This is a genomic window from Martinezella tropici (genome assembly GCF_003287875.1).
In the GTDB taxonomy this organism is placed as follows: domain Bacteria; phylum Pseudomonadota; class Alphaproteobacteria; order Rhizobiales; family Rhizobiaceae; genus Rhizobium; species Rhizobium tropici_C.
Genome location: NZ_QMKK01000046.1, coordinates 165,995 through 277,684 on the forward strand (window position 1 = coordinate 165,995; position 111,690 = coordinate 277,684).

Below are 111,690 nucleotides of genomic sequence, written 5' to 3' on the forward strand. Positions count from 1 at the left end.
CCCCGTCGAAGTATTTCGTCACGGCCATACCGATCTGGTCTTCAATCCGTTGGCGGAAGGAATCACCAATTTCCATATGTTTACCGGAGACACGCACACTCATGGAGTTTCCCTTCTTGTAGTGGTTATTGCGCGTATCAGTTTACGCCAAGCCTCAAGCTCATCCAAGCACTTCACGCAGTCAAAGGCAAATTGCGTATATCGACCGCCTTTTGGATGGTGGGGATAAGTTTCATGGTCGTGCTGTCCTGCAGCGATTGCGGCGGGCTTCTAGCCCTGCCGCTTGCGAAAGTCAACTGCATCTTAACGGACCGTTAGGAGTTTGACATCCTATGGTTGAGGGTAGCCGACCGTCAGAAACCGGAAACTTTGGCCAGCGCCCGCTTTTCCCGGCGCCTTTGAACGGAGGAGGGGATGTTCATGGCTTCCCGGTATTTTGCAACCGTGCGGCGAGCGAGCTCTATCCCGCCCTTCTTCAGCGTATCGACAATATCATCGTCGGACAGCACCGCATCCGGGCTTTCGCTGCTGATCAGCAGGCGGATCTTGTGGCGCACGGCCTCGGCGGAGTGGCTATCGCCGCCTTCCACGGCGCTGATCGAAACCGTGAAGAAATATTTGAGCTCGAACAGCCCGCGCGGCGTCAGCATATATTTGTTCGAAGTCACGCGGCTGACCGTGGACTCGTGCATCTTGATGGCGTCCGCCACGGTTTTCAGATTGAGCGGCCGCAGATGGTCGACGCCGTGTACGAGGAATGCATCCTGCTGCCGGACGATCTCGCTCGCCACCTTCATGATCGTCTTGGCGCGCTGGTCCAGGCTGCGGGTCAGCCAGTTGGCATTCTGCAGGCATTCCGACAGGAAGGCATGGTCTTGACTGGTCTTGGAGACGGAGGCGAAATAGGACTGGCTCACCAATACCCGCGGCAGCGCATCGGGATTGAGCTCTACCAGCCAGCTCCCGTCCGCTGAGGGGCGCACGACGATATCCGGCATGATCGCCTCGGATATGTCGGCCTCGAAGCCGCTGCCGGGCTTGGGGTTCAGCTGGCGGATTTCCGCCATCATGTCGAGCAGGTCTTCCTCGTCGACGCCGCAGAGGCGCTTCAGCGTGGCGAAATCGCGCCTGGCAAGCAGCTCGAGATTTTCGATCAGCCGCTCCATGGCGGGATCGAAGCGATCCTTCTGCCGGAGCTGGATTGCCAGGCATTCGCTGAGGGAGCGGGCAAAGACGCCGGGCGGATCGAGCTGCTGCAAGGCATCCAGCACGCGCTCGACGTCGGCAAGCGTCGCACCGAGGCGTTCGGCCGTCTCACCGAGCTCGCCGCGCAGATAGCCACAATCGTCGAGCTGGTCGACGAGATGCTGGGCGATCAGCCGGTCGCCCATGGAAGGCAGCGAGAAGGGGATTTGTTCGTTGAGATGATCGCGCAACGACACCTGGCCGGCGACGAAGTCGTCGAGGTCGTAGCTTTCGCCGGCCTCGCCGCCAGGCATGGATTTCCACTGACTCAGCAATTCCGGCGCGTCGGCGCGCTGCGGAACGCCGTCGTCCGGAAAGACATCGTTGAAATTGGTATCGAGCTCGTCGCTCAGCCGTTTGGCGTTGCCGGTATTGTCGTTTTCGTACCAATCGCTCGCAAGGTCGCCGCCACCTCGTTCGAAGCCATCTTCGCCGTGCGATTCTTCCGAGGCCTCGAAATGATCATCCTTGGCTTCGCGTTCGCCGCTACTGCCTAGATCCTCGTCATTTGACGCAAATTCCAGCAGCGGATTTTTCTCGACTTCCTGCGCAATGAACTGACTCAGCTCGAAATGGGTCATTTGCAGCAACTGAATGGATTGCATCAGTTGCGGAGTCATGACCAGGCTCTGGCTTTGGCGCAGGAAAAGATTGGCCGATAGTGCCATGGCGGACGCAGGACTCCCTTGAACTCCTCGGGATTCCGCGTCTTCTGTTAATAAAACCTTCGCGAAATTCCAACTGGCCCAAAAATTGCTTTTTTATGGGATTTGGTCAAGCGGAACTGTGAAACGAAAGTAAATTTCCGGCGCTCGCCGGCATTCGATAATATTGTGGGATGAAAGGATCGAATTTCAGCCTATCAGAGGCTGAAATTATCACCGAGATAAAGCTTGCGAACTTCGGGATTGCTGACGATGTCGTTCGCCCTGCCATGGGTCAGCACCTCACCCGCATGGATGATATAGGCGCGGTCTATCAGGCCGAGCGTCTCGCGGACATTGTGGTCGGTGATCAACACGCCGATGCCGCGTGCCGTCAGGTGATGCACGAGGTTCTGAATATCGGCGACCGAGATCGGGTCGACGCCCGCGAAAGGCTCATCGAGCAGCATGAAGGTCGGGTCGGTCGCAAGCGCGCGGGCGATTTCAAGGCGACGGCGCTCACCGCCCGAAAGCGCGATGGCCGGCACGGTGCGCAGATTGCGAATGTGGAATTCCTCCAGCAGTTCGTCGATCTTGCGCTCCCGCTTGGTCTTGTCCTTTTCATGGACTTCGAGCACGGCGCGGATGTTTTCTTCCACCGTCAGGCCACGGAAGATCGATGCTTCCTGCGGCAGGTAGCCGACGCCGAGCCGCGCGCGGCGGTACATCGGCATCGAGGTGACATTGTTGCCGTCGATCTCGATCGTGCCCTCATCGACCGGCACCAGTCCGGTGATCATATAGAAACACGTCGTCTTGCCGGCGCCGTTCGGCCCGAGCAGGCCGACGGCTTCACCGCGCCGCACCACCAGCGAAACGCCGTTGACGACACGGCGTGTCCGGTAGGTCTTGGTGAGGCCGCGGGCAATCAGCGTCCCCTTATAGCGTGCCTTATCTGCGGCCGGTGCGCCCGATGCCGCAGAAGACGGCCCGGGCACACCGGGCAAAGTGGAAGTGGTCGTTGTGGTCACGAGAGGGCCGGTATCAATTTTTCTTTTGTTGCTGCTGCACTTGCTGCGACTTCGGATCGAGCTGGATCTGAACGCGGCCGCCGCAGGAATCCAGCTGTGCTTCACCCGTCGCCATGTGCACGGTGAGTTGGCAGCCGGTGAAAACGTTCGGTCCGTCCGTCAGAACCACTTTCTTGCCCTTGAGGATCGCAAGCTGGCTGGCCATGTCGAAGGAGCCGTCCTCCGCCGTCGCCGTCTGCGTGCCGGAAACGAGGTAAACCTTGTCGGTGACCAGAATATGGTCGATGTTGGCATCGCCCGATACCAGCGACTGGTTCTGCTCCTTGGCTGCCTTGGCGACAGGATTGTCGGCCTGCTTGGCATCCGCCGGTTGCTTCTTCTTGTAGAAGACCGTCATCTTGCCCGCCTGCATCGTCGTGGTGCCCTGAACAACCTTGACGTTGCCGGTGAACACGGCCTGGCTTTCCTGGTCATGGATTTCCAGCTTGTCGCTTTCGATCTGGATCGGCTGATCGCTGGAAAGGGCAAGGCCCGGCATGGAACTGGTCGTCGACTGCGCACCTGCCTCTGCGGCTGCGAAGAAGGCGAGCGCGCTGAAGGTAGCAAGAAGACCCGCCTTGCGCAGGCCAGAGTTGAAAATTGAATTTGGCCAATACTTTATCATGAACCGCCCGGCTTCTGTTCGCTAGCTGAATTGTGGAGAGCGGACGGTTCGATATGCATCCGAACCTGCCCGTCGAATTCGATTACGCTCCCCTTATCCGTCATCTTGAGCGAACGCGCAACAACCGACATGCCGCCTCTGTTGATTGCAACCTCATCCTGGCTGGACAGGTCGCCTTTCTTGACATCTAAGAACGCGGTCTTGAATGCTGCACGCAGGCCATTGTCCATCTGGACGACGAAAGGCTCCGTCAGTTTCAGCGTGTCGGCCTGGCGATCGAAATCCGCGCTCTGGGCCGTCACATGGGCGATCACGTCGGTATTGACGGGCATGGATGCCTTGATGGCCTTGAGCGTGATCATGTTCGGGTTCTTGAGATCCTGCAGCGCTTTCTCCGCCAGCAGGGAATAACTGATGCCGTCCTTGTTGCGGCCGGCGATGGCCGGACGCTCCATGACCACCTTGCCGTCCTCGATCTTGGCGCCCTCGATCTGTATGTCCGCCGGCAGATAGGCGCGGATCAACGAGACGGCAATGAAGATGAGCGAGACGATGAGGGCGGCAAGCGGCAGCATTACCCTCAGCCGCTTCACGCGCGCAGAGTGGAAGATTGCGTCCTTATACGCATTCCGTTCCGACAGCGGGCGGATTGCCTCGCCGGGGGTCTCGATCGTATTGAGCATGCAACAGGTCCGTCTTCTTTGATCCGAGAACCGCATTCACGCTAATGCGAGGCTGCGCCAAAAGCCCATCGGATCGTTTCGCATTATTGCACTGGCTTGCCAATATGGATTTTTCTCCGCAGCCGAGGAATTTCGGCAGAAAAATATCCGATTGGCCCGTGCATCAGGTCGAGCAATGTCCTATCTGATGAACAACAGAGCGGCCACCGGCCAAGGACATCGAGAACGGGAAACGCTTTTCTCTAAGGATTGTGCCCGTTTCAAGGTGTCATTATCCGGGTTTCGTAACGCATTCGATTTGTTGCAGGGAGAAATAAGGCGTGATGGACAGTTCTGCAATCGCAGATCGGCGACAATTGCGTCGCAAGCTTGGTTTTTGGCGGGTTGTTGCCGTTTTGCTCCTTGTGGGGCTCGGCTTCGCGCTTTATCGCTTCGTCGCCGGAGACCTTCCCGACACCCGCGGCCCGCAAATTGCCCGCGTCAAGATTTCCGGGCTCATCCAGGACGATCAGGAGCTCCTCGAACGGCTGAAGAAGATCCGCGACAATGATCAGGTCAAGGCGCTGATCGTTTCGATCTCGTCGACCGGCGGGACCACCTATGGCGGCGAGCGCATCTTCAAGGCGATCCGCGCCGTCGCCGCCAAGAAGCCTGTCGTATCGGATATTCGCACCGTTGCCGCCTCGGCCGGCTATATGATCGCGACGGCCGGCGACGATATCGTTGCCGGCGATACCTCGATCACCGGGTCTATCGGCGTCATCTTCCAGTATCCGCAGCTCAAGGATCTGCTCGACAAGCTCGGCGTTTCCCTCGACGAGATCAAGTCGGCACCGCTGAAGGCCGAACCTTCGCCCTTCCATCCGGCAAGCGAGGAAGCCAGGAGCATGATCCGCAACATGGTCATGGACAGCTACGGCTGGTTCGTGGATCTGGTGGCGGATCGCCGCAAGCTGCCGCGCGAAGACGTGTTGAAGCTTGCCGACGGCAGCATCTTTACCGGCCGGCAGGCGCTGCAGAACAAGCTGATCGATAAGCTCGGCGGCGAAGACGAAATCCTTGCCTATCTCGAAACGCGCAAGGTCAAGAAGGACCTGCCGATCGTCGACTGGAAGCCGGAAGACAAAACCTCGTCCTTCTTCTGGCCGGGCGCCGCTTCCTGGTTGCTAAATCGTCTTGGTTATGATGATTTTGTAAAAGGAGAAGCTCTCCAGAAAATCATGACCGATAAGTTGTTTCTTGACGGCCTGCTTTCTGTTTGGCAGGGTGCAGCCAATTGATAAATCAATGATTTAAGGGGATAGCTGTGATCAAGTCGGAACTGGTGCAGATTGTTGCCGCCCGCAACCCGCATCTCTATCACCGCGACGTCGAAAATATCGTCAATGCCGTCTTGGATGAAATCACCGATGCACTCGCTGCGGGAAACCGGGTTGAGCTTCGCGGCTTTGGCGCTTTTTCCGTCAAGAACCGGCCTTCGCGCTCCGGTCGCAACCCGCGCACCGGCGATACGGTCTTCGTCGAGGAAAAATGGGTTCCCTTCTTCAAAACGGGCAAGGAATTGCGCGAGCGCCTGAATCCGGGCGCAGGCGACGAGGAAGACGACAACTGATCGGCCCCATCGCGCCGAACTTTCCCGAAAATGCTCCGGCGAGATAGCGTCGGACATGATTGTGCCGCGACGCGGTGGCACTTGAATTCAGCCGCCTCTTTTCTATTCTGCGGCTGAAGGCGGCTTGGATGCGGGCATCCATGGCTGCGGATAAAGGAGCTGCGCAATGGCCAAGAAGATCGTCAATCTGCTGATATTGCTGCCGCTCGGCATCATCCTCATCATATTCTGCGTTGCCAACCGGCAGTCCGTGACGCTGGCGCTCAATCCGTTCCGGCCGGACGATCAGGTTCTGTCGCTGAATGCGCCTCTGTTCGCCCTGCTGTTTGTCGCTCTGATCCTCGGCATGATCGTCGGCGCCGCGGTGACCTGGTTCAATCAGGGAAAATACCGCAAACGCGCTCGCAACCAGTCTCGAGAGGCGGTCCGCTGGCAGGCCGAGGCCGACAAGCACCGCACGCGTGCCGAAGAGATCGCCGGCCAGCTTCCGTCAAAATGACGGGCTGCCGTTAAGCCGCATCTCCTTGTAGTCACCCTCGGGCGAGGCGCCGTCGCCGATAATCTCGAAGCCGAGTTTTCGATAGAAGGTCATGGCGTGCGTATTCTTGACCAGGCACTTCAGCCGGTAGCGGCGCATGGGCCAGTCCGGCAGGGCGGCGAGCAGGGCCTTTCCGGCGCCGCGCCCCTGGAAGGCCGGCAGGATGTAGAGCATATGGATGAAGTCATCCGGCTCCCACACGGCGGCAAAGCCCGCAACCAGACCATTCTCGTTTTCGCAGACGAACAGCCGTTCGCCATTCGTATGAACGGCGAAGTCCTCAAGGCTGAAGCGGTCGGGATCGACCCATCTGAATGTCTCGCGGCGGACGCGGAGGTAGATCTCCGCAAGCTCCCCCATGTCTTGTTCGCGTGCAGGCCGGACGGCCCAGGTCTCGAATTTCGATGTCATGATCGACTATATGGGCGCCAGATGTGCTTGCGGCAATCAGGCGTCGGCCTGGCCGTTGATGGCAGCGGTGAAATCGGCGAAAAACTGCTGCGCCAGCTTCTTCGCGCTGGAATCGACCAGGCGGGAGCCAAGCTGCGCAATCTTGCCGCCGACCTGCGCCTTCGCCTCATATTGCAGGATGGTTTCGTTGCCGTCTTCCTTCAGGATGACGTCCGCGCCGCCCTTGGCAAAGCCGGCAATGCCGCCCTTTCCCTCACCTGATATCGTGTAGCTCTCCGGCGCGTTGATGTTGGAAAGCGTGACCTCGCCATTGAAGGAGGCGGAAACCGGGCCGATCTTCAGCTTCACGGTCGCGGTCAGTTCCGTCGGGGAAATCCTCTCCAGGCTTTGACAGCCCGGAATGCATTGCTTGAGGATCTCCGGATCGTTCAGCGCCGCCCACACCGCGTCCCTGGGTGCCGCAATCCGCTCCTCGCCGGTCATGTCCATGCGCAATCCTCCCAATGTGACATTTTGTGCATGGATCATCGCAGATCGGAAAGCGCTTTGCCAAGTGGCGGCCAGATGCTATTTGCACGCACATATCAATTTTGAGACAAGCATGGTGAAACACAGGGAAAACCGCCCCGGCCAAAAGGCCGCCGGCGGTCTTGGGGCAAAACCCCGGCGCGATATGCCCGGCAAGCCGCCGGCAAAGGCCGCGCATGCTTCAAGGCCAGCCAAGCCTTCGTACGATGCCAAACCTTCGCGCAATCATGGCGAGCGGGCGACCGAGCCGCGTGATGCGGCGTCCGCTCCTGCGGCGCCCGAGCGCCCGCTGCTGACGCGAAGCGGCGAACGGCCGGCCGAACGCGTGCCCGTCATCCTGGAATCGCTGGGTGCCGGCGATTTTCACCTGATCGACAGCGGCAATGGACAGAAGCTCGAGCAATACGGTCCCTATCGCATCGTCCGGCCGGAAGCGCAGGCACTGTGGCCGCCGTCGCTTGCCTCCCATGTTTGGGACAATGCCGATGCCGTCTTTACCGGCGATACGGATGAAGACGGCATGGGCCGCTGGCGTTTTCCACGCGAGGCGCTCGGCGAGACATGGCCGCTGCAATTGCTCGGCGTCGATTTCCTTGGCCGCTTCACCGCCTTTCGCCATGTCGGCGTCTTCCCGGAGCAGATCGTGCACTGGGCATGGATGAAGGAGCAGGTCGAGGCGGCGAAACGGCCGCTGAAGGTTCTGAACCTCTTTGGCTACACCGGCGTGGCGTCGCTGGTGGCGGCCGCAGCCGGCGCGGAAGTAACTCATGTCGATGCCTCCAAGAAGGCGATCGGCTGGGCGCGCGAAAACCAGGCTTTGGGCCGCATGGAAAAGCTGCCGATCCGCTGGATCTGCGAGGATGCGATGAAGTTCATCCTGCGTGAGGAGCGGCGCGGCAACAAATATGACATCATCCTGACCGACCCACCCAAGTTCGGCCGCGGCCCGAACGGCGAGGTCTGGCATCTGTTCGAGCACCTGCCGCTGATGCTCGATATCTGCCGCGAGATTCTGTCGCCGAAGGCACTCGGCCTCGTGCTGACGGCCTATTCCATCCGCGCCAGCTTCTATTCGATCCATGAGTTGATGCGCGAGACGATGCGCGGCGCCGGCGGTGCCGTCGAATCCGGCGAACTCGTCATCCGCGAGGCCGGTCTCGATGGCCATACGCCGGGCAGGGCGCTTTCCACCTCTCTCTTTAGCCGCTGGGTGCCGAAATGAACCAGGATTTCCGTAGTGACGGCCCGCGCAAGGTCGGACAGGTCAAGGAGGTCACCTCGCTTGCCAATCCGATCGTCAAGGATATCAAGGCGCTGACGGTCAAGAAGTCCCGCGAGGAAAGCGGCGCCTTCCTGGCCGAGGGCCTGAAGCTCGTCATCGACGCGCTCGAGCTCGGCTGGACGATCCGCACGCTGGTCTACGCCAAGGCCGCCAAGGGCAAGCCTCTCGTCGAGCAGGCTGCCGCCAAGACGGTCGCGGCCGGCGGGCTGGTGCTCGAGGTCAGCGAAAAGGTCATCGGCTCCATCACCCGCCGCGACAATCCGCAGATGGTGGTCGGCGTCTTTGAGCAGCGCTGGCGACAGCTTCGCGACGTCAAGCCGAAGACAGGCGAAACCTGGGTCGCGCTCGACCGCGTGCGCGATCCCGGCAATCTCGGCACGATCATCCGCACCACCGATGCGGCCGGTGCCTCCGGCGTTATCCTCGTCGGCGAGACCACCGATCCGTTTTCGCTGGAAACCGTACGCGCCACCATGGGCTCGGTCTTTGCCGTTCCCGTCGTCAAGGCGACACCGGAGGAGTTCCTGGCCTGGAAGAAGAAGGCTGAGGTTTCCGTTGTCGCCACCCACCTGGCCGGCGCCGTCGATTACCGCACCATCGATTACAAGAGGAAGCCCGTCGTCATCCTGATGGGCAACGAGCAGTCCGGCCTGCCGGATGTCCTGGCGAAAGAGGCTGATGCACTCGCCCGCATTCCGCAGGCCGGCCGTGCCGACAGCCTCAATCTGGCGATTGCAACTGCGGTCATGCTGTTCGAGGCCCGCCGCCATATTCTGTCACTTAACTAGCGAGACCCGATGACCGAAAGCGAGACCAACGAGCAGTTGCCAGCAAAGCCGGCTCTGTTTTCCCGGCCCCTGCCGATCCTGATCTTCATCGTGGTTGCGGTCATTCTCGATCAGGCCGTCAAGGTCATGGTCGATCACTGGCTGCCGCTGCAGGAGATGGTGCCGGTCATTCCGATGCTGGCGCTCTATCGCACCTACAATCTCGGCGTCGCGTTCTCCATGCTGTCAGGCATGGACGGCTGGTTCATCGTCGGCATGCGGCTCGTCATCGTCGCTTTCGTGCTGTGGCTCTGGTGGCGCACGCCCGACAATCGCTGGCTTGCCCATGTGGGCTTTGCCCTGATCATCGCCGGGGCGCTCGGCAACCTGATCGACCGCTTTCTGTATGGCCATGTGATCGACTATATCCTCTTCCACACCCAGACCTGGTCTTTTGCGGTGTTCAATCTCGCTGATAGTTTCATCACCGTCGGGGCAGGCTGCGTCATTCTCGACGAACTTCTGATGCCGAAAAAGGCGAAAGCTTAAAATTCTAGCGAATCCCTGAAGGCATCGGGAAGAGTGCATGTGTTAGCCAGGTTGCATGAGCACTCTGGCAAATCTGCAGCAAAAGCTTGCCGCAGCCCAAATCCGCGGCCACACGGGACCGATCGAAGGAGCGGCCGAAACCGAGCCGCCGCCTGCGAAGCCGATCCCATCATCGCAGGATGCACTCCGCCAGCCGGCCTCGCCGGCAAAGGCGTGGTGGCTGGAAGGCCATTGGCTGAATGGCGGCGGCCTTCTGGCAGGCGCGGCCCTTCTTGCGATCGGCTTTGCCGGAGGTCCGCTGACGCTTGCAGGCGTTCTCGGTCTTGTTGCAATCGTGCTTGCCGCTGTCGGCATCCTCAATGCCCGCAACGCATCGCGCAAACCTGCAGTGATCCCAGCCGATTTCAGCGAAAGCGAGCACGACCGTCTTTGGGAACACAGGGAAAGCACTGGCCTGCTTGCTACCGTTCATGATGCGCTCGGCGACATCGCGGTCACGCGCAGCATCGATCGCCGGATTCTGCATGCCAACGCCACTTTCCGCAAACTGAGCGGCAAGCCGCATCCGGAAGGCCTGACTCTGGAAGAAGCCGGTCTCTTATTCCGTGCCGTCACCGATGCAAAACATCAGGATGCCGAAATTGCCACGCCCGAAGGGCGGCGCGTCTTTGCCTGGCACGATGTCATGTTCCGCGATCCGGCGACGGGGCAATTGTGCATTCAGAGCATTGCGCGCGATGTGACGGAAGAGCGGCAGGCGGCTCGCCTGCGCGAGGATGCGCGGCTGAAGGCCGAATATAACAGCGCGGCCAAATCGCGGCTGCTCGCCACCGTCAGCCACGAGATCCGTACGCCGCTGTCGGGCATTCTCGGCATGAACCATCTGCTTGCCCAGACGCCGTTGACCTTGGAGCAGGCAAATTACCTGACGGGCATTCGCCAGTCGGGTCATGCGCTGGTGCAGCTGGTCGAAGACCTGCTGGATTTCTCCACGATCGAGGTCGGTCGCTTTCAATTGCATCCGCGCAAGGAGGCGTTGCGGCCTCTGCTGGAAGGCGTCATCGAGATGCTTGCCCATCGCGCTCATGAAAAGGGCATCGAAATCGCTGCGAGCGTTGCGGCCAAGGTCCCTGAGAGCATGGAATTCGATCCGGCCCGTCTGCGCCAGATCCTGTTCAATGTCATCGGCAACGCCGTGAAGTTCACCCAGACCGGCGGCGTGCTTGTCCGTGTCGATATCCGGGAACAGGATTTGACGATATCGGTGCGGGATAGCGGCCCCGGCATGACCGAGGAAGAACAGGCGCGTGTCTTCGGCGAGTTCGAACAGGCCGGCACGATCGTGGAAAAAAGCGCCGGCACCGGCCTGGGTCTGGCCATTTCCGCCCGCATCCTGCGCGAATTCGGCGGCAGGCTCAGCGTCGCCAGCGAACGCGGCAAGGGCAGCGAGTTCATCATTTCCTTTCCGGTCGGCCTGGATGCCGGGGAGAACGAACATGAGTGGCGCGACATCATGCTCAAGGGATCGCGTGTCCTGCTGCTGGCGCCGGAAGGGGCCGCAAGCGAGGCAATCACGCAAACCATCCGTACCCTTGGCGGCCATTGCCGGCTGATCTACGCCGGCGATATGGACGACCTGCTGCGCTCGTTCCCAATGGGCGAGGAGGGAGCGTGGACGGATCTCATCGTCGACCACCGCATGGCGCCCTGGTATTTCAGCGAGGGAACCGCGCTTGCCGTGCCCGGCCTGCGCAAGATCTTCCTGGTCAATCCGGAGGAGCGCAACACCCATCCGCTCGATCTCTTCGACGCCTGGCTCATCCGGCCGCTGCGCGAACAATCGCTCATCGATGTGCTGAGGGGTCGCATGCGAGGCATGGAAAAGCGCGATGCCTTCATCGAAGCGGTCTCCGAGATCGGCATCACGACGCCGGAGGCGGAGGACCGCACGCTCGATATCCTGCTTGGCGAAGATGATCCGGTCAATGCCATGCTGGTCAGGGCCATGCTCTCCAAGGCCGGCCACAGGGTTCGCCTCGTCGAGGATTTCGACGGTCTTCGCGTTCGCGTCGAAAACGCCGAAGCGCGGCCCGAGGTGCTGGTAACCGATCTCAACATGCCCGGAGGCTCGGGTGCCGCCGTGCTTGCGCAATTGCGAGCCTACGAGCGTCGGCACGGTTTGCCTCCACTTCCGATCGTCGTATTGACCGCAGACAGCCGCGACTCGGTCCGCCGTCAGGCTTTGCTGGCCGGGGCCGATGCCGTCATCGTCAAGCCGGTCGATCCCGAAAAGCTGACGGCAACGCTGCAGGGCCTGTCGAGGTCGGTTTTCGAACGCGCCTAGACATGAGCACCCATCTTCGGATGAAGGTTACGGAAGCCGGCTCATCAATGCTCGATAGCGGCCGGCAATAGGGCTCAACCTATGGCAACTGCCGCTGCTAAGTTGGGGACGGTGCGTTCATTCGAAAATTGAAATGGGCACACTTCTTGCTTTTAGCAAAGCTGCGTGTCACTTTCCTGTCGCACGAATTTGGTTTATGGCGCTATATCGGCCCGTAGGGGAGAATCGCCATGTCCATCGAAATCTTGAATCGCGAAGCTCAGGGCGAAATGGTTCAGTCTTCAAAGGCAACGGTTGCACCAGTTGCCAGCGATGTGCTCGGACGCATCGGAAATCTAGAAACGCGCCTTGCCCGCACGGCGCGCGAAATCGATGCCGCTCAGGCCGTCCGCTACCGCGTTTTCGTCGAGGAGATGAACGCGCAACTGCCGGCTGAGGCCATGCGTCGCCAGCGTGACATCGACAATTGGGACGCCATTTGCGACCATCTTCTGGTTTTGGACCATTCGATCGAAGGCGATCCGGAAGACCAGATCGTCGGCACCTATCGTCTGTTGCGTCAGGAAGTGGCCATGGCCAATGGCGGCTTCTATTCCTCTTCGGAATTCGACATCAACACGCTGCTGGCCCGCCATCCGGACAAGCGCTTCATGGAGCTTGGCCGTTCCTGTGTGTTGCCGGCATACCGCAACAAGCGCACGGTGGAATTGCTGTGGCAAGGCAATTGGGCCTATGCCCTGAAGCACGGTATGGGCGCGATGATCGGCTGCGCCTCTTTCCCGGGCATCCTGCCGGAGCAGCATGCGCTGGCCCTGTCCTTCCTCTATCACAATGTTGTCGCCAAGGACGAATGGACAGTCGGTGCCTTGCCGTCCCTTGCTCGCAACATGGACCTGATGCCGGTTGAAGCCGTCAATCCGAAAAAGGCGCTCATGGCGATGCCGCCGCTGATCAAGGGTTATCTGCGCCTTGGTGCTATGGTCGGATCGACCGCCGTTGTCGATCATGCCTTCAACACGACCGACGTGCTGATCGTCCTGCCGATCGCCAGCATCTCGGACCGCTACGTCAATTACTACGGCGCGGATGCCGGTCGCTTCGCAAGCTGACGGATCTCAAGGGATCACAAAAATATCGATCGCATCCGTGATGCCGCGAAGCGCGACATGATGCGATTGCGGTTTCAAGCCGCGTGTCGTCAGCAGTTCGGCGGCGCGGGCATTCTCCAGCACCGCACCCGTGGCAAATATCTCGCTCGATGTCGCCAGATGCTGCACGCGTGAGGCGATATTGACCGTTTGTCCGAAATAATCCTGCCGCTCGTTCAGGCTGACCGCGATGCATGGTCCCTCGTGGATGCCGATCTTCAGAAGAAGATCGTCGTTGCCGCGTTCCTCGTTGAGGCTGGACATGGCCTCGCGCATCCGCATTGCCGCGGCGAGCGCCCGGTCCGGCGTCGGGAAAGTGGCCATGACCGCGTCGCCGATGGTCTTGACGACCGCGCCGGCTTCCGCACCTACGATTTCATGCAGGATGCTGAAGTGTGTTTTGACCAGATCGAAGGCCGCAAGATCGCCGACCCGCTCATAGAGTTCCGTCGAACCACGAAGATCGGTGAAGAGAAAGGTGAGGCTCGCGATTTTCAGCCGCTGGTTGATGTCGATCGTATCGGTCCGGTATATGTCGCGGAAGGTCTGATTGGAGAGCAGCCGCTTGGCGGTCAGGAACGGCCGGCGTTGGCCGAGCAGGGTATGAAGTGCATCATTGGCGATGCACACGGACGGCAGGGTGCGCACTTCCGTATGGTTTTCTATGACGATGCGAAGCGGGCCCGGTCTAAGCTCGATCGTGTCGTGGTGCCGATGCATGCGATCGAAGACGAGCGATATGCTCTGCCGCTCCTTGGATGGTTCGCCCTTTACGTCGATGAACTGCGCGCTATGGGTAACCGGCTCGAAAACAATGACGAATTCGGCCGGCAGTTGCAGCGACAGGACAGCCTTTTCGCCCGCTGGCAGCTCCAAGGCTTCCAATAGGAATTCATCGACCTTTTCCTCATAGCCGTCATCGGGAAGATCGACGCCCGAACTCCAGTAGACCTGGCGGAAATATTCATGAGGCGGCAAATCATGGGGATTGTGGGCGTCGATGTGGCGCAGCCGCGGACTGACGGTGAAGGTGACCTCGACCATCTCGTCGAGCGTCGGTTCGTAGCCGGCTGCACATAGGGTACAGCTATAGGTTTCGCTCTGGACCGACTTCAGCGATGTATTGGCATCCAGCACCCCGCCGCATCCCGGGCAAAGCACGTTCCAGGACATCTCGAACAGGCCAAGGCGCGCGGCGTGGAGAAAGGCACTGATGGTGTGTTCGTCGTCGAAGCCATGGTCGCCCGCGAAGGCGAGCGCATTCATGCGATTGAGCTTGCGGTCGGGCGCCTCGAGCACCATCCGCTCGATTGCGTCGACGATGTCAGGCCGCGCTGAATGGCGCAGCACTTCGAACAGGGGCTGAGCGTCAGTCATCCCCCATTCTACACCTAATTCCCAGGGCAGCCATCATCTTTGTTCGGCTGCCCTAGGAATGCAAGGGTCAGGCGCCGGCACCATAGGCCGCGATGGCGGCCATATTGACGATATCGGAATCCTTGGCGCCCATCGATGTGATCTGCACCGGCTTGTCGAGGCCGACGAGCAGCGGTCCGATCACCGTGGAGCCGCCGAGCTCCTGCAGCATCTTGGTGGAGATCGCTGCAGAGTGGAAAGCAGGCATGACAAGCACGTTTGCCGGTCCGGAAAGCCGCGAGAAGGGATAGAGGCTTTCCATGAGCTTCCGGTCCAGCGCCACATCCGCCGCCATTTCGCCGTCGAATTCAAAATTGACGTATCGCTTGTCGAGAATATCAACCGCTTCACGCACCCGCTCGGAACGTTCGCCCGGCGGATGGCCGAAGGTGGAATAAGCGAGCATGGCGACGCGGGGCTCATAGCCCATGCGCCGTGCGAAACCGGCGGCTTCTTCAGCGATATCGGCCAATTCTTCGGAGGTCGGCATGTCGTGCACGGCGGTATCGGCAACGAAGACGGTTCGGCCGCGGGCAAGCACGATCGATATGCCGATGACCCGATGTCCCGGCTTGGCGTCGATGCAGCGGCGCACGTCTCCAAGCGCCGTCGAATAGTTGCGCGTCACGCCCGTCACCATGCCGTCGGCGTCTCCCAGCGCCACCATGCAGGCGGCGAAGTGATTGCGGTCGTTGTGGATCAGGCGGATGACGTCACGATGCAGGTAGCCCTGGCGCTGCAGCCGGGCATAGAGATAATCGATATAGGCGTCGCCCCGCTTCGAGATGCGCGCATTGACGATTTCGAGGCCGGGGCGATTGAGATCGATGCCGGCGCGTTCGGCGGTGGCCTCGATCAGATCCTCGCGGCCGAGCAGGATCGCCGTGCCGAGTCCCTGGTTGGCATAGGAGAGGGCGGCGCGCATGACCTGTTCTTCTTCCGCCTCGGCGAAGACAATGCGCTTCTGATGCCGGCGCACGCGCTCGTAGAGCTGGGCCAGCGTCGAGGCGATCGGATCGCGCCGGGCCGAGAGTTCGCGCGCATAGGCGGCCATATCCGATATTTCGCGGCGCGCGACGCCGCTTTCGATCGCGGCTTTCGCGACAGCCACCGGTATTGCCGAGATCAGGCGCGGGTCGAACGGCACCGGGATGATGTATTGCGCGCCGAAGCGCGGCCTTGCGCCCTGATAGGCGGCGACCACATCGTCCGGCACGTCTTCGCGCGCCAGGCTCGCCAGCGCGTTGACGGCGGCGATCTTCATCTCGTCATTGATGGTGGTCGCGCGCACATCGAGCGCGCCCCGGAAGATATAGGGGAAACCGAGGACATTATTGACCTGGTTCGGATAGTCCGAGCGCCCCGTCGCCATGATGGCGTCGTCGCGGATGCGGGCGACTTCTTCCGGCGTGATTTCCGGATCGGGATTGGCCATGGCGAAGATGATCGGCCGGTCGGCCAGGGAGCGGATCATCTCTTCCGAGAAGGCATCCTTCTGCGATAGCCCGAACACCACGTCGGCACCCTTCATCGCTTCCGCCAGCGTGCGCTTGTCGGTCTTGACGGCATGCGCCGACTTCCACTGGTTCATGCCTTCGCTGCGGCCCTGGTAGATCACGCCCTTGGTGTCGCAGAGGACGATGTTCTCCGGGTTGAAGCCCATGGCCTTGATCAGCTCGATGCAGGCGATGGCGGCAGCGCCCGCGCCGTTGCAGACGAGCTTGGTGGTCTTGAGATCGCGGCCGGTCAGTTCGAGCGCGTTGATGAGCCCGGCGGCGGCGATGATCGCGGTACCGTGCTGGTCGTCATGGAACACGGGGATATCCATGAGCTCACGCAGGCGCTGCTCGATGATGAAGCAGTCGGGTGCCTTGATATCTTCCAGATTGATGCCACCGAAGGAGGGGCCGAGGTAGCGCACGCAATTGATGAATTCATCGACGTTCTCGGTGTCGATCTCGAGGTCGATCGAATCGACGTCGGCGAAACGCTTGAAGAGCACCGACTTGCCTTCCATGACCGGTTTGGAGGCCAGAGCTCCGAGATTGCCGAGCCCCAGAATGGCCGTGCCGTTCGAGATGACGGCGACCATGTTGCCACGCGAGGTATAGTCGTAGGCCGTCGCCGGATCGGCGGCGATCGCCTTTACGGGAACGGCGACACCGGGCGAATAGGCAAGGGAAAGATCGCGCTGGGTCGCCATCGGCTTGGTCGGGTTGATCTCAAGCTTGCCGGGGCGGCCGTTCTTGTGGAAGTCCAGTGCTTCCTGATCGGTGATCCCCGTTCCCGGACGCGACTTGCTCTTGCTGTCAGCCATTGTTCCTCCAAACCTCCTGTGGGCGACCGGTCCCTCTTGTCCGATAGCTGTTGTCTTCTATAGCGGCGCGCGGATAGGGTGGCACCTCATTTTTTTGGAAAAACTGCACCTCCGTGAACGAACGTATTAACGCCAACATCGATGCTTTCTCGGCCGCCGAGCTTGCCTCGGAGGAAAGCCGCGCCTCGGCCACTCCGATGATGGAGCAATATATCGAGATCAAAGCGAACAATCCCGGTTCGCTGCTGTTCTACCGCATGGGCGACTTCTACGAACTGTTCTTCGAAGATGCCGTCGATGCGTCGCGCGCGCTCGGCATCACGCTGACGAAGCGCGGCCAGCATATGGGGCAGGATATCCCGATGTGCGGCGTGCCGGTTCACGCCGCCGACGATTATCTGCAGAAGCTGATCGCGCTTGGCTTCCGTGTCGCCGTCTGCGAGCAGGTGGAAGATCCGGCGGAGGCTAAGAAGCGCGGCGGCAAATCGGTGGTGCGACGCGATGTCGTGCGTCTGGTGACGCCGGGCACGATTACCGAGGAAAAGCTGCTTTCGCCTTCGGAATCCAACTATCTGATGGCGCTCACCCGCATCCGCGGCGGCGCCGAGCCGCAGCTGGCGCTTGCCTGGATCGATATTTCGACAGGCGTCTTCCGCCTCGCCGAGACGGAAGCCTCAAGGCTGCTGGCCGACATCCTGCGCATCGATCCCAGAGAACTGATCCTGCCGGATACGATGTTCCATGATCCCGAGCTGAAGCCGGTTTTCGATATCCTCGGGCGGACCGCTGTACCGCAGCCGGCGGTGCTCTTCGACAGCGCCAGCGCCGAGGGACGGATCACGCGTTACTTCGGCGTGTCGACGCTCGATGGTTTCGGCACGTTCAGCCGGGCAGAGCTTGCCGCCGCTGCCGCTGCCATCGCCTATGTCGAAAAGACCCAGCTTGCCGAGCGGCCGCCGCTGGGGCTGCCCGAGCGTGAAAGCGGCGCTTCGACGCTCTTCATCGATCCCGCCACCCGCGCCAATCTCGAACTGGTTCGCACGCTTTCCGGCGACCGCAACGGCTCGTTGTTGAAGGCGATCGACCGCACCGTGACCGGCGGTGGTGCCCGCCTTCTCGCCGAACGGCTGATGTCGCCGCTCACCGACCCCGCCCGCATCAATGAACGCCTGGATTCGATCGGCTTCCTGACCGAGGAGCCGTCGCTCTGCAGCGATCTGCGTTCGGCGTTGAAGCATGTGCCCGACATGCCGCGCGCGCTATCGCGCCTTGCGCTCGATCGCGGCGGCCCGCGCGATCTCTGGGCGATTCGTCAGGGGCTTGCGGCGGCGGCCGATCTCGCCCGTCTTCTCGGTGGCGCCTTGCTGCCGGAGGAGCTTGCCGCTGCATTGGCCGGGCTTAAAGCTTTGCCAGCCGATCTTGAAGCGATGCTCGCTGCCATGCTTGCCGAAGAACTGCCTCTGCTGAAGCGGGACGGCGGCTTCCTGAGGGAGGGGGCGAATGCCGAGCTGGACGAAGTGCGGGCATTGCGCGACCAGTCGCGCCGCGTCATCGCCGGCCTGCAGCTGCAATATGCCGAGGAGACCGGCATCAAGTCGCTGAAGATCAAGCACAATAATGTGCTCGGCTATTTTATCGAGGTCACCGCCGGCAATGCCGGTCCGATGACGGATACGAGCGAAGCCAAGGCTCGCTTCATCCATCGTCAGACCATGGCGAACGCCATGCGCTTTACGACGACCGAGCTTGCCGACCTCGAAAGCCGCATCGCCAACGCCGCCGACAAGGCGCTGGCGATCGAGCTCGAGGCCTTCGACCGCATGGTCGCAGCCGTGGTGGCCGCTGCCGAGGCGATCAAGGCCGGCGCCCGCGCGCTCTCGATCATCGATGTGGCGGCCGGCCTTGCGCTGCTTGCCGAGGAGCAGGCCTATTGCCGCCCTGTCGTCGATGGCAGCCGCATGTTCGCCATTGAGGGCGGCCGTCATCCGGTCGTCGAGCAGGCATTGCGGCGTCAGGCCGGCGGTCCATTCGTCGCCAACAATTGCGATCTCTCGCCGAAATCCGATGGCAAGGATGGCGCCATCTGGCTGCTGACCGGCCCGAACATGGGCGGTAAGTCGACCTTCCTGCGCCAGAACGCGCTGATCGCCATTCTCGCGCAGATGGGTGCTTTCGTGCCGGCCGCTTCCGCTCACATCGGCATCGTCGACCGGCTGTTCTCGCGCGTCGGCGCTTCCGACGATCTGGCCCGAGGCCGTTCGACCTTCATGGTCGAAATGGTCGAGACGGCTGCGATCCTTAACCAGGCGACGGAACGCTCCCTCGTCATCCTCGACGAGATCGGTCGCGGCACCGCGACCTTCGACGGTCTCTCGATCGCCTGGGCCGCAGTCGAGCATCTGCATGAAGCCAACCGATGCCGCGGCCTCTTCGCCACCCATTTCCATGAGCTGACCGTGCTATCCGAGAAGCTCGGCCGGCTTTCCAATGCCACCATGCGCGTCAAGGAATGGGATGGCGACGTCATCTTCCTGCATGAGGTCGGACCGGGAGCTGCCGATCGCTCCTATGGCATTCAGGTCGCGCGTCTTGCCGGCCTCCCGGCGTCCGTGGTGGCGCGTGCCCGCGATGTCCTGACGCGGCTTGAAGATGCCGACCGCAAGAATCCGGCAAGCCAGCTCATCGATGATCTGCCTCTCTTCCAGGTGGCAGTCCGTCGGGAGGAGGCTGTTGGCCGGCGCGAGCCCTCCAAGGTCGAGGAACGGCTGAAAACGCTGGATCTGGACGACCTGACGCCGCGCGCCGCTCTGGATGTGCTTTATGAACTGAAGAAAATGCTGACCAAAAGCAGCTGACCACAGGCGATATTCCAAGGGCAATATGATGTATCTCGAAGTTCTTCTCGCCGAAGTCCGCACTCTGGGTGAGCGCTTCTCTCCGATCGCCGCGCGCGGCAAGATCTGCGGCGAGGGGGAGGCCCCGGACTGCGAATCCGATCGCGGCCTGCTCGATATTACGCTGTCCTGCAGCCGCATTTCCGACATCTGCTCGAAGATCGCCAGGGCCGGCTATTGGGAATGCGAGCGCGAAATGGTGACGCAGATCGGCGCCCAATCGCGAAACATATTATATAGCTTGAACGAGCTCAGACGGGCGATCGAGCCGGCAAGGCCCTAAAACCGCCGGCTTCTGCGTCAATTGCCGTCACGCTTCGTCAACGTCGGCCTGGTAGACATCATAGGGATCGTCGATTCCCTGCAATCTACCCTCGAGAGACGCGGGCGTAGAATGCCTTTGTCAATCACCGGCCAAAGGGGCTATAGCGCATGCAGACGAGAAGACAGGCGCACCGGCAACGGGCCGCTGTCAGTGAACAGAAAGCCGATCGGCACAGCATGGAAACGCATCATATCGATTTTTCGACCATTCTCGATGTCTCCGCGCTAAGGGCGGAATGCGAGGCTCTCGCCAAACGCGGCCTGGACAAGAATGAGGAGCGCTCCGCTCTCCTGGCGCTGTTGAAAAAGGCGAGCCAGGAAGGCCGCGAGTCGGCGCGTCGGTTGCTGATTGAGGAAGGCGGCGGCCTCGATTGCGCGCACCGGATTTCCTGGCTGCAGGACCAGATCATCACCATTCTCTACGACTTCACCGTCCGTCACGTCTATCCGAAGCAGGCGGGTGCCTTCTCCGTGACGGCGGTCGGTGGCTATGGCCGCGATACGCTGGCGCCGGGATCCGATATAGATCTTCTCTTCCTCTTCCAGCCGAAGCCTGAGAGCGACACGCACAAGGCGGTCGAATTCATCCTCTATATGCTCTGGGACATGGGCTTCAAGGTCGGCCACGCCACGCGCACGGTCGAGGAGTGCATCCGCGAGGCCAAATCCGACATGACGGTGCGCACGGCCATTCTCGAGACCCGCTATATTTGCGGCAATGCGCCGCTCGCCAAGGAATTGGAGGCGCGCTTCGATAAGGAAATCGTCACCAATACCGGTCCGGAATTCATCGCCGCCAAGCTCGCCGAACGCGACGTACGTCATCGCAAGGCCGGCGATACCCGCTATCTGGTCGAGCCCAACGTCAAGGAAGGCAAAGGCGGCCTGCGCGACCTGCACACGCTGTTCTGGATCTCGAAATATTATTACCACGTCCGCGATCCCGCCGAACTGGTGAAGCTCGGCGTGCTTTCGAAGCAGGAATATCGCCTCTTCCAGAAGGCAGAGGACTTCCTTTGGGCCGTGCGCTGCCACATGCATTTCCTGACGGGCAAGGCGGAAGAGCGGCTTTCCTTCGATATCCAGCGCGATATCGCAGAAGCCCTCGGCTACAACGCCCGCCCCGGCCTTTCGGCGGTCGAGCGCTTCATGAAGCACTATTTCCTCGTCGCCAAGGATGTCGGCGATCTCACCCGCATCCTCTGCGCCGCACTTGAAGACCAGCAGGCGAAAGCCACCCCCGGGCTCACCGGCGTCATCAGCCGCTTTGCCAACCGTTCGCGCAAGATCGCCGGCACCGTCGAATTCGTCGAGGATCGTGGCCGCATCGCGCTTGCCAATCCCGACGTCTTCAAGCGCGATCCGGTCAGCCTCATCCGGCTGTTCTTCGTTGCCGACATCAATGGCCTGGAATTCCATCCGGATGCGCTGAAACGCGTCACGCGGTCGCTGAACCTGATCGACAACGATCTGCGGGAGAACGAGGAGGCGAACCGGCTGTTCCTCTCCATCCTCACCTCGAAGCGCGATCCAGCTCTGATCCTGCGCCGCATGAACGAGGCCGGCGTGCTCGGCCGCTTCATTCCGGAATTCGGCAAGATCGTCTCGATGATGCAGTTTAACATGTATCACCACTATACAGTGGACGAGCATCTGATCCGCGCCGTCGAGGTGCTGTCGGAGATCGACAAGGGCAAGGCCGAGGATATCCATCCGCTGACCAACAAGCTGATGCCCAATATCGAGGATCGCGATGCGCTCTATGTCGCCGTCCTGTTGCACGACATCGCCAAGGGCCGCGAGGAGGACCACTCGGAAGCCGGCGCCGCGGTTGCACGCAAGCTCTGCCCGCGCTTCGGCCTTTCGCCGAAGCAGACGGAGCTGGTGGTCTGGCTGATTGCCGAGCATCTGACCATGTCGATGGTCGCCCAGACGCGCGACCTGACCGACCGCAAGACCATCATCGATTTCGCCGACCGGGTGCAGTCGCTCGACCGGCTGAAGATGCTACTGATCCTCACCGTCTGCGACATCCGCGCCGTCGGCCCCGGCGTCTGGAACGGCTGGAAGGGCCAGCTGCTGCGCACGCTCTATTACGAGACCGAACTGCTGTTGGCGGGCGGCTTCTCCGAAGTGTCGCGCAAGGAGCGGGCCGAGGCGGCCGCCGAAGCGCTGGGACAGGCCCTTTCGGATTGGAGCCAGAAGGATCGCAAGGCTTACGTCAAGCTGCACTACCAGCCCTATCTGCTGTCCGTGCCGCTGGAGGACCAGGTCCGCCACACGCAGTTCATTCGCCAGTCGGACAAGGCGGACAAGGTGCTTGCCACTATGGTGCGCACCGACAGCTTCCACGCCATCACCGAGATCACCGTTCTATCGCCCGACCATCCGCGTCTGTTGACCGTGATTGCCGGCGCCTGTGCCGCGGCCGGCGCCAATATCGCGGACGCGCAGATCTTCACGACATCGGATGGCCGCGCGCTCGACACCATCCATGTCAGCCGCGAATTTCCCGACGACGCCGACGAGCTGCGGCGTGCCGCCACCATCGGCAAGATGATCGAGGATGTTCTGGCCGGCCGCAAGCGGCTGCCTGAGGTCATCGCAACCCGGACGAAGAACCGCCGCAAGAACAAGGCTTTCGTCATCCCGCCGTCGGTGATCATCACCAACAGCCTCTCCAACAAGTTCACGGTCATCGAAGTCGAATGCCTCGATCGCCCCGGCTTGCTGTCGGAAATCACGGCCGTCCTTTCGGACCTGTCGCTCGATATCCAGTCGGCCCGCATCACCACTTTCGGCGAAAAGGTCATCGACACCTTCTATGTCACCGATCTGGTCGGGCAGAAGATTTCCAACGAGAACAAGCGAGCCTATATCACCGCGCGCCTGAAGGCGGTCATGGCCGGCGAGGAGGATGAGATGCGCGAGCGCATGCCTTCAGGCATCATCGCGCCCGCCGCCACCCGTGGCGTCGCCGTCGAAAAGTCAGACACTGAGAAGAAAGCCGGTTCCGCCGCATGAGCCTCGTCAAGAAATTCATCACGGTCGGTGGCGCGACGCTTGGCAGCCGCATCTTCGGCTTCGCCCGCGAAACGCTGATGGCCGCTGCTCTCGGCACCGGCCCGATGGCAGACGTCTTCTACGCCGCCTTCCGCTTTCCGAACCTCTTCCGCCGTCTGTTTGCCGAAGGCGCCTTCAACGCCGCCTTCGTGCCGCTCTTTGCCAAGGAAATCGAGGCGAATGGCATCGACGGCGCCAAGCGCTTCTCGGAAGAAGTGTTCGGCGTTCTCTTCTCGGTCCTGCTGCTGATCACCATCGTCATGGAACTGGCCATGCCGCTCCTGGTGCGTTGGGTCATCGCGCCTGGTTTCGCCGACGATGCCGAGAAATTCGACCTGACGGTCCGGTTGGCGGCCGTGATGTTCCCCTATCTCATGTCGATGTCGCTGACGGCGATGATGAGCGGCATGCTGAATTCGCTGCATCATTTCTTCGCCGCGGCCGTGGCTCCGATCTTCCTGAACCTGGTGATGATCAGCGCGCTGTTCTACGCGATCTATTTCGGCGCCGATCCGCTGACCACCGCATGGTATCTGTCCTGGTCGGTGCTGGTGGCGGGCGTGCTGCAGCTGGCCGTCGTCTATATCGGCGTGCGTCATGCCGGCATCAGTATCGGCCTGCGCTTTCCGCGCTTCACACCCAATGTCAAGCGGCTCCTGCTTCTTGCGATCCCAGCAGCCATCACCGGCGGCGTCACTCAGATCAATCTGGTGATCGGCCAGGCGATTGCCTCGGGCAAGGAAGGCGCGATCGCTGCCCTGCAATATGCAGACCGCATCTACCAGCTGCCGCTCGGCGTCGTCGGCGTCGCGGTTGGAATCGTGCTTTTGCCGGAATTGGCGCGTTCGCTGAAGTCGGGCCATATCAAGGAAGCCGCCAATATCCAGAATCGCTCGATCGAATTCGTGCTGTTCCTGACCCTGCCGGCTGCTGTCGCCCTGTGGCTGCTCTCCGACGATATCATCCGCGTGCTTTACGAGCGCGGCGCCTTTAACGCGAACAATACAACGCTGGTCGGCTCCATCCTCGCCATCTTCGGCTTGGGTCTGCCGGCTTTCGTGCTGATCAAGGCCTTGCAGCCCGGCTTTTATGCCCGAGAAGATACAAAATCGCCGATGCGCTACACGGCGGTCGCGGTCGCCGTCAATTCGGCGCTGTCCATCCTGCTTTTCCCGGTGCTGGCCGAACGCGGCATTGCGCTCGCCGAAGCGGTTGCCGGATGGCTGAACGCTGTACAGCTCTTCGTTACGCTCTATCGCCGCGGGCATCTCGTCTGGGAATGGTCGCTGGTGCGACGCACCGCCATGCTGCTCGTCTCCTCCGCCGTCATGGGTGGCGTCATCCTATATTTATCTCATCGGTGGGAGCCGCTTCTGGGGTCCGGCTCGACGCTGCTCACCAAGACCGGCGTCCTGGGTTTGCTCATATTGATTGCGATGGCAGTGTATTTCATTGTCGCCTTCCTGATCGGCGGCGTGGATTTGGGCATGGTGCGCCGCAATTTGAAGCGCAAGCGGGCGAAGCCAGCGCCGGATGCCGAGGTGGTGAACGGGGAGTAGACAGCGACGCCGGCTGTCGCGCGAGCTGAGATCGCGTAACCCCCCTCTGTCGCTGCCGCGACATCTCCCCCACAAGGGGGAGATTGTTGGGAGTTTGCCGCGCCCTTTGTAAACCAGTAGGCCCACCCCTATGAGCACGTTAATGATTAGATATGAGTAGGTGCCACACGCTACCGATCTCCCCCCTTGTGGGGGAGATGTCCCGATAGGGACAGAGGGGGTGCGCACCCTCCACATATGCGCAGTTTATTTTGTTCGCGGAGCCCCTATGCCTCAATCCCTCTTCCTCGTCACCCTCGTTGTCGACGATTACGATCGTGCCAAGACCTTCTATTGCGATGCCCTCGGCTTCGATTGCCTGCAGGACGAGGTGCAGCCGGAGGGCAAGCGCTGGATCGTCGTGAGGCCGAAAGGCGGGGAAGGGGCCGCGCTCCTACTCGCCCAGGCCGCCAGCGATAGCCAGCGCACCGCGATCGGCAACCAGACCGGCGGCCGCGTCGGCTTCTTTCTCAAGACCGATGATTTCGCTCGCGATCATGCCGCGATGAAAGCAAAGGGCGTGCGTTTTTTGGAGGAACCGCGCCATGAGGTCTATGGCACCGTGGCAGTCTTCGCCGATCCCTATGGCAACACCTGGGATCTGATCCAGCATTCTTCCTGATGCAGCCTCATATAGCCTCTTGATCCCAACCTGTCCGCCGTGCATAAGCCGCTCGAAACCAAGGGTCGAGCGCCGCTCGCCCAGGCCCTCCACAAGCCTTTTGAGGACGACATGACCGAATTTAAGCCGCTCGTATTCTCCGGCGTCCAGCCCACCGGCAATCTCCATCTCGGCAACTATCTCGGCGCAATCCGCAAGTTCGTGGCCCTGCAGGAAAACAACGACTGCATCTACTGCGTCGTCGACATGCATGCGCTGACGGCGCAGCTCGTTCATGAGGACATGCCGAACCAGACGCGTTCGATCACCGCGGCCTTCCTTGCCGCAGGCATCGATCCGGAAAAGCACATCGTCTTCAATCAGTCGGCCGTGCCCGGCCATGCCGAGCTTGCCTGGATCTTCAACTGCGTCGCCCGCATCGGCTGGATGAACCGCATGACGCAGTTCAAGGACAAGGCCGGCAAGGATCGCGAGCAGGCTTCGCTCGGCCTTTACGCCTATCCGAGCCTGATGGCCGCCGACATTCTGCTCTATCGCGCCACCCATGTTCCGGTCGGCGACGACCAGAAGCAGCATCTGGAGCTGACCCGCGACATCGCCATGAAGTTCAATCTGGACTACATGGAGCATATCCGCCGCACGGGCTATGGCATCGACATCACCGTCGGCGACGAGCCGGTGCATGCCTATTTTCCGATGGTCGAGCCGCTGATCGATGGCCCGGCGCCGCGCGTCATGTCGCTGCGCGACGGTACGAAGAAGATGTCGAAATCCGACGCCTCGGACCTTTCGCGCATCAACCTGCTCGATGACGAGGAAAACATCTCGAAGAAGATCCGCAAGGCCAAGACCGATCCGGATGGCTTGCCGAGCGAAACCGCCGGTCTTGCCGGCCGCCCCGAGGCTGACAATCTGGTCGGCATCTATGCGGCTCTTGCCGATAAGTCGAAAGCTGAGGTTCTATCCGAGTTCGGCGGCCAGCAGTTCTCCGTCTTCAAGCCGGCGCTGGTCGATCTGGCCGTGCATGTGCTTTCGCCGATTACGATGGAAATGCGCCGCCTCATGGCCGATCCCGGCCATATCGACGCGGTGCTCCGCGATGGCAGCGCCCGTGCTCGTGCCCGCGCCGACGTGACCATGAAGCAGATTCGCGACATTATCGGCTTTCTCTATTGATGTTGTCGTAATAGAGGGCTCCCGTTACGAAACGGGGACTTGCAAAACATCGCCTTCGGGTGTCAGAGTCGGCCTATGGTTTCAAAACGTCTCTCACGGCTCGAAGGTCATCGCCGCAAGTTCATGGCGGTCATCGATGGCACGCCCGAATGCCAGCGTGCCGTTCACTATGCCGGACGGCGCGCCAAGAATTCCAATGGCGGCCTCGTGCTGCTTTATGTGATCCCCGAGGGCGATTTCCAGCAATGGCTTGGCGTCGAGGAGATCATGCGGGCGGAAGCGCGCGAGGAGGCCGAGTCGGCGACCGCAAAGGCAGCGCAGACCGTCCGCGAAAATATCGGCATCGATCCCGAGATCGTCATTCGCGAGGGATCGGCCGCAGAGCAGATCAATGCGGTGATCGAGGATGACCGGGACATCGCGCTTCTCGTGCTTGCCGCAGGTTCGGCGAAGGAGGGACCTGGCCCGCTGGTCTCGTCGATCGCCGGTCGTGCCGCTGCCTTTCCGATCCCGGTGACGGTGCTTCCGGATACGCTGAGCAACGAGGAAATCGACGCGCTGAGTTGATCGCGTGTGTCATTTCTTGAGAAACACTCTCTTGAATAGAATGGCCAAAAGGCCTATTTTCTTTTGAAATATTCTAAAGTCGGGACAGGGTTTTCGCCCGCCGCATGGAGATCAAGATGTTCATTCAGACCGAAGCGACGCCGAACCCCGCGACCCTCAAGTTCCTGCCGGGCAAAGTGGTGATGGAAAGCGGCACGGCCGAGTTCCGCAGCGCCGAAGAAGCCGAAGCTTCGCCGCTCGCTGGCCGCCTCTTCGAAATCCCGGGCGTGATCGGCGTTTATTTCGGCTATGACTTCATTTCCGTCTCCAAAGAAAATCAGGAATGGCAGCATCTGAAGCCCGCCATCCTCGGTTCGATCATGGAGCATTTCATGTCCGGCAAGCCGGTCATGGGCTCGGCGTCTGTGCTGTCCGAAGTGCAGGATGCCGGCGGTGAATTCTTCGACGAGGGCGACGAGGCGATCGTGCTGACCATCAAGGAACTGCTGGATACGCGCGTGCGCCCGGCCGTTGCCCAGGATGGCGGCGATATCACCTTCCGCGGCTTCCGCGATGGCAAGGTCTACCTCAACATGAAGGGCTCGTGCTCGGGCTGCCCGTCTTCCACGGCAACGCTGAAGCATGGCGTGCAGAACCTGCTGCGCCATTTCGTCCCGGAAGTGCAGGAAGTCGAAGCCGTCTAATCCCGGCCTAACGGAAAAATTGACATGATCGTACTGGCGCTCGACACGGCAGGTGTGGATTGCGCTGCCGCTGTGTATGATAGCGGCAGTGATTCTGTGATGGGGGAGGTCACGGAAACGATCGGACGAGGCCATGCCGAGCATCTGATGCACGTTGTCGACGAGGCGCTGGCGAAAGCCGGTACGGCGCTTTCGGCGATCGAGCGTGTCGTCGTGACCGTTGGCCCCGGTTCCTTCACCGGCATCCGCATCGGCGTTGCAGCCGCACGCGGTTTTGCACTTTCCCTCAATGTTCCGGCAATCGGCGTCACGACCCTCGAGGTCATGGCGGCGACTGCCAGAGCGCAGAATCCGGGCAAGTCGGTTCTGGCTGCCATCGATGCCAAGCGCGAGGAGATCTATCTCCAAAGCTTCGCTGCCGATGGCAACCCGCTGGACGAGGCTCGGGCCGTGACGATCGACGAAGCGCGGGCAATCGCCGGCGCATTCGATGGCATGGTCACCGGAACGGCCGTCGCCCGGTTGAGCGACGCGCCGCCGGCGGAGCGGCCAGACGCATTTCCGATTGCCACCGTCGCCCGGCTGGGCGCTGGCAAGCCTGCCGGCGAAAAGCCGAAGCCGCTTTATCTTCGCGGACCCGATGCCAGACCGCAGGCCGGATACGCAATTGCCAGGCAATAGACATGCTCGAATCCTACCTGACCTTGAAAGCCGAATACGAAATCGTCCCGATGGAGCCGAAGGATTGCGCCGAGGTGGCGCTTCTGCATGGCGAGCGGTTCCCGCGGGTCTGGGACGAGAGTGAATTTCAGAGCCTCCTTGGGCAGGAAACGACCTTCGGCTTCGTCGCCCGCCAGACCAATGCCATCCTGAAGAAGGCGCTTCCCGGCTTCGTGCTGGCGCGGCATGTTGCGGGGGAGGGCGAAATCCTGACGATCGCCGTCAACGCCAAGCTCGGACGCTCCGGTCTCGGCTGGAGGCTGATGCAGGCCGCTCTTCGCGAGGCCCGTAGCCGTGGCGGCGAAACCATGTTCCTGGAGGTCGACGGCGGCAATCAGCCGGCGCTCGGCCTCTACCGCAAGCTCGGTTTCGAGACCGTCAGCGAGCGCAAGGCCTATTATGTCGGCGAAGACGGCCAGAAGTCGACGGCGCTTGTCATGCGCCGCGTTCTTCGCTAGAGCATTTTGCAGCCAGGTGGCATCATCTGGCGTCGCACAAATGCGGCAAAACAAATAGATAGAGCGGCAATTCGGCGCTCTGGCCCCTTGTCACAGTCCCAGCAGACCGAAGACAGCGATTGATGGAAGACGCCGTAAAATCCCTGGAGGAGCTTTGCGCCGAGCGCGGCATGCGCATGACGGAGCAGCGACGGATCATTGCGCGCATCATCGAGAGCTCCGGGGATCACCCCGATGTCGAAGAGTTATACCGGCGGTCGGTCGAGGTGGATGCGAAAATCTCGATCTCGACGGTCTATCGCACCGTCAAATTGTTCGAAGATGCCGGCCTTCTCGCCCGCCACGATTTTCGCGATGGGCGGTCCCGTTACGAAACCGTGCCGGAAGAGCATCATGATCACCTCATCGATCTGAAGAGCGGCAAGGTGATCGAATTCCATTCGCCGGAGATCGAGGCATTGCAGGAGCGCATTGCCCGCGAACACGGCTTCAAACTCGTCGACCACCGGCTGGAGCTTTACGGCATCCCGCTGAAGAAGGACGAAGGTTGACGTGAAGGCTTTCATGCAGGAGCGAGCGATTTGATGACCTGGCTGCGCATCGGCTGTGCGGCCGTGGTCATTGGCGTCGTCAGCGCCGTGATGCTGCCGCTGCAGATCCTCTGCCTGCGCTTCGACTGGAAGCTCAGGCGCTATCTGCCGCGCTACTGGCATCGCATCGTCTGCTATTGGCTTGGCGTACGCATCCATGTTGTCGGCAAGATGGAGACGAGCCGGCCGTTGATGCTGGCGTCCAACCATTCGTCCTGGCTCGATATTCTCGTACTCTCGGCGGTGGCCGACGTTGCCTTCATCGCCAAGTCGGAAGTGCGGGACTGGCCGATTTTCGGCCTGTTTGCGCAGTGGCAGAAGAGCGTGTTCGTCGAGCGCGAGCAGAAGCGTAAGACCGGCGAGCAGGTGAACGAGATCGCCGATCGCATGGCCGACGGCGAAATCATGGTGTTGTTCCCTGAAGGAACCACCTCGGACGGCAATCGGCTGCTCGAAGTCAAGTCCTCGCTGTTCGGCGCGGCCGCTGCCGCCCTGCCGAAGGCGCCGGATGCCGTCGTGCATGTTCAGCCGGTCGCGGTCGCCTATACCCGCGTCCATGGAACGCCCATGGGCCGCTACTATCGCCCGCTGACGGCATGGCCTGGAGATATCGAGCTTGTGCCGCACCTGAAGGGCATCATCCAGTGCGGTGCCATCGATGTCGACGTTTGTTTCGGCGAGGCGGTGGATTATCGCGCCGGCACCAATCGCAAGGAAGTCAGCGCCACTATCGCCAGGCGCATCCGCAATATGCTTGCCAGTCGGCTGCTAGGTCGCGAGATCGCCTGATTTCCAGGTGATTCCAACTTTTTCATTTTCTCCGAAAGCAAAAGCCACTACATAGCGGCCCATGACCAAGGATAGCCTGACCCTCGACGCCCCGGCGGCCGACGCTTTGCAGCTCGGTTCCCGCGATGGCTCCAACAGCCGCAAGGTCTTCATCAAGACCTACGGCTGCCAGATGAACGTCTATGATTCCACACGGATGAGCGATGCGCTGTCCCGCGACGGCTACGAGCCGACAGAGGACATGGAAGAGGCCGATCTCGTCCTTTTGAACACCTGTCATATTCGTGAGAAGGCGGCCGAAAAGGTCTATTCCGCGCTTGGGCGCCTGCGCGAGATGAAGAAGCGCAAGGCCGCCGACGGCCGCGAGATGATGATCGGCGTCACCGGCTGCGTCGCGCAGGCCGAGGGCGAGGAAATCCTGCGGCGCGCGCCTGCCGTCGATGTCGTCATCGGCCCGCAGACCTATCATCGCCTGCCGGACGCGCTTCGCCGCGCCAAGGAAGGCCAGCGCGTCGTCGACACCGAATATGCGATCGAGGACAAGTTCGAGCATCTGCCGATCGCTGAAAGGACCAAGATCCGCGCCCGCGGCGTCACCGCCTTCCTGACGGTGCAGGAAGGCTGCGACAAGTTCTGCACCTTCTGTGTCGTGCCCTATACGCGCGGCTCCGAAGTCTCCCGCCCGGTCTCGCAGATCGTCGAAGAGGCCGAGAAGCTTGTGGATGGCGGCGTTCGCGAGATCACGCTGCTCGGCCAGAACGTCAATGCATGGCACGGCATCGGCCCGAAGGGCGAAGCCTGGAGCCTCGGCGATCTCCTCTATCGCCTGGCGGAAATCCCCGGTCTCGCGCGCCTGCGCTACACGACCAGCCACCCGCGAGACATGGACGACCGCCTCATCGGTGCCCATCGCGACCTGCGGACGCTGATGCCCTATCTGCATCTTCCGGTTCAGGCCGGCTCGGATCGTATCTTGAAGGCGATGAACAGACGGCATACGGCGGCCGAATATCTGACGCTCATCGAGAAGATCCGTGCTGCGCGCCCCGATATCGCTCTTTCGGGTGATTTCATCGTCGGCTTCCCGGGGGAGACAGACCAGGATTTTGAGGATACACTGAAGCTCATCGAGGAGGTGAATTATGCACAGGCCTTCTCGTTCAAATATTCGACGCGGCCGGGCACGCCCGGTGCGGAGCTGAAGGATCAGGTGCCCGAAGAGGTCAAAACCCAACGACTGGAGCGTTTGCAGGCATTGTTGCTGAGGCAGCAGCATGCGTTTGCCGAGGCCTGTGTGGGCAAAACAGTGGATATCCTTCTGGAAAAGCCGGGCCGGATGCCAGGCCAGTTGATTGGACGCTCTCCCTGGCTGCAATCTGTGAATGTTGATGCAAAAGCATCGCAAATCAGTGACATTATTAACGTACGAATCACCGGAACCAGCACGAACAGCCTTTTTGCTGAATTGCTCTAGGTTCCGGACGGGCACAAGGAGCCGCACCGCTTGAACGGACAGGAATTGGTTTCTTCTTCATCGCGCCAGCCCCGCACCGCGAGCGACGCCAATCACTTCACCCTGACGTTCGAGAATAATCGGTTCGCCAGCGAACTTTTCGGGCAGTTCGACCAGAATTTGAAGCTGCTCGAGGAGCGGCTCGGCATCGATGCCCGCGCCCGCGGCAATTCCGTCGTCATAGCGGGCGATGTGCTGGCCACCAATCAGGCACGCCGCACGCTCGATTACCTCTATGACAAGCTGCAAAAAGGCGGCAATGTGGAGCGATCCGACGTGGAAGGGGCAATCCGCATGGCGGTTGCCGCCGACGATCAATTGACGCTGCCGACCATGGAGAGAAAAGCCAAGTTGACGATGGCGCAGATTTCGACGCGCAAGAAGACGATCATCGCCCGCACGCCGACGCAGGATGCCTATATGCGGGCGCTGGAACGGTCCGAGCTCGTCCTCGGCGTCGGCCCTGCCGGTACGGGCAAGACCTATCTTGCCGTGGCACACGCCGCCCAGCTTCTGGAGCGCGGTGCCGTGGAAAAGATCATCCTGTCGCGTCCGGCCGTCGAAGCCGGCGAGCGCTTGGGCTTCCTGCCCGGCGACATGAAGGAAAAGGTCGATCCCTATCTTCGTCCGCTCTATGACGCGCTTTATGACATGATGCCGGGCGACAAGGTCGAACGCGCCATCACCGCAGGCGTCATCGAGATCGCGCCGCTCGCCTTCATGCGTGGACGCACACTCTCCAACGCCGCCGTCATCCTCGACGAGGCGCAGAATACGACATCCATGCAGATGAAGATGTTTCTGACGCGCCTCGGCGAGAACTCGCGGATGATCGTGACCGGCGATCCGAGCCAGATCGACCTGCCGCGCGGCGTCAAGTCCGGCCTGGTGGAAGCGCTGCAGCTGCTGGATGGCGTCGAGGGCATCACCATCGTCCGCTTCAAGGATACGGACGTCGTCCGCCATCCGCTGGTGGCGCGCATCGTTCGGGCCTATGATTCCACCTATGCCGCAAAGGCAGAGGAAAGCGATCCGCAGATCTGATCTGCGGTTACGAAAGCTCATGGCCGAACTCGATATACAGATCAGCGTGGAGGAGGGCGATTGGCCCTCCGAAGAGGTATTGCAGTCGCTTGCCGAACGCGTGCTGGGCGAAGCTGCAAATTATCTCAGGAAATACGAGAAGCAGCCATTTCCAAAAATGGCGACCGAACTGTCGCTGGTCTTCACGGACGACGCCTCGGTCCGCGAGATCAATGCGGAATGGCGCTCGCAGGACAAGGCGACGAATGTGTTGTCCTTCCCGGCCTTCCCGCTTCAGCCCGGCGGCAAGCCAGGTCCTATGCTGGGTGATATCATCATCGCCAGGGAGACGGTGGAGCGTGAGGCGATCGATCTGGAAAAGAGTTTCGACGACCATCTGACGCATTTGATGGTGCATGGTTTCTTGCATCTCTTCGGCTACGACCATATGAATAATAGCGAAGCCGAAAGAATGGAGGGGCTGGAGACTCGCATTTTGGCGAAGCTTGGCCTATCTGATCCCTATGCGGGACAAGACCCCATTTGATCTGAACCCTGTCTGACCAGGAACAATGAGCGACTTTACGACAAGATCGGCCCCTGAGGCCAAAGACGGAGCCGAAGCAGCCTCCTCCGACGAGGTAGGCAGTAGTAGCAACGGCAAGCGATCCCATTCTTCATTCTGGGCACGTGCCGCGCGCATTCTGCGCCCGGCACAGGACGCCGCCCGCTTGCGCGAGGACCTTGCCGACGCGCTGATGACCAACGCCGCCGGTGATGATGCCTTTTCGCCCGATGAGCGTGCAATGCTGCACAACATCCTGCGCTTCCGCGAGGTGCGCGTCGAGGATGTCATGGTGCCGCGCGCCGATATCGAGGCAGTGGATCAGAATATCACCATCGGCGAGCTGATGATCCTCTTCGAGGAGAGCGGCCGTTCGCGCATGCCCGTTTATGCCGATACGCTGGACGATCCGCGCGGCATGGTGCATATCCGCGACCTGCTCTCCTATGTCGCCAAGCAGGCCCGCAACAAGCGCCGCAGCGGCAGTGCCAAGACGGCGGCCGCTGCAACGGCAGCCCCTGCGGCCGAAAAGCCGGCGCGCTCGGCCAAGCCGAATTTCGATCTTTCGCGCGTCGATCTGCAGAAGACGCTGGCCGAGGCTGGCATCATCCGCAAGATCCTGTTCGTGCCGCCCTCGATGCTCGCCTCCGATCTCCTGCGGCGCATGCAGGTCAACCGCACGCAGATGGCGCTCGTGATCGACGAGTACGGCGGCACGGACGGTCTGGCTTCGCATGAGGACATCGTGGAAATGGTCGTCGGCGACATCGACGACGAGCACGATGACGAAGAAGTGATGTTCAAGCGCGTCTCAGAGGATGTCTTCGTGGCAGACGCCCGCGTCGAGCTCGAGGAGATCGCAGCCGCGATCGGTCCGGATTTCGATATCGCCGAGCAGGTCGACGAAGTGGACACGCTCGGCGGCCTGATCTTCTCAGCGCTTGGCCGCATTCCTGTACGTGGCGAAGTGGTGCAGGCGCTTCCAGGCTTTGAATTTCACATTCTCGATGCCGATCCGCGCCGCATCAAGCGGGTGCGCATCACGCGCAAGCGCCATGCCGCTCGCCGCCGGCCGACCGTCAAGCTGGAAGGTGAGGCAGGCGCGCCCGAGCGCGATTTGCCGGCACCGGAAGCGATCGCCGAGGAACCGCCGGCCGAGCGCAACGCCGCCAGCCAATAAATGGCGCGAAAGCGGGACAAATCGCTCCGTTTTTGAAAGACTGCGGCCAGTTGATTCGCAGTTGAACGGAGCTGGCGCATGGAATGGCTTTCGGGCCGGGTGATCCTCGTCTGGGGTTTCAAACGTGCGTTGCTTGTGATTCTTGCCGGTGCCGTCGGCGTTCTGGCGCTGCCGCCTTTCGGCTTTTTCGCCGCGATGTTTATCTCCTTCACGCTGCTGGTCTGGCTGCTGGACGGTGTTGCCGCGGGCCCGGACAGCGGCCTGCTCGGACGGCTGTGGCCGGCCTTCTTCACCGGCTGGCTGTTCGGCTTCGGCTATTTCGTCGCCGGCCTTTGGTGGCTCGGCCATGCGCTGCTGATCGATGCCGACGAGTTCGCCTGGGCCTTGCCGCTGGCGATCCTCGGCCTTCCCGCCTTTCTCGCGGTTTTCTACGGCGTGGCGACCGTGCTTGCCCGCGTCCTCTGGTCGGACGGCATCGGGCGCATCGCCGCGCTCGCCTGCAGCTTCGGTATAGCGGAATGGTTGCGCAGCTTTCTCTTCACCGGCTTTCCCTGGAACGCCATCGGCTATGGCGCCATGCCCATTCCGCTGATGATGCAGTCGGCGCATGTGATCGGCATGCTGGGCGTCACCGTACTTGCCGTCTTCGTTTTCGCGGCACCGGCCTTGCTCGGCACGCGTCAGGGGCGGCTGCCGGGGATCGGCCTTGCCGTCCTCATTGCCGCTGCTCATTTCGGCTATGGCTATTATGCGCTCAGCCAACCGGAAGCTCCGCTCACCGATGCCAAGACCGTGCCGGTCGTGCGTATCGTCCAGCCCTCCATCGACCAGGAAGCCAAGATGGATACGGCTGCCGATCGCGCCGCCATATTCGACAGGCACCTGGCGCTTTCGGTTCAGCCGCCGGCAAACGGCGGCAAACGGCCTGACATCATCGTCTGGCCCGAGACTGCCGTACCCTTCATCCTGACCGATAACCGGGATGCCCTTGCCCGCATCGCGGATCAGCTCGACGATGATCAGATCCTGATCACCGGCGCCGTCCGCGTCGAAGACATGGGACCGGGCGTCGAACCTCGCTATTACAATTCGATCTATGTCATCGACGGCCGCGGCCAGATCATCGGCGCATCCGACAAGACCCATCTCGTGCCCTTCGGCGAATATGTGCCCTTCGAACACATCCTCAGCTATCTCGGCATCGAGAATGTCGTGGAACTGCCGGGAGGATTTTCCGCGGCGGCCAAGCGGCAATTGCTGACCTTACCCGACGGCCTCAAATTTTATCCGCTGATCTGCTATGAGATCATCTTTCCGAATGAGATGACGCCGGAGATCCGGCAGGCCAATGCCATCCTCAATGTCACGAATGATGCCTGGTTCGGCGACACGCCCGGTCCATACCAGCATTTCCTCCAGGCAAGGGTGAGGGCAGTGGAACAGGGACTGCCGCTGATTCGAAGCGCCAATACCGGCATTTCAGCTTTTGTCGACCCTCATGGGCGTGTGCTTTCTGGTATTGATTATAATCAACAAGGCTTCATCGATACCACTTTGGGTGGCGCAACCCTGTCGCGCATAGACGACAAAGCCAGGAAAATATACTTTTGGTTGATTGTCGGGGTAGTCGCCTTGACGGCGCTGATTTCACGCATGGGTTTTATTTCCAGGGTGAATTGACCAAAAAACCCTAAAATTGCATAGTGCTTAGTGTCCGCCTTTCGAACGTAGACTGGAGGCCTTGGGGGTGTCGGCTGCAACGTGGCGTTATAGGGGTGGTGAAGGGTACCGGGTGGCAGGTCCTGAATTCAACCTATGTTAGGGTATTATGATGATTGAAAACAAAAAGAAGCCTAACCCGATCGACATCCATGTCGGTAGCCGCATACGCCTCCGCCGCACGATGCTTGGCATGAGCCAGGAGAAGCTCGGCGAAAGCCTGGGAATTACGTTTCAACAGATTCAGAAATACGAAAAAGGCACCAACCGCGTTGGCGCCAGCCGCCTGCAGAATATTTCCAGTATCCTCAATGTTCCGGTTTCCTTCTTCTTCGAAGATGCGCCGGGTGAACATTCGGCCACCGCCGGCGGTATGGCCGAGGCGTCCAGCTCCAACTACGTGGTCGACTTTCTGTCCTCTTCCGAAGGATTGCAGCTCAATCGCGCTTTCGTGAAAATTTCCGATGGCAAGGTCCGACGCAAGGTCGTCGAGCTGGTCAAGGCGCTCGCAGCCGAGGCGGATGCCGAATAGCCCTTCGAAGCAAGGTTAAAACCGGTAAAGTCGAGAGGCGGTCATTTTGGCCGCCTTTTCCGCATTTGCGGCAAAATTTTATCACTTAGGCGGGGATATAAAGATATATTTATGTCCTTGTGCGACTTGTTTTTCGAGCTGGAGACGAATATCAAAAGCAGAGATTTGTTCTTTGAGGGGAATCCCGCATGCGCGCGAATTATCTGTTTACGAGTGAGTCTGTTGCCGAAGGTCACCCGGATAAAGTCTGTGACCGCATCTCCGATGAAATCGTCGACCTGGTTTACCGCGAGGCCACGAAGACCGGCGTGAACCCATGGACCGTGCGCATCGCATGCGAGACCCTCGCCACCACCAACCGTGTCGTCATCGCCGGTGAAGTTCGCCTGCCGCCGAGCCTGATGAAGAAGGACAAGGATGGCAACGACGTCATCAATCCTTCGAAGTTCAAGGCCGCCGCCCGCCGTGCCATCAAGGATATCGGCTACGAACAGGATGGCTTCCATTGGAAGAAGGCCCGCATCGACGTGCTCCTGCATTCGCAGTCTGCCGACATCGCCCAGGGCGTCGACAATGCCGCCGACCAGCAGGGCGATGAAGGTGCCGGCGACCAGGGCATCATGTTCGGCTATGCCTGCCGCGAGACTCCGGATCTCATGCCGGCACCGATCTACTATTCGCACAAGATCCTGCAGCTGCTCGCCGCCGCCCGCAAGAAGGGCGATGGCGAAGTCGCCAAGCTCGGCCCGGACGCAAAGAGCCAGGTGACCGTCCGTTACGTCGATGGCAAGCCGTCGGAAGTGACCTCGATCGTGCTTTCCACCCAGCATCTCGATGATAGCTGGGATTCGAAGAAGGTTCGCTCCGTCGTCGAGCCCTATATTGTCGAAGCGCTCGGCGATCTGAAGATCGCCTCCGATTGCAAGTGGTACATCAACCCCACAGGCAAGTTCGTCATTGGCGGTCCAGACGGCGATGCCGGCCTCACCGGCCGCAAGATCATCGTCGACACCTATGGCGGCGCAGCCCCGCACGGCGGCGGTGCCTTCTCCGGCAAGGATACGACCAAGGTCGACCGTTCCGCAGCCTATGCCGCCCGCTATCTCGCAAAGAACGTCGTTGCCGCCGGTCTTTCCGATCGCTGCACGATTCAGCTGTCCTACGCCATCGGCGTTGCCCAGCCGCTGTCGATCTATGTCGACCTGCACGGCACGGGTAAGGGCGTCACCGAGGATCAGGTCGAAGCGGCCATCCGCAAGAACATGGATCTTTCGCCGACCGGCATTCGTCGTCATCTCGACCTCAACAAGCCGATCTACGCCAAGACCTCGGCTTACGGTCACTTTGGCCGCAAGGCCGGCCGTGACGGCTCCTTCTCCTGGGAGCGTACGGACTTGGTGAAGGCTCTCAAGGAAGCCGTGAAACTCCGGGAAGCCGCATGATCGATACCGAGCGCCGGTCGCGGGCGACGGAAGCATTCTTCGGCCGGCGCAAGGGCAAGGCCCTGCGCGGCCAGCAGGCTGAAAAGCTGGAAGCATTGCTGCCGCAGTACATCGTCGATCTTTCCGCCCCGGCGCCGCAGCCGCTGAATGATCTTTTCCCGGTGCCATCAGAGCGTCTGCGCTTGGAAATCGGCTTCGGCGGTGGTGAGCATCTGATCCACAGGGCGCTGGAGCAGCCGAAGACCGGCTTCATCGGCGTCGAACCCTTCGTCAATTCGATGCAGAAGCTGCTTGCGCGCGTCGACGAAGCCGGCGCGCACAATATCCGTGTCTACAATGACGACGCGACGCAGGTGCTGGATTGGTTGCCGGACGGCTGCCTGGATCAGATCGACCTGCTCTATCCGGATCCCTGGCCGAAGAAGAAGCACTGGAAGCGCCGCTTCGTCTCCCAGGTGAACCTTGCCCGCTTTCATCGCGTCCTGAAGCCAGGCGCCCTTTTCTGCTTCGCCTCCGACATCGATACCTATGTCAATTGGACGCTGCAGCATTGCCAGGCGCATGGCGGCTTCGAGTGGACCGCGCAGAATGCCGCCGACTGGCTGACGCCCTATGAGGGTTGGCCGAGCACGCGCTACGAGGCCAAGGCCAGGCGCGAAGGGCGCTCGTCGGCCTATCTGACCTTCAAGAGGGTCTGATTGCTCGTTTCCGGGGGCAGAAATTTGAGGTCTCGGTGATCGCATCACCCTCGTGAGGACCGCCTCTCGAGGCGGTCTGGATCATGCGCATGCGTCGCAGGATGGGCCGGTTCGATGCGGTCCTTGCGAACGGTGAATTTCACCGTTGGGCGACGCCTCAGGTCAGTGCAGGCTGACCGTCTTCAATTCGTCTTCGGCAGCACGGTAGAAGGTGCTGGAGCGATTGTCCGTCAAAAGGATCGGCGTGCCGTCGGCTCCGAAAAGTGCCCAGAGATCGACATCAGGATCGATATCAGGCGCTTCCGGGAAGCAGCGGGATACTTCGGACCAGTCCATTTTTCTGATGTAGGCGACCTCGCCGGTGCCGATATCGGCAAGTTCGGTTTGGGTCAGGCGGGCGGTGGCTTCTTTCAACAACATGCTCGTACCTCCAGTATGAGGGACCAACGGCTCCAAAGCGCAATGCCGAAAGCTGCAAGCGGCTTTCAGACGGCATCATGCTCCAGCTATTTGATTCCAGACCGGATTCAGATTTCAGGCCGATTCGGTCTGAGATCATCCGGCCTGGGCCGTTGTCCTACTGTGAGACCGAAATGTTAATTTTCTTTACTATGCGGTCCGGTTCCGGCCGGATGAGGTCGACAGAGAGCAGGCCGTTCTTCAGCGTGGCACCGAGCACCTGCATGCCGTCCGCAAGCACGAAAACGCGCTGGAACTGCCGGGCGGCGATACCACGATAGAGATAGTCGCGCTCACCCTGTTCGATCTGGCGGCCGCGGATCAGCAGCTGGTTTTCCTCCGTCGTGACATCGAGCTCATCTTCGGAAAAGCCGGCGACAGCCAGCGTGATGCGCAATCGCTCCGGCTCGCCAGACAGGCGGTCCGCACGCATGCGTTCGATATTGTAGGGGGGATATCCGTCACTGACCTTGGAAATCCGCTCCAGCGTCTTTTCCATAGTATCGAAGCCCAGAAGCAGCGGGCTGGCAAAGGGAGTCGTCCGGCTCATTGTCTCAAAGTCCTTGGGTGTCAAGCGACCGTTCCGGACCTGATCTTCAGCACCCGGTTGTCTCTAATATGGGAGTACGCGCTTGTGAGTGCAAGCCATCGTGCTTTCGCATTTGCGAGAGGGAAATCCGCCGTGACGATTCGTTCGCCACACAGCTGTCCAGCGCTTGACAAAGCCTGACCGGACCCGCGACAAAGCCTGTCGATCTTTACCGGAGGAAAGCCACAGATATGACCGAACCTAGAAAAATCATCATCGATACCGACCCCGGTCAGGACGATGCCGCGGCGATCTTCCTCGCCTTCGGCAGCCGTGAGGAGATCGACGTGCTTGGCATCACCACGGTCGCCGGCAACGTGCCGCTGCGGCTGACGAGCCGTAATGCCCGCATCGTCTGCGAACTCTGCAATCGACGCGACGTCAAGGTTTTCGCCGGCGCCGACGCGCCGCTCAAGCGCAAGCTGGTCACGGCCGAGCATGTACACGGCAAGACCGGTCTTGACGGCCCGGAGCTATCAGAACCGACCATGGAGCTGCAGGCCGGTCACGCCGTCGATTTCATCATCGACACGCTGCGCAGGGAGCCGGAAGGGGCAGTTACCCTCTGCACGCTTGGACCGCTGACCAATATCGCGATGGCCTTCCAGAAAGCGCCCGACATCGTCGGGCGCGTGCGCGAACTTGTCATGATGGGCGGCGGCTTCTTCGAGGGTGGCAACATCACGCCGGCAGCCGAATTCAATATCTATGTCGACCCAGAGGCCGCGGACGTCGTATTCCGCTCCGGCGTGCCCATTGTCATGATGCCGCTCGATGTCACGCATAAGCTGCTGACCCGCAAGGATCGGGTCGCGCGTATCGCTGCCGTGGGCACTCCGCCGGCCAAGGCCATGGTCGAGATGCTGGAATTCTTCGAGCGCTTCGACATCGAGAAATACGGCTCGGACGGTGGCCCGCTGCACGACCCGACCGTTATCGCTTACCTCTTGAAACCCGAGCTGTTCAAGGGGCGAGAGTGCAATGTCGAGATCGAGGTTACGTCGGAGCTGACGGTGGGCATGACCGTTGTCGATTGGTGGCATGTCACCGATCGTAAGCACAATGCCAAGGTCATGCGCGATGTCGATGCGGATGGCTTCTTCGCGCTTTTGACGGAACGGTTCGCTCGCATCTGAAAGGGGCAACAAAAAGCCGCCGGATCGCTCCGGCGGCTTTTTTATTCATCAAACTGAGCCGGCTTAGAATTCTTCCCAATCGTCCTGGGCCAGCGCATTGGCGCCCTGGGTCTGAGGAATGGGCTTGCGCATCGGTGCGGCTGCGGGCGCCGTCGCCTTGCGTGGGGAGACAGGCGCCCTCATCTGCCGGGCGGTGGCCCGCAAAGCGCCGGCATTGTCCTGCGCGGCGCCTGCGGTGCGGAAGCGCGCGACAAGGGCCTTCAGCGTCTGGGCTTCCTCGGCAAGCGCCACGCTGGAGGCCGTGGTTTCCTCGACCATCGCGGCGTTCTGCTGGGTCACCTGATCCATCTGGTTCATGGCGGAGTTGATTTCCTTCAGCCCGATGGCCTGCTCGCTCGCGGAGGCGGAGATCTGCCGGATCAGCCCGTTGATCTCCATCACCTGCTGGGCGATCTTGTGCAGGGCATCGCCCGTGCGGCCGACCAGATCCACGCCTTCCTTGACCTGACCCGCAGAAGCATTGATCAGGGTTTTGATTTCCTTGGCGGCATTGGCCGAGCGCTGGGCGAGCTCTCGAACTTCCTGTGCTACCACCGCAAACCCTTTGCCGGCCTCACCCGCACGGGCAGCTTCGACGCCGGCGTTGAGCGCCAGCAGGTTGGTCTGGAAGGCGATCTCGTCGATCACGCCGATGATGCGCGACACTTCCTGCGACGATTGCTCGATGCCATGCATGGAGGAAATGGCACGCTCGACGATCTCGCCGGAATGCTCGGCATCCTGGGACGCGGCATTGACGCTGCTTGCGGCGATGCGGGCGTTTTCGGCGCTCGAATTGACCTGCGCAGTGAGCTGGTTGAGGGCCGCCGCCGTCTCTTCGAGGCTTGCCGCCTGCTGCTCCGTGCGGCGGGCGAGATCCGAGGCGCTGTTGCTGATTTCGCCGGTGCCGCCGCCAATGTTGCCGACGCTGACATTGACGGTATGAACGGTTTCTTCGAGGCTGGCTAGCGCGGCATTGAAGTCCTGCTTGAGCTGGGCGTATTCGCCCGGGAACTCGTCGGTGATCCGCTGGCTGAGATTGCCTTTCGAGAGTTCGGCCAGGCTTTGCCCCAGAATGCTCACGATCTGGCGCTGCAGCGCGACGCTCTCGCCGCGCTCGGCTTCCGAACGGCGGCGCTCGCCCTCGGCCGCCAGGCGCTGATCGTTGGCCTCGCCTTCGAGGCGCTTGGTATCGGCCAGCTTGAAACGGAAGCCTTCCAACGCCTTGGCGACGGAACCGACTTCGTCGGCGCGCACCTGACCGGCAACCGGCTCGGCGTAGTTGCCGGCGCTGAGGCGATTGACGCTGGCGACGAGACCGGCGAGCGGCGTCTGCACGAAGCCGCGCACGGCGGCATAGAGAGCCAGCATGACGGCGGCGAGCACCAGAATGCCGGCGACGATCATCATATAGGTCTGGTCACGCACCGGCGCTGCGATCGCGCTGTGCGGCACGTCGATCAGAACGACCCAGGTCGCGTTGAGGCCCGGAACGGCGAAGGGGTAGACGACGCGATCGAATTCTTCGCCGCCGTTTTCCGAAAGGTTTCTGAGGACGTTTGCGGAAGAGGAGGTCAGCGCAGTCTTGATGACGTCAGCGCCCGAGCCGTTATAATCTTTCATCAGCAGGTCGGGTGCCGGCGCGACAAGCCACTTGTTATCCTGGGAAACCAGCAGAACACGGCCGGTGCCGAAAGGCTGAAGTTTCTGCAGCTTGGAGGAAAGCGAGGCAAGAGAGATGTCGACACCGGCAACGCCGATCAGCTTGCCGCCTGACATGACCGGATAGGCGATCGAGCTCATGGTCGTGGGAACGTCGGTGCCCTGAGCGAGATAGGGCGGGGTGATGGCACCCTTGCCGCTGTCGGCGGCGAGCTTCCACCAGGCAGCGGTGTAGTCGTTGTCGAAGGTAGAGAACTGGATGCCGCCGTCCTTGGTTTTGGACCAATAGGGTGTGAAGGCGCCCTTGTCGTTGACGCCTTCATCCTTGTTGTTGGCGAGCTCGGTCGTCTTGCCGTCCAGCGCGCCGAGCTGTTCGCAGAACCAGCTGCCGAAGGCAAAGGCGTTCTGTTCGACATTTGCCTTGAGGATGTTGATCATGCCCTTTCGGTCGAAGGTATGGCCTTCGTGGCCGCGGCCGATGATGGCGGCCATGGAGCGGGCGGCACTGGCCATTTCGCCGACATTGGCGGCGATTTCATGGGAGATGGATTTGGCTTCGGTATTTGCCTGATCCATCGTCAGCGCCTCGACACGATTGCGAGTCTGGGAAATCAGTAGAAAGTTGGAAACCAGCAATACGAGCGCAATCGCCAGCCCGGTGACCAAGATCAGCTTGGCCGCAAGCGACTTCATACGAAAGATGAACATCATTTCCTCGAAAAAACGATGCGTCGGATACACATTATCCAGATGCAAGGTCGGCGCAGGATGGCCCCGTCATGGGGCCGCCGTTAAAATTCCTGCCGCAGCCGGAAGGCCATACACGCCAGGCCAGAGGAGAATGATATGGAAGCGCAAAAATTTAATTAATTGCGCTTCGCGAGAGTTGTAAAATTTAGGCCTAAAGCTTTTCGGCGACTTCGCTGGCAATCGGGATGGAGGGCTGCGCGCCAGGCTTCAGGCAGGCCAGCGAACCGGCGACGGCAGCGCGGCGCAGGCTGGCATGAAAATCCAGGCCCTGATCGAGGCTTGCGGCAAAATAGCCGCAGAAGGTATCGCCGGCGCCGACCGTATCGACCGGCTCGATGACGAGGCCCTTGGCACGCGAAAGCTCGCCGTCACGGATGGCGATGACGCCGTCGCCGCCAAGCGTGACGATCAGCGTCTGGCCGGTTTCGCCATGCAGGCGGACGAGAGCAGCCTCGCGCTCGGCTGCCGACATGTTGTCCTGGCCGGCCAGTCTTTCGAATTCCGTCTCGTTGGCGATGACGATATCGGCAAGCCGGCCGAGGCGCGCCGCCTCCGGGATCAGGGGCGCGAGGTTGAGCACGGTGCGCACGCCCTTCGCCTTTGCCGCATTCAGCGCCATCTCGACGGCAGCGACAGGGATTTCGAGCTGAAGCATCAGCGTATCGCCGGGGTTCAGCGCCGCCACGGCAGCTGTTGCGTGTTCGGCCGTATTCGTGCCGTTGGCACCGGGAACGACTGCGATCATGTTCTCGCCGTCGCCTCCCACCAGAATGAGAGCCGTGCCGGTCGGCTCGGACACGCGCCTGACGGTGGAAAGATCGGCGCCGGCCGCATCGAGCAAGGCAAGCGCAGGCTCCGCAAAGCCGTCATTGCCGACTGCCCCGGTCATGCGCACGGTTGCCCCGGCGCGGCGCGCGGCGAGCGCCTGGTTGGCACCCTTGCCGCCGGCGGCGGTGGAAAAGCCGTTGCCGGCGACTGTTTCGCCCGGCTTCGGCAAACGATCCGTGGTGGCGATGAGGTCCATATTGATGGAACCGAAAATAGTGATCATGCGGTGTCCTGCCCTGGGTGTTGATCCCGCATGATCCTGCCCGAAGGCCGCCTTATGTCTTTGTGGATCATGCGTCGATTGGGCGCGACACTGCCCGAAGCGATCAGTCCTCGTCAACTACCCTGAGCTTGAGTTGGTTGGTGCGGTTGTCGACAGGCTTGGGCCTGTCCTCCGTGCGCGCCTTCATCGGCTCTTTGGCGGTCTCGAATTCCAGCGCCTCTATGCGCTCGCCGCGCCTCGCCAGCTTGTCGGCCGAGGTCACGATCATGTCGACATCCTTCTGCGCCATGGCGAAGTGGCCCTGCAGCTTGCGCACGCGTTCATCCAGGCGTGAAAGATCGTCCATCAGATGCGCCACTTCGCTCTGGATGACATGAGCCTGCTCGCGCATGCGCTGATCCTTCAGGACAGCCTGGATGACCTGGATCGACAGCATCAGCAGCGAAGGTGAGACGATGACGATGCGGGCGCGCTGAGCCTTCTGCACGATCGTCTCGAAATTCTCGTGGATCTCGGCGAAGATCGACTCGGACGGCACGAAGAGAAAGGCAGTATCCTGTGTTTCCCCAGGGATCAGATATTTCTCCGAAATGTCGCGAATATGCAATTCCAGATCCCGGCGGAACTGCTGTGCGGCGATCTTGCCATGTTCGGGACTGCCGGCGCTGCGGATGGCGTTCCAGGCCTCCAAAGGAAACTTTGCATCGATGACAAGCGGTGGCGAGCCGTTGGGCATGCGAACGGTGCAGTCCGGCCGCGAGCCGTTCGAAAGCGTCGCCTGGAATGTATAGGCACCCATCGGCAGGCCGTCGGCAATAATAGTCTCCATGCGCGCTTGACCGAAAGCGCCACGCGTCTGCTTGTTGGAGAGAATGGCCTGCAGGCCGACGACATCCTTTGCGAGCGTCTGGATATTGGTCTGCGCCGCATCGATGACGGCAAGCCTCTCCTGCAGGCGGCGCAGGTTCTCATGCGTCGAGCGCGTCTGCTCACCGATCGTCGCCGTCACCCGCTGCGACATGCCGTCGAGACGCTGACCGATGGCCTGATTGAGCTCGGCCTGCCTGGAGCCGAAGACTTCGGCCATGGTGGCAAGCCGCCCCTGCATCTCCGCCTGCGACCGCAGCAGCGCCGCCATCGTGTGCTCGGTATCGAGCTCATCGTCCTCCGCCCTTGCCTTGCCGCGGACGAAAAGGACGATGACTGCGATCGCAAGCAGGATGACGAGGCCGGTCAGGACCTGGACCGTGGAAATGGCTTGACCGAAGATGATGAAGGACATGAAACCTGGGGCGCTGATGGAGTTCTTTGCGCAAGCATAGCAAAATTGTTGTGAATATCCAGATCAAACCGTGAACAAAATTTCGAGGCCACCCGCTGCCGTTCGGATTGCTGCCGTTGAAAAAACACCGCCTCACCGCCATCTTGGCGATTCCATCGCACAACAAGATGCGTTATGGGAAACGTCATGACGATCAAGCCACTCATCATTTTGCCCGACCCGCTGCTCCGCCAGGCTTCCAAACCCATCGAGCAGATCGATACCGAAATTCAGCGCCTCGCCGACGACATGCTGGAAACCATGTATGACGCGCCGGGCATCGGCCTTGCCGCGATCCAGATCGGCGTTCCCCGCCGCATGCTGGTCATCGACGTTGCGCGCGAAGGCGAAGAGAAGAAGCCGCTGGTGTTCATCAATCCAGAGATCGTCGCGTCTTCGGATGAGCGCTCGGTCTATGAAGAGGGCTGCCTCTCCATTCCGGATTACTATGCGGAAGTGGAACGTCCCGCGCGCGTCACCGTCAAGCATCTCGACCGCGACGGCAAGGAGCTGGTCACGGAAGCCGAGGGCCTGCTTGCAACCTGCGTGCAGCACGAGATCGACCACCTGAACGGCGTCCTCTTCATCGACCATATCTCGCGCCTGAAGCGGGAGATGGTGATCAAGAAGTTCACCAAGGCTGCCAAGTCGAAGGCTCTATAATTCCCGGCCATTGAAAGATCGGCCTGAGACGCCTATGATATCATTGATATCAAAATGGAGGCGCGAATGAGTGATCTGTTGTTGCGCGGCATCGACGACAGCTTGAAGAAGCAGTTGCAGGCCAATGCCAGCAGGCATGGCCGCAGCCTCTCGGATGAGGCAATCTCCCTGTTACGTCAGTCGCTCGGGCGCGAGCGGGATGGAAGCAAGTCGGCGGGGCAGCGATTGAGAGCCGTTCTCGGCGTAGAAAAACTTAGCGAAGAAGAAATCGAGGCGATCAACGCGTTTCGAAATGCGCCGGATCGCGAGCCGCCCCATTTCGAATAGCCCTGTGGCCTGCGCATGATCGTTCTGGACACGAATGTCGTATCGGAGCTGCAAGGGCGGCTGCATAGCGAACGCATATTGTCCTGGCTTGATAGCGTCGCCATCGAGGCCGTTTTTCTGACAACCATCACCATGGGCGAGATCCGGTTCGGACTGGAGCTCCTGGCTGACGGGAAGCGCAAGGCGGCATTGATTGCGGAGCTGGACGCGATAGAGGCAGAGTTTTCGGGCCGCGTTCTGGGATTTTCGAGCAATGCTGCCCATCAATACGGAATAATCTCCGCTCAGCGCCACAAGATTGGGCGAAGGATGGAAACGAAGGACGCCATGATCGCCGCCATCTGCCTTGCAAACGGGGCGGCATTGGCGACGCGCAACACAAAAGACTTCGAGGGGCTTGATCTCGAACTCATAAACCCGTTTGAAGGCGGCTAGCGTCTGACCCCGATGGCGCGTGCCGTCGCTACCGGGTCATTCGAAACTTGATATCTCAGCCGGAGGGATCGCATGTCGCTCAACATTATTTTCATGGGAACGCCCGAATTTTCCGTGCCGACACTGCGGTCCTTGATCGATGCCGGACATAAGGTTCGCGCCGTTTACACGCAGCCACCGCGCCCGGGCGGTCGGCGCGGGCTCGACCTGCAGAAATCGCCGGTGCATCAGGCGGCCGAATTGCTGGGCCTGCCGGTCTTCACGCCCGTCAACTTCAAGGATCCCGACGAACGCCAGCGCTTTCGCGATCTGAACGCCGATGTCGCCGTCGTCGTGGCGTACGGCCTGCTGCTGCCGGAGGCAATCCTGACCGGTACGCGCCTCGGCTGCTACAACGGTCATGCCTCTTTGCTGCCGCGCTGGCGTGGGGCCGCCCCCATCCAGCGGGCGATCATGGCGGGCGACACCAAGACCGGCATGATGGTAATGAAGATGGACAAGGGTCTTGATACCGGGCCGGTCGCGTTAACGCGCGAGGTCGAGATCGGCGACGCCATGACTGCGGGTGAACTGCATGACAGGCTTATGCTCGTGGGTGCGAAGGCCATGGCCGAGGCCATGAACAAGCTGGAGCATGACGAGCTGCCGCTGACCGCCCAATCATCCGAGGGCGTTCTCTATGCCGCAAAGATCGACAAGGGCGAAACCCGCATCGATTTCGGCAAGCCGGCGGCCGATGTTCACAATCATATTCGCGGCCTGTCGCCTTTTCCCGGTGCATGGTTCGAGGCCGACATCGCCGGTCGTCCCGAGCGCATCAAGGTTTTGGGCTCGGAATTGGCAGAGGGCAACGGAGCCTCCGGTCAGGTCCTGACGGATGATCTCGTCATTGCCTGCGCTTCCGGCGCCGTCAGGCTGACAAAGCTGCAGAAGGCCGGCGGCAAGCCCCTGGCAGCAGCCGATTTCCTGCGCGGAACGCCGATCGCGCCGGGCACCGTGCTCGCATCGGAGCAAGCCTGATGCCGCGTTACAAAATGACCGTCGAATATGACGGCATTCCCTATGTCGGCTGGCAGCGCCAGGAAAACGGCCCCTCCGTGCAGGGCGCGATCGAGGGCGCCATCCTGTCCTTGACGGGCGAGACGGTTTCGATCCGAGGAGCAGGGCGTACCGATTCCGGCGTGCATGCCATGGGTCAGGTCATGCATGCCGACCTCTCCAGGGAATGGAAGGCCTATACGCTGCGCAATGCTCTGAATGCCCATCTCAAGCTTGCCGGTAACCGTATTGCCATTCTCGATATCGTCGAGGTCGACCAAAGCTTCGATGCGCGCTTTTCAGCCATTCGCCGCCACTATCTCTATCGCATCATCGCCCGCCGCGCGCCTCTCGCATTGGAAACCGGCCGTGCATGGTGGGTGCCGAAGGATATGGATCACGAGGTCATGCATGCCGCGGCGCAGACCCTTGTGGGACGGCATGATTTCACCACCTTCCGTTCGGCACATTGCCAGGCGAATAGCCCGGTGCGCACGCTCGATAGGCTGGACGTGACGCGCAGCGGCGAGCTGATCGAGATCCGCGCCACGGCGCAAAGCTTCCTGCACAACCAGATCCGCTCCTTCGCCGGCACCTTGAAGCTGGCGGGCGAGGGCAAATGGACGCCCGGCGATGTGCGCGCGGCGCTCGAAGCTAAGGATCGCAAGGCCTGTGGCCCTGTCGCCCCGCCGGACGGGCTCTATTTCATGCAGGTGGATTATCGCGACGATGCCGGTCTGCCGGGCGGCGAGAGGGAGGCTGCCGATGACGGTGACGATCTATCATAACCCCGCTTGCGGCACGTCGCGCAATACGCTGGCGATGATCCGGCAGTCCGGGGAGGAGCCCGTCGTCATCGAATATCTGAAGACGCCGCCCAGCCGGGAAGAGCTGGTGAAGCTCGTCTCCGCCATGGGTCTGACCGTGCGCGACGTTCTGAGGGAAAAGGGAACGCCCTATGACGAACTTGGTCTCGGCGACCTCGATCTCACCGACGATCATCTGCTTGACCGGATGATCGAATATCCGATCCTGATCAATCGCCCGATCGTGGTCACGGAAAAGGGCGTGCGCCTCTGCCGTCCTTCCGAACGCGTGCTCGATATCTTGTCGAATCCGGATATCGGTCCCTTTGCCAAGGAAGATGGTGAGGTCGTGGTCCGGTAGACACGGGCCTCAACCCGGCGGATAAACCCCGAGGAAACGCTGCAGGAAATCCGTCAGCAGCAGGTTTGGAATGAGCAGCATCAGCGTCAGCGTGCCGACGAAAAGCGGATGCGTACCGCAGATCATCCTGAGGATGCGCGCCAGCGCAAAGATGGTGGCCATCGTCAGCGCCAGCGATAAAAGTGCCGCCAAGGCCTTCGAACCGGGGACGAAGACGATCATGGCGACGAGCAATGCGTTCAGATAATTCGCCGGCACGAAAAGCCAGTTCACCGTAACGACGATCGGGGTGAACTTGTCGCCGAAACGGAAGACCAAAAGCAATAAGCCAGCGAGAATGGGCGGTGTCAGCCAGTTCGCAGCCTCGACCAGCGCAAGACGCAGAAAGAAGGCGAGGCCGGTGGATGTTTCGGGCGGCATGGCCGTCAGATAGGCCTGCTGCCACCATAACCATGAAATGCCGATCGACGGCAGGCTCCAGAGGATGGCCCAGAAGGAGCGCAGCATGCCGCGGTCCGATATGTCCAGATACTGGAAGCCGCGCGCATCCATGCGGATCAGCAGCCATAGACCGGACAGATAATATTGGACTTCCCTAAAGGTCGGCATTCTCGAACCAGCGCTGGATGAAGGTCTGGTAGATCTCGGTCAATGTTTCGAGATCCGAGAGCGCCACCCGTTCGTCGACCATATGCATGGTCTGGCCGACAAGCCCGAATTCCACGACGGGGCAGTAGTCCTTGATGAAGCGTGCGTCGGACGTGCCGCCGGTGGTCGACAGCGCCGGCCTTTGACCGGTGATGTTTTCGATGGCGGAGGAGAGCGAGGCGATCAGCGCATTGTTGCGCGTCAGGAAGACCTGGCTCGGACGCTCCGACCAGACGATGTCGTATTTCGCCGGCGGACGGCCGGGGCGCAGCGTCTGATCTGCCGCGGCCGCATCCAGGCGTGCGATGATTTCAGCCTTCAGCGTATCGGCAGTCCATGTGTCGTTGAAGCGGATGTTGAAGGCAGCGGTTGCCTTGGCGGGAATGACGTTGGTGGCGGCATTACCGACGTCGATGCTTGTCACTTCGAGGTTCGACGGCTGGAAGCTGTCCGTACCCGCATCAAAGGGTGGATCGAGCAGCGCTTCCGTCAGCTTGATGATGCTGCGTACCGGGTTGTCGGCAAGATGCGGATAGGCGGCGTGGCCTTGAACCCCGTGAACGGTGATGGTGCCGGAGATCGAACCGCGGCGGCCGATCTTGATCATGTCGCCGAGCCGGTCGGGGTTGGTCGGTTCGCCGACGAGCGAGGCATCCCATGTCTCGCCGCGCTCGGCCGCCCATTGCAGCAGCTTGACCGTGCCGTTGATTGCTGGCCCTTCTTCGTCGCCGGTGATGAGGAAGGAGATCGAGCCGGCGGGCTTGCCATGCTTCTCGATATGACGCGCAACCGCTGCCACGAAGCAGGCAATGCCGCCCTTCATGTCGACGGCGCCACGGCCGAAAAGCTCGCCATCGGCGATTTCGGCGGCAAAGGGCGGGTGGCTCCAGGAAGCGGCATCGCCGACCGGAACGACATCCGTATGGCCGGCGAACATCAGATGCGGTCCGTCTGTGCCGAGCCGCGCATAGAGATTTTCGATATCGGGCGTTCCCGGCTCGCTCGCCGTCATGCGCTCGATCTTGAAGCCAAGCGGTGCGAGCATGTCGGCAAGCGCGGTCAGCGCGCCACCCTCGGCAGGGGTAACGGAGGCGCAGCGGATCAGGGTCTGCAGGTTTGTGATGGGATTGGTAACAGTCATCGGAGGCAACTTATCCGGCGGGAAATGGCAAAGCGATGGCAAAGGATCGGTGACGACTCGAAAATCTTTGCAGCGATTCCAGCAATCGCACAGGCATGCTCACCCGGCAAGCATGAGGGAAGCGCGATATGGCAACCGCGCTTCCGAAAATTCCAAAATCAGTCGCGCAGCAGCTCGTTGATGCCGGTCTTCGAGCGGGTCTTTTCATCGACGCGCTTGACGATGACGGCGCAATAGAGGCTCGGAGCCGGCTGGCCGTTCGCCATGGTATTGCCGCTCGGCAGCGCGCCGGCGACGACGACCGAGTACGGCGGAACTTCGCCATAGGTGATCTCGCCGGTGGCGCGATCGACGATCTTGGTGGACTTGCCGATGAACACGCCCATGCCGAGCACCGAACCTTCACGGATGATGCAGCCTTCGACGACTTCGGAGCGGGCGCCGATGAAGCAATTGTCTTCGATGATGGTCGGGCCGGCCTGCATCGGCTCCAGCACGCCGCCGATGCCGACGCCGCCGGAAAGATGCACATGCTTGCCGATCTGGGCGCAGGAGCCGACCGTCGCCCAGGTGTCAACCATGGTGCCTTCCCCGACATAGGCGCCGAGATTGACGAAGGACGGCATCAGGATAGCGTTGGGGGCGATATAGGCGGAATGACGCACGACGGCGTTCGGCACGGCGCGGAAGCCGGCTTCGCGGAAGCGGTTTTCACCCCAGCCTTCGAACTTCGAGGGAACCTTGTCCCACCAGGTGGCGCCGCCGGAGCCGCCTTCGACGATCTTCATATCGTTGAGGCGGAAGGAGAGCAGAACCGCTTTCTTGAGCCATTGGTTGACGATCCAGTTACCGTCAGCGCCACGCTCGGCGACGCGAACCTTGCCGCTATCGAGGAGATTGAGCGCCGTCTCGACGGAGTCGCGCACTTCGCCGCGCGTCGACGTGTTCACATTGTCGCGATTGTCGAAGGCGGCCTCGATGGACTTTTCGAGGGAGGCGAGATCGTTAGCGCTCATGGGAATTCCTTAAAACGTCAGTGCCTATCGTGATTTCCGGCAAGGGTCCGGAAGCGGTCGATTGGTCCTATAGCATGGAGTTTGAAAATGGAATGTCTTTTCCGCGCCGATTGAGCTTGGATTCAAGGCGTTGTAGGGGCATATGCAAGAGCTTGGCGGTTTTCGTCCAAGGACGGGAACGGCCCGTCGTGATCGTTTCGAAAGGCATGAATAGATGAGCAAGGCGAAGAGCGGCAGGCTGAGGCGTAAGGACGGGGTTTGGGACCCGTTGAAGACGAGCTCGGCGGACAAGCAACGGGCCGAGTCGGTGCCGCGCACGCCGCAGTCGATGTCGCCGTCCTACCGTCTTGCCTATGCCGATGAGGATTTCCTGTGCCGTGAGGAACTGCGGCCGATCCGCTTGCAGCTGGAGCTGCTGAAGACCGAAATGTCGCTCACCGAGCGTGGCATCAAATCGACCGTCGTCATGTTCGGTGGCGCGCGCATTCCCGCCCCCGGCACCAATGCCTGGGCCGCCCGCAACGAGGTGCAGCGCGCCAATCTCGAAGCGGCATCGGTCTATTATGAAGAGGCACGCAAGTTCGCCCGGCTTTGCTCCCGCTATTCCGCCGGCTTCGATTTCCATGAATATGTCGTCGTCACCGGCGGCGGCCCAGGCGTGATGGAAGCAGGCAATCGCGGCGCGGCCGAAGAAGGAGCGCCCTCGATCGGCCTCAATATCGTGTTGCCGCACGAGCAGGCACCGAATGCCTATGTGACGCCGGAACTCAGCTTCAATTTCCACTATTTCGCGATCCGCAAGATGCATTTCATGGTGCGCGCCAAGGCGATCGCGGTATTTCCGGGCGGCTTCGGCACGCTCGACGAATTGTTCGAGTGCCTGACGCTGATCCAGACCGGCCGCATGGAGCGCCTGCCGCTCATCCTCTTCGGCGAGAAGTTCTGGCGCAGCATCATCAATTTCGAAGCGCTGGCGGAGTTCGGCACCATCGCGCCAGACGATGTCAACCTGATCAGCTTCGTCGATACCGCAGACGAGGCCTGGAAGATCGTCGCGGATTTCTACGAGCACGATAACGGGCACTGACAAGGAGAAGCCCGCCGTCGCATGGGCGAGGGCGGGCTCCCGGAGCGGACTGATCGATCGGTTTACAGCAGTGGGCGGTTCGGCATGTCGTCCAGCGAGATCACGCCGTCATGGTTGCGATCCATACGGTCGAAGAGCTTGTTGGCGGCGTCTTCGGCTTCCTGCTTGCTGATCTGGCCGTTTTCATCCTTGTCGATGCGATGGAACATCATCATTCCGCGCATCATGCCTGCTTCGTGCATGAAGCGGCCATGGTGTCCGTGATGGCGTGGTCCATTATTGCCGCCATTGTCGTCGGCCCCAGCCTGATCGCCCTTGCTCTGATCGTTCTGGGCCCGACTATTGCCCTGATCGCCATCTGCCTTGGCGCGCTCGGCCTTCCATTCCTTGATGCGTTCCTGGCGATAGGCGCGCAATTCGCCGGGGGTGATTTCGCCGTCGTGATTCGTGTCGATCTGGTCGAAAATCTTGTCGACGCCGGCCTTCACCTCATCCCGCGTGACCTTCGTGTCGCCGGGCTGGCCGAATTGCTTCAGCATGCGCACATAGACGATTTCCGGTGAAAAGCGTGGTCCGTGCCAGCGTCCGCCGTGCCCGCCCCGTGCTTCCTCGCTCTGCGCTGCAAAGCTTGCCTGGGCGGCAGCACCCACCAGAAGGGCGGCGGAAAGTCCTGCAAGAAGAAATTTTTTCCCGTTCATCGTTTTTCCTTTCGTGTCGAGGAATGGTCAAACGATACGGCTGATGGTCGAAAGCGACCAATTAAACCTCTGTAAGGCGGATGAAACTTTCGTAACCCCGCCCTGATGAGTGGTTAAATCAACGCTTTGAGGAAGCTCGTCAGGTCGTCGGTTACATAGTCGATATGATCGTCCTCGCCCGTGGTGCGCTCCCACCATTCGACGACGGTCGTCTCGAGGTTTTGGGGCACCAGCAGTACGGTTTTCATGCCAAGTGCCTTGGGCACGGTGAGATTGCGCGGCAGGTCCTCGAACATGGCTGCTCTCTTCGTGTCCACGCGGTTGAGGCTCATGAACTTGTCATAGGTCGAGCCGGCGGGTTTCGGCACGTAGTCGGCCGCAACGATATCGAAAATGTCGTCGAAACTGTCGAGAATGCCGAGCGCACCGGCCGTCGCCTGGGCATGCTTGACGCTGCCGTTGGTGAAGATGAACTTGCGTCCCGGCAGCGCTTTGATGGCGGCGGCCAGCTCCGGCTGCGGCATCAGCGCCGAATAGTCGATCGCATGCGCCTTTTCGAGAAAATCATTGGGGTCGATTCCGTGATGGATCATCAATCCCTGCAGGGTCGTGCCGTGCTCGAGGTAATATTGCTTCTGCAGCTTGCGCGCGTCCTCCCTCTCCATCTGGAGGAGGGTGGAGACATAGGCGGTCATGTTCTTGTCGATCTGGGCGAAGAGATCGACATGATGCGGATAGAGCGTGTTGTCGAGATCGAATACCCAATCGCGGATATCGGAGAAATCTGACGGTTCGGATAGTGTTTTTGCGCGGTTCATGGAGAGCTTATCGCACGCTCTCTCCTGAAAGGGGAAGGAAAATATACATGCCGCAGCATGCTGACCATATCGAGGAGATTGCCGTCCACTTCAATGCCAGCTATGATTTTACTATTGATTTCCGGGCTTTTACTCTATTTTTCATGTGAGGGAGGGCTTACGCTTTCTTGGGTTATGGAGAGAAACTTGCCCGGCCGGGCTTTTCGGAGGGGATACGATGAGTCAGGTGGAAAAGGCACAGGAATTCGCGCGGCTGCACAAGAAGGGTGAGCCGGTGATCCTTTTCAATATATGGGATGCAGGCTCCGCCAAGGCCGTTACGGAAGCGGGTGCGAAGGCGCTGGCGACGGGAAGCTGGTCGGTTGCCGCGGCCAATGGTTTCGGCGACGGTCAGGCGATACCCTTGTCGCTGCTGGCGGTGACCGCCAAGCTGATCTCGGTGACGAGCCCGCTGCCCCTGTCGGTCGATTTCGAGGGCGGTTATGCCGTCGAACCCGAAGACGTCGCCGCCAATGTCGAAAAGATCATGGACCACGGCGCCGTCGGCATCAATTTCGAGGATCAGGTGATCGGCGGCCAGGGCGTTCACCCCATCGAGACGCAGGCGGCACGCATCCGCGCAATCCGCGACATGGCCGATCGCCGCGAGATGCCGTTGTTCATCAACGCCCGCACCGATCTGTTCCTGCAGGAAAGCGATACGGCGCATCATCAACTCCTGCTGGATGATGCCTTCCGTCGCGCCGATGCTTTTGCCGAAGCGGGTGCCAGCGGCTTCTTCGCGCCCGGGTTGGTCGATCCGGAATTGATCGGCGCGCTCTGCGAACGCTCCCCTCTGCCCGTCAACATCATGGTGCGTCCGACCACGCCCGATAACGAGACGATGGCAAGATTGGGCGTCAGCCGCATAAGCTATGGGCCAGCGCCCTACCGATCGGTCATGGGAATGTTGAAAAGCGAGGCCGAAGCCATCTACCGGCCGTCCTGAACGGCCTGGAGGCGCTCCACAGCTCTTCCGCGGAGCGCCTGAACCGCATCACGGAACGATCAGCGTGCCGGCGCCGTGCTCGGTGAAGATTTCGAGCAGCACGGAATGAGCCGTCTTGCCGTTGAGGATGACGACGCCCTGAACACCGGCCCTGATGGCGTCGATGCAGGTCTCGACCTTGGGGATCATGCCGCCGGAAATCGTGCCGTCGGCGATCAGCGCGTGCGCCTGTGCCACAGACAGCTCCTTGATGAGCTGGCCCTGCTTGTCGAGCACGCCCGGGACGTCGGTCAGGAACAGCAGGCGCGTGGCGCTGAGCGCGCCGGCGATCGCGCCGGCAAAAGTGTCGGCATTGATGTTGTAGGTCGCACCGTCGCGGCCGGGAGCGACCGGGGCGATGACCGGGATCATCTCGGACTTGGCAAGCAGGTCGAGCAGGGTGCGGTCGACTTCGACCACCTCGCCGACGAAGCCGAGATCGAGCACGCGCTCGATGTTGGAGTCCGGATCCTTGATGGTCTTGTGCGCCTTTTCGGCGAAGACCATGTTGCCGTCCTTGCCGCAAAGGCCAATCGCCCATTCGCCGGTCTGGTTGATCAGCGCGACGATTTCCTTGTTGATCGAGCCGGCAAGCACCATTTCGACGATCTCGACCGTCTTCTGGTCGGTGACGCGCAATCCGCCTTCGAACTTCGATTCGATGCCCATCTTCGTCAGCATGGCGCCGATCTGCGGGCCGCCGCCATGGACGACGATCGGGTTGACGCCCGATTGCTTCAAAAGGGCGATATCGGCGGCAAACGCCTTGCCGAGTTCGACGTTGCCCATGGCGTGGCCACCATATTTCACGACGATGGTCTTGTTTTCATAACGCTGCATGTAGGGCAGCGCCTGTGCGAGCAGGTTGGCTTGGAGTTCGCTTTGGGCTTCGGACATGGTGCACCCTTCGAAATTGTTCGCGGGCCTTTTATCTCAAGTTCTTGACAGAGGGAATAATCATATCGGGATTAAAGCATGTCGTTGTCGCAAAGGTGTGCAGCGCTTTTGCGACAACGACATGCGCAAAATCAAATACCTGGAGCGCGAAAAGCGTATCCGGATAGATCGCTCCGCGCTTTCGTTGACGCTATGTCACATCAGCGTCGCCGAAATTGATGGCCTCCGCACGTTTGCCGAAGCGATTTTTTCTTCTAAAGATGGTGCAGGCGTCGCACCCCGGGGATTTGGATGGCGAGCGAGGAGACGGAAGCGCTGATCGGCCGCATCGCCATGCGCGACCAGAAAGCCTTTGCGGCACTCTACAAGCGTACCAGCCCGAAACTTCTCGGTGTTTGCCTGCGTATCGTCGGCAACAAGGCGGATGCGGAAGAGGTTTTGCAGGAAGCTTATATCAAGGTCTGGCAGCGGGCCGAGCAATTTGCTGTTGCGGAAGGGCCGGCAATGGCCTGGCTGATGACGATCGCGCGCAATCGCGCCATCGATTTCGTGCGGGCACGCAAGCCCATAGCCGACGAAATAGATACGGCGTACGATCTTGCCGACCTGGAACCCGGTCCTGAAGAGCAAGCAATCGTGAAGGGAGAGGGAGGGCGGATTGACAGGTGCATGGAAGAGTTGGAAGCTGATCGTGCACGGGCCGTTCGCAGCGCCTATGTCGAGGGCTTGAGCTACCAAGAGCTCGCCGACCAACACGCTGTCCCATTGAATACTATGCGCACCTGGCTGCGCCGAAGCCTGATCAGACTGAGAGAGTGCATGGACCGATGAGTACGCCCGATCAAAGCAAGGGAGGCCGCTCCCGCGATGAAGTCCTGGCCGGAGAATATGTGCTTGGCGTGCTTTCCCTGGAGGATCGGCAGAAGGTCGAGCGCCGCATGCGCAGCGACCGCCAGTTTGCCGCCATCGTCAGCCGCTGGGAGCAGAACCTCTCGGAATTCAACGAGGAATATGAGGCGGTGACGCCTGCGGCCGCCGTGTTCCCGAAGATTGAAAAGAGGATTTTCGGAGAAGTGGCGTTCGGCGCCCATCTGTGGAATTCGCTGATGCTATGGCGCTCGGTCGCTTTCGGCTCGCTGTTCTTGGTCGCCGGCGTACTCGTGTTCGCCATCACGAATGAAGGCAGCTTGCGCACGAGCCCTGGCAAACAGCTCACCGCATCCCTTGCCGGCCAGAACAGTCCCTTCAATCTCCTCGCCAATTACGACGTCGCCAGTGGGCGTCTGAAAATTACGCCGGTCGCCGCCGGCAAGCCCGAGGAGAAATCGCTGGAGCTCTGGCTGATTCGCGGCAGCGATCCCGCCGAGGCGCTGGGCATACTGCCACCGACCGGCGATGGCGAAATCGTCTTGTCGCCGGAACTTCACGCCAAATTGACTGAAGGCGCCATCATCGCCGTTAGTGTGGAGCCCTTTGGCGGCTCGCCGACCGGCAAACCGACGGGCGATGTGGTCGCTTCCGGTACGATCCACTTGCCCTGAGGAGTTTCGGTTCCCGAAAAACGATCGCGGCTGAAACTCTCTGCCAGCGTGCTCCGTATCTTCTTCCGACCCCGCCTGATCGGGGCAACAGAGCGGAAGAGGAGACGTTATGATCAAGACCGTTTTTCGCATTGCTGCCGCTGCCGCAATGCTGTCGGCCGCAAGCAGCCTAGCCTATGCCAAGGACCCGATGGTGGGCGGTGCTGCGATGTATGCCAGCAAGAACATCATCCAGAATGCCGTCAATTCCAAGGATCACACGACCCTGGTCGCAGCCGTCAAGGCGGCCGGCCTCGTCGATACCCTCGAAGGAAAAGGCCCTTTCACCGTCTTTGCGCCGACCAATGAAGCCTTCAAGCAACTGCCAGCAGGCACGGTCGAAACCCTGCTGAAGCCCGAGAACAAGGAGAAGCTGGTCAAGGTGCTGACCTGCCACGTCGTCGCCGGCAATGATATGGCTGCCGCCATCAAGAAATGGGCAATGAGCAAGGGCGGCGAATACGATCTGAAGACGGTCGGCGGCTGCACGATCAAGGCCATGGACAAGGGCGGCAAGCTGACGTTGACTGACGAGGCCGGCGGCATTGCCCATATCACCATTGCCGACGTCAAGCAGTCGAACGGCGTGATCCACGTCGTCGACAAGGTGTTGTTGCCGAAGATGTAATCCTTAGCGGCAACACGGCCGCCGTCGCCTTATGCGGGGTCGGGCGGCGGCGGCCTCATTCGACCGGTCGGTCTTCAGACCTGGATGCCGACCGTCAGGCCAATGGCCTCCCGCAATTCCTGAAGACCAACGCCTTTTTCCGATGAAGTGGCGAGGATGCCGGGATAGGCGGCGGGGCGCTTGCGGATTTTTTCAGCGGTATCGGCCAGCAGCTTCGGTATGCCTGCTTTCTTGATCTTGTCGGTCTTGGTCAGCACGATCTGATAGGAAACAGCAGCCTTGTCGAGCAGGCCCAGAACTTCCTCGTCGTTCTTCTTGATGCCGTGGCGGCTGTCGATCAGCACATAGACGCGCTTCAGCGTCGTGCGCCCGCGCAGGTAGTCGAAGACGAGCTTCGTCCAGGCATCCACCTGATCCTTCGGCGCTTCGGCATAGCCGTAGCCAGGCATGTCAACCAGAGCCATCGGCGGCAGGTCGCCGCTCTCGCCGGAAAAACCATCGGGAACGAAATAATTGAGTTCCTGCGTGCGGCCCGGCGTGTTGGATGTGCGCGCCAGTCCCTTATGTCCGACCAGAGCATTAATCAGCGACGACTTGCCGACATTCGAGCGGCCGGCAAAAGCGATTTCCGGCGGCCCTTCCGGCGGCAGAAACTTCATGGCCGGCACGCCGCGGATGAAAATCCACGGACGTCCGAAAAGCGGCTTGTCGTCTTTGGTCGTCTGGTCTGCCATTTGCTCAGTCTTTTATCCGGTTTGATGGTCTGGCTTCGGGGTTTTGCCCATGAAAGTCAAGTTTTGATCGAAATGTGTGACGCGTTGCGGACCTGCACGTAGCCTGCCATGGTGCGCAGATGGAGCAAGATGCGCCGAAAGATGACGATGCGGTGGAAATACGCCTCGATGTGAAGGAGGCACTGGTTCTATTCGAGCTTCTTTCCCGCTGGTCCGATCCGAACGCAACGCATGCCCCCGGCAGCGAGTATTTCGAGAGCCCTGCCGAACGTACCGTATTGCACGGTTTGCTCGTGGAACTCGAGAAGCAGCTTCTTGCTCCATTCAGGCCCGAATACAGGCAGATTCTCGCCGAGGCACGCAACGTACTGGCGGAACGATGGGACGTCCAACCCTCAGCGGCCGAGTTACCGCCCAAGGCTCCCTGATGCCGGAGCCTCTATCGTTAATATCCAAGGCCGAGAATGAAAAAGCCCCACCGAAGCGGGGCCTTTATCGTCATTTCGATGGTGCCGGTTTTCGTTTGAAGAGGCCCTTCAGATTGTCGAAGAGCTCCACCTTCACGCCATGGCGTTTCATGATGATCGACTGCTGGATGACAGAGAGCGTATTATTCCAGGCCCAGTAGATCACGAGGCCGGCCGGGAAGCTTGCCAGCATGAACATGAAGACCAGTGGCATCCAGTTGAAGATCATCGCCTGGGTCGGGTCCGGCGGGGTCGGGTTCATGCGCATCTGCAGGAACATGGTGACGCCCATGATCAGCGGCCAGACGCCGAGATGCAGGAAGGTCGGAGCCGCGAACGGCAGCAGGCCGAACAGGTTGACGATCGAGGTCGGATCCGGCGCGGAGAGGTCCTGGATCCAGCCGAAGAACGGCGCATGGCGCATTTCGATGGTGATATAGATCACCTTGTAGAGCGAGAAGAAGATCGGGATCTGCAGGAGCACTGGCCAGCAGCCCGCGATCGGGTTGATCTTTTCTTCCTTGTAGAGCTGCATCGTCGCCTGCTGCAGGCCCATGCGGTCGTCGCCGAACTTGGCCTTCAGCTCCTCCATCTTCGGCTGCACGCGCTTCATGTTCGCCATGGAGGCATATTGCCGGCTGGCGAGCGGGAAGAAGAGCGCCTTGACCACGATGGTGGTGCAGAGGATGGCGACGCCGAAATTGCCGAAGTAGCGGAAGAAGAAGTCCATCAGCTTGAACATCGGCTTGGTGATGAAATAGAACCAGCCCCAGTCGATGAGGCGGTCGAAGCGCGGGATCGAATAGCTGGTCTCATAGCGGTCGATGACCGGGACTTCCTTGGCGCCGGCGAAGACGAGGTTCTTGAGGTCGATCGACTGGCCGGGAGCAACCGTGACCGCATCTTCCTTGTAGTCGGCCTGGTAGCGCGGCGTACCGTCGGTGAAGTGCGAGAAGCGGGCATCATATGCGGTCGACTGCGGCGGCACGATCGTTGCAGCCCAGTACTTGTCCGTCATCCCGAGCCAGCCACCGGTCGCCTTGGCGGGCGTTGTGGCTTCCTTTTCAGTTGATGCGTACTTGGTCTCGATCAGGCCGTCATCGCCGATGACGCCGATGAAGCCTTCGTGCAGGACGTAGGCGGACGGCGTCTCGGGCTTGTTGTAGCGGGTGACGCGGCCATAGCTCGACAGCGAAACCGGCGCCTGGCCGCTATTGGCGATCTTGTCGCTGATCGTGAACATGTAGCGATCGTCGACCGAGATGGTGCGGGTGAAGGTGATGCCCTTGTCGTTGGTGTAGGAGAGCGTCACCGGCGTCTTGTCGGTCAGCTTGTCGCCGCTCGTGAGCTTCCAAAGGGTCGAAGGACCTGGGACTGCGCCGGTTGCATCGCTGCCGACATAGCCGAGTTCGGTGAAGTAGCCGTCCTTGGTGTCGGCCGGGCTGAACAGCGTGATGATCGGGCTGCTCTTGTCGACAGTCTCGTGATAGGCCTTGAGACGGAGATCGTCGAGGCGGGCGCCTTCCAGGTTGATGGAACCGGCAAGTGCCGGTGTATCGATGACAACGCGCGCGGAAGCCGTCTTCTCGACGGACTGATCGCGGCTGAGAACCGTCGGCGCCGTCTGGCCGTTTGCCGGCAGCGAACCGTTTACAGCGGTGCCCGCGGCAGGCGACTGCGTCGTCTGAGCCTGCTGCGCCTGCTGGTGCTGCTTGGCGGCCTGTTCGGCCTGGCGCTGCGCTTCGAGGCGCGGGTTCATGTAGAAAAACTGCCAGCCGAGAACAATCAGCACAGACAGTGCAATTGCAACGATGTAATTGCGGTTGTTTTCCATCATACTTTCCTGGAGCGGTCCATTTCCGACCGCCGGTGTTTCGGCCTGGTTTCGATGCGGCTTACGAGTTCGCTCGCCAGTTTTTCGAAAGGCGCGGTCAGCACCTCGCGTCGCGCGACAACCACATAGTCGTGTCCGGGCTGCATTGCAAATCCGGCATGAAGCCGCACGGCTTCTTTCAGCCTGCGCCGCATGCGGTTGCGCTCCACCGCGTTGCCATGTTTTTTGGTAACGGTAAAACCAACGCGGGGTTCGGCGTCGGCGATCTTGCGGTCCAGCATCTCTATCAGGAAGAAGCTGCCTCGGCGCTTCTCGCCTTCGCGGACGGCAAGAAACTGCGGCCGGCTTTTCAGCCGCCCGACAGTCTTTTTGGGTCGTTCATTCGTCAATTTGCCCGCCATCCTGGATCATCGGGCATTTCGGCCCTTAGGCCGAAAGACGCTTGCGACCACGGTTACGGCGAGCGGAAAGAACCGCGCGGCCGCCCTTGGTGGCCATGCGCGCACGGAAACCGTGGCGACGCTTGCGGACAAGCTTGGATGGTTGGTAGGTACGCTTCATTTATTTAAACACCGCGGAGTGCGGCCCTTCTTGAGCTTTGCTTTGAGTAGCAAGGAGCGTTGTTGATTATGGCGAACGGACTTGGCCCGCAAAAGCAGGCACGGTGACCGAACGTGCGCGGGCTTATACGGATCAAGGCCCCGGAAGTCAATTATATGGGCGCAGATTCCTTGAACTCCGGCAATTTCGCGCGATCGGCGGCGGCTGATTGCTATCTGGCTGCTGCTCGCCGGCGGAATGTGCGCAACCTTGAATATAAATTGCATAATTCCTAAAATATACAGTTAGTATAGTGAAGAATGTCGGACGCTTAGATTAAAGATAACTCAATATAACATTAATGATTTTAGTCGATATCTAGCCCTGTGTGGTAAAACCCATCGATTTATGGGGGATGGGATCTGCGCCGGAGGGGTATTGTGAGAATTCGTGGCAAAATAAATCTGCTTGTATCTGTCATGACCGGGGCGGCGCTTCTGATCGGGGCCACCGCGCTTTATGCGTTGCATCAATATGACCAGAAATTACAGAGCTACGAGCAGACGGCGAGCCGCGCTTACATGGGCGAGCGCCTGAATCGCTACGTCACCGCCGTGGTCATGGAAGCGCGCGGCATCTATGCCGCGGCTGCGGCAAAAGATTCCAAACCCTTTGCCGATGGGCTGATGGCCGATCTCGGCGAAATCGACAAGGTGCTGGCAAGCTGGGCGCCTCTGGTGCCGGAGACGCAGATGCCGGAATTCACCAAGCTGCAGGCCCGCGCCCAGGAGTTTCGCGCCTTTCGCACGGAAACGGCCAGGCTCGGCGTGACCGATGGCCCGGATGCCGCCGGCAAGCAGGGCAACAACGAGGCGAACCGCGCCAACCGCAAGGCTTTCCAGGCTGAGATCGATGCGATCGTCCAGACCGATAAGGCGGAGCTTGCGAAGGCGGAGGCCGAGATCGCAACCTTCCACAGCACTGTGCTCTGGATGGTCCTCTCCATCATGATCGTCGGTATCGTGGCCGGTGTCGGCCTCGGCGCCTATATCGGAACCGTCCATCTGAGCCGCCCGATCCGCAAGGTAACCGATGCGATAAAGAATGTCGCCGACGGCCATTTCGATATAGAGGTGCCGTTTGCCGGCCGTGGCGACGAAATCGGCGAGATGGCCGCGGCCGTCGACATCTTCAAGGAAAACGGCAATGCCGTGCGCCGCATGAATGCCGAGGAAACAGCCATGCGCGCCAAGAGCGACGAGCTTCAGTCGAGCATGTCTCTCGTGGTCTCGGCCGCAGCGGCCGGCGACTTCAGCCACCGCATCGAGAAGGACTATGGTGACGTCAACCTCAATCGCTTCGCTGGCAACGTCAACGAGTTGCTTGTCAGCGTCGACAGAGGCATCGGTGAAGTCCGCCGCGTCATCGCGAGCCTGGCAGACGGTGATCTGACCCAGGCGATGAAGGGCGAATTCCAGGGCGCCTTTGCCGAGCTGCAGCAGAACGTCAATGCGACGCTTGCGACGCTGAAGAGCACCATGAGCGAGGTGCGCGGCACCACCGGCTCGATCAATTCCAACACCAATGAGCTGCGCCACGCCAGTGACGACCTCTCCAAGCGCACCGAACAGCAGGCGGCGGCACTGGAGGAAACCTCGGCAGCGCTCGACGAGATCACCTCTGTCGTCCAGAATTCCACAGAGCGGGCGCGCGAGGCGAGCGTCATGGTCAGCGAAGCCAAGGACGACGCGGCTCGTTCCGGCACGGTGGTTCGCAATGCGATCGACGCCATGGGCCGCATCGAACAGGCATCGGGCGAGATCAGCCAGATCATCGGCGTGATCGACGACATCGCTTTCCAGACCAATCTTCTCGCATTGAACGCCGGCGTCGAAGCGGCTCGCGCCGGCGAGGCAGGGAAGGGTTTCGCCGTCGTCGCTCAGGAAGTGCGCGAGCTTGCTCAGCGCTCGGCCACCGCGGCCAAGGATATCAAGGCGCTGATCGGCAAGTCCGGTGACGAGGTGCAGGTCGGCGTTAAGCTCGTGCAGGCAACCGGCGAGGCGCTGTCCTCCATCGAGGCCCGCGTGCTGAAGATCAACGATCACATTCATTCGATAGCGACGGCGGCGCGCGAACAGGCAACGGGCCTGTCGGAGGTGAACAAGGCCGTCAACCAGATGGATGAAGTCACGCAGCGCAATGCCGCCATGGTCGAGGAGACTTCGGCCGCGACCCATCGCCTGGCGGCCGAGGCCGATGGCCTTGTCCATCTCGTTTCGCGCTTCAAGGTGGATGCCGTCAATGTCACAGCACCCGTGCCCGCGCGCGCTGAGACGCATCGTCCTACGGCATCGCCGGCACGCCGGATGATCGATAGGGTCGCTACCGCCTTCGGCGGCGGGGCGGCGGCCGCACCGGCCACCGCGACGCAAGGCTGGGAAGAGTTCTGATCGCTCAACCATGAGGCCAAATCCAAGGCCGGCCTCGCCCGAGTAGCGCGGCCGGCCTTGTTTGTTTGTCCAAGCGCAGAGCCGATTGGAAAAAAGCCCACAATCGCCTATTATCTGGTTTCGATCAGATCGCATCGGATCGCTTTGCAGCGAAGCGGGACAATTGAAATGGACAGTGGGCAGGATAAGGACGCCGCAATGGGCGATAAGGTCGCCAAGGGCGGCCTGTCCCAGTCTTGCCGTCCCACGGGCATCTTTGGCGGCCTTTCCGGCAAGCTCCTTATTCTGACTGTCGTTTTCATTTCCGTGGCGGAAGTGCTCATCTTCGTGCCCTCCGTCGCCAATATGCGGCTGCGCTGGCTGGAGGATCGGCTGAATACTGCCGCCGCCGCCGCGATCGTCATCGATGGCCTGCAGCCGGCCGAACTCCCCCGTGCGCTGCAAAAGGAGACGTTGATGGCGACGGGCACGCGGGCCATCGTCCTGCGCAAGGACGGCACTTCGCGCCTGTTGGCCACAGCCGAAATGCCGGCCTCCGTCGATGAAAAATACGATCTTAGTGACGTTTCCCAGCTGACTGCGATCAAGGACGCGCTCGATACGCTGCTGTTCGGCGGCAACCGCATCATCCGTGTTTTCGGTCCTGTCGGCGGCGATGCCAACACCGGCGTCGAGGTGGTGCTGAAGGATACCCGCCTGCGCAATGCGATGCTGGCCTATTCCGTCAGCGTGTTCTTCGTCTCCATCCTGATCTCGCTGTTCACGGCGACGCTGATCTTCTTCGCGATCAACCGCATGATGATCCGCCCGATCCGCAGGCTGACGGACAGCATGCAGGCCTATTCGGACGATCCTGAGGATCCGGGCCGCATCCTCGTTCCCGACAGGGGAGGCGACGAGCTTGCCGTGGCCGGCCGCCACCTCGCCTCCATGCAGTCGCAGCTGCAGAAGACCCTGAAGCAGCAGAAGAATCTCGCCGCTCTCGGGCTGGCGGTTTCGAAGATCAATCACGACATGCGCAACATCCTCTCGGCGGCACAGCTGATGTCGGACCGTCTTGTCGATGTGGATGACCCGATGGTCAAGCGCTTCGCGCCGAAACTGCTGCGGACCATCGACCGTGCCGTCGGTTATACGACCGAAGTTCTATCCTACGGCCAGACCTCCGAGTCCGCGCCGCGCCGGCGCAAGATCCGTCTCCTCGAACTCGTCGGCGAAGTCCGCGATATCCTCGCGATCGATCCCGATAGCGGCATAGAATTCGCCGAGCAGCTCAGTCCGGATCTGGAGGTCGATGCCGACAGCGAGCAGCTGTTCCGTGTCATTCACAATCTCTGCCGCAATGCCCATCAGGCACTGATCGCTTTCGGCGAGACGGATCCGGACAGTGTCAGGCGCATCACGGTATCGGCGCATCGAATCGGCAGTGTCGTCAGCATCACCGTCGACGACACCGGACCCGGCATGCCGCAGAAGGCGCGCGAAAATCTCTTCACCGCTTTCCGTGGCTCGGCCCGCTCCGGCGGCACCGGCCTAGGTCTGGCGATCGCCCGTGAGCTCGTCCTTGCCCATGGCGGCACCATTGCGCTCGTGGAAAAGCCGGTGGCCGGCACGCAGTTCCGCATCGAAATTCCCGACCGCCCAGTATCCCTTGATGACTATCGCAGCAGAAGCTTCCAAGAAAGATGATTGTTTTCAGGCGCTTGGCGTCAATATGCACGAAAATCGCGATCTTTTTCACAAATCCACTTGCATTCCCTCAAGGGAGGCTTTAGAGAACCGCCCACGCCAACGGTTTCTTCCGTTTCGGCCACGCACCCGTAGCTCAGCTGGATAGAGCACCAGACTACGAATCTGGGGGTCAGGAGTTCGAATCTCTTCGGGTGCGCCATTTCTTCACTATTCTAGACCAAGCTTGGCATCTTCTTGTCTAAAGCGTATCGCGATCCTTGAGATTCGTTTCTCGCGCGTTGAGTCTTTGATATTGCGCACGTCGCTGCAGCAAAGCTGCCGAACACTTCTGCGCGACATGTCTTAGCTTCGACCCACGCAAGCATTCGCAACAGCCCGTGATGTCCATGCCGCTGCGCGGTCGGCGCTGTCAGCGATGTTGCGCCGCCTGAATATCTGCCTGCTTCTTTGCCTTAGCGAATTCTGGGCTGCATATCCTCTTTTGCCGCGATGGTCCGCAGGGCGGTGCGCAATATCCGATAGGCTTGCTCTCCCAACAGCTCACGATATCGCCGTTCGATCCCGTCGTTAAATTCGTGAACGATCTGCATCACCTGCCGCGCCTCCGGCCTGGCGGTGACGAGCTTGGCGCGCCTGTCCGTAGGATCCGGCACCCGCTCGACATAGCCAAGACGTTCCAGATCATCAATCAGTTCGCCCATTGCGGCCTTGCCCATGCCCGCCCTTTCGGCAAGCAGGCTGGCTCTGGTTCCTTCTTCATCGATATTGGCAAAGACTGCACCATGCTTCGGTCGGATAGCTGGATGGCCGCGTTCGTGTAGCGTCTGGGTGAGCGCCCGTGCGGAAGCCTGGTAGGCATAGAGCAGAAGTGATTGCGTGTAGGGTGTTGCCATATTTCCAATTAAGTCCGGTTGCCATATAGTATGGCATTCATACTAAAGGAGGGAACGTGAGATGTCACTGCATCCGGACGTTGGACAAGCCGCACAACAAATCGTTGATGCGTTCGTCGCCGCATGGAATAGGCACGATGCGAGCGCTTTTTCCACGTTATTTGCGCAAGACGCCGATTTTACGAACGTATTTGGAATGAAGGCAACGGGCCGATCATCGATCGAGCAGTTTCACAGGCCCATATTCGAGACGATGTTCAAGGACAGTCAGCTCAAAGCCATCAAAACCCAAATGCGTCCTATCCGCTCCGATGTTGCCGCACTCGACATTCACTGGAGCATGACAGGGGCGCGCGATCCGCAAGGGAATGAATGGCCTGAACGCCATGGGCTGATCAACATGGTGATCGTGCGCGAACACGATGTCTGGTCGATCGCCGTCATGCACAACATGGACCTGCCCGAGGACGGCAAAGCGGAAGCTCAGCGTAAGCTGCAGAGTTGACGCGCTCTTCGGAACCCGGAGCGAAGCGGGCGGCCCGGCGAATAAGCACCGGGATGCCGGGCTTCTGCTTCCGTAGCCATATCGTGCGCAGCTCAGCTTGGGCGTACCTTTTCCGGCCCATGCTCCATCTTCAGCGGCAATTCCGGCAAGAACAGCAGCACGATCAGCGCCAGCGCTACAATTGCCGTGCCCGTCGCAAAGGTCATGGCGATCGCGTGACGATAGAGCGCTATCGCGGCGGCATGAGCCTCGGGGGAGGCGGTGGCGAGCTGCTTCATGCCGGCTTCGGTCAATGAGGAGCCATGCATCCCGTCGAGGACGCCGCCGGCATTCTGCACGCGGTAGGCCAGGATGGCGCCGGAGCCGGTGACGCCGATGAGGCCGCCGAGCAAGCGGAAGAAGGCGAGCGTCGCCGTACCCACACCACGATGGGCAAGGGGAAGGGCATTCTGCACCGCGATCGTCATCGTGGGCATGACGAGGCCAAGGCCAAGGCCGAGGGCAAAAACCGTCGGCTCGATGATCCAGAAGCTTTGGCTGGTGGCCGCCGCCCAGGCGAGTACGGCGAAGGCAGCGGTTGCCAGGCTGAGGCCGCAGAGTTGCGCCGGCTTGTAGCGCCCGAAGCGATGCAGCAGCACGCGCCCGTTGATCATGGAGGAGATGACGACGCCGATCATCAGCGGGCCGGTGAGTAGGCCCGAATGTGAGGGGCTGACGCCCATGACCATCTGAAAGAATAGCGGAAAGAACAGGCTCGCTCCCAGCATGCCCATGAAGGTCAAAGCCAGTACGAGGCAGGCGACGACGAAGAGCCGATTACCGAAGAGATCGGGCGGCAGCACCGGCTCGGGCTCGCGCCGGATGTGAAGGATGAGAAAGACGAAAAGGACGAGTGCGAGAGCGGAGAGGCCGAAGATCTCAGGCGAGTTCCAGGCCCATTCATTGCCGCCGAGGGCGAGCATCAGCAGGAAGCTTGTCGTACAGCCGGTCAGCAGCGCCGCGCCGAGGTAGTCGATGCGGCGGCTGCGTGTCTGATGCGGCCGCTTCAGCGCCCGGCCGATCATGACGAGCGCGACGGCGCCGATCGGCAGGTTGACGTAGAAGATCCAGTGCCATGACAGGAGATCGGTGATAACGCCACCGGCAATCGGGCCGATGACGCTGCAGACGGCGAAGACGGCCGCGATCGAGCCTTGATTGCGGCCACGTCGCGCCGGCGGTACGATATCGCCGATGATGATCTGCGCCAGCGGCAGCAATCCGCCGGCGCCGATGCCCTGGATCGCCCGGAAGATGATCAACTGCGGCAGCGTCTGCGCCATGCCGCTCAGCACCGAACCCAGAAGGAAGATGAGGATCGCCGCATAGATCATCGGTTTGCGGCCGTACTGGTCGCTGAGCTTGCCATAGAGCGGCATGGTGCTGGTCGAGGCGAGTACATAGGCGCTGACCACCCAGGAGAGATGCGTCAGGCCGCCGAGATCGCTGACGATGCGCGGCAGCGCCGTTGCGACGATGCTTTGGTCGAGGGCGCCGAGGCCGAGAACGATCATCAGCCCGAGGATGACGGCGCGGATCTCGCGGCGATCGGGCGGGACGCCTGCTGCCGGCACCGATGGCGCGGCGCTGTCCGGAAGAGTCGCATTCATTGCCCGATCTCCATGAGCGGTTCGATGGCGGCGCGAATGGCGTCACGCTGCTGCGGCGACAGTTTGGTGAGTTCGGAGGCGAGCCAGTCGGTTCGCCGTTGTTTCAGGCGGCGAATGAATTCCTGCCCCTTCTCGGTGGCAATCAAGCCATTGCGGCGCCGATCGTTCGGATCGGGGTCCGCGCGCGCAATGAGGCCATCCCGCTCCATCGCCTTCACGTGCCCTGAAATCGTCGGTCCGCGCAGCCTCTCCATCCGCGCCAGTTCGGCTACGCCGATGCCTGGCTGCGGGATGATAGCGACCAGGAGCAGGGCATGTAGCGGCGACAACTCGGCCTCGTCGCTCTCGCGTCGCAATTGCCGATAAAGACGATGGAGGGCAGGACGCAGCGCTTCGGCAAGCGCGTAGGCATCGTCGGTGCCATGATGGTGGTCGGCTTCACTCATTGCGTCTCGCTCGGTGATAGATAGATAGGCTTCCTATCTATATGCCTATCGCGTGGCATGTACTTGCGCAAGCGATAATATTGTGAAAGGTTTTCAATCATTGCGCGTTGTTCATCAGTATTACGACTCGACAGGAGGAGAAGAGCTGTGAAACGATTCCTGACAACCGTGACAGTGACCGTCCTGAGTGCCTTGCTTGCCGTTACATCTTTCGATCCGGTGGCGGCCGCGCCAATTCAGCCACTGATCCAGCCGGCCATTCAGCAGACGGGTGAGCAGCCTGCCGGCCTAACCGAAGTCCAATATCGGCACCACAACAGATACTATCGCCGGCATCACCGTCCGCATTATCGACCACACTATCGTCCGCATCATCGCCCGGGCTACCGCGCCATAATGGCTGGTGGTATCCGATGGCCGCCTTCACCGCCGGCGCGATCATCGGTAGTGCCGTTTCGCAGCCGCCCCGCGGCAGCGCGCATGTCCGCTGGTGCGCAAGCCGATATAAGACATACCGCGCGTCCGATAATACCTACCAGCCAACCAGCGGCCCGCGCCGCCAGTGCGTGAGCCCGTGATCTGACAGCCTTGGATCCCTCCCTGCCGAGCAGAGAGGGATTCTGTTTCAGGCCGCTGCGGTCAGTTGCTCCGAAATGTCCCATAACCGCCGCCAGATGGCCTGGTCACGGGCATGCGAGGCGATCTTGGCCCGCACCGGCGGCCCCTTGAGTTCGTAAAAGCCGTCAGGACCATACATGGCGCCGCCTTCTGCCGTGGGCGAGGTGGCCGCAAAGAGGGTCGGCAGGGCGCCGGCTGCCGCCGTATGCGATAGAAGCGGCCCCAGCAATCTCGTCGCGATTTCGAGGCTGCCGGCCCGGTCGCGACCCATGCGCGGACCCGTGGTCTGCAGGCTGGTCGCGGCATAGCCGGGATGGGCGGCAACGCTTTTCAGCTTCCAGCCTTCGGCGCGGGCGATGCGATCGAGTTCCAAACTGAACAGCAGCGTTGCGAGCTTCGATTGGCAATAGGCGGACCAGGACCGATAGCGCCTGCGCCACTGCAGATCGTCGAAATTGATCCTGCCGCTGCGATGGGCAAGGCTGCTGACGGTGACGACGCGCGGGCTGTCGGCGGCGAAGATTTTCGGCAATAGCCGCATGGTCCAGGCGAAATGTCCGATATAGTTGGCGCCCATCTGCATCTCGAAACCGTCTTCCGTCTCATGACGATCGGGAATGGCCATGACGCCGGCATTGTTGATGAGCAGATCGACACGCGGCACAGTGGCGGCGATGCGGCCTGCCGTGCGGGCGACGGAATCGAGGCTGGCGAGATCCAGCGGTTCGAACGTGACGTCCGCTGCGGGTGTCGCCCCGCGGATCTTGGCGAGCGCTTCATTGGCCTTGGTCTCATTGCGAGAGGCGATGATCACCTTTGCACCAGCGCCCGCCAGCGCCTTTGCCGTTTCGTAGCCTATGCCGCTATTGGCGCCGGTGATGACTGCGATGCGGCCTGTTTGGGGTGGAATATCCTTCACTGTCCAGTCTGGCATTGCGGAAACTCCTGTGGGAGAGATTGGCATTGCCCATTGTATCTGGTAATTTCTATACTAAATGCAAGTTTGCAATAGATGAAAAAATGTAAGCGCGAAATTCATGGTTTCGCCTGCATATCAACGATTTCGACGGCCCATTGGCGCGGCATGCCTTTGAATTGCCACGCTGCTCGGTCCTCATCGCCACATATATGATATCGTGTCCGAAGATTGGATTTGCGGAATGACGACAAAGACTTCATGCGCTGATTTTGTGCAGTTCTTCCGCTCCTGGGTCAGCGATCCCCTGCGCGTGGCGGCGGTTGCCCCCTCGGGCGAACGGCTGGCGAGATTGATGACCCAGGAGATCGAGCCGCTCGATGGCCCGATCCTCGAGCTTGGTCCGGGCACGGGTGTATTCACGCGCGCGTTGCTGGCGCGTGGTATTCCGGAAAGCGCGCTCACGCTCGTCGAGTTCGGCGAAGAGTTTGCCGTTCGGTTGCGCGGCCGCTTTCCCGAGGCGCGCATCGTGCAGATGGATGCGGCGCAGCTCGGCCAATGCGGCCTTTTCGATGATGCGCCTTTCGGCGCCGTCGTCAGTGGTTTGCCCCTGCTGTCCATGCCGCCTTCGAAAGTCGAGGCCATCGTTGGCGGTGCCTTCGAAGCGATGAAGCCGGGAGGAGCTTTCTATCAGTTCACCTATGGCCCGCGCTGCCCGGTACAGAAAGCGATCCTTGAAAGCCTTGGGCTTACTGCAAAGCGCATCGGCGGGACGGTGCGTAACATTCCGCCGGCCGGCGTCTACAGGATATCGCGGCAAAATCCTCTGGAGCTCTCGATCATCGGCTCCAAATATCGTAGCACCGGAGAGAATGCTGGAATCAGCGCTTAGGCGCAGGGAGCCGGCAAGGCCGATTTGGGGCGGCCCGAAGCGAGTGCCGGGGGTAGCGGATGGCGAAAAAGCCGGATGTCGATAGCGCGGTAACGGAAGGCCGGCGCGAGCGTAAGCGCCGTCAAACCCGCGAACGCATCGAAGCCGCAGCCTTGAAGCTTTTTCTCGAGCGCGGCTTTGATGCCACGACAATCGAAGACATCACCGAGGCGGCCGACGTTTCCAAGCGTAGTTTCTTCGATTACTTCCCAAGTAAGGAAGAGGTCGTTGCCGCCTGGCAGGATGGTTTCGCCCGCGAGCTGATCGGCGCCGTCGCCGTCCAGCCCGAAGATGCGTCGGTCGTCGACGTCATCGAGGCGGCTGTCAATTCTGCCCTTCGTACTGCCATCGCCGATCCGCAAAGCCTTGCTCTGGCCGCCCTCATTCACAATACGCCGACGCTTCAAGCCCGCGACCAACTCAAATATGCCAAACTGGAGAAGAAGCTCGCGGATGCGCTGTTTGCCCGTGGCAGCGGCAGCCAGGAGGAGCGTCTTCGCCTTGGCATGCTTGCCGCCGCGGTCGTGACGATGCTGCGCATCGGCAGCGAGCGCTGGATGCAATCTCCGCAGGACGTTTCCATGGAGCAGTTCGCTCGCAACCTGTTCGATGAGCTTTGGGCCACGCTTGCCGATCTCGGCAAACAGGTGCAACGGCGCACGTGAGGGCGCAAGACCAAACCAAGGGCAAGCCGGCTGGCCGGTCCTGGCGCATCATGCATCGACACATTGCATAAGCTGCGATGCAGACCCATCTAGCATCGGTCGCGACACCTGTTTTCCCCTCGCGAGACGTTCGATTTGCCCGTCGGATTCCGGCTCCTTTCGGAGGCCGAGACGCATAAGACATTTCACATCAGCAAAAGGGACTATAACCATGTCAGCATTCGATGCAGCCAAGTCCGGTCAGTTCAAGATCGGCGGTGATCTCCCCGTCCATCGTCTCGGTTTCGGCGCTATGCGCATTACCGGTTCCGGTATCTGGGGCGAGCCAGAGGACCATGATGAAGCCGTCCGCACGCTGAGGCGCCTGCCGGAACTCGGCATCAATTTCATCGATACGGCCGATTCCTATGGTCCGGACGTTTCCGAACGCCTGATCAAGGAGGCGCTCCATCCCTATGGCCACGGTCTCGTGGTCGCGACCAAGGGCGGACTCACCCGAACCGGCCCGAATGTCTGGGTGCCTGTGGGTCGTCCTGAATATCTGATCCAGCAGGCGCACAAGAGCCTGCGCAACCTCGGCATCGAGCGCATCGATCTCTGGCAGCTCCATCGCATCGATCCCAAGGTGCCTGCAGCAGAACAGTTCGACGCCGTGAAATCTCTCTTGAATGACGGTCTCGTCCGCCATGCCGGCTTGAGCGAAGTCTCCGTTGCCGACATCGAAGCCGCATCGAAGCATTTCAAGGTGGTGACGGTGCAGAACCGCTACAATTTGGTCGATCGCACCAGCGAAGACGTGCTCGACTATTGCGAAAAGCATGGCATCGGCTTCATCCCCTGGTTCCCGCTGGCCGCCGGCGATCTTGCCAAGGAAGGCTCGCTGCTCGATACCATCGCGAAGAAGCACAATGCCGCGCCGAGCCAGATCGCGCTTGCCTGGGTGCTGAAGCGCAGCCCGGTGATCTTGCCGATCCCCGGCACGGGTAAGGTCAAGCATCTCGAGGAAAACACCGCAGCGGTCGACATCGTCCTTTCCGACGAGGAATTTGCCGCGCTGGATGCAGAAGGCAAGAAGGCGTTCAAGGCGGCCTGAACCGAACGTCATCCAGCCGGCGGGAGATTGCTCGCCGGCTGGATGTCAGTGAGAAGCGCTTCCAATGCAAAAACGCCGATCACAATCATGTGAATCGCCGAGTTTGGGTAGATAACGACTGTAAAATAGGCGCTTCTCCCCAGAAAATGCCGGCGATATGCGGCATTTTTGGCGTCTACGAAGAAAGCAATGCATCCAGTGCATTGCTGCATTGCGAAAGACGGTCTATTCATCCCGATCCGCTCGTTATATCTAATCCCTCGAAGGCGGCGCACTCCTCCTCCCAGCGCTCCTTCAATGATTGGCAACACTCCTCCTCCCAGTTGCCAATCCGGATCAAGAGCCCGATGCATCCTCCTCCCGCATCGGGCTCTTTTTTATTTTCAGCCAGATTATCGGTTAGCGGTGTTGGACGATTGCGTTGCGCCTTTGCAATGCCGTCGCGAATTAGCATTGCGTCATGAGCCCAAGAACCGCGGGAGCAGCTTGCGCCGTGGACATGCATGCGTAGAGTGGCGCAACATTCTGGCGGTAAGGAAAGGTTGCATGATGCAGCTCGTGGCGGGTTCGCACCGATTGGGAAGGGCGTTTTTCCGAACCACGGCCATGGTCGTTACCTTGTCTCTGGCCGCCTGCGGCCGCCCGATCGGCGTCATGCAGCCTGTTTCCGAAAATGTGCCGGGCACATCGAAGATCGATCTTCTCGTTGCCACGACGCGCCTGCCGGACCAGGATCCGGCAATTCTCTTCTCGGGCGAACGTGGGCCAGGGCTGAAGGTGGATGCGGTCAGCGTCTCCATCCCGCCCGAAGCCAATCGCAAGGTCGGCCAGGTCCAATGGCCGAGCCGTTTACCCGGCAATCCCCTGAAGAATTTCGTCACCATCGGCGTCAAGCCGCTGGCGGGCGAAGCGGATGGGCGCGCCTGGCTGCATGCCGAGCTGCCGAAGAACAGGCGGGTGCTGATCTTCGTGCATGGTTTCAACAATCGCTATGAGGATGCAGTCTATCGTTTCGCGCAGATCGTGCATGATTCGCATGCCGACGTCGCACCAATCGTGTTCACCTGGCCGTCGCGCGCCAGCATCTTCGATTATGCCTACGACAAGGAAAGCACGAACTATTCCCGCGATTCGCTGGAGGAATTGCTGCGGCGCGTGGCCGCCGACCCCTCCGTCGGCGATATCACCGTCATGGCGCACTCCATGGGTAGCTGGCTCGCGGTCGAATCCCTCCGGCAGATGGCGATCCGCAATGGCCGCGTCGCGCCGAAGATCAAGAACGTCATCCTGGCGTCTCCCGATCTCGACGTCGATGTTTTCGGGCGCCAGTTCGCAGCACTCGGCAAGGACAAGCCGCACTTTACATTGTTCGTCTCGCGTGATGACCGCGCGCTCTCCCTCTCGAGGCGCATTTCCGGCAATATAGATCGCCTCGGCCAGATCGATCCTTCAGCCGAACCCTATCGCAGCGAGCTGGAGAAACAGGGCATCACCGTCCTCGATCTCACCAAGCTCAAGACGGGCGATGGCTTGAACCATGGCAAGTTCGCCGAAAGCCCGGAAGTGGTGAAGCTGATCGGCGCCCGGCTGATCGAGGGCCAGACGATCACCGATTCCGATGTCGGTATCGGCGACGCAGTCGGCGCCGTCGCCATGGGGGCCGCACAAACGGTCGGCAGCGTAGCGGGTGCGGCGGTTAGCGCCCCGATTGCCATCTTCGATCCGCGCACCCGCCGGAACTACGGCGAACAATGGCGCCGTGTCGGCGCTTCCGCCGGCAACACCGTCGGCTCGCTTGGCGATAGCGTCGAGGCCACCGGCAGCAATGTCGGTGAAGCGCTGAAGCAATAGCGCTATCATGGTCTAATTGAAAACCGGCAGGTTCAATGCTGCCGCAAATCACCATAGCCACCTTGTGCGATCTGATATATCAGAGAGTGCGTTGGGCGAATGGCGCCGGCTGGCCTCGCCGGTCAGCTCATCCGCCTTGGGCGACGATATTATGCGACGCATCTGATTGGAGCATATCGAGATGAGATGGAAGCGCACGATCCAGCTGCTGGATGTTCATTGCGAGGGGGAAATCGGCAAGGTTGCCATCGGCGGCGTGCCGAAGATCCCGGGCAACAGCATTGCCGAGCAGCTGCATTGGCTGAATAGCGATCCGAAGGGCCAGGAGCTGCGGCGCTTCCTTATGCTGGAGCCGCGCGGCGCGCCGATCGGCTCCGTCAACCTCCTGCTGCCGGCCAAGCACCCCGAAGCCGATGCCGGCTTCATAATCCTGCAGCCGGATCAGGCGCATGCGAGCTCGGGTTCGAATTCCATCTGCGTGACCACGGCCCTGCTCGAATCCGGCATCGTCGAGATGAAGGAGCCGGAGACGGTCGTCACCCTCGACACGGCCGCCGGCCTCGTCCGTGCGACTGCAACCTGCCGCGACGGCCGCTGCGAGAAGGTGCGGCTGACCATGGTGCCGTCCTTCGTGCATGAGCTGGATGTCGAACTCGACACGGCGCAATGGGGCAGGATCAAGCTCGATCTCTGCTATGGTGGCATCTTCTATGCGCTGGTCGATGTCGGCCAGATCGGCTTGAAGATCGAAAAGGCGAATGCCGCCGCCCTCGTGCAGGCCGGCATGATTCTCAAGGATGCGATCAATCGTGCAATGACCGTGGTTCATCCGGAAATTCCGGCGATCTCGGGCGTCGCCTATGTCATGTTCCGCGACATCGATGCCGATGGCGCCATCCGCACCTGCACGACCATGTGGCCCGGCCGCGCCGACCGCTCGCCCTGCGGCACCGGCAATTCGGCCAATCTGGCGACGCTGCATGCCCGCGGCAAGGCCAAGGTCGGCGATGTCTTCAAATCCCGCTCGATCATCGGTTCGGAATTCGAAGTCGGTCTGCAGGCCGAGACCGAAGTTGCCGGCAAGCCGGCCATCATCCCGACGATCACCGGCCGTGGCTTCACCTTCGGCCTCAGCCAGGTGGCGCTCGATCCCTTTGATCCGATGGCGGAAGGTTTCGCCATGACGGATGTCTGGGGGCCTTCTGCGGGCGATATTTGAGGGTGGGTGGATGATTAGCTCCGGAGGGAAGGCTGTGGGTGCGCCCATCCCCTTCGCCCCGCAAGCGGAGAAGTGGCCGAAGGCCGGATGAGGGGCCTTTGGGATCGTCTTTTACACTTTCGGATAAATCACACCCTTGCGCAGAATGATGTTGCCATAAAGCCTTGGCTCGCTGGTCTGTATCAGCGCATGCGCTTGCTGCACCCGCTCATAGAATTCCGCCGGCAGCAGTGGCACGACCTTGATCTCGGGCACATGCCGGGCGCAGCACTCGATCATTTCGGCATGGACGGGATCGACGGCGTCGCGATCCTGGCGGACGGTGGCGCGGAAAATCGCCTGCGGCACGAAATCGTCGATCGGCAGTACGCTCAGCACGGCATCGAGCACCGGGATGACACCATGGCCGTCGAGACGGATAAGGCGGCGGCCATGCTCGAGGCCGGGATAATTGCCGTCGACAAGGGCGATTTCATCGCCATGGCCCATGGCGCGCAGCGTCGCCAGCAGCTTGGGGCTCAATAGCGGGTCAATGCCCTTCAGCATGCTCAATCTCCTTGAAAAGAACGTTTTGATCGATCAGGTAGCGCGCAAAGATCGGCAGGCTGGCGGCGCCGATGGCGCGTGCCTGCGGCCCGACGGCCCCCTCGATAATCTCCGGCATGACGACGCCCTGCAGATCGAGTTCCGCAGCGGCCCTGATGGTTGCGCGCACCACGCGCTCCCGCACCCAATCGGGAAAGCCGCCATCGATGACGGCGGCGCTGAAATCGATGACCGAGGCGGCCGCGACAATCGCCTGCGCCAGGGCCTTGGCCGTATCCTGGATCCAGATTTCCAACGGCTCGCCGAAATCGATCCAATTGTCTGCCGAATACCAGAGGGGACGTGGATCGAAGCCATGGTCGCGCAGAAGGTTCTCGAGCACGAAGATCGAGGCGATTTCCAGAAGCTGGCGGTTCTCGCCATTGCGGCCGCGCACGGGCAGCGGGCCGAGCGCACCGGCTGTGCCCGTCCTGCCGACGAAGGTTGACGAATTGAGGACGATGCCGCCGCCGAGGAAGGAGCCGATGAAGAAATAGACGAAGTCCGGATAGCGTGGACCGACGCCGAAGACGAGTTCGGCGCCGCAGGCGCTGGTGGCGTCATTCTGCAGCATCACGGGGTAGGGCGCGCGCGAGGCGATTTCGGCCCGCAGGTCGAAACCGCGCCATGCGTCCATAGCCCCGGGCGGCGACCCGACCTGTTCGGCCCAGTTCCACAGTTCGAATGGCGCGGCGACGCCGATCCCGGCGATCTTCCGCCGCTGTTCCTCGCTGAGGCGCCCTTCCAGCTCGCGGACGCCGGCTGTGACGAAGGCGATGATGTCCTGGGGCAGCGGGTAGGGATAGGTTTGATGGAGCTGCATCCTGATACCGCCGACGAAATCCATCAGCACGAGATCGGCACTGCGCCGGCCGATCTTGACGCCAAAGGAGAGCACCGCGTCGGGGTTGAGCCGCATGGGGATGGATGGCTGCCCGACGCGTCCGCGCACAGGCGCGTCGCGAGACAATAGCCCGTCCTTCTCAAGCTCCCGCATGATGACGGAGACGGTCTGGGCCGAAAGTCCGCTGCGCCTGGCGATATCGGCCTTCGAAAGCGCGCTATGACGACGCACGAGCGACAGGACGAGCCGTTCGTTATGGGCGCGCACGCCGAGTTGGTTCGCGCCCCCGCTGTGGTCGAGAATCGCTGGTGCTGTGGGTGTTTCCTCAGGGTCGTGCACAAGAGACATGAGCCTGCTCCTTCCATCATGGCCATGCCTTATTTTTTTCCAGAATGCCATATCGAATTAATAATTCAATCCGATTTATTTATTGACAGGCCGAAATCTTTAGGCTCAGATATAGACGTTGAGGATGCGTACATGGCCTTGGAGGAGGTCCACCGAAAATAATCCGACAGGCATTGCGCATCTCCACGCCGGACTCGGCTCTGTGATTGCCGGACAGTCCGGCTTTTCAAACATCGGGAGGATTGAATGAAGAAATCTGTTATTTCCGCCACGCTCGCCGCTTTGGCGATCGGCGTTGCCTTTGCCGCACCTGCCAAGGCTGCCGGCGTATCCGCCTGCCTCATCACCAAGACCGATACCAATCCCTTCTTCGTCAAGATGAAGGAAGGCGCGACGGCCAAGGCCAAGGAACTCGGTGTGACGCTGAAGTCCTATGCCGGCAAGATCGACGGTGACAGCGAAAGCCAGGTCGCCGCCATCGAAAGCTGTATCGCCAGCGGCGCCAAGGGTATTCTGATCACCGCTTCCGACACGAAGGGCATCGTTTCCTCGGTCAAGAAGGCACGCGATGCCGGCTTGTTGGTCATCGCGCTCGACACGCCTCTGGAACCGGCTGACGCTGCCGACGCGACCTTCGCAACCGACAACCTTCTTGCCGGCAAGCTGATCGGCGAATGGGCCAACAAGACGCTGGGCGACAAGGCGAAGGATGCCAAGATCGGCTTCCTCGACCTGACGCCGTCGCAGCCTTCCGTCGACGTCCTGCGCGACCAGGGCTTCATGATCGGCTTCGGTATCGACCCGAAGGATCCGAACAAGATCGGCGACGAAACCGATCCGCGTATCGTCGGCCATGATGTCACCAACGGCAACGAGGAAGGTGGCCGCAAGGCCATGGAAAACCTCCTGCAGAAGGACTCCAGCATCAACGTCATTCACACGATCAACGAACCGGCTGCTGTCGGCGCCTATCAGGCCCTGAAGGCCGTCGGCTTGGAAAAGCAGGTTCTGATCGTGTCCGTTGACGGCGGTTGCCCGGGCGTCAAGTCCGTCAAGGAAGGCGTGATCGGCGCAACCTCGCAGCAGTATCCGCTGATGATGGCTGCCCTCGGCGTCGAGGCGATCAAGAAGTTCGCCGATAGCGGCGAGAAGCCGAAGCCGACCGAAGGCAAGTCCTTCTTCGACACCGGCGTCTCGCTGGTGACGGACAAGCCGGTTCCCGGCCTGAAGTCGATCGACACCAAGGAAGGCACGGCAAAGTGCTGGGGCTAAGCCCCCGCGAAATGTGATATAATCCCTTCGGGAGCCGCGTCATGCGCCTGCTGGCGCGGCTCTCCTTATAAGGGAGAGCAGACCATCGCAACAGTCACGTCGGCCGGGGTTCATCCTCTCGGCTGACCCTTAAACAGCCGGCGGTTTCCGCGCACGAGCGCGGTGGCGGAGGAATAATATGTCCGGAGCACAGGAATTCGAACGTGTTCTCGATGGCAGCGACAAGAACGTCGCGTCGTTCGAGCAGCACGATGTCTCTTTTCTCAAGCGTGTGCAGCACTTTCTGCATTCGACGCCGGCCGCTGTGCCGTTGATCGTATTGGTAATGGCGATCGTGATCTTCGGCATCGCGATCGGCGGGCGGTTCTTTTCCGCCTATACGCTGACGCTGATCCTGCAGCAGATCGCGATTGTCGGCATTCTCGGTGCTGCCCAGACGCTGGTCATCCTGACCGCCGGCATCGATCTGTCGATCGGCGTGATCATGGTCATTTCCTCTGTCGTCATGGGTAACGTCGCCGTCACTTACGGCCTGCCCGCGCCGATCGCCATCATCGCCGGCATGGCTGCCGGCGGCATCTGTGGGCTGCTCAACGGCTTCCTCGTCGCCAATATGAAGCTGCCGCCGTTCATCGTGACGCTCGGTACCTGGAATATCGTCATGGCGACGAATTTCATCTATTCCGCCAATGAAACCATCCGCGACACCGATGTCGATGAAAAGGCGCCGCTCCTGCATCTCTTCGCGATCAGCTTCCGGCTCGGCGGCGCGGTGCTGACCCTCGGCGTCATCGCCATGGTGCTGCTGGTGCTGGGCCTATGGTATATTCTCAATCACACCGCCTGGGGCCGGCATGTCTATGCTGTCGGCGATGATCCGGAGGCCGCGAAATTGTCGGGCATCCAGACCAAGAAGGTACTGCTCGCCGTCTATGGCGTTTCGGGACTGATCGCGGCCTTTGCCGCCTGGGTTTCGATTGGCCGCAACGGCTCGGTCTCACCGTCTTCGGCCGTGACGGACTTCAATCTTCAGGCGATTACCGCGACCGTGATCGGCGGCATCTCGCTCTTCGGCGGCCGTGGCTCGATCCTCGGCACGCTCTTCGGTGCCATGATCGTCGGCGTCGTCTCCATGGGCCTCAATATGCTCGGAGCCGATCCGCAGTGGAAAGTCCTCCTGACCGGCGTACTGATCATCGGCGCCGTCGCGATCGATCAATGGATCAGAAAGGTATCGGCATGACCACGACTGGCGAACCCATTCTCACCGCGCGTGGCCTCGTCAAGCGCTATGGACGCGTCACCGCGCTCGACAACGCCGATTTCGATCTCTATCCCGGCGAAATCCTTGCAGTCATCGGCGACAACGGCGCCGGAAAATCCTCGCTGATCAAGGCGATTTCCGGCGCGGTGACACCCGATGAAGGCGAGATCAAGCTGGAAGGCAAACCTGTTCATTTCAGGTCGCCGATGGAAGCGCGCGAAGCCGGCATCGAAACGGTCTACCAGAACCTGGCGCTGTCGCCGGCGCTCTCGATTGCCGACAACATGTTCCTCGGTCGCGAGATGCGCAAGCCCGGCTTCCTGGGCTCCGTCTTCCGCATGCTCGACCGGCCGGCGATGGAAAAGCGCGCCCGCGACAAGCTCAGCGAACTCGGCCTGATGACGATCCAGAACATCAACCAGGCGGTGGAAACACTCTCCGGCGGCCAGCGCCAGGGTGTCGCCGTGGCACGCGCCGCCGCCTTCGGTTCCAAGGTCGTCATCATGGATGAGCCGACGGCCGCACTCGGCGTCAAGGAAAGCCGCAAGGTTCTGGAACTCATCCTCGATGTGCGCGCCCGCGGCTTGCCGATCGTTCTGATCTCGCACAATATGCCGCATGTCTTCGAGGTCGCGGACCGTATCCATATCCATCGGCTTGGACGACGCCTGACCGTCATCAATCCGAAGGAATACACCATGTCCGACGCCGTTGCCTTCATGACCGGCGCCAAGGCTCCGCCGGTCGAGAATGTCGCTGCATGAGCGTCTCTCTTGACGATGTTGCCGGCGAGATCATCGCGCGCGCCGGCAACGCGAAACGCTTCCTGGTGGCGATCGCCGGCCCTCCCGGCGCCGGCAAATCGACGCTGGCCGACAATGTCGCCAAGGCTTTGAAGGCGAGGGGCGAAAGCGCCGAAGTCCTGCCGATGGACGGCTTCCACATGGATAACGCCGTCCTGATCGAGAAGGGACTTCTGAAGCGGAAGGGCGTGCCTGACAGTTTCGACGTGCGCGCCTTTCTCGATATCGTCAAGGCCGTGCGTACCGCCGACCAGGAGGTGCTGGTACCGGTCTTCGACCGCTCGCGCGAGCTTGCCATCGCCTCCGCCCGCATCGTCCCGGCCGATCACCGCTTCATCGTCGTCGAAGGAAACTACCTGCTGTTCAGCCAGGGCAAATGGGCGGAGCTGGAAGGCCTGTTCGACTATTCGATCATGCTTGCTCCACCCATGGAGGTGCTGGAAGAGCGGCTATGGGCGCGCTGGAGGGGCTACGATCTCGACGAAGAGGCGGCCAGCGCCAAGGTTTATGGCAACGATCTCCCGAATGGCCGGCTGATTCTGGAAAACCGCCGCCGCGCAGACGTTACCATCGATATCGTGCAGGATTGAGTTTCTCCATCATTTAACTGCGCTCGCGGATTGTTTTGCGGTGGCGGTTGGTGCTATCGAAGCGCACTATCAAAGAGCGCGATCCCGAAAGGGCGAGGCAGCTTTCGGGCTGGATGGCGCTCACATTCCAGAGGTCGCGCCCATGCAAAAGCTCACCATCCGCCGTCCCGACGACTGGCATCTGCATTTGCGTGACGGAGCCATGCTCGAAGGTGTGATCGGCGATACATCCAGGCATTTTGCCCGCGCCATCATCATGCCCAATCTCGTGCCGCCCGTCGTGACGACAGCGGACGCCGCTGCCTATCGCGAGCGTATCCTCAAAGCGCTGCCGGCGGGCGATCGTTTCCAGCCGCTGATGACGCTCTATCTGACAGAACATACCAGCCCCGATGACGTCGAGGAGGGCAGGAAGAGCGGCCTGATCACGGCGGTCAAGCTCTATCCGGCGGGCGCAACGACCAATTCCCACGGCGGCGTGCGCGATCTGAACAAGGCAATGCCGGTGCTGGAGCGCATGGCGAAGATCGGCCTGCCGCTCTGCGTCCATGGCGAGGTGACGACCCCGGAGGTCGATATTTTCGATCGCGAAGCCGTGTTCATCGAAACCGTGCTCGATCCGCTGCGCAAGCGACTGCCGGAATTGAAGGTCACGATGGAGCACGTGACCACGTCGGATGGCATCAACTATATCAAATCGGCGAAGGCAAACCTCGCCGGTTCGATCACGACGCATCATCTCATCATCAACCGCAACGCCATCCTCGTCGGCGGGATTCGCCCGCATTATTATTGCCTGCCGGTCGCCAAGCGCGAAAGTCATCGCCTGGCGCTGCGCGCGGCTGCAACGAGCGGCGATGCCAGGTTCTTCCTCGGCACGGATTCGGCTCCCCATGTCGATCCGTTGAAGGAGTGCGCCTGCGGTTGCGCCGGTATCTATACTTCGATCAATACTATGAGCTGCCTTGCCCATGTCTTCGAGCAGGAGGGTGCTCTGGAGAGGCTGGAAGCCTTCGCATCGCTGAACGGACCCGCCTGGTACGGGCTGCCTGTCAACGAGGACTGCATCACTCTGGTGCGTCGCCCCGAGGCCGTGACATTCCCGGCCAAGATCGAAACAGGCGCCGGTCCGGTCACCGTCTTCGATCCCATGTTCCCCCTGCATTGGGATGTCGAAGTTTGATTTAGATTTACATTATATAAGTAAATTCAAATTTACACGAAATATTGTAGTAACGCATCCGTATTTGCCGCGATATGGAACGTATATTTTACTGATATATATTTTCTTTATTATTTGCTGTAACCAATTTGATACCCCTTGAAGCCTAGCGTGTCATCGATCCCCCGCGGTAGAAAGTGAAACCGTCGAAAGAGCATGATGCTGGTTGATTATAATTCCCTACTTCTGGCTCTCGGCGTTTCCGCGTCCTGCCTCGCGGTCACACTGGTCGGAAGCTGGTTTTCCCGCCGGCCCGATACTTTTCTTCTGACGTGCTCCGCCGGCCTTGTGCCGCTCGTCGCCGGGATTTTCATCTACGGCGCCTATGTCGATCGGCCGCAACCGCTTCTTGCCATCCTGACTTTCGTGTTGTTTTTCATCGGTTTTGCGACCATTTGGATGGCGGGCCACCAGTTCCGCACGCGCCACCTCTCCAAAGCTCGCTTCGCTCTCGGCTGCCTGACCGGCATCTGCGCTTCGGTGGGACCTATGCTCGCCGGTTACGACGGGCTTGCCTTCATCGGCGACAATGTCGTCATCTGCGTCCTCCTGCTTCTGACGGCGCGTGAATATTGGCTGAGCCGGCGTGAAGCGCCCACGCCTCTTTACGGCATCACCGCGCTTTACATGCTGACCGCCATTTCCTTTGCCCTCTGCGCGGCTGTGTTGATCGCCGATGGCAAGCTCGTACTGGGTCATGCGCCGGACAATTGGGCGGAGGATGTCAGCCTTGCCGTCTGTATTGCCGGGATGACCGGGATCGGCGCATTGTCGCTTGCGCTGCACCAATGGCGCCAGGCCGCGTTCCACCGTCAGGAGGCGATCACCGATTCTCTGACCGGGCTGCTGAACCGCCGAGCCTTGTTCGATCTTCACGGCCACCGTAGCTTTGGCCCCTCCATGGCCGTCATCATCTTCGACATCGACCGTTTCAAGACCATCAACGATCAGCACGGCCACGCCACCGGGGATCTTGTGCTCAAGCTTTTCGGTCAGGAGCTCGCCTTCGGTTTGCGGCCTTCCGACACCGTGGCACGCCTGGGCGGCGAGGAATTTGCGCTCGTTCTCGACAATGCGCTGCCGGGGCGCGCGGAGCAGGTCGCAGAGCGGGTACGTGATGCCTTTGCGGCACGGGCGATCAGCATCGACGACAAGACCTTGGTCTGCACCGTCAGCGCCGGGGTAGCCACCGGCACAGTCAAGGGCCTGGGCTTCGACGACGTTCTCCGTGCCGCCGACAAGGCGCTCTACGAGGCCAAGCGCAACGGCCGCAACCGTGTCGAGGTTGCGGCCTATCTGCACGCCGTCTAAAGCAATTCCAGAAAAAGTGCGCAGCGGTTTTCCGTCCGGAGTTGCGTAAAAACAGAACGCTCTGATCGGTCATTTCCAGGGGCGTACGGCTGCTCTTCCGATGCATTCAGAACAGAGCTTTCACGAAGGCGCAGGCGGCCAATAGGGAAGCCACCGTGCGCACATGGTTCCACCAGACCCAGTCGCGGAGATAGGTCGACCATAGCTGTGCCGACTCTGCGGAATGGCCGTCGACCTTGTCGAGCGCGTCGTTCAGCGGCACATTGAACACCATCGTCGAAAGAAAGCTCGCGACGACATAGAGCGCCGCACCCGTCAGCATCATCATGCTGAGGCTGCCCCGCCAGTAGAGAATTGCCATCACCGCGATGAAGAGCGACAGCGCGGCCGTCAGCAGGAACAGCACGATGAAGGGCGAGCGCACGATTGTCGTGTTGATCGACTGCATGGCAGCGATCCCCTGATCGACTGGCAGACGGGCGAAGGCCTGCATGATGAAGGTCGAAAAAGCGAAATAGACGCCGGCGAGAAGGCCGCTGCTGAGTGCTGCGACGACGAGGGCGATATTCGTGATCGGAAAGGTCATGACTGGACACTCCAGATGCCGGTTGCGGCGGTTTGCCGGGCATAAGCGAAAAAATCTTCCGGTTGCCTGCCGAGGATCCGGCGGTCGGTTTTTCCCGATCCGCCAATGATGGCAATTGTCGAGATCTGCATTTCAAGCTCCTCCAGCACAAAATGTGATAAATTCTCTTATTTGCGAAATGTGATAAACTCTCTTATATTGCTTGTCAACAGTGACAGGCAGGGGAAGGCATGACGCAGGAACAGATCGCGAGACGCAGGCGCAGCAAGAATGAGGCGGGCACACCGCGTCGCATACCCAGCCAGCAGCGCGGCCGCGAACGGGTGGAACTGATCCTTTCGGTGGCATCCGAGTTGATTGCCGAGAACGGCAGCGACGCGCTGCGCATGGGCGAGATCGTCGAAAAGGCCGGTGTCTCCTTCGGCTCGCTCTATCAATATTTCCCCGACAAGACGGCGATCATCCGCGTGCTGGCCGAGCGTTTCAACGAGCAGGGCCGGCAATGCGTCGAAGACGAGCTGGCGGCAATCGAAAGTCGCGATCAGCTCCAGGAGGCCCTTGGGCGCATCGTCGATGGCTATTACGCGATGTTTCTCGATGAGCCGGTCATGCGCGACATCTGGCATGCCACCCATGCCGACAAACTGCTGCAGCAGGTCGACGCCGAGGATATGGAATGGCATTCGCAGGCATTTCTGACCGTTCTCGAGCGCCTCTGGCCCGAGCGCAACCAAGGTGAACTCGCAAGAACAGCCCGATTGACCATGCAGCTGGTCGCCGCCGCCGTCCGTTACGCGATTTCGATCGAACGGGAGGAAGGCGATAAGGTCATCGCGCTGTTCAAGGCGATGCTTCCCGCCGATCTCGGCGCACTGCAGTGATCCTTCCGGTCGCCTTTGCGAGCCGCAGCCGTGACGATATCAGTGAAAGCTTCTATTCGTCTGGAAACTCGGGCTGCTTGCTGCTATTGCCGCTGGAACATTAGCGCTGCGAAGGAGGCCTCGCATGACCCAGATGACTTTTACCGATCGCGCCGTCATGGCTGAGCTGGTGGCCAGGATGCTTTGGGAGATCAAGGCGGTCCATTTCAGCGCCGACAAGCCCTATAAGCTTGCCTCCGGCATGGCGAGCCCGGTCTATATCGACTGCCGCAAGCTGATCTCCTATCCGCGCATCCGCTCGACGGTCATGGATTTCGCCGCAAGCCTCATCGTGCGCAATGCCGGCTTCGAACAGTTCGATTGCGTTGCCGGTGGCGAGACGGCGGGCATTCCCTTCGCCGCCTTCCTGGCCGAGCGGCTGAACCTGCCGATGATCTATGTCCGCAAGCAGCCGAAGGGACATGGCCGCAACGCCCAGATCGAAGGCGATATGCGCGACCGCGCCCGCGTGCTCGTCATCGAGGACCTGACCACGGCCGGCGGCAGCATGTTCACCTTCATCGACGCCATCCGCGCGGCCGGCGGCATCGTCGACCACGGCATGGCGCTGTTCTATTACGGCATCTTCCCCGAAGCGGAAGAGCGCTTCGCCAATGGAAAAGTTCGCCTGCATCACATCGCCACCTGGCGCGACGTGCTCGCCGTCGCCAAGGAGCAGAAGCTGTTCGACGACAAGACGCTGGAGGAGGTCGAGGCCTTTCTCAATGCGCCGCTCGCCTGGTCCGGCCGGAACGGCGGTATTTCGGAGCTGCCCACAAACTGACGCTTTGCTTTTGCACTGAATCTATCTAATCGATTTATGGATACGACAGACGCGCTCTTTGGGAGGCCGGAATGATATTGTGCTGTGGCGAAGCTTTGATCGACATGCTGCCGCGGGAGACGACGCAGGGGGAGAAGGGCTTTGCTCCCTATGCCGGCGGCGCGATCTTCAACACTGCGATCGCGCTTGGCCGTCTCGGCGTTCCCACGGGCTTTTTTACCGGTCTCGCCGACGATATGATGGGCGATATCCTGCGTGAGACGCTGTCGGCCTCCAAGGTCGATTTCAGCTATTGCGCCATCACGCCCCGCCCGAGCACGATTGCCTTCGTCAAGCTCGTCAACGGCCAGGCGACCTATGCCTTCTATGATGAAGGCACGGCCGGTCGCATGATCACCGAGGCCGATCTTCCGGCGCTCGGCGACGATTGCGAAGCCCTGCATTTCGGCGCGATCAGCCTGATCCCCGACCCGTGCGGCGCGACCTATGAGGCGCTGATGAAGCGCGAGCACCAGAGCCGCGTGATCTCGCTCGATCCGAACATCCGCCCTGGCTTCATCAAGGACAAGGCCGCGCATATGGCGCGTCTCAATCGCATGGTCGCCATGTCCGATATCCTGAAGTTCTCCGATGAGGACCTGGCATGGTTCGGTATCCCTGGCGATCACGATGAACTCGCTGCGCATTGGCTGGCCAAGGGTGCAAAGCTCGTCGTCGTCACCAAGGGCGCGGAAGGCGCGACCGGCTATACCAAGTCGCTGAAGGTTTCGGTTCCGAGCGAGCGCGTCACCGTGGTCGACACGGTCGGCGCGGGCGACACCTTCGACGCCGGCATCCTGGCGTCGCTGAAGATGAACAACCTGCTGACCAAGGCGCAGGTGGCTTCGCTTGACGAAAAAGCCCTGCAAGATGCCCTCGGGCTCGGCGCCAAGGCGGCAGCGGTGACTGTGTCGCGCGCCGGCGCCAACCCGCCTTGGGCAAGTGAGATCGGACTTTAGTCGTTCATTTGTTCTGAAAGCTCGGAGAGTGCGCAATGCTTAAACCCTCCCCTTGAGGGGGAGGGTCGGCACGTAGTGCCGGGGTGGGGTGATCGCGGCAACCTCTGCAGCCACCCAATTGTCACCCCCACCCGCCGCTTCGCGGCGACCTCCCCCCTCAAGGGGGAGGTGAGACGAACGCTTACTTCGCGCGGCTTGCCAGCGCAGCCACGAGCCCTTGCGTCGAGGAATCGTGGCCGGCAGCGCTTTCCTTGCCTTCGATGACGGGCAGCAGGCCTGTTGCCAGTTCCTTGCCGAGTTCGACGCCCCACTGGTCGAAGGAATTGATGCGGAAGAGCACGCCTTCGACGAAGACGCGGTGCTCGTAAAGCGCGATCAGGCGGCCGAGCGCATAGGGCGTCAGCTTGTCGTAGACGAAGGTGATCGACGGACGGTTGCCGGTGAAGACGCGGTGCGGCGCGATGAAGTCGGCCTTCTTGTCGTCCATGCCCTTGGAGGTGAGCTGGGCCTTGGCTTCCTCGAAAGTGCGGCCCTTCATCAGTGCTTCCGACTGCGCCAGGCAATTGGCCATCAACAGCTGGTGCTGGTGGCGCAGGTTCGGTTCGAAGCCATTGGCGGCGATCATGAATTCGGCCGGAATGATGCTCGTGCCCTGGTGGATGAGCTGATAGAAGGCGTGCTGGCCGTTGGTGCCGGGTTCGCCCCAGACGACCGGGCCGGAATTGCCTTCGACCGGCGTGCCGTCGATGGTGACGCCCTTGCCGTTCGATTCCATATCCAGCTGCTGCAGATAGGCCGGGAAGCGCGAGAGGCGCTGGTCATAAGGCAGGATCGCGCGCGTCGGGTAGCCGAGCACGTTGCGGTGATAAAAGCCGATGAGGCCGAGCAGCATCGGCAGGTTTTCCTTGAAGGGCGCCTGGCGGAAATGGTTGTCCATCGCATGCGCGCCGTCGAGGAACTTGCCGAAGTTTTCCGGGCCGATGGCGATCATCAGCGGCAGGCCGATGGCTGACCAGATCGAGTAGCGACCGCCGACCCAATCCCAGAAGCCGAAGACGCGCTCGCTGTCGATACCGAAGGCGGCGACCTTGTCGAGCGCCGTCGAAACGGCGGCGAAGTGGTGCTGCACGGCGGCTTCGCCGAGCGCATCGGCGATGAACTTGCGTGCCGTCTGGGCGTTGGTCATCGTTTCGATGGTCGTGAAAGTCTTGGACGCGACGATGAACAGCGTCGTTTCGGGGGAAACGAGCTTCAGGATATCGGCGATATGGGCGCCGTCGATATTGGAGACGAAGTGCGAGCGCGGGCCGTCGTGGAAAGGCGCCAGCGCCAGCGTCGCCATGACCGGGCCGAGATCGGAGCCGCCGATGCCGATGTTGATGACGTCGGTGATCGCCTTGCCGGTGGAGCCCTTGAGTGCGCCCGAGCGGATGCCGTCGGCAAACTTGCCCATGGCGGCCAGCACGCCGTTGACGTCGGGCATGACATCCTTGCCGTCGACGAGTACCGGCTTGTTCGAGCGGTTGCGCAGCGCGGTATGCAGCACGGCGCGGTTTTCGGTGAAGTTGATGGCGACGCCCGAGAACATTTCCTCGCGCTTGGCCGCGATGCCGCCCTCGGCTGCGAGTTTCTCGAGCAGGGCGAGAATTTCGTCGTTCACCGCCGTCTTGGAATAATCCATCAGCAGGTCGTCGACCGAAGCGCTGAAACGGGAAAAGCGCTTGGGATCAGCGGCAAAGGCGGCGCGGATATCGGTGGCCTTCGTTGCCGATGCGGCGCTCTTCAGTTGATCGACGAGGGCGTTCATGGGGACTCCTTGCGGTTCGCGCCGCTTGCCGTCCGGAGAGGGCAGGGCACTCTGAGTTGGTCGCGGAAACTATTCCCTATGTAGGGCGTAAATCAAGTTCACGTATCGTCCAAAACGAAAAAAGCCGCTCGCCAAAAAGGGCGAGCGGCTTCCTGAATGGCATGGATTTATGTCAGCCGCGCAACTCCTTGCGCAGGATCTTGCCGACATTCGATTTCGGCAGTTCCGAGCGGAATTCGATGAAGCGCGGGCGCTTGTAATTGGTCAGATTGGCCGCGCAATGGGCCTTGACGTCGGCCTCTGTCAGGGCCGGGTCCTTCTTGACGATGAAGAGCTTCACCGCCTCGCCTGAATGCGGATCGACCACGCCGATCGCAGCGGCTTCCAGAACGCCCGGATGCATGGCAGCCACTTCCTCGATCTCGTTCGGATAGACGTTGAAGCCCGAGACCAGGATCATGTCCTTCTTGCGGTCGACGATCTTGGTATAACCGCGCTCGTCCATGAAGCCCATGTCGCCGCTTCGGAAGAAGCCGTCCAATGTCATCACGCGCGCGGTTTCGGCCGGCTGCTTCCAATAGCCGGCCATAACCTGCGGCCCGCGAATGCAGATCTCGCCAACTTCGCCGAGCGGCAGCGAATTGCCGTTCTCGTCGCGAATGTCGAAATCGGTGCCGGTGATCGGAAGGCCGATCGTGCCGGTGAATTCCGGGCTGTCGAAGCGATTGGCGCTTGCGACCGGCGATGTCTCGGACAGGCCGTAGCCTTCGGTGATCCAGGCTCCCGTCATTTTCTGCCAGCGCTCGGCGACCGGCCGCTGCACCGCCATGCCGCCGGCAAGCGTTGCCGTGTTGGAAAGATCGAGCTTGGCGAATTCGGGGTTGTTCATCAGCGCATTGAACAGCGTGTTCAGGCCGGGGAACATGTCGAACTTGTATTTGCCCAGTTCCTTGATGAAGGCCGGTATGTCGCGCGGGTTGGCGATGAGCACGTTATGACCACCGAGCGACATGCCCATCAGCGAATTCACCGTCAGCGCGAAGATGTGATAGAGCGGCAGCGCACAGACGAAGGTCAGCTGTTCCGGGCGCGGCTTGTTGATGTAGGCGGATTGCAGCCAGAGCAGCAATTGCAGCTGGTTGGCGAGCAGATTGGAGTGGGTGAGGATCGCGCCCTTGGCAACGCCTGTCGTACCGCCGGTATATTGCAGGAAGGCGATATCGCTGCCGGTCAGCTCGGAAGGCTTCAGCGGCAGGCGCGCGCCTTCGTCAAGAACGCTCCTGAAACTGCGGTGGCCGGGGATGGACCACGCCGGCACGAGCTTCTTCACCTTGCGCACGACGAAGTTGACGATATGGCCCTTGACGCCGAGCATGTCGCCAAGCGCGGTGACGACGACGTGGCGAACATCCGTATGCGCCAGCACCTGCTCCACCGTATGGGCGAAATTCTCCAGAACGAAGATCGCCTTGGCGCCGCAGTCGCGCAGCTGGTGTTCGAGTTCGCGCGGTGTATAGAGCGGATTGACGTTGACGACGACGAGGCCCGCGCGAAGAATGCCGTAAACTGCGATCGGATTTTGCAGCACGTTCGGCATCATGACGGCGACGCGGTCGCCCTTCTGAAGGCCGAGGCTCTGTAGCCATGCGGCAATCTTGCGCGTCTGCGTGTTGAGATCGCGATAGGTGACGGATTTGCCCATGCTGGTAAAGGCGAGCCGGTCGGCATAGCGCGCGCAGCTTTCCTCCAGCAGCTCGACGAGTGACGCATGCTCCAGCGGCGGCAATTCCGCCGGTACGATGTCCGGATAAGAGGCGAGCCATATTTTCTTGACCTGCGGTCTATCCGAAGGAGCGGAGACTGAATTCATGCGCACTTCCTCCTCTACGCATCATCACCACGCCCCGCCGTCCTCGGGCGGCGGTCATGTAAAGTGTCACCGCGCGATCGAAAAGTCTCCCGCTTTTCACATCGTCGCAGCCTTTGCTCTCAACTAAATTATTGGAGCATCATGGAAGCTACAATAACCTTGACGTAAACGTCAATAAACGTTCTGCGCTCACGTTTTTTTACAATCTTGAAAAAAGTACTGGAACTTTTATGACAACGGAGCGTTAATAGGCCCGTGGGTGTAAACCCATCGGAGCATCGTGCTGCCCCAAAGAGCAGATCGGACGCTCCACGATTTTATGTGACGCGTATCCAAAAGGAGGTGCGCATATGCATAAAGAGAGTGCCGAGATCTCGGGCCGTGACCTTTACATCAAGGACATGTCGATGCTGGTCGCCTGCGACCGCGTCGAGGGATCCAGGGTATTCGGCTCGGACGGTAAGCAGATTGGTCATATTGAACGCCTGATGCTCGAGAAAAGTGATGGACGCATCGCTTTCGTCATTTTGAGCTTCGGCGGCTTCTTCGGCATCGGCCAGGAGCACTACCGGCTGCCGTGGGAGAAGCTGCGCTACGATGCCCGCATCGACGGCTATCGCGTCAGCATGACCAAGAACGACATCGAAAAGGCATGCCGTTTCGCCGCCAAGGACGATCACGACCATAAGAATCATGGCCACAAGAGCCACGATTATTTTGGCGTGCCGCCGTATTGGATGTGAGCGCGCTGATAAAGCCGGTTCGGCAGGCCCCGCAGACGCGGGGTGCCGATATGCGTGGTTTTATTGAAACCGCCCATGCCTTTGCACCACTTCGATCTTGTAACCGTCAGGGTCGGTGACGAAGAAGAAGAGCGCAAAAAGCTTCCCATCCCGATTGAGTTCGACGATCTTGCCAGGGTTCAGCCCCAGCGCGGTCATCCGCGCATGTTCGTCTTTCAGCTCCGTGACCGAGACCGCGAGGTGACCGTAGGCCTCCCCCAATGGATAGGGCGCGGTGCGGCCCTGATTGATCGTCAATTCCAGTTCGAACCCGGTTTCAGCATTGCTGAGATAGATCAGCGTGAAGGTCTCGAAGGCGATCCGGTCGGCGGTCTTCAGGCCGAATGCCTTGTCGTAGAATTCGATCGAGCGCGCTTCGTCGAGCACGCGGATCATCGAATGAATCATCTTGGCCATCGGCGCCTCCATCGGTCTTTGGAAGATATAGCCAAAGCCAATGCCACCGCCGGGTTGTCAAGGCAAGCATGTCGCAAATCGCTCCACCTTTGTTTGCGTGCAGATTCGGGGTTTCTGGATTTCGATCCGTCTGCTTAACTCCCCGGCGCTCAAGTATTCGGCTCAAAGGGGGAAACCATGTACTATGCCATTCTGGCTTATCACGAGGAAGGTATCGTTGAATCCTGGAGCAAGGAGGAGGATGCCGCGCTCATGACGGAGCTTTTGGAGATCAATGATCGCCTGGTCGCGCAGAAATCGCTGGGACCAGCCGCGCGGCTCGGCCCGACCCAGAAGGCCGTCACCTTGCGCGGGCCGGGTGCGGGACTGGTCATCGATGGCCCATTTGCCGAAACCAAGGAACAGTTGCTCGGCTTCTACGTCGTCGATTTTCCGACGCTCGATGCGGCCGTCGAAGCCGCGCGCGAGCTGCGCCGCGCCAATCCCACGGCCGTCTATGAAATCAGGCCGGTCTCGCTTTACCTGCCCGGCGCGCCTTTGCCTTCCGGCGAAGGCACTTGATAAACCTATGTGCGGCGCCGGCCTTGAAGGGGCTGGCGGTCGCCTTATCAATGGGATTGCAATCCGATCTTGCTGGTGACCGACCGCTCGATCATCTCCATGCCGTCATAGATTAGCACCGCCATCAGGCCGACGATCAGGCCGCCCTGCAGGATGAAGGCAGTGTTGTCGTTGATCAGCCCGGCGATGATGACTTCGCCAAGCCCCTTGGCGGCAACGGTGGAGCCGATCGTCGCCGTGCCGATATTGATGACGGTCGCGATCTTCAAGCCCTCGATGATCAGCGGCAAGGCGAGCGGCAATTCGACGCGGAAGAGCCGCTGCCAGCCGCTCATGCCCATGCCGTCGGCGGCGTCGAGCACCGAGGCCGGCACCTGCTGCAGGCCGGCTACCGTGTTCTCGAAGATCGGCAGCAGCGCATAGAGAAACAGCGCGATCAAGGTCGGCACCGCACCGAAGCCGGTGGTCGAGATCGCAAGCGCCAGCACGGCAACGGGCGGGAAGGTCTGCCCGGCATTGGCGATCGCCCGCGACAGCGGCAGGAAATCGGCGCCGATCGGCCGTGTGACGAAGATGCCCCCAAGCACGGCCAGGATCCCGCTTGCCGCAATCGAGATCAGGATGAGTTCGAGATGGCTGAGCGCCAGGCTCGGCAGGCTGTTCTGCGTATAGATCGGCGACGCCCCGAACTTGGTCAGCGGCGCAAGGACAGGCGTCAGCCATTCCGGATAAAACAGCAGCACCAGCAGCAGCGCCAGCGCGAGAAGGCGGAAGAGATTGGCGGCGAGAAATTTCATGCTTTGCGGCCCAGCTCGATCAGATGTTGGATCGAGATCGAACCGACGGGCGTCTTGCGCTCGTCCTCGACCGTCGCCTCGTCCGCGCCCTGCCAGATCAATTCCGCCAGCGCATCGCGCAGATTGAGGGTTTGCGGCAGGCTGTGACCGAGCCCGGGGCGCGGCGGCTGCATGCTTTCCTTCAGCGGCAGCAACGACATCAGCTTCAAGGCCCGGTCGGACGTTCCGGTCAGCTGCTGCACGAAAGGATCGGCCGGCTCGGTCAGGATCTTCTCGGGTTCGGAGCATTGCAAAAGCTTGCCTTCGCTCATGACGGCGATCTGGTCGCCGAGATGGAAGGCTTCGTCCATATCGTGGGTGACGAGGACGATGGTGGTGCCGAACTGCTTCTGGATGGCAAGCAGATCGTCCTGTGCCTTGCCGCGGATGACCGGGTCGAGCGCACCGAAGGGCTCGTCCATCAGCAGCAATTCCGGTTCCGCCGCGAGTGCGCGCGCGACGCCGACGCGCTGCTGCTGGCCGCCGGAAAGCTGGGTTGGATATTTGCCGGCAAAGGTGCCGGGGTCGAGATGGAAGAGATTGAGGAGTTCTTCCACGCGACCATCGATGCGCGTCTTTTCCCAGCCGAGCAGCTCGGGGACGGTGGCGATATTCTGCGCGACCGTGCGATGCGGAAAAAGCCCGTGCCCCTGGATGGCATAGCCGATGCGGCGGCGAAGCTCGGTCGCCGGCACATTCATGATGTCCTCGCCGGCAACGGAGATGTGACCTTCGGTGATTGGTACCAGCCGGTTGATCATGCGCATCAGCGTCGACTTGCCGGAGCCGGAGGTGCCGACGATAACGGTGATCGTGCCCTTTTCCATGCTCATGCTGACATTATCGACCACAGTCGCGCTGCCATAACGCTTGGTGACGCCCTTGAGCTCGATCATGCTGGTCATGCGCGTTGTCCCCGAATGCTGTCGATGACCGCATCGAGGATGACGGCCGATGAGAAGGCGAGAAAGACCGTCGGCACGGCGCCGAGCAGAACGAGGTCATTGGCTGTCTGGCCGATGCCCTGGAAGATGAAGAGACCGAAGCCGCCGCCGCCGATCAGCGCCGCCACGGTGACGAGGCCGATTGCCTGCACCAGCACGATACGGATACCGGTGAGAATGACCGGAAAGGCGAGCGGCAGGTCGATGCCGGTCAGGATCTGCCGGCGTGTCAGGCCCATGCCGGCGGCGGAATCGCGCACGGAAGGATCGACGCCGGCAAGGCCGACGACAGTATTGGCGACGATCGGCAGCAGAGAATAGATAACGAGCGCTACCAGCGCCGGCGCCACGCCGATGCCTTTGACGCCGATCTCGGCAGCGAAAGGAACGTTGGCGGCGATATAGCCGAGCGGCAGCATCAGGATGCCGAACAGCGCCAGGCTCGGAATGGTTTGCACCAGGCTCAGCGCCCGCAGCACCACGGCACGGATGCGCGGCTGCCAATAGCAGAAGATGCCGAGCGGCAGCGCAAGCACGATGGCGATCGCAACCGAGCCGATGGAAAGGAATACATGGCTGAGCGCTTCGTGCCAGAACTTGTCGGCATTGTTGGCATATTCCTTCATGATCGAGAGATTGTCGAGCAGGCCGGAACGCAGGACGACGGCAAGCAGGGCGGCATAGAGCGCCAGCGCCGCGACCCTCAGCCATGGCGTCAGCCGCAGCTTCACCAGAGCATCCGAGATCATCAGCCCCACGACGGCCAGCAGCACCCAGAAGGAGCCGCCGGGTGTGATGCGGGCCACGGTGCTGCCCGCTGGCGTCGCGGCGGTCGAGACGAAGCCGAGCGTGAGGATCAGTGCGGCGATCGCAAGCGTGGCAATGCCGAGGCGGATGATCTGATTGCGTAGGAACAGTGCTGCAAGCGCTGCTGCCGTCAGAAGAATAAGCAAGACCACAGCGGCCGGCTGCGCAATGAGTTGCGTCAGCAGCTGCGGCTTGCCGGCGGCGATGCGGTTTGCCTTGACGATGATGAAGGGCGCCCAGGCCATTGCCAGCGCGCCGCCCGCCACCAGCACCACTCCGAGACGGTCCACTCGACGGACCGCTAGTGCATCTTCCATCAGGCAAGCTCCGTCAGCGCATGAGCCCAGAATTCAAGGCGGGTTCGGACAAAACCATGCCCATTCAAATGTCCGCGGCTCCACCGTATCAAAATGGAGCCGCCAGAGCAGCGTCGATGCCTTACTTCAGAAAGCCATTGTCCTTGAGGTAGGATTCGGCGACAGCCTTGGCCGGCTCGCCATCGACCTGGATGCGGCCGTTCAGCTTGCGCAGCACATCGGCAGTCAGGCCCTTGAAGATCGGAGCCAGAACCTCTTCGATCTTCGGATTGGCCTTCAGCACAGCCTCGCGGATGATCGGCGTCGGCGCATAGACCGGTTGCACGCTCTTGTCGTCCTCGAGCACGGTCAGTTCGGCCGCTTCGATGGCGCCGTCTGTGCCGTAGACCATCGCCGTGTTGACGCCGTTGGTCTGGTCGGCCGCAGCCTTGATCGTCGCGGCGGTATCGCCGCCCGAGAGCACGACTTCCTGATCCGGCTTCAGCTTGAAGCTGTAGGTGGTCTCGAAAGCCGGCAGGGCTGCCGGAGAATTGACGAATTCGGAAGAGGCCGCGATCTTGATTGGGCCGCCGCCAGCGACCCACTTGCCGAAGTCCGACATGGTCTTCAGCTTGGCTGGGCCGGCGACATCGTTGCGCACGGCGATCGCCCAGGTGTTGTTGGCGGGCGAAGGCGTCAGCCAGACGATCTTGTTGGCATCATAGTCCAGCTTCTTCGCCAGATCGTAACCCTGCTGCAGATTCTTCCAGGCCGCATCGTCGGCCTTGTTGAAGAAGAAGCCGGCATTGCCGGTATATTCGGCATAGATGTCGATTTCGCCCGCGGTAATCGCCTTGCGGACCACAGGCGTCGTGCCGAGCGCGATGCGGTCCTGCGCCTTGATGCCGTTGGCATTGAGTGCTGCGAGAATGATGTTGCCGAGCAGCGTGCCTTCGGTGTCGATCTTCGAAGAGACGACGACGTCGGCGGCGTTGGCGCCGCTGGCAAGGAGCGCCGTCAGCGTGGCGGCAAGTGCAAGCTTCTTGAACATGATGTTTCCCTTTGTACCCCGTTAAATCTTTGCTCTGCTTGTCCGCGTCGCCTGGCAAGGCCGCTACCCGGACAGGCAGGCTTCGAGTGGGCCGGCGGCCCACAGGCGAATTCGTGGCTGCTTCAGGCACATAGCGCGTATCGCGGAAAAATCGATGTCGCCCGATTCCCGTTGCAGTCGCGCGATTATGACGAGCGTACTCGACATTCGCGCGAAATTGGATTTCTTTTTTCGGGGGCAAGTGCGTTTGTTTTTGTTCCCCTTACCCGTTTGGCGCTGTTCCGATCTCATTTTTGCGGCTGGATCAGTGAGGCGACCAGGAAACGATAGCTGTCGCTTTTCGGCTTAGGGATATCTTTTTTCAAGAACACATCATATCGTCGGGATATCGTTGATCTTCTTGCGGCCGAGCCAGGATGCGTGCTGCGGATAAGGGGATGGGATTTGTATCTCGGTGCTTTGTTCGTAGCCGATATGGTATTCTCCATTGGCTCCGTGAGGGAAACTGCGCGGCGTCTGTCCTTTTCAGCGTCGACCGTCTCCGGTGCGCTGCGCCGGCTCGAGACCGAGCTTGCCATGAAGCTGGTCGAGCGGGCATCCGGCGAGCTTGCGACCCTGTTGGCGAGCTCGAAGGTGCAGAAGGGGCTGCAGCCTATTCTCGGCAGCATCCGCCGGCTTTCAGTCCTGATGAAAGAGCCGCCGGCGCCGGCGGATTATGACCAGTGGGCCGCGCGGCTGCCGTTGAAGATCGCCACCATCGAACGTTTTCTCGAAGTCGCCGATCAGGGCAGCATCAATCGCGCCGCACGACGCCTGCGTCTCGGCCAGCCGCAGCTTTCCTTGCAGATCGCCAATCTGGAGGAGTTGTTCGGCTGCCGCCTGTTCGAGCGGCAGGCACAGGGCTCGGTGCTGACGGAAGCGGGGCAGGAGGTTCACGCCATTCTCGCCGCGATCGCACAGGCCTGGGACGAGATGAAAGCGGCGGCGGACGAGCGCTTCCAGCGCACTGCGCGTGCGGTCCGCATCGGATCGATCATTCCCACAGGTTCAGAGAGTTGGGTGGCGCGCTCGCTTGCAAGCCTGGTGTCGCGCTGGAACATCGGCGGTAACAGCAACATGCTGTCGCTCATGCTGATGACGGCCGACGATCTGCGCGAAGCGCTCCGGTCCGGCCGCATCGACGTCGCCATCGTCGATTCCGTCTTCGGCCTCGACGCTTTCGAACATATGGAGCTTGTCGCGACGGACATGGTGGCGATTGCGCCGCCTGATAGCACTGAGCAGACCTTTGCCGCGCTCATGGAAAACCATCCGCTCTGCGTGCCGAGCCCACGCACCGGCATCGGCAATGCCGCGACTGCTTTCGGCTATGACAGCCGCGATCGCCGCCGGTTTCGCGGTCGCGATATCACCTCGGCCGACTCGCTGCCTGTCATCGTCGATCTCGTCGCCAACCACGGCTATGTCTCGTTCCTCGGCCGCGTCAGTGCCTTACCGATTGCCGACAAGGTGCGCATCGTCGATCCGGATGAGCTTTTGCCGCTCTCCTACCATCTCGCTCATAATGGCCGCAAAGCTTCGGTCGAAGCCTGCCGGCTGATCCAGCAGGCGGTTCGCGAATTGATCGGCGATATGGTGACGCCGCGAAAGCGCCTGCCCTCCCGAAGCTAGCGGAACTATTGCGCCATTTTCGCGTTCAGATAGGTTAGTCCGGGCGTACATAGCCGGGGGGCACGTTCGGCACCCAAGGAGACCATTAGATGAAAATTCTTGCAACGGCGCTTATCGCATTTGGTATTCTCGCTTTACCCGCTACTTACGCGGAAGCGCGTGATCATCATCACCGCTGGCACCATCATCGGCCTGTCGTGAAGCATCATCACCACCGCCGCCACTATTACCGCCCTCATCACGGCTGGCATCACCATTACGGCTGGCGGCATGGCTCACGCCATCATCGCTGGCACAGCCGGCCGCATTTCTCGCATAACTGACAGTCGCGGATAGATGCGAAAACGGCGCCTTGAGCGCCGTTTTCGACAGCCGGCGCGATTGACCTTGCCTCCCGTCCTGGACCGTTAACGTCGCGGCGCGATAAAACGCACCGCGAAAGTGCCTGCGGCCACCCCAAAGTGGAACCATCAAAGGCTCGGCTGCGTTTACTTACTGGTCCGGACGACGCGAATGATCCGAGTCGCGTTTGCGTCCGGCATTCAAGGAGGCTGGAAATGAAAATTCTGGCAACAGCGCTCATAGCGCTAGGCATCCTCGCGCTGCCTGCAACCCACGCCGAGGCGCGTCGTCACCACCATTATTGGCACCACCATCACCACCGAGTGATGGTTTATAGTCACTACTATTATCCTCGCCATTACTATCGCCCGTATTACCGTCCGTATTACTACCGGCCCTATTACGGTTATGATGAACCCTATTATGGCGGTTATCAGCCACTTTACTCGTTCGGTCTGTTTGGCGGTTTCGGCGGCTTTCACCACCACCACCATCACGGCTGGTACGGTGGAGATGGATACCGTCATGGCGGCTATTACGGCTGGCATGGCGGCGGCAGACATTGGCGGTATTACAGCCAGCCGCACTTCTCGCACAACTGACGAGCCGGCCGATGGCAAAACGGCGCCTTTCGGCGCCGCTCTTTGAGGAGATTACTACCGGCTTGCCAGGCTTTGGCCGGCTCAAGCCGGGGTCAGAACGTGAACGGCGCGATCGGCCATCAAATGGCTCACCTTCTCGCCGTAAGCGGCCATATGCGCGGACGCCGCATGGGCTTTCAGCGCCTCCATGCTTTCCCATTTCTCGACCACGACGAACGTATCGGGTCCGAAGGCAGGATCTGCTCCTTCGACATCGACGACGGCGGTATATTCGATGCAGCCGTCTTCGGCGTGAACGGCCGGAACGTTCGCCTGGAAGATGTCAAGCACCTCGGCGCGCTTGCCGGGCTTCGCGGTGAGGATGGCGAGAACGTGGATCATGATAATGTCCTTGAAACGATAGACGATAGGAAATGAAGAACGATGGACGCCGCCGATGATGCGGCCGGTTTCAATCTCTATCACGGAACGGGGCGATCCAAACGCCGAACTTCGGTTTTGGCCGTGCGGCGAATGCTGCGCGGCCTCACATCCGGTTGATATGCTTCGGGTCCAGCGATCCGCTCAACAGATGGCCGAAGGCGATGAGATTGCCCTGCAGACGGCCGCGGCGGTCGATATAGGGCGGCGGATTGAGGGAGCCGGCGAGGTTTGAGGCGACGTTGCCGCCCATCAGCTTGAGCGCCCATTTGAGCGAGACGGAACGCTTCTTGACGAGATAGAGCGGATTGGCAACCTGAGAATAACCAAAGCGCAGGCCCGATGTGCGCCCGGCCTTGACGCCGAGATGGACGCCGCGCAGGCGATTGAACTTGACGATCTTGCCGAAAGGACGAAGCCGCCGGCAGAGATCCACGTCTTCCTGCCAGGCGTAGAGCGGCAAATCCTCGTCGAAATAGATACCATTTGCGAGCATCGCCTTCCGGCGGAAGATCATGTTGCAGCCATAGGCGTTATGCGTGTCCTCGATCACCGGCGCCGGAAAGGGCGTGGCATCGGCTGCGAGCGCTTCGTCCGCTTCCTTCGCAGTCAGGCCCGGCCCGAGGATGCCATCACGGACGACCTCGCCGGTCGCCACTACGATCTCTTCATCCGCCTCGAACAGGGCTTCCGCTTCGGCAAGATAGTTTGTTGCCGGGAAGAAATCGTCATCGAAGAAGACGACCACATCGATGCCGACAGCCGCATCGATAATCGCATTGCGCTGTGGGCAGCTTCCCTGCGGCGAGGAGAGGACCGTCACTGGAAACGGCGCGGAGCTCAAGCGCGCCATGTCGATATCGCCGTCCTTGGTCGGGCACAGGAAGAGGTGATCCGGCTTGCGTGCCTGTGCGGCCAGTCTGTCGATCATTGCGGCGAGAATCGCCTTGCGACCGCACGTCGCTACGCCAACGGCAATTTTCATGGTGCATCCCCCGAGCCTTGTCCCGGGATGCACAGAACCATCGAAATCTGAATCTTTGGTTGTATTAATCGCCTGCATTCAACGCATCGCCATAAAGCCGCTCTATCCGCCGGCAGCGAGACGGTCAGGCTTAGGTCGAAGGGGCCATAGTGGTTGGCCGCGCGCTGATTTCAAAATGGCTCATTTGAAGTTACTGGGGTGTATAAGGCTTGCATTTATAGGGTGTTGAACCTTCCTTGTCGCGAACGACCGCATTGCCTTCGGGATCAAGCTTCAAAGTCCAGGACGTTTGCAAGCCGTTCGAGCCCATGAAACCTCCCATGAAGGTCACGTCCTCTCCCTGCCGGTTGAACGCGGTGACACCGCCAAGGTGGCGTTGATATTCCTGCGGGCGCATGACGACGCCGACGAGAGCCGCTGATCCGGTGGATGCTGACAGACCGTATCCGCCATTGGGCGCACAAGGCGTCATGTCGGAGATAAACGGGCCGCTGACACAACTGAGGATGTGGCCGAACTGCTTTTTGGAGTTCAGGTGAACGGATACGTCAGCATCGCCGTCACCCTTGCAGAGCAGATGCATTGGCTTCTCTGCAGGCGTTGCCAGCGCCGTTCCAGCAGCTGCCAGATAGGCGGTAACGGCGATTGCGTTCATGAGCTTCATTGAGGTCTCCGGTTCAGCCATCATCAGCTCACACTTTCGAAACTCGAATGCAATCCATTTTGTTCTGGATTGCATTCGATCCCTGAATAGGGCGCTTCGGACTGCGATATTGCAGCCACGAACATAGAGCGAAGAGGCGCCAAGGAACGGCAGCTCGGCTCATTCATGCTCAGTGTTTGGAAACAAATGGTGCCGCTTACGTGACTCGAACACGTGACCCCATCATTACGAATGATGTGCTCTACCGACTGAGCTAAAGCGGCATTCTGCGGAGCATTCGGTTCGGCCCCGCGATTTGCATGGCGCTGATACAGTCTATGCGGTCAGATTTCAAGCGCTCAAATTGCCAATTGGCAAAAAAGCGAGACGCTTGTGAAAAAAGAACCGCTTTTCGGCGTTGCTCAAAGCGACAGCCGGACGCGCGCCTGCCGGTATTCCGCTTCCAATCTGTCGACGAGCGCTGGAACTGGCTGGATGGATTTGACGGCGCCGATGCCCTGGCCGGAGCCCCAGATATCCTTCCAGGCCTTCACGCCGGTGGTGGCGGCTTCGAAATCCATTTTCGAAGGGTCCGCTTCGGGCAGGTTGTCGGGATCCAGGCCGGCGGCGCGGATCGAGGGCTTCAGATAATTGCCGTGAACGCCGGTGAAATAGTTGGAATAGACGATGTCGGCGGCGGTGCCCTCGACGATCGCCTGCTTGTAGGCGTCCGCCGCGCGAGCCTCTTCCGTCGCGATGAAGGGCGAGCCGATATAGGCGAGGTCGGCGCCGGCCGCCTGCGCCGCCAGGATCGCGCCCCCCGTGGCGATGGCGCCGGCAAGCAGCAGCGGCCCGTCGAACCATTCGCGGATCTCCTGCACGAGCGCGAAGGGCGAAAGCTGGCCGGCATGGCCGCCGGCACCCGCTGCCACGGCGATCAGCCCGTCCGCGCCCTTGCGGATGGCCGAGTTCGCATGCCGGTTGTTGATGATGTCGTGCAGCACGATGCCGCCATAGGAATGCACGGCCGCATTCACCTCGGGCACGGCGCCGAGCGAGGAAATGACGATCGGCACCTTGTATTTCACGCAGAGCATCAGATCGTGCTCCAGGCGCCTGTTCGACGTATGGACGATCTGATTGACGGCAAATGGAGCTGCCGGTCGCTCCGGATTTGCGGCACTGTATGCGGCAAGATCCTCGGTGATCATCGCCAGCCACTCGTCGAGCTGACTTTCCGGGCGCGCATTGAGTGCCGGAAAGGAGCCGACCACACCAGCCTTGCATTGCGCCAGCGTCAGCGCCGGGTGCGAGATGATGAAGAGAGGCGAAGCCACAACCGGCAGGCGCAGACGTTCGGTCAGGATGGAGGGAAGGGCCATGAACATCATCCGATATTTGACGTTTACGAAAACGTCAAAGAGATAGCAGATGTGGATCGTGAGGGGAAGATGGAGGCAGTAGCGAATAGGCAATAGGCAATAGGCAATAGGTAATGATTGACCGCATCCGCGATGGAGGTTTTTCGCTCTGCCTACTGCCTACTGCCTACTGCCTACTGCCTATTGCCCGTTGCCTACTGCCTCCCTCCACCCCATTTGCGTCGTCTTTGCCCTTTATCCCCCGCCCGAGTGCCCGCAGCGTCAGCCGGAGGCTTGCGTATTGCCGGATGGGGCGTTACCGAATCCGGTTAACGAATGATAAAAGTATGGCTGTCTTGCTCGTGGAGTATGCGAGTATGCCGCGAGTAAGAGTAAAGGACCTGATGTGAGCGGATTAGAAACGGCTATCAGAAGCGCGTTGGAGCGGTCCGATCGCGCCAATCCGGAAATCCGGGCTCGTATCTATCAATCGGCACGGCAGGCGCTGGAAGCCGGTCTTCGCAAGCAGGACATTACCGATATCGACGTTGTCTCCGCCCAGCGTCAGCGGCTGGAGGCGACGATCCGGCAGATCGAGGCCGAGGAGCGCACCCGCCCGGCACAGGAGGTGCCAGTTTCGCCGCAGCTCGACGCCCCGCATGTTTCCCCCGCCGCACATGAGGTGGAAACCGTGCAGCGGCCGGATCCCGTCATGAGCGTGCGCGGTGAAACCCGCGACCCGCCGCCTTCGGCGCGTGCGCCTCAGGCCGCCGAGCCGATGTCGGTGGCATCAGCGGCGCGTGAGAGCGATTTCGGCGACATGCGCGCCGGTCCGGCCGATCATCTCGGTGCAGATAGCGACACGCACTCCGTGGCTGATGCGCCAGCTCGGACCCGATCGATGAATTTCAAGCCGGAGCGGGCGGCCGTGCGCCGCAAGCCGCGCAAATTTTTCTCGCGCCTGCTGATCTTCTGCATCCTGCTCGCCTTCCTTGGCGTCGGTGCCTGGTGGATCAAGACATCGGGCGTGTTCATGTCCGCCGCGCAGAGGGATACAAGCGTGCGCAACCCGCCGGCGCATGTCGATTCGCAGGATTTCAGCGGCAACAGCAGCGATGACGATACGTCCGAGGAGGACGATAACAGCGGTCCCGTCAATCCTGGACTGGCGACCATCGACCCGCAGAACAGCTTCTCCGACGAATGGGTCGAAGTCCTGAAGCCGACGGACGCCCAGAAGGTTACGACCGGCCAGCAGTCGAAGGCGGAGAATGTCTCGGAGAATGAGGGACCGGCCGTGCGGCTGACCTCGCTCAGCAGCGGTTCGGACGGCAATGCCACGGTCGAAGTGCCCGTCAATGTGCTGCAGCAGATGGCAGGCAAGGCATCGACGATCGCATTGACACTGCAGTCCACCTCGGATGCGCCGACGCAGATCACCGTGGAATGCGATTTCGGCTCGCTCGGCCGCTGCGGACGTCATCGCTTCACCGTCAGCCGCCAGAAAACGGATGCGCTTTTCCAGATCCAGTTCGATCGCTCGCTGGCGCCGACCAGTCCCGGCCGCCTCGTCATCAACAGCGATGTCGACGGCAAGACTCGTGGCGTCAATGTCTATGCCATCCGCGTTCTGCCCGGGCAGTAAGCTTCGAGTCGGATAGCTCTCGCCTATTTGAAAAAGCTTGCTCCCATGCCGAGGATCTTGTCGTCGATCTCGCCGATGGCTTTCTTGTCCTTGCCGTCATAGTCGAGCGTCAGCAGAATGTGACGGATGAGGTTCAGGCGCGCCCGCCGCTTGTCGTTGGCGCGGATGACGGTCCAGGGCGCGTGATCGGTATGCGTTTCCTCCAGCATGCGATCGCGCTTTTCGCCGTAATCCTTCCATTTCGGCAGGGCGGCGATATCCATGGAGGAAAGCTTCCACACGGCACGCGGATCATGACGCCGGTCGTGGAAGCGCTTCAGCTGCATCTCCCGGCCGATATCGAGATAGAATTTGAAGAAATGTATGCCGTCCTGGACGATGAGCTTTTCCATGCGGGGTGCCTGCTTCAGGAACTGCTCGTATTGCTGCGGTGTGCAGAAACCCATGACCGGTTCGACGCCGGCGCGGTTGTACCATGAGCGGTCGAACAGCACGAATTCGCCCGCCGTCGGGAACTGGGCGACATAGCGCTGGAAATACCATTGGCCGGCCTCGCGATCCGTTGGCTTGGTCAGTGCCACGACGCGCGCCAGGCGAGGGTTCATATGTGCTGAGGTCGCAGCGATCGATCCGCCCTTGCCGGCGGCATCGCGCCCTTCGAACAGCGCCATCACCCGCTTGCCGGTCGCCTGCAGCCAGAACTGCACCTTGATGAGCTCGATCTGCAGCGCCTTCAGCTCCTCCAGATATTCTTCTTCCTTGAGCTTCTTCTTGTAGGGATAGTCGCCTGATGTCAGCGCCTGGTCATCGATCCAGCTTGGCAGAACGGGATCGTCGACATCGAACAGGCGCTTTGTGCCATGGATATCCAGTTCCACCGCGCGGCTTTCCGCTTCCTCTCCCATCTGTCGGCTCCTCGGTCGTTTACACTTCGTTAATCCTGCCGCTCGGCCGCGGCAAAAAAGCTCTTCGGGGAAGTTGGCGCTTTTATCCAATAGTTTCAAGCCCTTTGCCCACTTCCTCTTTTGCCGGCTACATTTATTATGGTCAGTTACCGGCTTCTGTGGATGGAGCCGAATACTTCTGTCATGAATCACGTCTAAGACGCGGAATCCAGCATTCCATGATGGTAGGCGAAGGGACGGGCGCATTTGGAAGACGAATGGTCATTTGTCAGGAAGTTGGCGGCGCGGCTGCGGCAGGAGGTTGCCATCCTCGTCTTGGCGACGCTCATCGCCATATTTGCGCTCATTGAAGGCATCAATACCGGTGCCGTCGTCTGGATCTGGATCATCGTCGTGATCGTCGCGCTGCTGCGCCCGCCGCTGGTGGAGCGCGTGGTGATGCCGTCCCAGGCCGAACCGGCGCCGGTCGATCCGCAGGCATTGTTGCATACCGTTTTCTCAGGCTTGGCGGCGCTCGATATGCCGGCGCTGATCATCGACCGTGAGGCATCCGTGCTGCTGCAGAATGCCGCCGTCGAAAAAGCCTTCGGCGCGTTTCCGATCGGCGCCCATATTTCTTCGAAGCTGCGTTCGCCGGCTCTGCTCGACATGGTGCGCGAAACCATCGCGACCAACACGCCGAACCAGATCGAGCATTCCGAGCGACTGCCCTCGGAGCGGGTCTACGTTGTCCGCATCGCGCCCATCGACGTGCCGGAGACGGGTGCGCAGGCGGAAGCGCTTTTCCTGCTCTCCTTCCGAGACATATCCGAGCTGCGCCACATCGATCGCATGCGCTCCGATTTCGTCGCCAATGCCAGCCATGAATTACGCACGCCGCTCGCGTCGCTGCGGGGCTTCATCGAGACGATCCAGGGACCTGCCAAATCGGACCCGAAGGCGCAGCAGCGCTTCCTCGGGATCATGCTCGACCAGACGACACGCATGAGCCGGCTAGTCGACGACCTGCTGTCGCTGTCCAGGCTGGAGCTGAAATCGCATATCGCGCCGGATCAGAAGGTGGATCTGGTGCCGCTGCTCGGCCATGTGCGCGATTCGCTGCTTCCCCTTGCCGGAGATCTCGACGTCTCGATCAACCTGCATCTGCCGCCCGGCAAGGTCGAGGTATTGGGCGATCGCGACGAGCTGGTGCAGGTCTTCGAAAACCTGATCGAGAACGCCTGCAAATATGGTCAGGAAGGCAAGTCGGTGGACGTATCCCTCCAAAGCGATGCCGGCCAGGCCGTCGAGGTCGTCGTCTCCGACAAGGGGCCAGGGATTCCCGCAGAACATGTGCCGCGTCTGACCGAGCGCTTCTATCGCGTAAACGTTGAGGACAGCCGCTCCAAGAAAGGCACGGGTCTCGGGCTTGCCATCGTCAAGCACATTCTCACCCGCCACCGCGCCAGATTGATCGTCAAGTCGGAAGTGGGGAAGGGAACCGACTTTACCGTCCGTTTCTGAATGCCTCTGTGAAACCTCTATTTCCGGTCGCATTTATCCAAACAATTTCAGTTAGATGGACTGTCATAATTGTTTCACTCGCCTGACATAAAAGGGCGGTGTTTTCGCCGGTAAGAATGGATGGCTGAAAAGGTGGATGTGGCGTCCGCCGCGGCGCTCTTCAAAGCTCATTAGGGGATTCATTATGAATGCTTTGAAATTATCCATTCTTGCGCTGGTTGCGTCGGCCGCCTTTTCAGGTGCTGCCATGGCGCGCGATCAAATCCAGATCGCCGGCTCGTCTACGGTATTTCCGTATGCCAAGATCGTCGCCGAATCCTTTGGCGAGACTTTTACCAATTTCAAGACTCCCATTGTGGAGTCCGGTGGCTCCGGGGCCGGCCTGAAGGAATTCTGCAAGGGTGTCGGAACGGATTCCATCGATATCGCCAATTCGTCGCGGCCGATCAAGGACAGCGAAGTTCGAGCCTGCAAGGCCGCCGGCGTTGCAGATATCCAGCAGATCAAGATCGGTTATGACGGCATCGTCTTCGCCTTCGACAAGAGCAATCCGGATATCAGGTTCGAGCCGGTCGATCTTTACAAGGCGCTCGCTGCCGAGGTCGTCGTCGACGGCAAGCTGGTTGCCAATCCTTACAAAAAATGGTCGCAGATCAACCCGTCGCTGCCGGACTTCGAGATCGCGGCCTATATTCCGGGCGAGAAGCACGGCACGCGCGAAGTCTTCGAGGAAAAGGTGCTTGCTGCCGGCTGCAAGGCTTCCGGTGCGGCCGATGTGATCAAGGCCGCGGTCAAGGATGCCGACCAGCAGGCCAAAAAATGCATCGCGGTGCGCAAGGATGGCGTTGCGGTCGATATCGACGGCGACTATCCGGAAACACTGGCCCGCATCAATGCCAACAAGCATGGCATCGGCGTTTTCGGCCTCTATTTTTTCCAGAACAATGCCGACAAGCTTAGGGTCGCCACCGTCGGCGGCATCGTGCCCTCGGGGCAGACGATCGCCGACGGCACCTATCCTGTGTCGCGGCCGTTGTTCTTCTATGTCAAGAAGGCTCATTTGGGAGTCATCCCGGGCCTCAAGGAATATGTCGATTTCTTCACGAGCGATCAGATGATCGGACCGGACGGCCCGCTGGCGGAATACGGCCTCGTGCCTGCGCCGGATGCTGAGCGCGACCAGATACGTAAGGATTTCTCGGGCGGAAAGATCATGTGAGTGCGTAAGGATCGAGCACCAGCGTGGCTTTTCGCTGCGCCGGCGTTCGCCGGGGAATGGGCCGGGGAATGGGAATGAGTGTATCGCTGCTGCTGCTGTGCCTGTCGGTCATCGGCGCCTCCGCTTTTGTGCTGGGGCGGGTGAGGGCGGCTGCGCTATCGGGCGGCAGGCCATGGTCCATGCATTCCCGGCTCGGCTATCACGGCGCCTATGCCGCCATATGGGCGGTACTTCCGCCCTTAGCGCTCGTCTGCGCCTGGTTGATCGCCAGTCCCATCGTCATCGATCGCCTGGTGACCAAATCCTTTCCGGAGGAGGTAAAGTCTCTGCCGCAGGCGGAGCTCAATCTCAGCTACGGCATGGTGCGCAGCATCGCCCGCGGTATGCGCCTGCTGGAGAGCCAGGAGCTTGGAGAAGTTGCCGGCGGCACGGCCGACCTGCAATTGCTGCTGGCGCAGAAGGGCGTGCCGCTCGCCATCCGTCCCACCGGCTACATGATCGATGCCGCCAACAAATACAACGGCATGCGCGAAATCAGCCGCATGGTGATGTCCGCAGTGGCGATCCTCTTGTCGCTGCTTTGCGCGCTCTATGGCCTGCGCGTTATCGCTCCGCGTTTCCGCGCCCGCAACCGTGTCGAGCAGGTCATTCTCGGCGCACTGATCGTTGCCTCCTCCATTGCCGTTCTGACGACGGGCGGGATTGTCGTTTCGATGCTTTCGGAAGCGGCGCGCTTCTTCGGCATGGTGCCCGCCAGGGAATTCTTTTTCGGAACCGTCTGGGATCCGCGCTTCACCGGCGCCGGCTCGCAGACCTCGGGCACCTTCGGCCTGATACCGCTGCTGGCGGGAACGATCTATATCGGCTTCGTTGCCATGCTCTTTGCCGTACCCATCGGCCTGTTCGCCGCGATCTATATGGCCGAATATGCGTCGGCGAGAGTCCGCTCCATCGCCAAGCCGATGCTGGAGGTTCTGGCCGGCATTCCCACGATCGTCTACGGCTTCTTCGCCCTTGTCACCGTCGGTCCCTTCCTCAGGGACATCTCGGCCGAGATCGATGGTCTGTTGACGGGAGATTACAGAAGCTTCATCGAGGCTCAGAGCGTGATAACGGCAGGCTTCGTCATGGGCGTCATGCTCATCCCTTACGTCTCCTCGCTGTCGGACGATATCATCATGGCCGTGCCGCGGTCGCTGCGCGACGGCTCGCTCGGGCTTGGCGCCACGCGTTCCGAAACGGTCAAGCGCGTCCTGCTGCCGGCAGCGCTTCCGGGCATTGTCGGCGCCCTCTTGATGACCGCGTCTCGCGCGATCGGCGAAACGATGATCGTGGTCCTGGCTGCCGGCGTCGCCGCCCGCATGCAGCTCGATCCCTTCGAGCCGATGACGACCGTGACCGTGAAGATCGTCAATCAGCTGACAGGCGATCTGGAGTTCACCTCGCCGCAGACGCTCGTCGCCTTTGCACTCGGCATTACG

111 protein-coding genes, 2 tRNA genes and 1 pseudogene (2 of these 114 only partly in view) are annotated in these 111,690 nt (G+C 60.8%); 69 read left to right on the top strand and 45 right to left on the bottom strand.

What is annotated here, in order from left to right:
* The 5 genes from hpf to lptC all read right to left on the bottom strand — a co-directional run.
* Window positions 1-103, bottom strand: partial view of a ribosome hibernation-promoting factor, HPF/YfiA family gene (gene hpf, locus DQ393_RS20940; RefSeq protein ID WP_106996445.1) — the 5' portion only. The gene continues 473 nt to the left of window position 1, outside the view; only the first 103 of its 576 coding nucleotides appear in the window; its start codon is at window positions 101-103; its stop codon lies beyond the left edge, outside the window.
* Between the two features lie 250 nt (window positions 104-353).
* Entirely contained in the window at window positions 354-1,913 is a 1,560-nt protein-coding gene (rpoN, locus tag DQ393_RS20945) for an RNA polymerase factor sigma-54 (RefSeq protein WP_112343637.1), read from the bottom strand.
* Between the two features lie 194 nt (window positions 1,914-2,107).
* Window positions 2,108-2,896 (bottom strand): LPS export ABC transporter ATP-binding protein, encoded by a 789-nt coding sequence (gene lptB, locus DQ393_RS20950; protein ID WP_210260545.1) that lies wholly within the window; start codon window positions 2,894-2,896, stop codon window positions 2,108-2,110.
* A gap of 37 nt (window positions 2,897-2,933) precedes the next feature.
* A complete protein-coding gene (locus DQ393_RS20955) occupies window positions 2,934-3,584 on the bottom strand; it encodes an LptA/OstA family protein (protein WP_112343638.1) in 651 nt (216 codons plus the stop codon).
* Entirely contained in the window at window positions 3,581-4,267 is a 687-nt protein-coding gene (lptC, locus tag DQ393_RS20960; RefSeq protein WP_112343639.1) for an LPS export ABC transporter periplasmic protein LptC, read from the bottom strand. Before lptC ends, DQ393_RS20955 begins: the two co-directional genes overlap by 4 nt.
* Window positions 4,268-4,590: 323 nt before the next feature.
* Between lptC and sppA the strand changes: the two genes are divergently transcribed.
* From sppA to DQ393_RS20975, 3 genes are all read left to right on the top strand, one after another.
* Window positions 4,591-5,547, top strand: a complete 957-nt coding sequence (sppA, locus tag DQ393_RS20965; RefSeq protein WP_112343640.1) for a signal peptide peptidase SppA — start codon at window positions 4,591-4,593, stop codon at window positions 5,545-5,547.
* A gap of 26 nt (window positions 5,548-5,573) precedes the next feature.
* Entirely contained in the window at window positions 5,574-5,879 is a 306-nt protein-coding gene (locus DQ393_RS20970; protein WP_004120746.1) for an integration host factor subunit beta, read from the top strand.
* 166 nt (window positions 5,880-6,045) lie between these two features.
* Window positions 6,046-6,378: a lipopolysaccharide assembly protein LapA domain-containing protein gene (locus DQ393_RS20975; protein WP_112343641.1), complete on the top strand. Its 333-nt coding sequence runs from the start codon at window positions 6,046-6,048 to the stop codon at window positions 6,376-6,378.
* Here the strand turns inward: DQ393_RS20975 and DQ393_RS20980 are convergent.
* On the bottom strand, window positions 6,370-6,828 hold the full coding sequence (locus tag DQ393_RS20980; RefSeq protein WP_112343642.1) for a GNAT family N-acetyltransferase: 459 nt from the start codon (window positions 6,826-6,828) through the stop codon (window positions 6,370-6,372). The genes DQ393_RS20975 and DQ393_RS20980 overlap by 9 nt on opposite strands.
* Window positions 6,829-6,864: 36 nt before the next feature.
* Window positions 6,865-7,317, bottom strand: a complete 453-nt coding sequence (locus DQ393_RS20985; protein ID WP_112343643.1) for an SRPBCC family protein — start codon at window positions 7,315-7,317, stop codon at window positions 6,865-6,867.
* Between the two features lie 115 nt (window positions 7,318-7,432).
* Here DQ393_RS20985 and DQ393_RS20990 point away from each other — a divergent pair, with 115 nt between their 5' ends.
* From DQ393_RS20990 to DQ393_RS21010, 5 genes are all read left to right on the top strand, one after another.
* Window positions 7,433-8,578 carry a class I SAM-dependent methyltransferase gene (locus tag DQ393_RS20990; protein WP_432422015.1) on the top strand — a complete coding sequence of 382 codons (1,146 nt, stop codon included), beginning with the start codon at window positions 7,433-7,435 and terminating at the stop codon, window positions 8,576-8,578.
* Entirely contained in the window at window positions 8,575-9,426 is an 852-nt protein-coding gene (locus tag DQ393_RS20995; RefSeq protein WP_112343645.1) for a TrmH family RNA methyltransferase, read from the top strand. Before DQ393_RS20990 ends, DQ393_RS20995 begins: the two co-directional genes overlap by 4 nt.
* Before the next feature lie 9 nt (window positions 9,427-9,435).
* Entirely contained in the window at window positions 9,436-9,954 is a 519-nt protein-coding gene (gene lspA, locus DQ393_RS21000) for a signal peptidase II (protein ID WP_112343646.1), read from the top strand.
* 55 nt (window positions 9,955-10,009) lie between these two features.
* The gene (locus DQ393_RS21005) at window positions 10,010-12,298 is read left to right on the top strand and encodes a hybrid sensor histidine kinase/response regulator (RefSeq protein ID WP_112343647.1); all 2,289 of its coding nucleotides are present in this window, start codon (window positions 10,010-10,012) and stop codon (window positions 12,296-12,298) included.
* A gap of 230 nt (window positions 12,299-12,528) precedes the next feature.
* Window positions 12,529-13,407: a GNAT family N-acetyltransferase gene (locus DQ393_RS21010; protein ID WP_112343648.1), complete on the top strand. Its 879-nt coding sequence runs from the start codon at window positions 12,529-12,531 to the stop codon at window positions 13,405-13,407.
* Between the two features lie 6 nt (window positions 13,408-13,413).
* Here DQ393_RS21010 and DQ393_RS21015 read toward each other — a convergent pair whose 3' ends face one another.
* A complete protein-coding gene (locus DQ393_RS21015; RefSeq protein ID WP_112343649.1) occupies window positions 13,414-14,823 on the bottom strand; it encodes an adenylate/guanylate cyclase domain-containing protein in 1,410 nt (469 codons plus the stop codon).
* A 67-nt stretch (window positions 14,824-14,890) separates the two neighbouring features.
* Window positions 14,891-17,179 carry an NADP-dependent malic enzyme gene (locus DQ393_RS21020; RefSeq protein ID WP_112343650.1) on the bottom strand — a complete coding sequence of 763 codons (2,289 nt, stop codon included), beginning with the start codon at window positions 17,177-17,179 and terminating at the stop codon, window positions 14,891-14,893.
* Window positions 17,180-17,376: 197 nt separating this feature from the next.
* On the opposite strand from DQ393_RS21020, the gene mutS reads away from it, so the two are divergent.
* From mutS to trmB, 20 genes are all read left to right on the top strand, one after another.
* On the top strand, window positions 17,377-20,034 hold the full coding sequence (mutS, locus tag DQ393_RS21025; protein WP_432422016.1) for a DNA mismatch repair protein MutS: 2,658 nt from the start codon (window positions 17,377-17,379) through the stop codon (window positions 20,032-20,034).
* Window positions 20,035-20,059: 25 nt separating this feature from the next.
* Complete coding sequence (locus DQ393_RS21030) at window positions 20,060-20,356, top strand: hypothetical protein (RefSeq protein WP_245430417.1); 297 nt, start codon at window positions 20,060-20,062, stop codon at window positions 20,354-20,356.
* Between the two features lie 149 nt (window positions 20,357-20,505).
* Complete coding sequence (locus tag DQ393_RS21035; protein WP_112343653.1) at window positions 20,506-23,421, top strand: [protein-PII] uridylyltransferase; 2,916 nt, start codon at window positions 20,506-20,508, stop codon at window positions 23,419-23,421.
* Window positions 23,418-25,019 carry a murein biosynthesis integral membrane protein MurJ gene (gene murJ / locus DQ393_RS21040; protein WP_112343654.1) on the top strand — a complete coding sequence of 534 codons (1,602 nt, stop codon included), beginning with the start codon at window positions 23,418-23,420 and terminating at the stop codon, window positions 25,017-25,019. The genes DQ393_RS21035 and murJ overlap by 4 nt, the downstream gene beginning before the upstream one ends.
* Before the next feature lie 268 nt (window positions 25,020-25,287).
* Window positions 25,288-25,680, top strand: coding sequence for a VOC family protein (locus DQ393_RS21045; protein WP_112343655.1), 393 nt, complete (start codon window positions 25,288-25,290; stop codon window positions 25,678-25,680).
* Window positions 25,681-25,791: 111 nt separating this feature from the next.
* Window positions 25,792-26,856: a tryptophan--tRNA ligase gene (gene trpS / locus DQ393_RS21050; RefSeq protein WP_112343656.1), complete on the top strand. Its 1,065-nt coding sequence runs from the start codon at window positions 25,792-25,794 to the stop codon at window positions 26,854-26,856.
* Window positions 26,857-26,931: 75 nt separating this feature from the next.
* On the top strand, window positions 26,932-27,423 hold the full coding sequence (locus DQ393_RS21055; protein ID WP_112343657.1) for a universal stress protein: 492 nt from the start codon (window positions 26,932-26,934) through the stop codon (window positions 27,421-27,423).
* Between the two features lie 116 nt (window positions 27,424-27,539).
* Window positions 27,540-28,106, top strand: a complete 567-nt coding sequence (locus DQ393_RS21060) for a NifU family protein (protein WP_112343658.1) — start codon at window positions 27,540-27,542, stop codon at window positions 28,104-28,106.
* Window positions 28,107-28,130: 24 nt separating this feature from the next.
* Window positions 28,131-28,787 (top strand): tRNA (adenosine(37)-N6)-threonylcarbamoyltransferase complex dimerization subunit type 1 TsaB, encoded by a 657-nt coding sequence (gene tsaB, locus DQ393_RS21065; RefSeq protein WP_112343659.1) that lies wholly within the window; start codon window positions 28,131-28,133, stop codon window positions 28,785-28,787.
* 2 nt (window positions 28,788-28,789) lie between these two features.
* Window positions 28,790-29,284: a GNAT family N-acetyltransferase gene (locus tag DQ393_RS21070; protein WP_112343660.1), complete on the top strand. Its 495-nt coding sequence runs from the start codon at window positions 28,790-28,792 to the stop codon at window positions 29,282-29,284.
* 122 nt (window positions 29,285-29,406) lie between these two features.
* Window positions 29,407-29,835 carry a Fur family transcriptional regulator gene (locus tag DQ393_RS21075; RefSeq protein WP_112343661.1) on the top strand — a complete coding sequence of 143 codons (429 nt, stop codon included), beginning with the start codon at window positions 29,407-29,409 and terminating at the stop codon, window positions 29,833-29,835.
* Window positions 29,836-29,865: 30 nt separating this feature from the next.
* On the top strand, window positions 29,866-30,663 hold the full coding sequence (locus DQ393_RS21080) for a lysophospholipid acyltransferase family protein (RefSeq protein WP_112343662.1): 798 nt from the start codon (window positions 29,866-29,868) through the stop codon (window positions 30,661-30,663).
* Window positions 30,664-30,724: 61 nt separating this feature from the next.
* The gene (gene miaB / locus DQ393_RS21085; RefSeq protein ID WP_112343663.1) at window positions 30,725-32,137 is read left to right on the top strand and encodes a tRNA (N6-isopentenyl adenosine(37)-C2)-methylthiotransferase MiaB; all 1,413 of its coding nucleotides are present in this window, start codon (window positions 30,725-30,727) and stop codon (window positions 32,135-32,137) included.
* A 30-nt stretch (window positions 32,138-32,167) separates the two neighbouring features.
* Window positions 32,168-33,220 carry a PhoH family protein gene (locus tag DQ393_RS21090; RefSeq protein WP_112343664.1) on the top strand — a complete coding sequence of 351 codons (1,053 nt, stop codon included), beginning with the start codon at window positions 32,168-32,170 and terminating at the stop codon, window positions 33,218-33,220.
* 19 nt (window positions 33,221-33,239) lie between these two features.
* The gene (gene ybeY, locus DQ393_RS21095) at window positions 33,240-33,746 is read left to right on the top strand and encodes an rRNA maturation RNase YbeY (RefSeq protein ID WP_112343665.1); all 507 of its coding nucleotides are present in this window, start codon (window positions 33,240-33,242) and stop codon (window positions 33,744-33,746) included.
* 25 nt (window positions 33,747-33,771) lie between these two features.
* The gene (locus DQ393_RS21100; protein WP_112343666.1) at window positions 33,772-34,944 is read left to right on the top strand and encodes a hemolysin family protein; all 1,173 of its coding nucleotides are present in this window, start codon (window positions 33,772-33,774) and stop codon (window positions 34,942-34,944) included.
* A 78-nt stretch (window positions 34,945-35,022) separates the two neighbouring features.
* On the top strand, window positions 35,023-36,624 hold the full coding sequence (lnt, locus tag DQ393_RS21105; protein ID WP_112343667.1) for an apolipoprotein N-acyltransferase: 1,602 nt from the start codon (window positions 35,023-35,025) through the stop codon (window positions 36,622-36,624).
* A gap of 151 nt (window positions 36,625-36,775) precedes the next feature.
* Window positions 36,776-37,195 (top strand): helix-turn-helix domain-containing protein, encoded by a 420-nt coding sequence (locus DQ393_RS21110; protein WP_112343842.1) that lies wholly within the window; start codon window positions 36,776-36,778, stop codon window positions 37,193-37,195.
* 188 nt (window positions 37,196-37,383) lie between these two features.
* Complete coding sequence (metK, locus tag DQ393_RS21115; protein ID WP_112343668.1) at window positions 37,384-38,637, top strand: methionine adenosyltransferase; 1,254 nt, start codon at window positions 37,384-37,386, stop codon at window positions 38,635-38,637.
* Window positions 38,634-39,335 carry a tRNA (guanosine(46)-N7)-methyltransferase TrmB gene (trmB, locus tag DQ393_RS21120; protein ID WP_112343669.1) on the top strand — a complete coding sequence of 234 codons (702 nt, stop codon included), beginning with the start codon at window positions 38,634-38,636 and terminating at the stop codon, window positions 39,333-39,335. Before metK ends, trmB begins: the two co-directional genes overlap by 4 nt.
* A 162-nt stretch (window positions 39,336-39,497) precedes the next feature.
* Here the strand turns inward: trmB and DQ393_RS21125 are convergent, their stop codons facing one another.
* Together DQ393_RS21125 and DQ393_RS21130 are read right to left on the bottom strand one after the other, a co-directional pair.
* Window positions 39,498-39,755 carry a DUF1150 family protein gene (locus DQ393_RS21125; protein WP_112343670.1) on the bottom strand — a complete coding sequence of 86 codons (258 nt, stop codon included), beginning with the start codon at window positions 39,753-39,755 and terminating at the stop codon, window positions 39,498-39,500.
* A gap of 157 nt (window positions 39,756-39,912) precedes the next feature.
* A complete protein-coding gene (locus DQ393_RS21130; protein ID WP_112343671.1) occupies window positions 39,913-40,344 on the bottom strand; it encodes an Hsp20 family protein in 432 nt (143 codons plus the stop codon).
* Between the two features lie 230 nt (window positions 40,345-40,574).
* Between DQ393_RS21130 and DQ393_RS21135 the strand changes: the two genes are divergently transcribed.
* Window positions 40,575-41,519: a nucleoside hydrolase gene (locus DQ393_RS21135; RefSeq protein ID WP_112343672.1), complete on the top strand. Its 945-nt coding sequence runs from the start codon at window positions 40,575-40,577 to the stop codon at window positions 41,517-41,519.
* Window positions 41,520-41,582: 63 nt separating this feature from the next.
* On the opposite strand, the gene DQ393_RS21140 is transcribed toward DQ393_RS21135, so the two are convergent.
* The 3 genes from DQ393_RS21140 to DQ393_RS21150 all read right to left on the bottom strand — a co-directional run bounded on the left by DQ393_RS21140 (window position 41,583) and on the right by DQ393_RS21150 (window position 46,303).
* On the bottom strand, window positions 41,583-43,928 hold the full coding sequence (locus tag DQ393_RS21140; protein ID WP_112343843.1) for a methyl-accepting chemotaxis protein: 2,346 nt from the start codon (window positions 43,926-43,928) through the stop codon (window positions 41,583-41,585).
* Between the two features lie 193 nt (window positions 43,929-44,121).
* On the bottom strand, window positions 44,122-45,021 hold the full coding sequence (locus DQ393_RS21145; RefSeq protein WP_112343673.1) for a ribokinase: 900 nt from the start codon (window positions 45,019-45,021) through the stop codon (window positions 44,122-44,124).
* A 103-nt stretch (window positions 45,022-45,124) separates the two neighbouring features.
* Complete coding sequence (locus tag DQ393_RS21150) at window positions 45,125-46,303, bottom strand: DNA recombination protein RmuC (RefSeq protein ID WP_112343674.1); 1,179 nt, start codon at window positions 46,301-46,303, stop codon at window positions 45,125-45,127.
* Window positions 46,304-46,489: 186 nt separating this feature from the next.
* On the opposite strand from DQ393_RS21150, the gene def reads away from it, so the two are divergent.
* The 6 genes from def (at window position 46,490) to arsC (ending at window position 49,972) form a co-directional block, all read left to right on the top strand.
* Window positions 46,490-47,005, top strand: a complete 516-nt coding sequence (gene def / locus DQ393_RS21155; RefSeq protein ID WP_112343675.1) for a peptide deformylase — start codon at window positions 46,490-46,492, stop codon at window positions 47,003-47,005.
* Window positions 47,006-47,071: 66 nt separating this feature from the next.
* Window positions 47,072-47,332, top strand: coding sequence for a FitA-like ribbon-helix-helix domain-containing protein (locus tag DQ393_RS21160; RefSeq protein WP_112343676.1), 261 nt, complete (start codon window positions 47,072-47,074; stop codon window positions 47,330-47,332).
* A gap of 15 nt (window positions 47,333-47,347) precedes the next feature.
* The gene (locus DQ393_RS21165) at window positions 47,348-47,767 is read left to right on the top strand and encodes a type II toxin-antitoxin system VapC family toxin (RefSeq protein ID WP_112343677.1); all 420 of its coding nucleotides are present in this window, start codon (window positions 47,348-47,350) and stop codon (window positions 47,765-47,767) included.
* Between the two features lie 72 nt (window positions 47,768-47,839).
* Entirely contained in the window at window positions 47,840-48,787 is a 948-nt protein-coding gene (fmt, locus tag DQ393_RS21170) for a methionyl-tRNA formyltransferase (RefSeq protein WP_112343678.1), read from the top strand.
* The gene (truA, locus tag DQ393_RS21175) at window positions 48,787-49,593 is read left to right on the top strand and encodes a tRNA pseudouridine(38-40) synthase TruA (protein ID WP_112343679.1); all 807 of its coding nucleotides are present in this window, start codon (window positions 48,787-48,789) and stop codon (window positions 49,591-49,593) included. Before fmt ends, truA begins: the two co-directional genes overlap by 1 nt.
* Window positions 49,571-49,972, top strand: coding sequence for an arsenate reductase (glutaredoxin) (gene arsC / locus DQ393_RS21180; RefSeq protein ID WP_112343680.1), 402 nt, complete (start codon window positions 49,571-49,573; stop codon window positions 49,970-49,972). Before truA ends, arsC begins: the two co-directional genes overlap by 23 nt.
* Window positions 49,973-49,981: 9 nt before the next feature.
* On the opposite strand, the gene DQ393_RS21185 is transcribed toward arsC, so the two are convergent.
* From DQ393_RS21185 to dapD, 3 genes are all read right to left on the bottom strand, one after another.
* Entirely contained in the window at window positions 49,982-50,581 is a 600-nt protein-coding gene (locus tag DQ393_RS21185) for a hypothetical protein (protein WP_112343681.1), read from the bottom strand.
* Window positions 50,568-51,761 (bottom strand): succinyl-diaminopimelate desuccinylase, encoded by a 1,194-nt coding sequence (gene dapE, locus DQ393_RS21190; protein WP_112343682.1) that lies wholly within the window; start codon window positions 51,759-51,761, stop codon window positions 50,568-50,570. The genes DQ393_RS21185 and dapE overlap by 14 nt, the downstream gene beginning before the upstream one ends.
* A gap of 158 nt (window positions 51,762-51,919) precedes the next feature.
* A complete protein-coding gene (gene dapD, locus DQ393_RS21195) occupies window positions 51,920-52,777 on the bottom strand; it encodes a 2,3,4,5-tetrahydropyridine-2,6-dicarboxylate N-succinyltransferase (protein ID WP_112343683.1) in 858 nt (285 codons plus the stop codon).
* Between the two features lie 214 nt (window positions 52,778-52,991).
* On the opposite strand from dapD, the gene DQ393_RS21200 reads away from it, so the two are divergent.
* Complete coding sequence (locus tag DQ393_RS21200; RefSeq protein WP_112343684.1) at window positions 52,992-53,864, top strand: LOG family protein; 873 nt, start codon at window positions 52,992-52,994, stop codon at window positions 53,862-53,864.
* A gap of 62 nt (window positions 53,865-53,926) precedes the next feature.
* On the opposite strand, the gene DQ393_RS21205 is transcribed toward DQ393_RS21200, so the two are convergent.
* Both DQ393_RS21205 and DQ393_RS21210 read right to left on the bottom strand, forming a co-directional pair.
* Window positions 53,927-54,562: an EF-hand domain-containing protein gene (locus DQ393_RS21205; protein ID WP_112343685.1), complete on the bottom strand. Its 636-nt coding sequence runs from the start codon at window positions 54,560-54,562 to the stop codon at window positions 53,927-53,929.
* A gap of 113 nt (window positions 54,563-54,675) precedes the next feature.
* Window positions 54,676-55,380, bottom strand: coding sequence for a pyrimidine 5'-nucleotidase (locus tag DQ393_RS21210; RefSeq protein ID WP_112343686.1), 705 nt, complete (start codon window positions 55,378-55,380; stop codon window positions 54,676-54,678).
* 217 nt (window positions 55,381-55,597) lie between these two features.
* Between DQ393_RS21210 and DQ393_RS21215 the strand changes: the two genes are divergently transcribed.
* Entirely contained in the window at window positions 55,598-56,368 is a 771-nt protein-coding gene (locus tag DQ393_RS21215; RefSeq protein WP_112343687.1) for an isocitrate lyase/PEP mutase family protein, read from the top strand.
* Window positions 56,369-56,416: 48 nt separating this feature from the next.
* On the opposite strand, the gene argB is transcribed toward DQ393_RS21215, so the two are convergent.
* The gene (argB, locus tag DQ393_RS21220) at window positions 56,417-57,304 is read right to left on the bottom strand and encodes an acetylglutamate kinase (protein ID WP_112343688.1); all 888 of its coding nucleotides are present in this window, start codon (window positions 57,302-57,304) and stop codon (window positions 56,417-56,419) included.
* Between the two features lie 291 nt (window positions 57,305-57,595).
* Between argB and DQ393_RS21230 the strand changes: the two genes are divergently transcribed.
* From DQ393_RS21230 to DQ393_RS21240, 3 genes are all read left to right on the top strand, one after another.
* A complete protein-coding gene (locus DQ393_RS21230) occupies window positions 57,596-58,135 on the top strand; it encodes a sigma-70 family RNA polymerase sigma factor (RefSeq protein WP_112343690.1) in 540 nt (179 codons plus the stop codon).
* A complete protein-coding gene (locus DQ393_RS21235) occupies window positions 58,132-58,845 on the top strand; it encodes an anti-sigma factor (protein WP_112343691.1) in 714 nt (237 codons plus the stop codon). The genes DQ393_RS21230 and DQ393_RS21235 overlap by 4 nt, the downstream gene beginning before the upstream one ends.
* A gap of 109 nt (window positions 58,846-58,954) precedes the next feature.
* Window positions 58,955-59,512: a fasciclin domain-containing protein gene (locus DQ393_RS21240; RefSeq protein WP_112343692.1), complete on the top strand. Its 558-nt coding sequence runs from the start codon at window positions 58,955-58,957 to the stop codon at window positions 59,510-59,512.
* Window positions 59,513-59,586: 74 nt separating this feature from the next.
* Here DQ393_RS21240 and yihA read toward each other — a convergent pair whose 3' ends face one another.
* Window positions 59,587-60,246, bottom strand: a complete 660-nt coding sequence (gene yihA / locus DQ393_RS21245; protein ID WP_112343693.1) for a ribosome biogenesis GTP-binding protein YihA/YsxC — start codon at window positions 60,244-60,246, stop codon at window positions 59,587-59,589.
* 119 nt (window positions 60,247-60,365) lie between these two features.
* Between yihA and DQ393_RS21250 the strand changes: the two genes are divergently transcribed.
* The gene (locus DQ393_RS21250; RefSeq protein ID WP_112343694.1) at window positions 60,366-60,674 is read left to right on the top strand and encodes a hypothetical protein; all 309 of its coding nucleotides are present in this window, start codon (window positions 60,366-60,368) and stop codon (window positions 60,672-60,674) included.
* A gap of 70 nt (window positions 60,675-60,744) precedes the next feature.
* Here DQ393_RS21250 and yidC read toward each other — a convergent pair whose 3' ends face one another.
* The 3 genes from yidC to rpmH are packed head-to-tail and all read right to left on the bottom strand — an operon-like array spanning window position 60,745 to window position 63,108.
* Entirely contained in the window at window positions 60,745-62,547 is a 1,803-nt protein-coding gene (yidC, locus tag DQ393_RS21255; RefSeq protein WP_112343695.1) for a membrane protein insertase YidC, read from the bottom strand.
* On the bottom strand, window positions 62,547-62,948 hold the full coding sequence (gene rnpA, locus DQ393_RS21260; protein WP_112343696.1) for a ribonuclease P protein component: 402 nt from the start codon (window positions 62,946-62,948) through the stop codon (window positions 62,547-62,549). Before rnpA ends, yidC begins: the two co-directional genes overlap by 1 nt.
* Before the next feature lie 25 nt (window positions 62,949-62,973).
* Window positions 62,974-63,108: a 50S ribosomal protein L34 gene (gene rpmH, locus DQ393_RS21265; RefSeq protein WP_041677194.1), complete on the bottom strand. Its 135-nt coding sequence runs from the start codon at window positions 63,106-63,108 to the stop codon at window positions 62,974-62,976.
* A gap of 458 nt (window positions 63,109-63,566) precedes the next feature.
* On the opposite strand from rpmH, the gene DQ393_RS21270 reads away from it, so the two are divergent.
* The 3 genes from DQ393_RS21270 to DQ393_RS21280 all read left to right on the top strand — a co-directional run bounded on the left by DQ393_RS21270 (window position 63,567) and on the right by DQ393_RS21280 (window position 67,428).
* Complete coding sequence (locus DQ393_RS21270; RefSeq protein ID WP_245430418.1) at window positions 63,567-65,537, top strand: methyl-accepting chemotaxis protein; 1,971 nt, start codon at window positions 63,567-63,569, stop codon at window positions 65,535-65,537.
* Window positions 65,538-65,735: 198 nt separating this feature from the next.
* Window positions 65,736-67,226: a sensor histidine kinase gene (locus DQ393_RS21275; RefSeq protein WP_245430426.1), complete on the top strand. Its 1,491-nt coding sequence runs from the start codon at window positions 65,736-65,738 to the stop codon at window positions 67,224-67,226.
* Window positions 67,227-67,351: 125 nt separating this feature from the next.
* Window positions 67,352-67,428: transfer RNA gene (locus DQ393_RS21280), tRNA-Arg, on the top strand.
* A 253-nt stretch (window positions 67,429-67,681) separates the two neighbouring features.
* Here the strand turns inward: DQ393_RS21280 and DQ393_RS21285 are convergent.
* Window positions 67,682-68,122 (bottom strand): MarR family winged helix-turn-helix transcriptional regulator, encoded by a 441-nt coding sequence (locus DQ393_RS21285; protein ID WP_112343699.1) that lies wholly within the window; start codon window positions 68,120-68,122, stop codon window positions 67,682-67,684.
* 61 nt (window positions 68,123-68,183) lie between these two features.
* Here DQ393_RS21285 and DQ393_RS21290 point away from each other — a divergent pair, with 61 nt between their 5' ends.
* Window positions 68,184-68,627, top strand: a complete 444-nt coding sequence (locus DQ393_RS21290; RefSeq protein WP_112343700.1) for an SgcJ/EcaC family oxidoreductase — start codon at window positions 68,184-68,186, stop codon at window positions 68,625-68,627.
* A gap of 92 nt (window positions 68,628-68,719) precedes the next feature.
* On the opposite strand, the gene DQ393_RS21295 is transcribed toward DQ393_RS21290, so the two are convergent.
* Both DQ393_RS21295 and DQ393_RS21300 read right to left on the bottom strand, forming a co-directional pair.
* Window positions 68,720-70,276 (bottom strand): MDR family MFS transporter, encoded by a 1,557-nt coding sequence (locus tag DQ393_RS21295; protein WP_112343701.1) that lies wholly within the window; start codon window positions 70,274-70,276, stop codon window positions 68,720-68,722.
* Entirely contained in the window at window positions 70,273-70,722 is a 450-nt protein-coding gene (locus tag DQ393_RS21300; protein ID WP_112343702.1) for a MarR family winged helix-turn-helix transcriptional regulator, read from the bottom strand. Before DQ393_RS21300 ends, DQ393_RS21295 begins: the two co-directional genes overlap by 4 nt.
* Window positions 70,723-70,869: 147 nt before the next feature.
* On the opposite strand from DQ393_RS21300, the pseudogene DQ393_RS21305 reads away from it, so the two are divergent.
* Window positions 70,870-71,300: pseudogene (locus tag DQ393_RS21305) on the top strand (BA14K family protein).
* 47 nt (window positions 71,301-71,347) lie between these two features.
* Here DQ393_RS21305 and DQ393_RS21310 read toward each other — a convergent pair.
* Window positions 71,348-72,274 (bottom strand): oxidoreductase, encoded by a 927-nt coding sequence (locus DQ393_RS21310; protein ID WP_112343703.1) that lies wholly within the window; start codon window positions 72,272-72,274, stop codon window positions 71,348-71,350.
* A 226-nt stretch (window positions 72,275-72,500) separates the two neighbouring features.
* Here DQ393_RS21310 and DQ393_RS21315 point away from each other — a divergent pair, with 226 nt between their 5' ends.
* The 5 genes from DQ393_RS21315 (at window position 72,501) to DQ393_RS21335 (ending at window position 78,015) form a co-directional block, all read left to right on the top strand.
* A complete protein-coding gene (locus DQ393_RS21315; RefSeq protein ID WP_112343704.1) occupies window positions 72,501-73,148 on the top strand; it encodes a class I SAM-dependent methyltransferase in 648 nt (215 codons plus the stop codon).
* A gap of 59 nt (window positions 73,149-73,207) precedes the next feature.
* Window positions 73,208-73,852 (top strand): TetR family transcriptional regulator, encoded by a 645-nt coding sequence (locus tag DQ393_RS21320; protein ID WP_112343705.1) that lies wholly within the window; start codon window positions 73,208-73,210, stop codon window positions 73,850-73,852.
* A gap of 211 nt (window positions 73,853-74,063) precedes the next feature.
* Complete coding sequence (locus tag DQ393_RS21325) at window positions 74,064-74,945, top strand: aldo/keto reductase (RefSeq protein ID WP_112343706.1); 882 nt, start codon at window positions 74,064-74,066, stop codon at window positions 74,943-74,945.
* A gap of 558 nt (window positions 74,946-75,503) precedes the next feature.
* Window positions 75,504-76,796 carry an alpha/beta hydrolase gene (locus tag DQ393_RS21330; RefSeq protein WP_432422017.1) on the top strand — a complete coding sequence of 431 codons (1,293 nt, stop codon included), beginning with the start codon at window positions 75,504-75,506 and terminating at the stop codon, window positions 76,794-76,796.
* 181 nt (window positions 76,797-76,977) lie between these two features.
* Window positions 76,978-78,015 (top strand): 4-hydroxyproline epimerase, encoded by a 1,038-nt coding sequence (locus tag DQ393_RS21335; protein WP_112343708.1) that lies wholly within the window; start codon window positions 76,978-76,980, stop codon window positions 78,013-78,015.
* A 111-nt stretch (window positions 78,016-78,126) separates the two neighbouring features.
* On the opposite strand, the gene DQ393_RS21340 is transcribed toward DQ393_RS21335, so the two are convergent.
* Together DQ393_RS21340 and DQ393_RS21345 are read right to left on the bottom strand one after the other, a co-directional pair.
* Window positions 78,127-78,561 carry an RbsD/FucU family protein gene (locus tag DQ393_RS21340; RefSeq protein WP_112343709.1) on the bottom strand — a complete coding sequence of 145 codons (435 nt, stop codon included), beginning with the start codon at window positions 78,559-78,561 and terminating at the stop codon, window positions 78,127-78,129.
* A complete protein-coding gene (locus DQ393_RS21345) occupies window positions 78,545-79,792 on the bottom strand; it encodes an ROK family transcriptional regulator (RefSeq protein ID WP_112343710.1) in 1,248 nt (415 codons plus the stop codon). Before DQ393_RS21345 ends, DQ393_RS21340 begins: the two co-directional genes overlap by 17 nt.
* A gap of 246 nt (window positions 79,793-80,038) precedes the next feature.
* Between DQ393_RS21345 and DQ393_RS21350 the strand changes: the two genes are divergently transcribed.
* The 6 genes from DQ393_RS21350 (at window position 80,039) to DQ393_RS21375 (ending at window position 86,254) form a co-directional block, all read left to right on the top strand.
* The gene (locus DQ393_RS21350) at window positions 80,039-81,064 is read left to right on the top strand and encodes a sugar ABC transporter substrate-binding protein (protein ID WP_112343711.1); all 1,026 of its coding nucleotides are present in this window, start codon (window positions 80,039-80,041) and stop codon (window positions 81,062-81,064) included.
* A gap of 178 nt (window positions 81,065-81,242) precedes the next feature.
* Window positions 81,243-82,307, top strand: coding sequence for an ABC transporter permease (locus DQ393_RS21355; protein ID WP_112343712.1), 1,065 nt, complete (start codon window positions 81,243-81,245; stop codon window positions 82,305-82,307).
* Window positions 82,283-83,092, top strand: coding sequence for an ATP-binding cassette domain-containing protein (locus tag DQ393_RS21360; RefSeq protein ID WP_181592399.1), 810 nt, complete (start codon window positions 82,283-82,285; stop codon window positions 83,090-83,092). Before DQ393_RS21355 ends, DQ393_RS21360 begins: the two co-directional genes overlap by 25 nt.
* On the top strand, window positions 83,089-83,721 hold the full coding sequence (locus DQ393_RS21365; RefSeq protein WP_112343713.1) for a nucleoside triphosphate hydrolase: 633 nt from the start codon (window positions 83,089-83,091) through the stop codon (window positions 83,719-83,721). The genes DQ393_RS21360 and DQ393_RS21365 overlap by 4 nt, the downstream gene beginning before the upstream one ends.
* A gap of 142 nt (window positions 83,722-83,863) precedes the next feature.
* Window positions 83,864-84,904 (top strand): dihydroorotase, encoded by a 1,041-nt coding sequence (gene pyrC / locus DQ393_RS21370; protein ID WP_112343714.1) that lies wholly within the window; start codon window positions 83,864-83,866, stop codon window positions 84,902-84,904.
* A 198-nt stretch (window positions 84,905-85,102) separates the two neighbouring features.
* A complete protein-coding gene (locus DQ393_RS21375; protein WP_112343845.1) occupies window positions 85,103-86,254 on the top strand; it encodes a GGDEF domain-containing protein in 1,152 nt (383 codons plus the stop codon).
* Between the two features lie 106 nt (window positions 86,255-86,360).
* Here DQ393_RS21375 and DQ393_RS21380 read toward each other — a convergent pair whose 3' ends face one another.
* Together DQ393_RS21380 and DQ393_RS34130 are read right to left on the bottom strand one after the other, a co-directional pair.
* Window positions 86,361-86,840: a DUF1772 domain-containing protein gene (locus DQ393_RS21380; RefSeq protein ID WP_112343715.1), complete on the bottom strand. Its 480-nt coding sequence runs from the start codon at window positions 86,838-86,840 to the stop codon at window positions 86,361-86,363.
* Window positions 86,837-86,971 (bottom strand): hypothetical protein, encoded by a 135-nt coding sequence (locus DQ393_RS34130; protein ID WP_281024033.1) that lies wholly within the window; start codon window positions 86,969-86,971, stop codon window positions 86,837-86,839. Before DQ393_RS34130 ends, DQ393_RS21380 begins: the two co-directional genes overlap by 4 nt.
* 99 nt (window positions 86,972-87,070) lie before the next feature.
* Between DQ393_RS34130 and DQ393_RS21385 the strand changes: the two genes are divergently transcribed.
* From DQ393_RS21385 to DQ393_RS21395, 3 genes are all read left to right on the top strand, one after another.
* Window positions 87,071-87,721 (top strand): TetR/AcrR family transcriptional regulator, encoded by a 651-nt coding sequence (locus DQ393_RS21385; protein WP_112343716.1) that lies wholly within the window; start codon window positions 87,071-87,073, stop codon window positions 87,719-87,721.
* Between the two features lie 124 nt (window positions 87,722-87,845).
* Window positions 87,846-88,544, top strand: coding sequence for an orotate phosphoribosyltransferase (locus DQ393_RS21390; protein WP_112343717.1), 699 nt, complete (start codon window positions 87,846-87,848; stop codon window positions 88,542-88,544).
* A 71-nt stretch (window positions 88,545-88,615) separates the two neighbouring features.
* Complete coding sequence (locus DQ393_RS21395; protein WP_112343718.1) at window positions 88,616-89,542, top strand: carbohydrate kinase family protein; 927 nt, start codon at window positions 88,616-88,618, stop codon at window positions 89,540-89,542.
* Window positions 89,543-89,723: 181 nt separating this feature from the next.
* Here the strand turns inward: DQ393_RS21395 and pgi are convergent, their stop codons facing one another.
* The gene (gene pgi, locus DQ393_RS21400; RefSeq protein ID WP_112343719.1) at window positions 89,724-91,349 is read right to left on the bottom strand and encodes a glucose-6-phosphate isomerase; all 1,626 of its coding nucleotides are present in this window, start codon (window positions 91,347-91,349) and stop codon (window positions 89,724-89,726) included.
* A 172-nt stretch (window positions 91,350-91,521) separates the two neighbouring features.
* Window positions 91,522-93,219 (bottom strand): long-chain fatty acid--CoA ligase, encoded by a 1,698-nt coding sequence (locus DQ393_RS21405; protein ID WP_112343720.1) that lies wholly within the window; start codon window positions 93,217-93,219, stop codon window positions 91,522-91,524.
* Between the two features lie 350 nt (window positions 93,220-93,569).
* Here DQ393_RS21405 and DQ393_RS21410 point away from each other — a divergent pair, with 350 nt between their 5' ends.
* The gene (locus DQ393_RS21410; RefSeq protein WP_112343721.1) at window positions 93,570-93,962 is read left to right on the top strand and encodes a PRC-barrel domain-containing protein; all 393 of its coding nucleotides are present in this window, start codon (window positions 93,570-93,572) and stop codon (window positions 93,960-93,962) included.
* 60 nt (window positions 93,963-94,022) lie between these two features.
* Here the strand turns inward: DQ393_RS21410 and DQ393_RS21415 are convergent, their stop codons facing one another.
* Window positions 94,023-94,418 carry a VOC family protein gene (locus DQ393_RS21415; RefSeq protein ID WP_112343722.1) on the bottom strand — a complete coding sequence of 132 codons (396 nt, stop codon included), beginning with the start codon at window positions 94,416-94,418 and terminating at the stop codon, window positions 94,023-94,025.
* A 177-nt stretch (window positions 94,419-94,595) separates the two neighbouring features.
* Between DQ393_RS21415 and DQ393_RS21420 the strand changes: the two genes are divergently transcribed.
* Window positions 94,596-94,979 carry a YciI family protein gene (locus tag DQ393_RS21420; protein WP_112343723.1) on the top strand — a complete coding sequence of 128 codons (384 nt, stop codon included), beginning with the start codon at window positions 94,596-94,598 and terminating at the stop codon, window positions 94,977-94,979.
* 47 nt (window positions 94,980-95,026) lie between these two features.
* Here DQ393_RS21420 and DQ393_RS21425 read toward each other — a convergent pair whose 3' ends face one another.
* The 4 genes from DQ393_RS21425 to osmF form a co-directional block, all read right to left on the bottom strand.
* A complete protein-coding gene (locus DQ393_RS21425; RefSeq protein WP_112343724.1) occupies window positions 95,027-95,776 on the bottom strand; it encodes an ABC transporter permease in 750 nt (249 codons plus the stop codon).
* Window positions 95,773-96,720, bottom strand: a complete 948-nt coding sequence (locus DQ393_RS21430) for an ABC transporter ATP-binding protein (RefSeq protein WP_112343725.1) — start codon at window positions 96,718-96,720, stop codon at window positions 95,773-95,775. Before DQ393_RS21430 ends, DQ393_RS21425 begins: the two co-directional genes overlap by 4 nt.
* Window positions 96,717-97,883, bottom strand: a complete 1,167-nt coding sequence (locus DQ393_RS21435; protein ID WP_112343726.1) for an ABC transporter permease — start codon at window positions 97,881-97,883, stop codon at window positions 96,717-96,719. Before DQ393_RS21435 ends, DQ393_RS21430 begins: the two co-directional genes overlap by 4 nt.
* Window positions 97,884-98,004: 121 nt before the next feature.
* Complete coding sequence (osmF, locus tag DQ393_RS21440; RefSeq protein ID WP_112343727.1) at window positions 98,005-98,913, bottom strand: glycine betaine ABC transporter substrate-binding protein OsmF; 909 nt, start codon at window positions 98,911-98,913, stop codon at window positions 98,005-98,007.
* Between the two features lie 444 nt (window positions 98,914-99,357).
* On the opposite strand from osmF, the gene DQ393_RS21445 reads away from it, so the two are divergent.
* The 3 genes from DQ393_RS21445 to DQ393_RS33505 all read left to right on the top strand — a co-directional run bounded on the left by DQ393_RS21445 (window position 99,358) and on the right by DQ393_RS33505 (window position 101,528).
* Window positions 99,358-100,584, top strand: a complete 1,227-nt coding sequence (locus DQ393_RS21445; RefSeq protein WP_112343728.1) for a LysR family transcriptional regulator — start codon at window positions 99,358-99,360, stop codon at window positions 100,582-100,584.
* Window positions 100,585-100,673: 89 nt separating this feature from the next.
* Window positions 100,674-100,907, top strand: a complete 234-nt coding sequence (locus DQ393_RS21450; RefSeq protein WP_112343729.1) for a hypothetical protein — start codon at window positions 100,674-100,676, stop codon at window positions 100,905-100,907.
* Window positions 100,908-101,141: 234 nt separating this feature from the next.
* Window positions 101,142-101,528 carry a hypothetical protein gene (locus DQ393_RS33505; protein ID WP_181592400.1) on the top strand — a complete coding sequence of 129 codons (387 nt, stop codon included), beginning with the start codon at window positions 101,142-101,144 and terminating at the stop codon, window positions 101,526-101,528.
* Window positions 101,529-101,609: 81 nt separating this feature from the next.
* On the opposite strand, the gene DQ393_RS21460 is transcribed toward DQ393_RS33505, so the two are convergent.
* The 5 genes from DQ393_RS21460 to DQ393_RS21480 form a co-directional block, all read right to left on the bottom strand.
* Window positions 101,610-101,993 carry a putative quinol monooxygenase gene (locus DQ393_RS21460; RefSeq protein WP_245430419.1) on the bottom strand — a complete coding sequence of 128 codons (384 nt, stop codon included), beginning with the start codon at window positions 101,991-101,993 and terminating at the stop codon, window positions 101,610-101,612.
* A 61-nt stretch (window positions 101,994-102,054) separates the two neighbouring features.
* The gene (locus DQ393_RS21465) at window positions 102,055-102,933 is read right to left on the bottom strand and encodes a glycosyltransferase family 2 protein (RefSeq protein WP_112343730.1); all 879 of its coding nucleotides are present in this window, start codon (window positions 102,931-102,933) and stop codon (window positions 102,055-102,057) included.
* Window positions 102,934-103,123: 190 nt separating this feature from the next.
* A complete protein-coding gene (locus DQ393_RS21470; protein WP_112343731.1) occupies window positions 103,124-103,597 on the bottom strand; it encodes a hypothetical protein in 474 nt (157 codons plus the stop codon).
* Window positions 103,598-103,784: 187 nt separating this feature from the next.
* Window positions 103,785-103,860 (bottom strand) — tRNA-Thr (locus tag DQ393_RS21475).
* 138 nt (window positions 103,861-103,998) lie between these two features.
* Window positions 103,999-104,958, bottom strand: coding sequence for an NAD(P)H-dependent flavin oxidoreductase (locus DQ393_RS21480; protein WP_112343847.1), 960 nt, complete (start codon window positions 104,956-104,958; stop codon window positions 103,999-104,001).
* A 385-nt stretch (window positions 104,959-105,343) separates the two neighbouring features.
* Here DQ393_RS21480 and DQ393_RS21490 point away from each other — a divergent pair, with 385 nt between their 5' ends.
* Window positions 105,344-106,582: a hypothetical protein gene (locus tag DQ393_RS21490; RefSeq protein ID WP_112343733.1), complete on the top strand. Its 1,239-nt coding sequence runs from the start codon at window positions 105,344-105,346 to the stop codon at window positions 106,580-106,582.
* Window positions 106,583-106,605: 23 nt separating this feature from the next.
* Here the strand turns inward: DQ393_RS21490 and ppk2 are convergent, their stop codons facing one another.
* Complete coding sequence (gene ppk2 / locus DQ393_RS21495) at window positions 106,606-107,487, bottom strand: polyphosphate kinase 2 (protein ID WP_112343734.1); 882 nt, start codon at window positions 107,485-107,487, stop codon at window positions 106,606-106,608.
* A gap of 246 nt (window positions 107,488-107,733) precedes the next feature.
* Here ppk2 and phoR point away from each other — a divergent pair, with 246 nt between their 5' ends.
* The 3 genes from phoR to pstC form a co-directional block, all read left to right on the top strand.
* Entirely contained in the window at window positions 107,734-108,990 is a 1,257-nt protein-coding gene (gene phoR / locus DQ393_RS21500) for a phosphate regulon sensor histidine kinase PhoR (protein ID WP_112343735.1), read from the top strand.
* A 184-nt stretch (window positions 108,991-109,174) separates the two neighbouring features.
* On the top strand, window positions 109,175-110,209 hold the full coding sequence (locus DQ393_RS21505; protein ID WP_112343736.1) for a substrate-binding domain-containing protein: 1,035 nt from the start codon (window positions 109,175-109,177) through the stop codon (window positions 110,207-110,209).
* A gap of 74 nt (window positions 110,210-110,283) precedes the next feature.
* Window positions 110,284-111,690, top strand: the 5' portion of a protein-coding gene (pstC, locus tag DQ393_RS21510) for a phosphate ABC transporter permease subunit PstC (protein ID WP_112343737.1). It continues 75 nt past the right edge of the window; the window shows 1,407 of its 1,482 coding nt (coding positions 1-1,407); its start codon is at window positions 110,284-110,286; its stop codon lies beyond the right edge, outside the window.

Bases quoted from the DNA above. Each gene is read 5' to 3' on its own strand.
- DQ393_RS21125 (WP_112343670.1), bottom strand. From the start codon at position 39,755: ATGTTGTTGAAAGAAGCCACCGCCCGCCTGACCCAAACCGAACTTGCC.
- DQ393_RS21285 (WP_112343699.1), bottom strand. From the start codon at position 68,122: ATGGCAACACCCTACACGCAATCACTTCTGCTCTATGCCTACCAGGCT.
- DQ393_RS21200 (WP_112343684.1), top strand. From the start codon at position 52,992: ATGAGCAAGGCGAAGAGCGGCAGGCTGAGGCGTAAGGACGGGGTTTGG.
- DQ393_RS21435 (WP_112343726.1), bottom strand. From the start codon at position 97,883: ATGGAAGATGCACTAGCGGTCCGTCGAGTGGACCGTCTCGGAGTGGTG.
- DQ393_RS21325 (WP_112343706.1), top strand. From the start codon at position 74,064: ATGTCAGCATTCGATGCAGCCAAGTCCGGTCAGTTCAAGATCGGCGGT.
- DQ393_RS21140 (WP_112343843.1), bottom strand. From the start codon at position 43,928: ATGTTCATCTTTCGTATGAAGTCGCTTGCGGCCAAGCTGATCTTGGTC.
- DQ393_RS21505 (WP_112343736.1), top strand. From the start codon at position 109,175: ATGAATGCTTTGAAATTATCCATTCTTGCGCTGGTTGCGTCGGCCGCC.
- DQ393_RS21480 (WP_112343847.1), bottom strand. From the start codon at position 104,958: ATGGCCCTTCCCTCCATCCTGACCGAACGTCTGCGCCTGCCGGTTGTG.
- DQ393_RS21075 (WP_112343661.1), top strand. From the start codon at position 29,407: ATGGAAGACGCCGTAAAATCCCTGGAGGAGCTTTGCGCCGAGCGCGGC.
- DQ393_RS21465 (WP_112343730.1), bottom strand. From the start codon at position 102,933: ATGAAAATTGCCGTTGGCGTAGCGACGTGCGGTCGCAAGGCGATTCTC.
- DQ393_RS21315 (WP_112343704.1), top strand. From the start codon at position 72,501: ATGACGACAAAGACTTCATGCGCTGATTTTGTGCAGTTCTTCCGCTCC.
- DQ393_RS21380 (WP_112343715.1), bottom strand. From the start codon at position 86,840: ATGACCTTTCCGATCACGAATATCGCCCTCGTCGTCGCAGCACTCAGC.
- metK (WP_112343668.1), top strand. From the start codon at position 37,384: ATGCGCGCGAATTATCTGTTTACGAGTGAGTCTGTTGCCGAAGGTCAC.
- DQ393_RS20980 (WP_112343642.1), bottom strand. From the start codon at position 6,828: ATGACATCGAAATTCGAGACCTGGGCCGTCCGGCCTGCACGCGAACAA.
- DQ393_RS21130 (WP_112343671.1), bottom strand. From the start codon at position 40,344: ATGAGCCGGACGACTCCCTTTGCCAGCCCGCTGCTTCTGGGCTTCGAT.
- DQ393_RS21160 (WP_112343676.1), top strand. From the start codon at position 47,072: ATGAGTGATCTGTTGTTGCGCGGCATCGACGACAGCTTGAAGAAGCAG.
- DQ393_RS20975 (WP_112343641.1), top strand. From the start codon at position 6,046: ATGGCCAAGAAGATCGTCAATCTGCTGATATTGCTGCCGCTCGGCATC.
- DQ393_RS21010 (WP_112343648.1), top strand. From the start codon at position 12,529: ATGTCCATCGAAATCTTGAATCGCGAAGCTCAGGGCGAAATGGTTCAG.
- DQ393_RS21045 (WP_112343655.1), top strand. From the start codon at position 25,288: ATGCCTCAATCCCTCTTCCTCGTCACCCTCGTTGTCGACGATTACGAT.
- DQ393_RS21185 (WP_112343681.1), bottom strand. From the start codon at position 50,581: ATGCCGACCTTTAGGGAAGTCCAATATTATCTGTCCGGTCTATGGCTG.
- fmt (WP_112343678.1), top strand. From the start codon at position 47,840: ATGTCGCTCAACATTATTTTCATGGGAACGCCCGAATTTTCCGTGCCG.
- osmF (WP_112343727.1), bottom strand. From the start codon at position 98,913: ATGTTCAAGAAGCTTGCACTTGCCGCCACGCTGACGGCGCTCCTTGCC.
- ppk2 (WP_112343734.1), bottom strand. From the start codon at position 107,487: ATGGGAGAGGAAGCGGAAAGCCGCGCGGTGGAACTGGATATCCATGGC.
- argB (WP_112343688.1), bottom strand. From the start codon at position 57,304: ATGTCCGAAGCCCAAAGCGAACTCCAAGCCAACCTGCTCGCACAGGCG.
- dapD (WP_112343683.1), bottom strand. From the start codon at position 52,777: ATGAGCGCTAACGATCTCGCCTCCCTCGAAAAGTCCATCGAGGCCGCC.
- DQ393_RS21300 (WP_112343702.1), bottom strand. From the start codon at position 70,722: ATGAGTGAAGCCGACCACCATCATGGCACCGACGATGCCTACGCGCTT.
- DQ393_RS21425 (WP_112343724.1), bottom strand. From the start codon at position 95,776: ATGAAATTTCTCGCCGCCAATCTCTTCCGCCTTCTCGCGCTGGCGCTG.
- DQ393_RS21150 (WP_112343674.1), bottom strand. From the start codon at position 46,303: ATGTCCTTCATCATCTTCGGTCAAGCCATTTCCACGGTCCAGGTCCTG.
- DQ393_RS21360 (WP_181592399.1), top strand. From the start codon at position 82,283: ATGGATCAGAAAGGTATCGGCATGACCACGACTGGCGAACCCATTCTC.
- DQ393_RS21145 (WP_112343673.1), bottom strand. From the start codon at position 45,021: ATGATCACTATTTTCGGTTCCATCAATATGGACCTCATCGCCACCACG.
- DQ393_RS21205 (WP_112343685.1), bottom strand. From the start codon at position 54,562: ATGAACGGGAAAAAATTTCTTCTTGCAGGACTTTCCGCCGCCCTTCTG.
- DQ393_RS20995 (WP_112343645.1), top strand. From the start codon at position 8,575: ATGAACCAGGATTTCCGTAGTGACGGCCCGCGCAAGGTCGGACAGGTC.
- rpoN (WP_112343637.1), bottom strand. From the start codon at position 1,913: ATGGCACTATCGGCCAATCTTTTCCTGCGCCAAAGCCAGAGCCTGGTC.
- DQ393_RS21420 (WP_112343723.1), top strand. From the start codon at position 94,596: ATGTACTATGCCATTCTGGCTTATCACGAGGAAGGTATCGTTGAATCC.
- DQ393_RS21270 (WP_245430418.1), top strand. From the start codon at position 63,567: ATGACCGGGGCGGCGCTTCTGATCGGGGCCACCGCGCTTTATGCGTTG.
- DQ393_RS21035 (WP_112343653.1), top strand. From the start codon at position 20,506: ATGCAGACGAGAAGACAGGCGCACCGGCAACGGGCCGCTGTCAGTGAA.
- sppA (WP_112343640.1), top strand. From the start codon at position 4,591: ATGGACAGTTCTGCAATCGCAGATCGGCGACAATTGCGTCGCAAGCTT.
- mutS (WP_432422016.1), top strand. From the start codon at position 17,377: ATGATGGAGCAATATATCGAGATCAAAGCGAACAATCCCGGTTCGCTG.
- DQ393_RS21335 (WP_112343708.1), top strand. From the start codon at position 76,978: ATGAGATGGAAGCGCACGATCCAGCTGCTGGATGTTCATTGCGAGGGG.
- DQ393_RS21210 (WP_112343686.1), bottom strand. From the start codon at position 55,380: ATGAACCGCGCAAAAACACTATCCGAACCGTCAGATTTCTCCGATATC.
- DQ393_RS21430 (WP_112343725.1), bottom strand. From the start codon at position 96,720: ATGACCAGCATGATCGAGCTCAAGGGCGTCACCAAGCGTTATGGCAGC.
- lnt (WP_112343667.1), top strand. From the start codon at position 35,023: ATGGAATGGCTTTCGGGCCGGGTGATCCTCGTCTGGGGTTTCAAACGT.
- DQ393_RS33505 (WP_181592400.1), top strand. From the start codon at position 101,142: ATGAAAATTCTGGCAACAGCGCTCATAGCGCTAGGCATCCTCGCGCTG.
- truA (WP_112343679.1), top strand. From the start codon at position 48,787: ATGCCGCGTTACAAAATGACCGTCGAATATGACGGCATTCCCTATGTC.
- trmB (WP_112343669.1), top strand. From the start codon at position 38,634: ATGATCGATACCGAGCGCCGGTCGCGGGCGACGGAAGCATTCTTCGGC.
- pgi (WP_112343719.1), bottom strand. From the start codon at position 91,349: ATGAACGCCCTCGTCGATCAACTGAAGAGCGCCGCATCGGCAACGAAG.
- DQ393_RS21375 (WP_112343845.1), top strand. From the start codon at position 85,103: ATGCTGGTTGATTATAATTCCCTACTTCTGGCTCTCGGCGTTTCCGCG.
- lptC (WP_112343639.1), bottom strand. From the start codon at position 4,267: ATGCTCAATACGATCGAGACCCCCGGCGAGGCAATCCGCCCGCTGTCG.
- DQ393_RS21030 (WP_245430417.1), top strand. From the start codon at position 20,060: ATGATGTATCTCGAAGTTCTTCTCGCCGAAGTCCGCACTCTGGGTGAG.
- DQ393_RS21350 (WP_112343711.1), top strand. From the start codon at position 80,039: ATGAAGAAATCTGTTATTTCCGCCACGCTCGCCGCTTTGGCGATCGGC.
- DQ393_RS21390 (WP_112343717.1), top strand. From the start codon at position 87,846: ATGACCCAGATGACTTTTACCGATCGCGCCGTCATGGCTGAGCTGGTG.
- DQ393_RS21385 (WP_112343716.1), top strand. From the start codon at position 87,071: ATGACGCAGGAACAGATCGCGAGACGCAGGCGCAGCAAGAATGAGGCG.
- murJ (WP_112343654.1), top strand. From the start codon at position 23,418: ATGAGCCTCGTCAAGAAATTCATCACGGTCGGTGGCGCGACGCTTGGC.
- DQ393_RS21340 (WP_112343709.1), bottom strand. From the start codon at position 78,561: ATGCTGAAGGGCATTGACCCGCTATTGAGCCCCAAGCTGCTGGCGACG.
- DQ393_RS20985 (WP_112343643.1), bottom strand. From the start codon at position 7,317: ATGGACATGACCGGCGAGGAGCGGATTGCGGCACCCAGGGACGCGGTG.
- DQ393_RS21240 (WP_112343692.1), top strand. From the start codon at position 58,955: ATGATCAAGACCGTTTTTCGCATTGCTGCCGCTGCCGCAATGCTGTCG.
- DQ393_RS21450 (WP_112343729.1), top strand. From the start codon at position 100,674: ATGAAAATTCTTGCAACGGCGCTTATCGCATTTGGTATTCTCGCTTTA.
- DQ393_RS21310 (WP_112343703.1), bottom strand. From the start codon at position 72,274: ATGCCAGACTGGACAGTGAAGGATATTCCACCCCAAACAGGCCGCATC.
- DQ393_RS21020 (WP_112343650.1), bottom strand. From the start codon at position 17,179: ATGGCTGACAGCAAGAGCAAGTCGCGTCCGGGAACGGGGATCACCGAT.
- DQ393_RS21005 (WP_112343647.1), top strand. From the start codon at position 10,010: ATGAGCACTCTGGCAAATCTGCAGCAAAAGCTTGCCGCAGCCCAAATC.
- DQ393_RS34130 (WP_281024033.1), bottom strand. From the start codon at position 86,971: ATGCAGATCTCGACAATTGCCATCATTGGCGGATCGGGAAAAACCGAC.
- DQ393_RS21355 (WP_112343712.1), top strand. From the start codon at position 81,243: ATGTCCGGAGCACAGGAATTCGAACGTGTTCTCGATGGCAGCGACAAG.
- lspA (WP_112343646.1), top strand. From the start codon at position 9,436: ATGACCGAAAGCGAGACCAACGAGCAGTTGCCAGCAAAGCCGGCTCTG.
- dapE (WP_112343682.1), bottom strand. From the start codon at position 51,761: ATGACTGTTACCAATCCCATCACAAACCTGCAGACCCTGATCCGCTGC.
- DQ393_RS21250 (WP_112343694.1), top strand. From the start codon at position 60,366: ATGGAGCAAGATGCGCCGAAAGATGACGATGCGGTGGAAATACGCCTC.
- pyrC (WP_112343714.1), top strand. From the start codon at position 83,864: ATGCAAAAGCTCACCATCCGCCGTCCCGACGACTGGCATCTGCATTTG.
- DQ393_RS21235 (WP_112343691.1), top strand. From the start codon at position 58,132: ATGAGTACGCCCGATCAAAGCAAGGGAGGCCGCTCCCGCGATGAAGTC.
- DQ393_RS21015 (WP_112343649.1), bottom strand. From the start codon at position 14,823: ATGACTGACGCTCAGCCCCTGTTCGAAGTGCTGCGCCATTCAGCGCGG.
- rnpA (WP_112343696.1), bottom strand. From the start codon at position 62,948: ATGGCGGGCAAATTGACGAATGAACGACCCAAAAAGACTGTCGGGCGG.
- DQ393_RS21365 (WP_112343713.1), top strand. From the start codon at position 83,089: ATGAGCGTCTCTCTTGACGATGTTGCCGGCGAGATCATCGCGCGCGCC.
- DQ393_RS21345 (WP_112343710.1), bottom strand. From the start codon at position 79,792: ATGTCTCTTGTGCACGACCCTGAGGAAACACCCACAGCACCAGCGATT.
- arsC (WP_112343680.1), top strand. From the start codon at position 49,571: ATGACGGTGACGATCTATCATAACCCCGCTTGCGGCACGTCGCGCAAT.
- DQ393_RS20955 (WP_112343638.1), bottom strand. From the start codon at position 3,584: ATGATAAAGTATTGGCCAAATTCAATTTTCAACTCTGGCCTGCGCAAG.
- DQ393_RS21290 (WP_112343700.1), top strand. From the start codon at position 68,184: ATGTCACTGCATCCGGACGTTGGACAAGCCGCACAACAAATCGTTGAT.
- tsaB (WP_112343659.1), top strand. From the start codon at position 28,131: ATGATCGTACTGGCGCTCGACACGGCAGGTGTGGATTGCGCTGCCGCT.
- DQ393_RS21135 (WP_112343672.1), top strand. From the start codon at position 40,575: ATGACCGAACCTAGAAAAATCATCATCGATACCGACCCCGGTCAGGAC.
- DQ393_RS21295 (WP_112343701.1), bottom strand. From the start codon at position 70,276: ATGAATGCGACTCTTCCGGACAGCGCCGCGCCATCGGTGCCGGCAGCA.
- DQ393_RS21405 (WP_112343720.1), bottom strand. From the start codon at position 93,219: ATGAATTCAGTCTCCGCTCCTTCGGATAGACCGCAGGTCAAGAAAATA.
- DQ393_RS21415 (WP_112343722.1), bottom strand. From the start codon at position 94,418: ATGGCCAAGATGATTCATTCGATGATCCGCGTGCTCGACGAAGCGCGC.
- DQ393_RS21110 (WP_112343842.1), top strand. From the start codon at position 36,776: ATGATTGAAAACAAAAAGAAGCCTAACCCGATCGACATCCATGTCGGT.
- DQ393_RS21100 (WP_112343666.1), top strand. From the start codon at position 33,772: ATGAGCGACTTTACGACAAGATCGGCCCCTGAGGCCAAAGACGGAGCC.
- DQ393_RS21215 (WP_112343687.1), top strand. From the start codon at position 55,598: ATGAGTCAGGTGGAAAAGGCACAGGAATTCGCGCGGCTGCACAAGAAG.
- def (WP_112343675.1), top strand. From the start codon at position 46,490: ATGACGATCAAGCCACTCATCATTTTGCCCGACCCGCTGCTCCGCCAG.
- DQ393_RS21165 (WP_112343677.1), top strand. From the start codon at position 47,348: ATGATCGTTCTGGACACGAATGTCGTATCGGAGCTGCAAGGGCGGCTG.
- DQ393_RS21070 (WP_112343660.1), top strand. From the start codon at position 28,790: ATGCTCGAATCCTACCTGACCTTGAAAGCCGAATACGAAATCGTCCCG.
- ybeY (WP_112343665.1), top strand. From the start codon at position 33,240: ATGGCCGAACTCGATATACAGATCAGCGTGGAGGAGGGCGATTGGCCC.
- rpmH (WP_041677194.1), bottom strand. From the start codon at position 63,108: ATGAAGCGTACCTACCAACCATCCAAGCTTGTCCGCAAGCGTCGCCAC.
- DQ393_RS21320 (WP_112343705.1), top strand. From the start codon at position 73,208: ATGGCGAAAAAGCCGGATGTCGATAGCGCGGTAACGGAAGGCCGGCGC.
- DQ393_RS21055 (WP_112343657.1), top strand. From the start codon at position 26,932: ATGGTTTCAAAACGTCTCTCACGGCTCGAAGGTCATCGCCGCAAGTTC.
- DQ393_RS21395 (WP_112343718.1), top strand. From the start codon at position 88,616: ATGATATTGTGCTGTGGCGAAGCTTTGATCGACATGCTGCCGCGGGAG.
- DQ393_RS21230 (WP_112343690.1), top strand. From the start codon at position 57,596: ATGGCGAGCGAGGAGACGGAAGCGCTGATCGGCCGCATCGCCATGCGC.
- yihA (WP_112343693.1), bottom strand. From the start codon at position 60,246: ATGGCAGACCAGACGACCAAAGACGACAAGCCGCTTTTCGGACGTCCG.
- miaB (WP_112343663.1), top strand. From the start codon at position 30,725: ATGACCAAGGATAGCCTGACCCTCGACGCCCCGGCGGCCGACGCTTTG.
- trpS (WP_112343656.1), top strand. From the start codon at position 25,792: ATGACCGAATTTAAGCCGCTCGTATTCTCCGGCGTCCAGCCCACCGGC.
- yidC (WP_112343695.1), bottom strand. From the start codon at position 62,547: ATGGAAAACAACCGCAATTACATCGTTGCAATTGCACTGTCTGTGCTG.
- DQ393_RS21470 (WP_112343731.1), bottom strand. From the start codon at position 103,597: ATGAAGCTCATGAACGCAATCGCCGTTACCGCCTATCTGGCAGCTGCT.
- DQ393_RS21060 (WP_112343658.1), top strand. From the start codon at position 27,540: ATGTTCATTCAGACCGAAGCGACGCCGAACCCCGCGACCCTCAAGTTC.
- DQ393_RS21275 (WP_245430426.1), top strand. From the start codon at position 65,736: ATGGGCGATAAGGTCGCCAAGGGCGGCCTGTCCCAGTCTTGCCGTCCC.
- DQ393_RS21410 (WP_112343721.1), top strand. From the start codon at position 93,570: ATGCATAAAGAGAGTGCCGAGATCTCGGGCCGTGACCTTTACATCAAG.